The following is a 115,343-nucleotide window of genomic DNA, read 5'->3' as shown; positions in this document are numbered from 1 at the left end:
GCCTGGGTCGTCCTCTTCGTCGTCTGGTACCTGATCGGCATCCCGCTCGGACCGGGCGCGCCGGTCGACGCCTAGGGCGTGGCCGGCCGGAGCAGGGCGCCGCGGGGGGACGTGACGCCATGAGCGATGCCGCCGTCTGCCTGACCGTCCTCGCGGCCGTGATCGTGCTCTTCGTGTGGAACCGGCTGCCGGTGGAGGCCGTCGCGTTCGGCTCGGCGCTGGTGCTGTACGCCACCGGCGTGCTGGACGCCGGGGAGGTCTTCGCCGGCTTCGGCGACCCGGTGGTGACCTTCGTCGCCGCCCTGTTCGTGGTGAGCGCGGCGCTGCAGGCCACCGGGCTGACCGCCTGGGCCGGGCGGCGGCTGAGCGGGCGCGGCGGCGGGCCGGCCCGGCTGGTCGTGCTGGCCATGCTGCCCGCCGCCGGGCTGACCGCGCTGATCACCGTCACGGGGGCGGTGGCGGCGCTGCTGCCGCTGGTGGTCATGCTGGCCACCCGGGCCGGACTGCCGCCCTCCCGGCTGGTGCTGCCGCTCGTGTACGCCGGGCACGCCGGGTCGCTGCTGCTGCTGATCGGCTCCCCGATCAACGTGATCGCCTCGGAGGCGGCGGCCGAGAGCGGCGGGCATCCGTTCGGCTTCTTCGACTTCACCGTGGTGGGCCTGCCGGTGCTGGCCGGGACGGTCGGGCTGACGGTGCTGTTCGGGCACCGGCTGCTGCCGCGGCGCACCCCTGGCTGCATCCCGTCCGACCTGAGCCGGCACGCCCGGACCCTGATCGCCCACTACGGGCTGGAGCAGGGCGCGGCGAGCCTGCAGGTGCCGGCCGGCTCCGGGGCCGTCGGGCTGGCCGCCGAGGAGCTGACCGCGGGCGCGCCGGCCGGGCTGGCCGTGGTCGGCGCGCTCACCGCCGACGGGCACGATCCGCGCGGGGACGGGGCCCTGCAGGCCGGCGACATCCTGATCGTCCGCGGGGAGCGCGCCGCGACCGAGGAGTTCGCCGCCGCGTACGGGCTCGGGCACCTGCCCGCGCCGCTGCGCGAGCACCTGGCGGACGTGCTGGTCAACCGGGACAGCGGGCTGGTCGAGGTGGTGGTCAGCCCCCGCTCCACCCTGATCGGGGAGCGGGTCTTCCCCGGGATGGCCACCGCAGACGGGGACTTGGTGATCCTCGCCGTCCACCGCTCGGGGCGGGAGGCCGGCCCCGAACGGGCCGCCCTGCGGGCCGGTGACACCCTGCTGGTGCAGGGCGGCTGGCAGGCGCTGGACCGGGGGCTGGAGCCCGCCGCGGACGTCCTGGTGGTCGACTCCGCCGCCGAGGTCAAGGCGCAGCTGGCACCGCCCGGGGCGCCCGCCCGGCGGGCCCTGGCCGTGCTGGCCGGCATGGTGCTGCTGCTCGCCACCGGCGCCGTGCCCGCCGCCGTGGCGGGCCTGCTGGCGGCGCTCGCCGTGGTGCTGCTGCGGGTGCTGACGCCCGAGCAGGCCTACCAGGGGATCTCCTGGACCACCGTGGTCATCGTCGGCGGGCTGTTCCCGCTGTCGGTCGCGATCCAGCGCTCGGGCGCCGCCGACGACATCGCGCACCTGGTCGTCCGGGCGGCCGGTGGCAACGGCCACCTGCTGCTGCTCGGGGTCTTCCTGCTCACCGCCGTGCTCGGGCAGTTCGTCAGCAACATGGCCACCGCCCTGATCGTGGTGCCGATCGCGGTCTCGGCGGCGCAGGACGCCGGCGTCTCCGTCCAGCCGCTGCTGATGTGCGTGGCGGTGGCCGCGGCGGCCGCCGTCCTGACCCCGGTGGCGACGCCCGCGAACATGATGGTGATGGGCGCGGGCGGCTACCGGTTCGGGGACTACTGGCGGTACGGCCTGCCGGTGCTGGGCTGGTTCCTGGTCGTCACGCTGACGGTGGTGCCGCTGGTCTGGCGGTTCTGACGGCGCGGCGCCTCAGCGCGGACCGGGCCCGTCGCCGTACACCTCCAGCTCCTGGATCCGGGCCGGCTCCGGGTCGCCGCCGGCCGGGGCGTCGGCGGTGACGTCGACCCGCAGCCGCACGTACCGGGCCGGGCGGGGCGGGACGGTGTGCTCGGTGCGGCTGGCCCGGGAGCCGGTGGCGGCGACGGCCGGGCTCCAGTCGACGCCGTCGGTGCTGGTGTCGATCCGGAAGGCGGCGGTGTTGCGGCCGGTGCTCTCGCCGCCCAGGCCCGCGTGGGCGACCACGAAGGCGGAGACCGTGCGGACGGCGCCGAGGTCGGCCCGCAGCCACGGGTCCGGCTCCGCGGAGCACCAGCCGGCCGCGCTGCCGAGCGCGCCGTCGAAGGCGCGCTCGGCCGGTCCGCCGCCGGGGCAGGGCGCGGAGCCGGTGGCGGCGGCGCCGAGCGCGAGGTCCGGGCCGCGCTCGGGCGCGGCGGGGACGGCCGGCGCGCCGTCGGGGAAGGAGGGCGGCACGTCGTCGGCGCCGGTGCCCCAGCGCGCGCCGGGTGCGCCGCCCATGGTGTACTCCAGCGCGGCCCCGCCGGCGAGGTCCGGGTAGCGCAGGTAGCTGTGGGTGGTGGCCGCCCGGTCGACCGTCAGCCCCTGGACGTAGCGGCCGCCGCCGGTGGCGGTGATGGCGATGTCGCCGCCCGGGCGCCTGACCAGCGCCGCCGGGAAGAGCGGCCCGTGCAGGGCGAGGGTGTCGGCGCCCGGCGTGACCGGGTACATCCCGAGCGCGGCCCAGACGTACCAGGCCGAGGTGGCGCCGAGGTCGTCGTTGCCCGGCAGGCCGCCCGGGCCGGTGCCGAAGGACTCGGCCGCCACCCGGCGGACGGCGTCGGCGGCCCCGGCCGGCCGGCGGGCGAAGTTGTAGGCCCAGGGCACGCCGTGCTCCGGCTCGTTGCCGATGTAGTAGTAGGGCCGGCTCTGGCCGGCGTTCAGCTCGCCGAAGTGGTGGTCCAGCCGCTGCAGGGCGGTGTGCCGGCCGCCCATGGTCCCGATCAGGCCCGCGTAGTCGTACGGGACCGTCCAGGTGTACTGCGCCGCGTTGCCCTCGGTGAAGCCCCGGCCGCTCGCCGGGTCCAGCGGCCAGGCCCACCGGCCGGCCTGGTCCCGTGGCTGCACGTAGCCGGCGTCCTGGCCGTAGGTGTTGCGCCACCACTGGGCGCGGGTCATGTGGGCGCGGTACGCGTCCACGTCCCCCAGCGCCCGGGCGAACTGCGCCACCGCGAAGTCGGAGGCGGAGTACTCCAGCGAGTCGGACGGATCCCCGGCGAGGTAGCCGAGCCGGGTGTAGGCGGACTGCCGGCCGCGGACCGGGCGGCCCTGGCTGGTGCCCCCGGCCGAGGACCTCTCCATCAGGGCGAGCGCGGCCGTGGTGTCGAAGTCCCGTGCGCCGAAGGCGTACAGGCCCGCGATCACGATCGGGCCGGGGTCGCCGGTCATCACGAACTCCTCGTCGGTCTGCTGCGACCACTTGGGCAGCAGTCCGCCCTGCTGACCGTCCAGCACCATCGACCGGGCGATGTCGTTCGCCTCGGCCGGCGCGAGCAGGGCGACCAGCGCCGCCCAGGAGCGGTAGATGTCCCAGCCGGAGTAGTTCTGGTAGACCGGGTGGTCGGCGTGGTGCACGGCCCCGTCGAAGCCGCGGTAGTCACCACCGACGTCACTGGACACGTTCGGGCTCTGGAACACGTGGTAGAGCGCCGTGTAGAACTTCCGCAGCTCGCTCTCCCGGCCGCCGCTCACCAGCACCCGGCCGAGCACCTCGTTCCAGGCGGCGTCGGCGGCCCTGCGGACGGCGTCGAAGTCCCAGCCGGGGTTCTCCGCGTCGAGGTTGCGCCGGGCACCCTCGGCGCTGACGTAGCTGAGCCCGACCTTGAACCGGACGCTCCGCCCGCCGGTCGTGTCGAAGGTGAGGTACCCGCCGGTGCCGGTGCCCGAGGCGACGGCCGAACCGGGGGTGACGGTCGCCCCGGACCAGGTGCCGAAGCCGGTCGGCGCGCGGTCGAGGCGCAGGTCGAACCAGATCTGATAGGTCTTCGACGAGCCGCAGAAGCCGCCGGCGGTGACGCTGCCGGTCACCTCGGGTCCGTCGATCCGCAGGCTTCCGGGCCGGTCGCCGGTCGCGCTGCGGCCGGTGCCGATCAGCAGCCGGGCGGTGTCGGTGGCGGGATAGGTCAGCCGGCCCATGCCGGTGCGGGTGGTGGCGGTCAGTTCGACGTCGGTGCCGTACCGGTCGAGCCTGGTCCGGTACCGGCCGGGGGCGGCGGACTCCTCGGCCTTGGTGTGGCCGGAGGCGTACTCCGTCCAGGCGCTGCCGGGGGAGGCGGTGAGGGCACCGGTCACCGGGAGCAGCGGCAGGTCCTCGTTGTTGGGGCAGCCGGCGCCGTCGAAGTGGGTCAGGCTGAAGGACTCCACCGAGCTGTCGGACCACCGGTAGCCGGAGGGCGAGGCGGTCGGGGTGTCGGGGCTGAACTGCACCCCGCCGAAGGGGACGACCGCCCCGGGGTAGGTGCTGCCGCCGGATCCGCCGGGCACCGGGTCGGGGGCGGTGCTGTCGTCGGTGCCGACGAAGGGGTCGACGTACCGGGTGAGCGGGACGGCGGCCGCCTGTGCGGGCGTGACGGCGGCGTCGGCCGGGCCTGCGGCGGCGAGCAGTGCGGCGCCGACGGCGCAGGCGATTCGGGAGCGGAGCAGGGTGGGCCGCCCTGGGGTGATGGTCCGTCACATCGGCCGTGCTGGCGGCCTCGTGGCACGCGGCAGGTCGCGCGGGGTGCATCCGCAGACTACCGACGCGGGCGTGATCGCCCGGGGGCGCGCCCGAGGACCCGGGCCGGGTGCAGGCGGATGGCGGAACGGGCGGACGGCTCACGTGGGAGGGGACGGCCGGACGGCTCTCGCGGGCGGGGACGGCCCGACGGCTCAGGTGGGCGGGCGGCCCGCCGAGGCGGAAGGCGGGCGCCCGGACGTCGTCAGGGCGCGTCGCCGGGCCGGGGGGCGTCGCCGGGCCGGGGACCGTCCGCGCCGAACCGCTCCCAGGGCGCGTCCGGCGGCGCGGGGAGGATCTCGCCGGCCACCGCCACCCGGCGGCCGGCGGCGGCCAGCCGGGCCAGCGTGGCGGTGATCATCGCCAGCGCGACGGTGTCCAGCCGGGTGACCCGGCCGAGGTCGAGCAGCACCGGTCCGGTGGTCCCCGTCTCCAGCTCGAACAGCACCCGTTCGGCGGCGGTGAAGTCCAGCGCCCCCTGGGCCGCCACCACCGCGAAGGCGCCCCGGCGCGGGGCGGCCCCGCCCGAGGGCCCGGCGACGACGGTCGGCGCCGCCGGGGCCGGGCTCAGCATCAGGTGCAGGCCGAACCGCTCCGACAGCTCCCGCAGCGCGGCGGTGCCCCGGACGGGATTGCCGGTCCGGTCCAGCGGCGGGCTCCAGCAGGCCGCTCCGAACCGGGCCGGACTGACCGCGATCAGCCCGCCCGACACCCCGCTCTTCGCGGGCAGCCCCACCCGCAGCAGCCACTCGCCGGAGGCGTCGTACATGCCGCAGGTCGCCATCACCGAGAGGACCTGCACCGCGACCCGCTCGCCGATCACCCGCTCGCCGGTGACCGGGTTGATCCCGCCGTTGCCCAGGGTGGCCGCCATCACCGCGAGGTCTCCGGCGGTGGCCCGGACGGCGCACTGGCGGAAGTACAGGTCGGTGGCGGTGAGCGGGTCGCAGGCCAGCGAGCCGGCCCCGCGCATCAGGTAGGCGAGCGCCCGGTTGCGGTCGCCGGTCGCGGCCTCCGAGGCGTGCACGGCCGCGTCCACGTCCAGGCGCCTCCCCGCGAAGGCGCTCAGCCCGGCGAGGATCCGCTCGAACCGCTCCGCCGGGGTCGCCCCCGGCACCAGCGCGGTGGTCGCGATCGCCCCGGCGTTGATCATCGCGTTGGACGGGCGGCCGGTGCCCTCCTCCAGGCTGATCGCGTTGAAGGCCTCCCCGCTGGGCTCGGCGCCGACCCAGCGGCCGACCTCGTCCAGGCCCAGCTCCGCCAGCGCGAGGGCGTAGACGAAGGGCTTGGACACCGACTGCAGGGTGAACGGCTCCGCCGCGTCGCCGGCCTGGTAGCGGTGTCCGTCCATGCTGACCAGCGCCAGCCCGAAGCCCTCGCGCCGGGCCCGGGCCAGCTCGGGGATGTAGGCCGCCGGCTCCCCCTCGTCCAGCGCGCCGAGGCGCCGGTGGATGTCCACCAGTGCCTCGGTGACCACGTCGGGCCCGGCGGCCACCCTCAGGGGGTCACGATCGGGAAGGAACGGTCGGGCTCGACGAGCAGCCCGAACAGGGTGCCCAGGACGGCCGGGTCGCCGTCGACGGTGACGCCCTGCAGCCCCTGCCCCGCCAGGACACCGAGCAGCTGCGCCTTGGTGAGGGTCAGGGTGAGCGCGGCGGGCTCGCGCGGAGCCGGTTCGAGCGGATGGGCGAGGTGGGTCAGGGCGCCGTTGCGCAGGGTCAGCCGGAAGCGTCGGCGCTGGTCGGTGACGACCAGGTCGACCAGCAGGTGCTCGTGCCAGGCCCGCGGGCCGTCGACCCGGATCGCGATCGAGTCCAGCAGCTGTTCGACCGTCAGCGCCATCAGCATCTCGGGGTTGGCGGCGTCCAGCAGGGCGGTGCCGGGGCCCTCCCGCAGCTCCTGCGCGGCCATCAGGTAGAAGTTGCGCCAGGTGCCGTTCTCGCTGCCGTGACCGAGCCGGTCGTAGACGTGCGCGAGCCGGTCCCGGGCCCGGTCGTTGCCCGGATCGGCGAAGACCAGGTGGTTGAGCAGGGTGGCGGCGAAGCGCAGGTCGCCGGCGTCGATGTGTCCGACGGCCTTGACCAGCGCGGCGTCCGGGCCGCCGGCCAGGTCGACGTAGCGCTTGGCCAGCTCCACCGGCGGGTGCTCCCAGAGGTGGGCCGGGTTCCCGTCGAACCAGCCGAGGTAGCGCTGGTAGACGGCCTTCACGTTGTGGCTGAGCGAGCCGTAGTAGCCGCGCGCGTGCCAGGCGCCCTCCAGGGCCGGCGGCAGCTGGATCTCCTCGGCGATCTCGGGGCCGGTCAGCCCGGCGTTCAGCATCCGCAGCGTCTGGTCGTGCAGGTAGGCGTAGAGGTCGCGCTGCTCGGAGACCAGGCGGACGACGTTCTCCCGGCCCCAGGTGGGCCAGTGGTGGGAGGCGAAGGCGACGTCCGTGGAGTCGCCGAAGAAGTCGATCGCCTCGTCCAGGTAGCGCGCCCAGATCCGGGCGTCGCGCACGACCGCGCCGCGCAGCGTCAGGATGTTGTGCATGTTGTGGGTGCAGTTCTCGGCCAGGCACAGCGCGCGGCGGTCGGGGAAGAGGAAGTTCATCTCCGACGGCGCCTCGGTGCCCGGGGTGAGCTGGAAGACGATCCGCACTCCGTCCACCGTCTCCTCCTGCCCGGTGCGGGTGACGTCCACGGTCGGCGGGATCAGCGTGATGGTGCCGACCGAGGTCGTCATGCCGAGGCCCGCGCCGATCTGGCCGTCCGCGGCCTTCGGCAGCCGGTCGCCGTACATGAACATCGCCCGGCGGGTCATCGCGTTGCCGGCGTACACGTTCTCGCTGACCGCGTGTTCCAGGAAGCCCTCGGGGGCGATCACCGGGACGGGGTCGTGGCCCTGCGGCAGCACGCCCCGCGCGCCGCCGAAGTGGTCCCCGTGCGAGTGGGTGTAGATCAGGCCGGTGACCGGGCGGGGGCCGCGGTGCTCGCGGTAGAGCTCCAGCGCGGCGGCCGCGCACTCGGCGGAGATCAGCGGGTCGATGACGATGACCCCGGTGTCGCCCTCGACCAGGGTCATGTTGGAGAGGTCGAGGCCGCGCACCTGGTAGATGCCGTCGGTGACCTCGTAGAGGCCCTGCCTGGCCACCAGCTGTCCCTGCCGCCAGAGGCTGGGGTGCGCGGTGGGCGGGCAGTCGGCCTTCAGGAAGTCGTAGGCGTCGTTGTCCCAGATCACCCGGCCGTCGGCGGCCTTCACGACGGCCGGTGACAGGGCGCCGACGAACCCGCGGTCGGCGTTCTCGAAGTCGGTGGTGTCCTCGAACGGGAGGGTGCTCATGCTGCGCCTTTCGGAGCGGGCGGTGCCGGTCTCCTCCGCACGCCGGAAAAGCCCGCACCGGCGCGCGGGCCTCGAATCAGGACAAACCTATAGAAACACCCTGCAATCGGCATGTTGACGGGCGGACGGACGGGCGGCCGGCATGGGCGGGCGGACGGCATCGGCTGGCGGCCGGGCGCGAGGTCCCGGCCGCCTGACGGTCACCACCTGTCAGGCCGGGTCCTGCGGCCCCTCCCGGACCACGGCCGCGCAGCCGGCCGGAACGCTCAGCCCCTCCGCCGGGACGGGCCTGGCCGCCAGCAGCTCGTGCCCCACCGCCGGCAGCAGCACCGCCCGGTCGGTGTTGTTGATGACGAAGAGCCAGCTGCGGCCGTCCGCCGAGCGCCGCCGGACCGCCTCCACACCGGGCGGCAGGCCCGCCACCTCCGGTACCACGCCGCTCTCCTCCACGATCCGGCCGACCAGGGCCCGGTACGCCGCCTCGTCCAGCCCGGTCGAGAGATACCAGCCGGTGCCCGCCCCGAAACGGTGCCGGGTGACGGCGGGCCTGCCGGTGAGCGGGCCCGCCGCGTAGGAGGTGACGGTCTCGGCGCCCTCGGTGCGCAGGTCCTCGCTCCAGACCCGGCCGGTGGAGCCGTCGGACAGCACCAGCCCGGCGCCGGCGGCGAGCGGGCGGTGTTCCTCGCCGCGGATGCCCAGCACCTCGCGGAGCGCGCCCGGGTAACCGCCGGTGCGGACCTGGTGCCGTTCGTCGACCACGCCGCTGAAGTACTGCACCAGCAGTGTGCCGCCGCCCTCGACGTAGCGGCGGAGCGAGGCGGCGCCCGCGTCGGAGACCAGGTACAGGCTGGGGGCCAGCACCAGGCGGTAGCGGGAGAGGTCCGATTCGGGGTGGGCGAAGTCGGTGGTGATCCCCGCGTCCCACAGGGCGCGGTGGGCGCGCTTGAGGGTGCCCGGGTAGTCGAGCTCGGCGGAGGGCAGCCCCTTGGTGTCCAGGGCCCACCAGGCATCGGCGTCGTGCAGGACGGCGGCCTCGGCGGTGACGGTCGAGCCGGCCACCTCGGCCAGCGCGGCGACGGCCTCGCCGGTGGCGACGGTCTCCCGGAAGATCCGGGTGTCGGGGCCGGCGTGCGGCACCATCGCCGAGTGCCACATCTCGGCGCCGGCCCGGGACTGGCGCCACTGGAAGAACAGCGCGCCCTCCGAGCCGCGCGCGATGTGGGCCAGCGAGCTGCGCAGGATCCGGCCCGGGTCCTTGGGCAGCACCCGGTCGGGGAGGTAGAGGGTGTTGGTGCCCTGCTCGATCAGGAGCCAGGGCCTGCCACCGCCGAAGGAGCGGGCCCGGTCGGCGCCGAAGGCGGTGTCGGCGTCGCCGTCGACACCGGGGGCGTCCATGTAGTGGTCGATGCCGACCAGGTCGACCTCGCGGCCGAAGGCCCAGAGGTCGAGCGTCTGGTAGCCCGGCAGCATCAGGTTGGTGGTGATCGGGACGCCGGCGGGGGTGTGGCGGCGGATCAGGTCGCGCTGCTCGCGGTAGGCGGCCAGCGCCTCGTCGGACCAGAACCGGCGGAAGTCCAGCGTGTGGCCGGGGTTGTGGTGCCACTGGGTGGCCCGCGGCGGCGCGATCTGCTCCCAGGAGCCGTAGCGCTGGCTCCAGAACGCGGTGCCCCAGGCCTCGTTCAGGGCGTCCAGGGTGCCGTACCGGGCGCGCAGCCAGACCCGGAAGGCGGCCGCGGACTGCTCGCAGAAGCAGACCGTGGCGTACTCGTTGTGGACGTGCCACAGGGCGAGGGCCGGGTGCCGGCCGTAGCGCTCGGCGAGGGCGCCGGCGATCCGGGCCGCCGCCCGGCGGTAGGCCGGGGCGGCCAGGCAGTAGGTGTCGCGGCTGCCGTGGGTGAGCCGGGTGCCGTCGGCGGTGACCGGCATCGCCTCGGGGTGGGCGAGGGTGAACCAGGGCGGCGGCGAGGCCGTGGGGGTGGCCAGGTCGACCCGGACGCCGTTCGCGTGCAGCCGGTCCAGCTGGGCGTCCAGCCACCCGAACTCGTAGCGTCCCTCCTCGGGTTCGAGCAGCGCCCAGGAGAAGACCCCGACGGTGACGAGGTTGACCCTCGCCCGCCGCATCAGCTCGTCGTCCTCCTTCCAGGTCGCCTCGTCCCACTGCTCGGGGTTGTGATCGCCGCCGAACGCCAGCCCCGGCAGCGGGAGCCGGGCCGCCATCAGCCGCGGACCGGCAGGTCGGCGCCGTCGCGCAGGAAGAGCGGGATCCGCTCCAGCGGGGCGTCCGCCCGCACGGTGCGCCCGCCCCGGTGGCGCTCGCCCGTCCAGGCGTCGGTCCAGTCGGCGCCGGCCGGGAGGCGGACGTCGCGTTGGCGGGCGCCGGCCTCGGTGACGGGGGCGACCAGCAGGTCCGGGCCGAGCAGGAAGGCGTCGTCCGCCTGCCAGGCCGCGGGGTCGTCGGGGAACTCGACGAACAGCGGGCGCATCGGCGGCAGTCCCTCCGCGGCCGCCGTCTCCATCTGCCGCATCAGATAGGGGCGCAGGCGCTCGCGCAGCCGCAGGTGCTCGGCGAGGATGCCGTAGGCCTGCTCGCCGTACGACCAGACCTCGTTCGGCAGGCCGGTCATGGCGGGCTCCAGTTTCTGCTCGGGGCCGCGGAACCCGTGGAGGCGGAAGAGCGGGCAGAAGGTGCCGTACTGGAACCAGCGGATCAGCACCTCGCGGTAGGCCGGGTCGTCCGGGTCGCCGCCGTGGAAGCCGCCGATGTCGGTGGTCCACCAGGGGATGCCGGAGACGGCGACGTTGAGGCCGGCCTTGATCTGGGTGCGCAGGCTGGCGAAGTCGGTCCCGATGTCGCCGGACCACAGGGCGGCGCCGTAGCGCTGCGCGCCGGCCCAGGAGGAGCGGTTGAGGGTGACGATCTCGCTCTCCCCCGCGGCCGTCAGGCCCTCGTGGATCATCCGGGCGTTCTCCCGGGGGTAGAGGTTGCCGACCTCCAGGCCCGGGCCGGCGTGGTAGCGCAGGTTCGCGGGGTGGCCGGGCTTGAGTTCGGGCTCGCAGGCGTCCAGCCAGAACACCTTGATGCCCAGCTCGTGGTAGTTGCGCCGGATCCGGTCCCAGACGAAGGAGCGGGCGTCGGGGTTGGTCGCGTCGTAGAAGGCGACCTGGGCGGAGTAGGCGTCCAGGCCCTTGTCGGGCCAGTCGGCGTGGGCCACCGGGCCGTACTCGGTGTTGATCAGGAAGCCCTCGTTGAGCAGTTCGTGGTAGTTCTCGCTGAGCGGGCTGACCGAGGGCCAGACCGAGACCATCAACTTGATCCCCAGCTCTTCGAGTTCGGCGTTCATGGCGGCCGGGTCGGGCCACTCGGCCGGGTCGAACCTCCAGTCCCCCAGGTGCGTCCAGTGGAAGAAGTCGCTGACGATGACCGAGAGTGGCAGGCCCCGGCGACGGTACTCGCGGGCCACCTCGAGCAGTTCGTCCTGGGTGCGGTAGCGCAGCTTGCACTGCCAGAACCCGGTGGCCCACTCGGGCAGGACGGGCGCGTGGCCGGTGGCGTCGGCGTAGCGACGCAGGACCTCGGCGGGCCTGCCGGCGGTCACCCAGTAGTCCAACTGCCGTGCGCTGTCGGCGACCCAGCGGGTGCCGGTCTCGGCCAGCTCGACCCGGCCGATCGCCGGGTTGTTCCAGAGCAGGCCGTAGCCCCGGTCGGAGAGCAGGAAGGGGATGGTCACCTCGCCGTTGCGCTGCACCAGGTCGAGCACGGCGCCCTTCTGGTCGAGCATGCCGTGGGTGTGCTGGCCCAGCCCGTACAGCCGCTCGCCCGGGTAGGCGCGGAAGCGCTGCTCCAGGCGGTGGTGGCCGTTGCCGGTCGCGGTGTAGAGGCGCGGGCCCGGCCACCAGAAGTGGTGCGGTTCCTCGGCCAGCAGCTCGCCGCCGTCGGCGGTCCGCAGGAAGGTGATCCGCCCGGCGGCCGGGTGCAGTTGGGGGTCGGTGGCGTCCAGGGCGTTGCCGTCGATCCGGACGGTGAGCGCGCCGTTGACCAGGGTGGCGGTGGCGCCCTCGATCTTCACCACGGCCTCGGCCGGCGGCCGCTCCAGCAGGGCGCCGGGCAGGTCGTGCAGCAGCGGCCCGCCGGGGGTGGCCCGGACCCGGACGGCGTCGGGGCCCCAGGGCTCCACCCGCAGGGTCTCGCCCCGGGCCCGCCATTCGAGGGCGCCGCCGAGGTCATGGAAGTGGTTGGGCATGGCTGTTCTCCACGTCTGCGGGGGTCTGCGGGGAAGGGAGGCGCCGGGCGGGGGCCGCCGTCAGCGGGGCGGGGCCGGAGCTCTCCCGGGGGGTCAGGACGGGGGTGAGCAGGGTGACCTCGGGGGTGGCGGCGCCGCCGATCCGCTTCAGGACCAGTTCGACGGCCTGCCGGCCGAGGTCCTGGGCCGGACCGGTGACGGCGGTCAGCCGTGGCGAGCTCTGCTCGGCGAGCGGCTCGGGGCAGAGCGCCACCACCGAGGCGTCCTCGGGGACGATCCGCCCGGAGGTCCGCAGCAGGCTCAGCAGAGGGCCGAGTGCGCCTTCGTTCTGGACCACGAAGCCGGTGGTGGCCGGCCGGTCGTCCAGGATCCGGCCGAGCACGCCGGCGGTGCTCTCGAAGCTGCCCTCGCACGGCCGGTGCAGGATCCGCAGGCCGCGCTCGCGGGCCCGTTCGCGGAACCCGCTCAGGGTGCGCTCCGCGTAGCCGGCGTGCCGCTGGTAGACCTGCGGCGCGTAGCCGACGAAGGCGACGTCGCGGTGGCCGAGGTCGGCCAGGTGGTCGGCGCAGAGGGCGCCGGCGGTGGCGAAGTCGTGGTCCACGCAGGACAGTCCGGTGGTGTCGGCGGGCAGGCCGATCAGCGCGGCGTGGCTGCCGAGTTCGCGCAGGACGGGGATGCGCTCGTCGTCCAGCTCGACGTCCATCAGGATCACGCCGTCGGCGAGGCCGCTGGCGGCGACCCGGCGCACGCCGTCCGGGCCCTCGTCGTTGGTGACGAGCAGGACGTCGTAGCCGTGGCTGCGGGCCGTCATCGTCACCGAGATGGCGATCTCCATCATGATCGGGACGTAGACGTCGGTGCGCAGCGGCACGACCAGCGCGATGATGTGCGAGCGCTTGCCGGCCAGCGCCCGGGCGCCGGCGTTGGGGTGGTAGCCCAGTTCGCTGATGGCCCGCTCCACCCGGCGGCGGGTGGGCTCCGAGATGCTGCGCTTGCCACTGAGGACGTAGCTGACCGTGCTCGGGGAAACACCTGCGTGCCGGGCCACTTCGGCGAGTGTCACCATTGGATCTGGTCCCCCTGTGCTGTGTCGGACGTCTGTGCTGCGGTGCCGCCCTGTTCCGGTGCCGCGCGGTGCGGCCCAGCGTAGTGACGGCGGTCGGGTGCGGCGGCGCTCAGCCCTTGACGGCGCCGGTGAGCACGCCCTTGGTGAAGTGCTTCTGGACGAACGGGAAGGCGATCACCACCGGGACGAGGGTCAGCACCACCACGGCCATCTGCAGCGAGAGCGGCGCGGTGGCGTTGGCGGCGTTGCCGAAGCCGGAGTTGACCTGGCCGGGCATGTTCGTGCCGAGGTTGACGTACTGGTAGAGCACGTACTGCAGCGGCCACTTCTGGCTGCTGGTCGGCATGTAGAGCATCACGTTGAAGAAGGAGTTCCAGTAGCCGACGGCGTAGAACAGGGTGATCACCGCGGTGACCGCTCGGGAGGTCGGCAGGACCACCGACCACAGGATCCGCCAGTCGCCAGCCCCGTCCATCCGGGCAGCGTCGATCAGTTCGGCGGCGGTGCCGGCGTAGAAGGACCGCAGCACCAGGATGTTGAACACGCTGACGGCGCTCGGCAGGATCAGCGCCCAGTACTGGTCGAAGCCGCCGAGCCCGGTGACCACCAGGTAGGACGGGATCAGGCCGCCGCTGACGAACATGGTGACGACCAGGATCATCAGCAGGAACCGGTGGCCGAGCGAGCGCGACCGGGACAGCCCGTAGGCGCACAGCACGGAGACCAGCATCGAGAAGGCGGTGCCCACGGCGGTGACCGCCAGGCTCACCACCAGGGCGCGGGTCACCGGGCCGTCGCCGAGCATCGTCCGGTAGGCGTTCAGGGTCAGGCCGTGCGGGACGATCACCAGGCCGCCGGCCCGGTTGACCGAGCCCTGGGTGGAGAAGCTGGTGATCACCACGCACCACAGCGGGCCGAGGACCAGCAGCAGGATGCCGCCCAGCGTCACGCCCTTGACGCCCTGGCCGACGGCGGTCGGGGCCTCCTCCCAGGCGGGGCGACCGGTGCGGCGCCGGGAGCCGGTGGTGAGTTCGCTCATTTCCGGTACAACCCGTCCTCGCCGAAGAAGTGCGCCAGCTTGTTGGCCCCGTAGATCAGCAGCAGCGAGACGGCGCTCTTGAAGATGCCGGCCGCGGCGCCGTAGCCGTAGTTGTTGGTGCCGATGCCGTAGTAGTAGGAGAAGGTGTCCAGCACGTCGGCGGCGTCGTGCCCCACCGCGTAGCGCTGGATCAGCAGTTGCTCGAAGCCGACGTTCAGGATGTTGCCGAGCCGGAGCACCAGCATCAGCACGATCACCCCGCGCAGGCCCGGCAGGGTGATGTGCCACATCCGGCGCCACCGGCCGGCGCCGTCCATCGCGGCGGCCTCGTACAGGTTCTCGTCGATGGCGGCCAGGGCCGCCAGGAAGACGATGATCCCCCAGCCGGCGTCCTTCCAGATCACCTGGGAGGTCACCAGCAGCTTGAAGACCGACGGGTCCATCATGATGTTCCACGGCGTCGTCCCGTGCTGGCGCAGGAACTGGTTGAGCAGCCCCGCGCCGCCGATCATCTGCTGGAACAGGGTGATGACCAGCACCCAGGAGAAGAAGTGCGGGATCAGCGTCACCGACTGGACGAAGCCGCGGATCCGCGGGCTGAGCACCGAGTTGAGCAGCAGCGCCAGCGCGACGGGGACGGGGAAGAACAGCACCAGCTGGACGGCCGCCAGCTCCAGGGTGTTCCACACCGATCCCCAGAACAGCGGATCGCCGAACAGCTGGCGGAAGTTGTCCAGGCCGATCCACTGGCTGTTCACCACCCCGACGATGGGGTCGTAGTACTCGAAGGCGGTGACAGTGCCGAACAGCGGCAGGTAGTTGAAGACCAGCAGCAGGACGACGACCGGTACGGTCATCAGGAGCAGCGAGCGGTCCCGGCGCAGCCGGATCCGCCAGTTCAGCTCCCGCGGGCGCCGCTCGCGGGGGCCGGGCGCCCCGGGGGCCGCCGTCGTGGCGCCCGGGGCCGCCGTCTCCTCGCGGCCGGGCACGTCGGCGCTGTTCGTGGTGACTGCCGCCACGACCACCGCACCTCCTAGGTAGTTCGGACCGGGTAGTTCGGACGGGGAGCGGTGGGGCTACTGGCCCGAGCCGTGCTTGTCGTAGACCTCGGTCTGGTACCAGGCGGTGAGTTCGTCGCCGCCGCTGCGCTTCCACGAGGTCAGCGCGTTCTGGTAGTCGGCGACGGTCTTCAGTCCGTGCTGGACGTCCTTGATGGTGTCCTCCAGCGCCTGGGCCGCGTCGGCGGTGGCGAAGCGGGTCGGCACGGTGATGTTCATGTTCCAGAACACCGGCTTGTAGGCGTACTTGACGGCCTGGGCGTCCCAGGCGCAGATGTCCTTGGTGATCTGGTCGAAGCCGGGGTTGCTGCGTGCCTGCGGGCTGGAGGCGAGGAACGGGAAGGTCTGCTGCTGGACGGACTTCTGCCCCTGCGGGGTGAAGGTCGGGGTGCCGTTCACCCGGGTGTGGTCGGTGCCCTCGACGCCGTAGTTGACCAGCGTGTACTCGGCCGAACCCCAGGGCGCCGCGAGGTAGTCGGCGACCGCGAGGAGTTCCTTGATCTGCTCCGGCTTCAGCTTGGCGTTGAGGTAGCTGACCATGCTGGTGGAGGGGCCGAGGAAGATGCTCGGGGTGGACTTCCCGTCCGCCGCGAACAGCGGGAGGGCGCCGCGCCGGTACTTCGGGTCGGCGGCCTGGCCGGCCTGGGCGTCGGCCATGTTCCAGGAGCCGGTGCCGTCACCGGTGACCAGCACCTTGCCGGCGTAGAACCGGGCCTTGGCGTCGTTGTTGTTGCCGGCCAGCGCGTCCGGGTGGACGTAGCCGGACTTGGCGAGCTTCCAGGCCCAGTTGAGGGCCTCCAGGAACTCCGGCTGCTCGTACTTGCGGATCAGCTTGCCGTCCTTGGCGGTGTAGAGCTGCGCCAGGCCGAAGGGCTGGGCGAGGTACGTCCAGAGGTCGTCGAAGGCCCAGACGCCGGCGCCGGCGCTGGTCAGCTCCTTGCCGAGGTTCATCAGGTCGTCGGCGGACCTCACGCTGTCGGCGGCGATGCCCTTGGCCTCGAAGACGTCCCTGCGGTAGTAGAAGGCGCCGGCGAAGGCGGTGCCGGAGGAGAAGCAGGGGATGCCGTAGAGCTTGTCGCCCCAGACCCCGGCCTGCCACGCGCCGGTCGGGATGGCCGCCAGGTTCGGGTACTCCTTGACCTTGTCCCCGGCCAGGTAGGGCGTGAGGTCGGCCAGTTGGGTGCCGGCGAGCCCGCCGACGTTGAAGAGCTGGTTCCACCAGGTGGGGAGCTGGATCCAGTCGGGGAGCTTCTGGGCCGCGGTCAGGGTGGGGATCGCGGTGTTGTAGGTGGTGCCGTTGGCCGGCTGCATGGTGAGCTTGACGCCGAGCGCGGCGTTGACGGCCTGGTAGAAGGAGTTGTCGGCCGCCGGGATGGTCCCCCAGAGCGGCGTCACGGCGGAGTAACTCCCCCCGGAGCCGGGCGTCTTGGCGACGGTCTTGACCGGCGCGGCCGGGTAGGTCAGGAAGCCCGGGTCGCTGAATCCGCCGCCGGGGCCGGTCACCGAGGGCAGGTCCGCGGTGACCGCCGTGTTGGCGACGAAGGCGGGCAGGGCGCCGGCCAGGCCGGTCTTGCTGTTGGAGCCGCTCTTCGCGGCGCCGCCACTCCCGCAGGCGGTGAGCAGTGGCGTCATGGCCGCTGCGCCGGCCACGCCGACGGCGGTCCTGAGGAGGGTTCTACGGCTGATCTGGGAGCTCATGATCGGTGCGGCCCTTCATCGTTCAGGATCCGGTGCGTCGAATCGCTTCGATGTTGCGGCGAGACTAACGGCGGGTTTCGGGTTCGACAAGGGGATGAACAAATCATTTCCCGGCACCTGCCGCCCCCGTGACCCTTCACAACCCCCTGTACTACCGGGCCAGATGAGGCCACGTGACCACCGGACGGTTGACACGCTCCACCTGCCATGCCACTTTCGAAGCGTTTCAACATCGCGGCCCGGCGGGACGCTGTCAGGGCCAGGACCTCCCCCGCCCCGCCCCGCGGCCACTCTCCCCGCACGCCCATCCCCGAGGGGTTTCCCAGGTGACGACCACCGCTGTGCCCGACCGGCCGCCCATCGAGCAACTCGCCTTCCGCGACCCCGCACGGCCGCTGCAGACACGCGTCGGGGACCTCCTCGCCCGGCTCACCCCCGGCGAGCGGATCGCCATGCTGCACCAGTACTCCCCCGCCGTCCCCCGCCTCGGCGTCGCCGCCTTCCGCACCGGCACCGAAGCCCTGCACGGCGTCGGCTGGCTCGGCGTCGCCACCGTCTTCCCGCAGGCCGTCGGCCTCGGCGCCACCTGGGACGACGAACTGCTGCAGGAGGTCGCCACCGCGATCGGCACCGAGCTCCGGGCCTTCCACCATCACCGGGCCCCGCTCGCCGGCGAGGGCCGGATCAGCCTCCAGGCCTGGGCGCCCGTGGTGAACCTGCTGCGCGACCCGCGCTGGGGCCGCAACGAGGAGGGCTACGCCGAGGACCCGCTGCTCACCGCCCGCCTCGCCGACGTGTTCTGCCGGGGCCTGGCCGGGGACGACCCCGACCACCTGCGCACCGCGCCGATCCTCAAGCACTTCCTCGCCTACAACAACGAGGACGAACGCTGCGTGACCTCCTCCGGCCTGCGCCCGCGCGTCCTGCACGAGTACGACCTGGCCGCCTTCCGCACCGCCGTCGCGGCCGGCTCCGCGACCGGGGTGATGCCCGCCTACAACCTGGTCAACGGCCGCCCCTGCCACGTGAGTCCGCTGATCGAGGACGAACTGCGGCGCTGGGCCGCGCCGACCGGGCACGAGCTGTACGTCTGCAGCGACGCCGAGGCCCCCTCCAACCTGGTCGACCCCGAGCACTACTTCGGGGACCACGCCGAATCGCACGCCGCCGCCCTGCGGGCCGGCGTCGACAGTTTCACCGACCACGCCGACGACCCGCGCACCACCGTCGCCCGGATCACCCAGGCCCTGGCCCGCGGCCTGCTCACCGAGGCCGACGTCGACCGGGCCGTCCGCCGCCAGCTGACCGTCCGCTTCCGGCTCGGCGAGTTCGACCCCGGTCCCGGCCCGTACGGCACCACCCCCTGGTCGGTGGTCGACTCCCCCGCCCACCGCGACCTCGCGCTGCGGGCCGCCACCGAGTCCGTCGTGCTGCTCAGCAACGAACGGGCCGTGCTGCCGCTCGACCCGGCCGAGGGCCGCCGGGTCGCCGTGGTCGGACCGCTCGCCGACACCCTGTTCGAGGACTGGTACAGCGGCACCATGCCGTACCGGATCACCGTGGCGGCCGGGCTCGGCGCGGCGCTCGGCGCCCGCGGCGGCGAGGTGTCCTGCACCGAGGGCGTGGACCGGATCACCCTGCGCGCCGCCTCCACCGGCGGGCTGCTCGCCGTGCCCGCCGGCGACCCGGCCGGGCCGATGGCCGTGACGTCGGCGCATGGCGGCGGCGACGGGAAGGCCACCGACGAGGCCTCCTTCGACCTGTTCGACTGGGGCGACGGCGTGCTGACCCTGCGCAGCGCCGCCTCCGGACGCTACGTCACCCTCAAGGACGCGGGCCTCGGCCTCGCCGCCGACCAGACCCAGCCGAACGGCTGGGACGTGCACGAGACCTTCCGGCTGGAGCCCGGCCCCGACGGCACCGAGCTGCTCCGCAACGTGTACAGCGGCGGGTACGCGGCCGTCGACCCGGCCACCGGCCTGGTCACCGTCTCCGCCGGCACCCCGGCCGGGGCCGAGCGGTGGACCAGGACCGTGGTCAGGGACGGCGCGGCCGAGGCACTGGCCGCCGTCCGCGCCGCCGACACGGCCGTCGTCGTCCTCGGCAACGACCCGCACATCAACGGCCGGGAGACCCAGGACCGCACCGACCTGCACCTCCCCCCGGCCCAGGAGGCCCTGCTGCGCGCAGTCGCCGCCGCGTGCCCGGACACCGTGCTGGTGCTGATGAGCAGCTACCCGTACGCCGTCGACCGGGCCGCCGAACAGGTGCCGGCGGTGCTGTGGACCTCGCACGGCGGGCAGGAGACCGGCCGCGCGGTGGCCGCCGTCCTGCTGGGTGACAGCGACCCGGCCGGCCGGCTGCCGCAGACCTGGTACCGGGCGGACGACCCGCTGCCCGAGCGCCTGGACTACGACATCGTCAAGGCCGGCTGGACGTACCAGTACCACCGGGCCGCCCCGCTCCACCCGTTCGGGCACGGGCTGTCGTACACGTCCTTCGGGTACGCGGGGCTGACGGCGGACCTGGACGGCGAGGCGATCCACGTCTCGGTGGAGGTCCGCAACACCGGCGGGCGGCCGGGCACCGAGACCGTGCAGCTCTACACCCGCGCGCTGCGGGCCCGGTACGAGGCGCCGCTGCTGCGGCTGGCGGACTACCGCAAGCTGCGGCTGGCACCGGGCGAGGGCCGGCGGGTGGACTTCACCCTGCCGCTGTCGGCGCTCGCGCACTGGGACGTGGCCGAGGGCCGGTTCACCGTCGACCCGGGCTCCTACGAGATCCTGGTGGGCCGTTCGGCCGGGGCGGTGGAGCTGACCGCACCGCTGACCGTCGACGGGCCGGCGCCCGGCCCGCGCCAGGTGCTCGGGCGGACCGTGCGGGCCGCCGACTTCGACGACCACGCCGGGATCACCCTGGTGGACGCCCACCGCGAGCGCGGCGACGCGGTGGCCCCGGCGGTGGGGGCGCAGGCCGGGCGGCTGCTCTTCCGGGCGGTCGAACTGCCGGGCGGGCCGCTGGTCTTCGAGGCCGAGCTGGCCCGCGAGGGTGCGGGCACGGCGGTGCTGGAGCTACGGGCCGGCGACGCGGGCCGCGACCTCGACGGCGCCGCGGACGGCACCAGGCTGCTGGCGAGGCTCGCCGTACCGTCCACCGGCGGGCGCTACGCCTGGAGCACGGTCCGCGTCGACCTGCCGGAGAGCCCCCGCGGGGTGCACGACCTGCACCTGGTGCTGCGCGGGGAGCAGCGCCTGGCGTCCTTCCGGGTGGACCGCGCCTAGACCGGGCCCGGCCACTCCCGTCGCGGCCGCCGGCGGCGCCCCGGCCCGGTCACCGGCCGGGGCGCTGTCGCGCCACCCGTCCGCGGATCTGCTCCAGGTCCTCCGCCGGCAGCGCGTCCGCCACCAGCAGGCCAGGCAGCAGCTCCGGGGCGGTGGTCAGGGCGCGGAAGGACACGGCCACCGTCACCTGGTGCTCGGGCCGGTGGACGATCTCGATCCGGTCGCCGGCGCGGATCTCACCGGGCTCGATCACCCGCAGGTACGCCCCGGGCAGCGCGGCCCGGGTGAACTCCTTGATCCAGCCCGCGCGTTCCAGCCAGCCCTGGAAGGTGCCGCAGGGGATGCGCGGGCAGGAGACCTCCAGGACGACGTCCGGCCCGATCCGCCAACGCTCGCCGATCAGCGCGCCGTTGACGTCGAGACCGGCCGTGGTGAGGTTCTCCCCGAAGCACCCGTCGGCCAGCGGGCGGCCCAACCCGGGCTCCCAGCGGTCGAGATCCTCCCGGGCGTAGGCGTACACGGCCTGGTCGGCGCCGCCGTGGTGCTTCACGTCGTAGACGCGGTCCCCGGCCAGGCCGACCGCGCCGGTGCCCTTCGGCCCGGGGGCCGTCACGGCCACCGGACCGTCGACCGGGCGCTTGTCGATGCCGGTCAGTGCGATGCCCTTCCACGGGTTGGGGCGGGGCCGGCCGATGTTCAGGGAGAGCAGCTGCATGGGGCCGACGGTACGACCCGGCGCGGCCCGGGGCCACCGGATTCCGGGCCCCGGCCCGGGCCGCGCCGGCCGGGCGGACGCCGCCGGCCTGCGTGGGGCCGCGGCTACGGCGCCCGGAGGACGAACCGCACCTCCCGCTCCCCGCCCGCCGGCAGGGTGACCTGCCGGCCCTCGCCCCGGCAGTGCACGGCCAGCACCTGGTCCACGGCGGAGCGCAGCAGCGCCCGTACGGTGCCCTCCGCCAGGTCCCAGCCGAGCTCGAGCACGGTGACCCGGCCCTGGCAGGCCACCCCCCGGACGGTTCCGCGCGCGAGCTCCTCGGGCAGGGCGGGCAGCAGGTCGAGCCGGCCGGGGCGGGCGTCGACCAGGAGCTCCAGGACGAGGCCGGGCAGGGTGATCGCGGCGTCGGCGTTGTAGATCTCCAGGCCGGGGTTGTGCGAGGTCATCAGCGAGCGGAACAGCATGTCGGCGCCGAGGATCTTCAGCAGGTTGGCGCGGGCCAGGCCGGTGTCCCGCAGCCGGGCCGCGGCCAGCGCGCGGTGCAGGCTGCCGTGGGCGGAGAGGTTCTCGTCGCCGCGGCCGGCGAGGGCGCGGTGGGCGGCCTCGGCGAGCGCCGGGGTGGTGTCCCGGGTGATCCCGTGCAGCGGCCAGACCGGGTACAGGTGGCTGACGTGCCGGTGGTCGAGGTTGCCGTCCAGGCCGGGCCAGGCCCACTCGGTGAGGCTGCCGGCGGAGTTGACCAGGTACGCCGGCAGCCTGGGCAGCAGGGCCCGCCAGCGGGCCACCGCCGCCGGCTCGATGCCGAGGTGCTCGCAGACCTCCACCGCGCTCTCCAGGGCGTGCCGCCCGGCCGCGACGTCCATCACGGCGTTCACGGCGGCGGAGCCGGCCACGCCCTCGGGGGCGATCTCCGGGGAGTAGGAGGGGACGAAGACGACCTGGCCCCGGTCGTCGGTGCGGGTGAGGAAGTCCTCGAAGAACTCGGCGGCGCCGATCAGCCAGCCCACCAGCTCCGCGCGCAGGAACTCGTCGTCACCGGTGGTGCGCCAGTACTCGTGCAGCGGGTGCAGCAGCCAGTCGGCGCCGGCCAGCCAGGCCGGCCACGGCCAGTCGTCGTCGAGGTGGAACAGGTGGCCGTGTTCGCCGTCGGTGCGGCCCGGCGCGAGCAGACCCCTGATGCCGTACAGGGCGCGGGCGTTGGCCCGCCAGTCGGCGATCTGGCCGCGGACCAGCGCGGCGTGCGCGTGCACGGCCTCCGGCAGCGCCGCCAGGTTGGCGCCGGCCAGTTGGAGGTTGAGGTTGGCGTCGGTGGTGAAGTCGCCGGCCCAGGCGGCGCCCCAGCCGCCGATCCAGAGCCCGGTGAGGCGTGGCGGCAGCACGCCGCTGGCGGAGAGCAGCAGGTAGCGGCCGCTGTGGAAGAGCAGTTCGAGCAGGGCGGGGTCGAGGCGCTCCGGGTTCCTCTGCTGGCGTTCGATCAGGTCCACGCTGCCGGCGGCCGCCTCGGCACCGCCGAGGTCCAGGGTGGCGCGCCGGTAGGCGGGGGTGTGCAGGGCGGTGTGCGCGGAGAGCAGGGTGTCGTAGTCGGCGGGGAGCCGGCCGAGACGGCGGCGGATCGTCCCGGTGCTCCAACCGGGCTGTTCCTGGCGGTCGAGGGCGGTGAGCAGCAGGACGCGCCGGGCCCCGCGCAGGATCAGCACGTCCCCGTCGGTGTCGATCCGGGCGCCGGGGGCGTGCACCAGGCTGACGGCCTCGAAGCCGTACGCGCCCTGCCCCGGCGGGTAGGTGGCCCGGGCGTCCAGCAGGCCGAGGCCGGGGGCCGCCTCGGTGGCGGTGCAGCGGTGCTGGACGTCCTCGGGGCAGTCGGGCAGGTCCCCGGTGAGGCGGAGCCGCAGTTCGGCGGGCGGGCCGGTGAACTCCTGCACGACGACGGCGTCGGCCCGGGAGACGAAGGAGCGCCGCCGCCAGGGGCCGGCGTCGTCCTGCCAGCCGACGGTGATCTCGCCGGTGGCGAAGTCGGTGCTGCGCAGGTAGTCGCGGACCGGCCCGTGGGCGGGGGTGGCGATCTCCAGGGCGTGGCCGGGGTGGAAGGACTGGGTCCAGCGGAGTTCGGCGCCGCCGGCCCAGATCCGCTGGGCCTCGGGGGCGCGGCCGGCGAGGACGAGGTCGCGGATCTCCTCCAGCCGGTGGGCCGTCCCGGGTGCCCGGAGGTGGCGGGTGCCGTTGGGCAGGACGTAGCGGTGGTGGTTGAGGACGACGCGCTCGCGGTGCGGGCCGCCGTTGACCATGATCCCGTACTCGCCGTTGCCGGAGAGGTGGGCGTCCTCCCAGCGGCCGGCGGGGGCGGTGTCGTGGACGGCGTGGCTGCCGTACCCGGTGGCGGGCGGGGCGGGGGCCGGCGCGGTGGACGTGGCGCGGGTGGGCGCGGGTGCGGCGGACGGGCCTGCCGGGCCGTCGTCAACTGCGCTGTTCTCGGGGGGATTCACGGGGGGATGCTCCTTCGGCGGCTCTCGCGGCGGGGCTCGCGGCATCCTAGTTTGTTGCCCGCCCGTCCGAATAGGTGTCGAAGCGCATCGAAGCTTGCTTCCGCTCTTGACGGGCACAGACGGCAGGTCAACGATGGGAGCGCTCCCACACCGCTGGGCCCCCGCACCTCCAAGCCCTGGCACCGCTACGCCCCCACCCCGACCGGCCCCCACCCGCCGGCCAGCCCCGAGGAGTACCCGAGCCATGCTCACACCCCGTTCCAGAGCCGCTCTCACCGCCGTGGCGGTCAGTTGCGGCCTGGCGCTGACCACACTGACCGGCCTCGGCGGCACGGCCGCCGCCGCGCCCGACGCGGCCACCGCCGACTCCTACACCTGGAGCAACGCCAGGATCGACGGCGGCGGCTTCGTCCCCGGCATCGTCTTCAACCAGACCGAGAAGAACCTGGTCTACGCCCGCACCGACATCGGCGGCGCCTACCGGCAGGACCCGGCCACCAAGAAGTGGATCCCGCTGCTGGACTCGGTCGGCTGGGACGACTGGAACCTCACCGGCGTGGCCAGCCTCGCCACCGACCCGGTGCAGACCAACCGCGTCTACGTCGCCGCCGGCATGTACACCAACGGCTGGGACCCCGACGACGGCGCCATCCTGCGCTCCACCGACAAGGGCGCCACCTGGGCCCGGACGGCGTTGCCGTTCAAGATCGGCGGCAACATGCCGGGCCGGGGCATGGGCGAGCGCCTCGCGGTCGACCCGAACAACGACAAGGTGCTGTACTTCGGCGCGCCCAGCGGCAACGGCCTCTGGCGCAGCACCGACTACGGCGTCACCTGGGCGCAGGTCACCGCCTTCCCCAACGTCGGCCACTACGCGCCCGATCCGAGCGACACCAACGGCTATCTGAGCGCCGAGCAGGGCGTCCTCTGGGTGACCTTCGACAAGAGCTCGGCCGCGGCCGGCGCGACCACCCGGACCATCTACGTGGGTGTCGCCGACAAGGACAACAGCATCTACAAGTCGGCCGACGGCGGCGCGACCTGGACCCGCGTGGCCGGGCAGCCCACCGGCTTCCTGCCGCACAAGGGCGTGCTCGACCCCGTCAACGGCTACCTCTACATCGCGACCAGCGACACCGGCGGCCCGTACGACGGCGGCAAGGGCGACATCTGGCGGTACGCCACCGCGACCGGCGTCTGGACCAGGATCAGTCCGCTGCCCTCCACCGACTCCGGCGCGTACTTCGGCTACAGCGGCCTGACGATCGACCGCCAGCACCCCAACGTGCTGATGGCGACCGGCTACAGCTCCTGGTGGCCGGACACCCAGATCTACCGCAGCACCGACTTCGGGGCGACGTGGAAGCCGATCTGGGAGTACAGCTCCTACCCGACCCGGGTCGACCACTACACGATGGACGTCTCCAGCTCCCCCTGGCTGACCTGGGGCGCCAACCCGAGCCCGCCGGAGGAGACCCCGAAGCTGGGCTGGATGACCGAGTCGCTGGAGATCGACCCGTTCAACTCGGACCGGATGATGTACGGCACCGGCGCCACCCTCTACGGCACCGAGAACCTCACCGGCTGGGACGCCGGTGGCAGAATCACCATCAAGCCGGTCGTCCAGGGCCTGGAGGAGACCGCCGTCAACGACCTGATCAGCCCGCCGACCGGCGCCAACCTGCTCAGCGCTCTCGGCGACATCGGCGGGTTCCGGCACACCTCGCTCACCGCCGTACCCGCGATGATGTACACCTCGCCCAACTTCACCACCAGCACCAGCCTCGACTACGCCGAGGCCAACGGGAACATGGTGGTACGCACCGGAAACCTGGACAGCGGCAGCACCAGCAAGCGGATCGCCTTCTCCAACGACAACGGCGCCAACTGGTACCAGGCCAACAGCGAGCCGGCCGGCACCACCGGCGGCGGCACCGTGGCGCTGGCGGCCGACGGCAGCCGGGTGCTCTGGGCACCGGACGGCGGCGCGGTCTCCGGCTCCGCCTTCGGCGGCAACTCCTGGACGGCCGCCACCGGTGTGCCCGCGGGCGCCCGGGTCGCCTCCGACCGCGTCAACCCGAAGAAGTTCTACGCCTTCTCCGCCGGGAAGTTCTACACCTCCACCGACGGCGGCCTGACCTTCACCGCCAGTGCGGCCACCGGCCTGCCGGCCACCGGCAACGTCCGCTTCAAGGCGCTGACCACCACCGAGGGCGACGTCTGGTTCGCCGGCGGCACCACCGGCGCCGGCGCGGCGTACGGCCTGTGGCACTCCACGGACTCGGGGGCGACCTTCACCCGCGTCGCGGCCGCCGACCAGGCCGACAGCATCGGCTTCGGCAAGCCCGCCCCCGGCCGGACCTACCCCGCGCTCTACACCAGCGCGAAGATCGGCGGCGTCCGGGGCATCTTCCGCTCCGACGACGCCGGAGCCAGCTGGACCAGGATCAACAACGACTCCCAGCAGTGGGGTTGGACCGGCGCCACGATCACCGGTGACCCCCGGGTCTACGGCCGGGTGTACATCGGCACCAACGGGCGCGGCATCATCGTCGGCGACACCGGCAGCACCCCGCCGAGCCCGACGGCGACCGCCTCCCCCTCGGCGACGGCCACCGCGACCCCGACCACCTCCACCAGCCCGACCGCGAGCACCTCGCCGACGGCCACCAGCAGCCCGACCGCGAGCACCTCGCCCACCGCCACCAGCAGCCCGACGGCGGGCGGGAGTTGCGAGATCACCTACGCGGTCGCCAGCCAGTGGGGCGGCGGGTTCGGCGCCAACGTGACGGTGAGGAACACCGGCTCCACCGCACTCGCCGGGTGGACGGTGAAGTGGGCCTACGCCAACGGCCAGCAGGTCACCTCGCTGTGGAACGGCGCCTGGACCCAGAGCGGCGCCGACGTCTCGGTGAGCAACCTGGGTTACAACGGCTCGCTGGCGGCCGGGGGCGGCAGCACCTCCTTCGGCTTCAACGGCAGCTGGACGGGCAGCAACACCAGCCCGACCGCGGCCACTCTCAACGGGACGGCCTGCACCGTGAAGTAGCGGGCCCGGGGGCGGCGTCCGGGCCGGGAGCGAAGTGACCGCTCCCGGCCCGCATCCGCCACCGGGCAGCGCGCCCCAAGCGCTCCGTCCCGAGCAGCAACTCATGCTCGGGACGGGGGCTTTCGGACTGGTTCGCGGCCCCTTGCCTGACGGTGGCCTGTCCTAGGCTCGCCTCCATGAGCCCGAACCCGCATGTCGGCTGGCGGCAGTCCGTCATCCAGATCACCCGCGTCCACCCGCCCTGCCCCGCCCCCTACGACCAGCACACCATCCGCCACGCGCCGGCCCACGACCCGGTGCGCGCCCGCGCGGTCGTCGCCGGGCTCTCCACCGTCGCCACGGTCGCCGAAGAACTCGAACCCATGCTCCGCCGGGACTTGGGCCACCCCGGTCACATCGACGACCTCGACCAGGTCACCGTCGGATGCTGGGGCAACATCGTCCAGATCAGCGACCCGGCCTTCGGTGAGGACGGCATCCTCTCCACCAACCTCGACGACGCGTTCGAAGCCCAGGTCGAGGCGTACCCCGAGGCCCGCATCACCGCCGTCTGCGAGATGTCCTCGGCCGAGAGCTACGGCAAGTACCTCGCCCACGTCCCCGGGCAGCCCAGCCTCGCCGTCGACGGCTGGGCCGGCCAGTCCGTCACCGGTGACCCCGCGCAGCTCCTGCGAGCCGTCGGCGCCGACTCCGGCGACCCCGGGGCCGAGTGCCTCGACCCCGCCCACGACGAGCCCTACATCGGTGTCGAGTACCTCAACCTCATCACCTGCAACCTGCACTCCGTCTGGGCCAGGGAGAACCTGATGGTGTCCGTCTTCAAGGTCACCCGCACCGAGGACGTCCGGTACGAGATCGACGAGGTCTGGCTCCGGGACTGATACGGCGGCGAGCAGGCTCGTCGCATCGCCGACTGGCTCGGGGGCGGGCCTGCGGACAGGCTCGCGGATCTTGTTATCAGGCCGGGACGCGGCCAGCGCCTCGGTCAGGAGCCGGCGGGCGGTTCCAGCCGGACGCCCCGGTGCTTCAGCCCTGTTGGGCGTCGTACGCCTCACGCGCGCGGTCGACCTGCCCGATGTTCCGCTCGGCCCACCGGGTCACGGCGTTCAGGACGGGCAGCAGGCTCTGCCCCAGGGTGGTGAGTTCGTAGTCCACGCGTACCGGCACCGCCGGGGTGACCGTGCGCGCGAGGAGCCCGTCGCGTTCGAGGTGGCGCAGCGTCTGGGTGAGCATCTTCTGGCTCGCGCCGGGGATCGACCGGGCCAACTCACCGTAGCGGCGCGGGCCTTCGGTCAGCTCCTTGAGGACGAGACCCACCCACTTGTCGCCCATCCGGTCGAGCACCCGGCTGGTCGGGCAGGCGGCGGAGTCGGCCTGGTGCGCGTCCCGGGCCCCGGCGCGGGCATCGGCGGCGGTGCGGGCGGTCATGGCATCCCTTCGGGTACGCAGGCCACTTGGAAGTGCCTACTCCCCGACAACCGTAGCGCCGCCTAACGTCGTCCGGGACGAACCCGGTCCGGGTGCACCGGGCCCGGCACGACCAAGGGGAGAACACGCCATGACGACCATCGCCGTCCTCGGATCCGGCACCGGGGCCCGGACCCTCGCCGGCAGACTGCGGGACGGCGGGCACCAGGTCGTCGTGGGGTCCCGCGACCCGCGACGGGCGGCCGGGCGCTGGGCCGGCTCCGGGGTGCGCCTGACCGGCCTGGCGGAGGCGGCGGAATCCGCCGCCCTGGTGGTCAACGCCCTGCCGGGGCCGGTCTCGGTGGAGGTGCTCGGCGGGCTGGCGGCCCCGTTGGCCGGCAAGGTGCTGGTCGACGTCGCCAACGCCACCGAGTCCGACGCCGGCGGCTTCGCGTCCGGGCTCCGGTACCCGGGCGGCAGCCTCGCCGAGGAGATCCAGCGGGTGCTGCCGGACGTCCGGGTGGTCAAGACCCTCAACACCGTGCACGAGTCGGTCATGGCCGATCCCACCGGGCTGGCCACACCGCCCACCGCGTTCCTGTCCGGCGACGACGCCGAGGCGAAGAAGGCCGTCGGCGAGCTGCTCGGCGAGCTGGGCTGGCCGGCGGACTGGATCATCGACCTCGGGGGCGTGGAGAGCGCCCGGGCACCCGAGGCCTTCGTCCTGATGGTCGGCGGCCTCGTCCGTGCGCTCGGGCCCGTGCCGTTCGGCCTGTCCGTGGCCCGGTGAGACACCGACGGGCGACGGCCCGACGTGACCCGCCCCGGATCCGCCCGCCGCTCAGCGGCTTCGGCGGATCCGGGGCGGTCGACGTACGGTCAGGCCTGCCACCAGTCGTCGAGCGGCGTGACCGGGACGGCCCGCTTGTGCCGGGTGGCGAAGTAGATGGACTCCAGCTTCTGCGCCACCTCGGGGGCGACCTCGGCGCCCTCCAGGTAGTCGTCGATCTGGCTGTACTTCAGGCCGAGCGCCACCTCGTCCGGCAGCGCGGGCCGGTCGTCCTCCAGGTCGGCGGTCGGCACCTTCTCCCAGACGCTCGGCGGGGCACCGAGCTCCGCCAGCAGGGCGGCGCCCTGCCGCTTGGTGAGGCCGGTCAGCGGGGTGATGTCGACGCCGCCGTCGCCGTACTTGGTGAAGAAGCCGGTCACCGCCTCGGCCGCGTGGTCGGTGCCCACCACGAGCATCCCCAGCTGACCGGCGATCGCGTACTGGATCACCATGCGCTCGCGGGCCTTGATGTTGCCGCGCACGAAGTCCCGCAGCACGGGCTCGCCGCCCAGCAGCTCCTGAAGGCCGAGCGCGGCCTCGGCGGAGACCGCGTCCGCGCTGGGCTTGACGTTCACCGCGACCGAGCGGTCGGGCCGGATGAACTCCAGCGCGATCTGCGCGTCGTGCTCGTCGGCCTGGACCCCGTAGGGCAGCCGCACGGCGACGAAGGTGGCCTCGACCCCCTCGGCCCGCAGCTCCTCGGCGGCGAGCTGGCACAACTTGCCGGTCAGCGAGCTGTCCTGGCCCCCGCTGATCCCGAGGACGAATCCCTTGGTCGAGGTCGCCCGCAGGTACGCCTTGAGGAAGTCGACCCGTTGCCGGATCTCGACCTTGGGCACGATGGTCGGCTTCACGCCGAGCTCGGTGAGGATCTGCTCCCGTTGGATCGCCATCCGGCCACTGTACCGGCCGGAATCGGACCGGCGAAAGATCGGTCCGACGCCCCGGCCGGCCCGCCCGGCGGGACGGACGCCCAGGTCAGCCGGGCGGCACGGCCGGGCCGCCCGTCCCGCGGGGGTGTTCAGTCGAGGCAGAACTCGTTGCCCTCGACGTCCTGCATGCTGATGCACGACTCGTTGTCCTCGTCGGCGATCAGGGTCTGGACGTGCACCGCCCCGAGCGCGAGCAGCCGGGCGCATTCGGCCTGCAGCGTGGCCAGGCGCTCCTCACCCACGAGTCCGGTGCCGACCCGCACGTCCAGGTGCACCCGGTTCTTGGCGACCTTGCCCTCGGGGACGCGCTGGAAGTACAGCCGCGGGCCCTCGCCCGAGGGATCCTTGGCGACGGCCCACGCACCCCGCTGCTCGGGCGGCAGCGAGCCGTTGTACTCGTCCCAGCTCGCGAAGCCCTTCGGCGGCGGTGGTACGACGTACCCCAGCACCTCGCACCAGAAGCGGGCGACGCGCTCGGGCTCCGCGCAGTCGAAGGTGATCTGGACCTGCCTGATCGTTGACATCGGCCCACCATAGCAAAGGGCCTTTCGGTTCAATTCCCGCTGGTCGGAGGCGGCTTGACGGGGATATGGCCCAGGTGCCGGCCGGGGACGTCCCCGCCTGCACCCCGGCGGCCTTCCGCCGCCCGCAGGAAGCCTCGCCGCCGCCCGGGAGGCCCTGGGGCTGTTCCCGCCCGGCGCCGCGCAGGCCGACGCGTTCCGCCCGGGTGGCCGGGCGCCCTGCGTCCGGATCGGACCCGCCGGGGCTCCCCCGCCGCTCTCGCACCCGGCCGCGCCCGCCCCCTTGCACATGGAGATGTTCATTCGCACATTCCCGTGTTAGAAATGACGTATGACCGTAGCCAACAGGCTGGACCTGACCCTGCGCCTGGTGCAGAACTCCGAACGGGTGTCCGTCTCGGAGCTCTCGCAGCGCCTCGGGGTCTCCGAAATGACCGTCCGCCGGGACTTGGACGCGCTGGAAGGACAGGGACTGGTCCAGCGGGTGCACGGCGGCGCCGTCGCCACCCGCTCGCGGGAGGAAGGCGCCGGATTCGTCGCCCGCGAGCCGTGGCAGGCCGCGACCAAGGACCGGCTGGGGGCCGCCGTGGCCGCGATGATCGAGCCGGGCTCCCGGGTCCTGCTGGACGCGGGCAGCACGACGGTGCACGTCGCACGGCACCTCGTCGACCGGGCGCCGCTGACCGTGGCGGCGCTCAGCCTGCAAGCTGCCGTGGGCCTGGCGGACCGGCCGGGGATCGAGCTGCTGGTGGTCGGCGGCCGCTCCCGGCCCGGGGAGCGGTCCTTCGTCGGGCCGCTGGCGCTGCGCACCCTGGAGTCGCTGGCCTTCGACTGCTACGTGCTGTCCATCGGCGGCGTGCACGCCGAGTACGGGTGGTCGGAGTTCTCGCTGGACGACGCGGCGGTGAAGCAGACGGCCCTCGCCCAGGCGACCAGGACGATCGCGGTCGCGGACGCCACCAAGCTCGGGGTCCGGGCGTTCAGCCAGGTCGCCGGGCTGGACGCGGTGGACACCTTCGTCACCGACACGGCGGCCAAGGACGCCGCCACCCATCCGAACGGCCCGCAGACGCTGGCGGCGCTGCGCGAGGCCGGCGTGCACACCGTCCTGGCCTGACCTCCGGCGCGTCCGCGCCCGCCCGCCCCGCCCCGCTTCGCCCCCGAGGAGAACCTGGCATGACCACCGCACCACGCCCGCTGATGATCCTGGTCGCCGGCCCGTACCGTTCGGGCACCGGCGACGATCCCGCCAAGCTGGACGCCAACGTCCGGGCGATGAACGAGACCGCGCTCGCGCTCTTCCGGGCCGGGCACCTGCCGGTCACCGGCGAGGCCCTCGCCCTGCCCCTGCTGGAGACGGCCGGCAGCGCCGGCCCCGGCGACCCGCTGTTCGAGGAGATCTTCCATCCGGTCGCGGAGCGGCTGCTGGCCCGCTGCGACGCCGTCCTGCGGATCGGCGGCCCGTCCGAGGGCGCCGACCGGATGGTCGCGCAGGCCCGCGCGCAGGGGGCGGACGTCTACACCGCCGTCCACGAGCTCCCGGCCGCGCGATGACGGCCGGGATCGACACCCCCGACCGGCGCGGCCGCACCGGCCTGGACCGGCACGGCCGCGAGCTGACCGGCAACCCCGGCGTGCGGATCGAGCAGGTGGAGCTGCTCTCCTGCGACTGGTACGTGCTGCGGAAGACCACCTTCGCGTACCGCCACCGCGACGGCCACTGGAGCCGGGAGCAGCGCGAGACGTACGACCGGGGCGACGGCGCGACCGTGCTGCTGTACGACGCCGGGCGGCGGACCGTCCTGCTGACCCGCCAGTTCCGGCTCCCCGCCTACGTGAACGGGCACCCGGACGGGATGCTGGTGGAGACGGCCGCCGGACTGCTGGACGGCGACAGCCCCGAGGAGGCCGTCCGCCGGGAGGCCGCCGAGGAGACCGGACACACGGTGGGCACGCCGGAGCGCGTCTTCGCGGCCTGGATGAGCCCCGGCTCGGTCACCGAGCGGCTGCACTTCTTCGCCGCCCCCTACAGCCGGGCGACCGCGACCGACGAGGGCGGCGGGATCGCCGCGGAGGGCGAGGACATCACCGTGCTGGAGCTGCCCTTCGAGGAGGCCCTGGCGATGGTCCGGAGCGGTGCGGTCGCCGACGCCAAGACCATCATGCTGCTCCAGTGGGCCGCCCTGGACGGGCCGTTCCGCCGCCGCCCGGCCGAGGTCTGAGGCCTCCGCCGGGCGGTCGGGTCGCACCACGACGGCTCAGCGCGCGCCGAGCAGGTGCTCCATGGCGAGCTGGTCGAGCTGCTCGAAGGCCATCCCGCGCACGGCGGCGGCCTCCACGTCGAAGTCCTCGAAGGCGGTGCGGTCGGCCAGCAGGCCCGCCAGGCCCTCACCCTCGGCCACGGTGGGCAGCGCGAGCCCGTCCAGCCGCGAGGCCCGGAGCGCCTGCTGCACCTCGGGGTCGGCGCGGAAGGCGGCGGCGCGCTCCTTGAGCATCAGGTAGTTGGCCATGCAGCCGGCGGCCGAGGCCCAGACGCCGTCGAAGTCCTCGGTGCGCGGCGGCTTGAAGTCGAAGTGGCGGGGGCCGGTGTAGCCGGCCGATTCGAGCAGGTCGACCAGCCAGAAGGCCTGCCGCAGGTCGCCCGCGCCGAACCGGAGGTCCTGGTCGTACTTGATGCCGGACTGCCCGTTCAGGTCGATGTGGAAGAGCTTGCCGGACCACAGCGCCTGGGCGATGCCGTGGGCGAAGTTCAGCCCGGCCATCTGCTCGTGGCCGACCTCGGGGTTCACGCCGACCAGCTCCGGGTGCTCCAGTCGGTCGATGAACGCCAGGGCGTGGCCGATGGTGGGCAGCAGGATGTCGCCGCGGGGCTCGTTGGGCTTGGGCTCGATCGCGAACCGCAGGTCGTAGCCCTGCTCCAGGACGTAGTCGCCGAGCAGGTCGAAGGCCTCCTTCATCCGGTCCAGCGCCACCCGGACGTCCTTGGCCGCACCGGACTCGGAGCCCTCGCGTCCGCCCCAGGCGACGTATACCTCGGCGCCCAGCTCGGCGGCGAGGTCGATGTTGCGGATGGTCTTGCGCAGCGCGTAGCGGCGGACGTCGCGGTCGTTGGCGGTGAAGGCGCCGTCCTTGAAGACCGGGTGGGTGAACAGGTTGGTGGTGGCCATCGGGACCTTGAGGCCGGCCGTGTCCAGGGCCTGGCGGAACCGCTTGACGTGGGCCTCGCGCTCGGCGTCGGTGGAGCCGAAGGGGATCAGGTCGTCGTCGTGGAAGGTCACGCCGTAGGCGCCGAGCGCGGCCAGCCGCTCGACCGAGGTGACCGGGTCGAGGGCCGGGCGGGTGGCGTCGCCGAACGGGTCGCGGCCCTGCCAGCCGACCGTCCAGAGGCCGAAGGTGAAGCGGTCCTCGGGGGTGGGGGTGAGGGCGGCGGGGGCGGTGCGGTCGGTGCTCATCAGCGGACTCCTGGCGGCTCTGGCGGAGGGTCGCCGCGCCCGCGACGGGGCGGGTGCGGCGGTGGTGGGGGTACAGCGGTGGTGGGGGTGGTACGGGGTGGGGGTGGTGCGGGGTGTCGGCGGCGATGCGGGGGCGGGCCCGTGCGAGCTTCGGACGGACGGGCCTGTCCGACGGTAAATCGCTGCCGGGCCTATTTGCAATGGCAAAAAACAAACTAGTATGCGGAAGCGGTTCCGCGAAAGCCCGCCGCCCGACCGGATCCCGCCCGCCCGGCCCCCGCACCTCCCGGCCCCCACCCGGCACGCCCGCCGCCGTGCGCGGCCCACCACCCACCGCAACAAGCGAAGGACGCAGCAGCCATGACAGCAACCGCCCGCGTGGTGATCGGCGTGGACAGCTCGACCCAGGCCACCAAGGCCCTCGCCGTGGACGTCGAGACCGGCGCCGTCCTCGGCGAGGGCCGCGCCCCGCACACCGTCACCGGAACGGGCGGCGCCCGCGAGAGCGACCCCGAGCAGTGGTGGCAGGCCCTCCGCGCCGCCCTGGCCGGCACCGGCCACGCCGGCGCCGCGGCCGCCGTCTCGGTGGCCGGCCAGCAGCACGGCCTGGTCACCCTGGACGCGGCCGGCCGGCCCGTCCGCCCGGCGATGCTCTGGAACGACGTACGCTCCGCGCCCGAGGCCCGCGAGCTGGTGGCCCGGCTCGGCGCGACGCAATGGGCCCGCCGGACCGGCAGCGTGCCGACCGCCGCCTTCACCGTCGCCAAGTGGGCCTGGCTCACCGCCCACGAACCCGACGCGGCCCGCGCCACCGCCGCCGTCCGGCTCCCGCACGACTACCTCACCGAACGCCTCACCGGCGAGGCCGTCACCGACCGCGGCGACGCCTCGGGCACCGGCTGGTGGACCGCCGACGGCTACGACCAGGAGATCCTCGCCGCCGTCGGCCTCGACCCCGCCCTGCTGCCCGCCGTCCTGCCCCCGGGCCGGCCGGCCGGCACCGCCAGGGCCGACGGCCCGCTGGCACCCGGCACCCGGGTCGCGATCGGCACCGGCGACAACATGGCCGCCGCCCTCGGCCTCGGCCTCGGCGCCGGACCCGCCGCCGGCCGCCCGGTGCTCAGCCTCGGCACCTCCGGGACGGTCTACGCCGCCACCCGCGGCCGCCCCGCCGACCCGACCGGCACCGTGGCGGGCTTCGCGCACGCCACCGACGGCTGGCTCCCGCTCGCCTGCACCCTCAACTGCACCCAGGCGGTGGACCGGATCGCCGCCCTGCTCGGCCGCGACCGCGGCGCGGTGGAGCCCGGCGGCAGCGTCGTCGTCCTGCCCTTCCTGGACGGCGAGCGCACCCCCAACCTGCCCGAGGCCACCGGACTGCTGCACGGGCTGCGGCACGACACCACCGCCGGGCAGATCCTCCAGGCCGCCTACGACGGCGCCGCCCACAGCCTGCTCACCGCCCTGGACGACGTCCTGCGGGCCGGCGGCGGGCCCGCCGACCCGGACGCGCCGATCCTGCTGATCGGCGGCGGCGCCCAGGGCCAGGCCTGGCGCGACACCGTACGCCGGCTCACCGGACGGGCCGTCCAGGTGCCCGCCGGACGCGAACTGGTCGCCCTCGGCGCGGCCGCCCAGGCCGCCGCGCTGCTCACCGGCGAGCGCCCGGAAGAGGTGGCCCGCCGCTGGCGGACGGCCGACGGCCCGCTGTACGAGCCGGTGGAGCGGGACGAGGCCGCCGTCGCCCGGCTGGCCGACACCCTGGCCCGGGCCGAACCGCTGCTCCGGGAGAAGTGAGGGCCGGCGGGGTGCGCCCGATCAAGGCCCGCAGTCCCCGCCCTGCGGCGCCGGCGGCGGCGCGTACGGCGGCGCGGAACGGGAGAGGGCCGGGGGCGGTGGCGGCGGGCCCGGATCCGGCCCGGGCGGCGGCCCGGCGGGGCCGTCCGGTGCGACCGGCCCCGGCTGAGCAGCCGGCGGGCGACCGAAGGGGGCAGGCCCGGCGGTCGCCGGCGGCGTCCCGAGCAGCCGGGCCAGGAAGGGCTCCTGGGCCAGTACCGCACCGACCGTGATGCACCCCGTCACGGCGGCGCACAGCGCGATCAGCCAGGACAGCAGGGTGAAGACCGGTCCCAGCGCGCCGTACTCGGACAGGCTGCGGTTGAGCGCGCCGGGGATGTAGAGCCGGGCCGTGACCGACATCGCGCTCATCGCCACCCCGGTGAGCAGCGCCCCCGGGAGCAGCGGCAGCCAGCGCACCCGGCCGGTCAGCAGCAGGAACTGCGTCCACCACCAGACCAGGACGCTCGCCACCAGCGTCAGCGGGATGCCGAGGATCTGGCCCGTGCCGAAGCCCTCCCGCAGCGGCCCCTGAAGCACCAGGATCACCAGCCACGACCCGACCCAGACCAGCCAGCGCCAGGCCGCGATCCGGGCACTCGCCCTGCTCACCTGCCAGGCCCGCTCGCAGACCCGCTGCATGGCACGGCTGAACGCCGTCGCCGACAGCAGGGCCATCAGCAGGCCGATCGCGCCCACGGTCTCCCGCAGCTGGTCGTCGTTGCCCTGGTAGAGCTGGCGCAGCTGCGCCTCGGCGTTGCCGTACAGGCCGAAGGCCGAGCGCAGCGAGTTGATCACCTGGTCCTCGAAGCCCTTGGGCGCCAGCGAGGCCATCACGAAGAGCAACGGCATGGCGGTGAGGAAGCACTGCGCGGCCAGCCGGGTGGCCGCCTCCAGCACGTTCACCTCCACCAGCCGGCCGGCGACCCGGCTCAGCACCGGCAGGTGCTTCTCGAACCGGCGGGTCAGCCGCAGGGCCTTGGCCTGCAGGGCGTCCCTCATCGGGCACCTCCGGGTGACTCCGGCCCCGGCCCTTCGGGGCCCGTCCGGATGCTCGTGGCGGCCCCGGGTCGGGCGGCGGCGGCCGTGGCCCGCGTTCCTAGCCTCATGCGGTCCGCGCTCCTCGACTCGGCGGCGTGGTCGGCGGCCGGCGGGCCCCGGCTCCCGGAGAGGGCACCCGCACGGCACCGAAAGGGACATAAGGGATCATATGGGCAGTCGGCCGTCCAGCGGCCGCACGCCCGCCCGTGCCCCTGCGGTTCCGCCCCCGCCGGGCGCCGCTACCGGCCCTGGCCCGCCTCCACCAGCCGGAAGCGTTCGGCCACCACCAGGGTGTCGTCGGTCACCGTGAAGTCGGGGCCCATCTCCGCCCGCATCTCGGCGCTGTGCCAGAAGCTCTCGTGCCCGGCGCGCCACTCGGCCACCGAGCGGTGGCCCTCGCCCTCGTCCAGGGCGTGCCGCAGGTCGACGTCGGCGAGCCGGACCACCCGCACCTCGGTCAGCTCGATCGCGGCGACCCGGCGGCCCCGGGAGTCGATCACCGCCGCGCGCTCGCCCGGCTTCGGCAGCGGCTCGTTCTCCCGTTCGTACTCCAGCACCAGGCCGGAGGTGGAGGTCTTGGCGCCGGACAGGATCGCGGCGACCAGCTGGTCGCGCAGCGGACCGGGGAAGGCGAACTCCACCACGGGAAGGTCTTCGAGGCTCATGCCGGGCACGCTACCCAGCCGGCGGCGCGGCGGCCCGTGAATTTCCGGACGGCCCGGCGGCGAACACAAGGACGTCTTTAGCCGGTCCACGAACACTCCTTCCCACCAAAGGAGTTCACGAGAGAGCGGCGGGATCGGATGTCGTCAAGGGTGTGCGTCATCGGGGCCGGGGTCTGCGGGCTCGCCGCCGCGCAGGTGCTGAGCGAGCGGGGCATCCCGTTCGACGTGTACGAGAAGGGCTCCGACGTCGGGGGCCAGTGGCGGTTCCGCAACGACAGCGGGACGTCGGCCGTCTACGACTCCATCGAGCTGAACAGTTCGCGGGACATGAGCGGGTTCCCCAAGTTCCCGATGCCCAAGGACTATCCGCTCTTCCCCGGGCATCCGCAGATGCTCGACTACCTGGAGCGCTACACCGAGCACTTCGGCCTGCGCCCGCACATCCGCTTCCGGACCTCGGTGACCGCCGTCGCCAAGGACGGCGACGGCTACCTGGTCACGCTGGACGACGGGCAGACCCACCGGTACTCCCACGTCCTGGTCGCCAACGGCTTCCACTGGGACCCGAAGTGGCCCGAGCCCGCCTACCAGGGCGAGTACACCGGCAGCCAGCTGCACAGCAAGGACTACAAGAGCGCCGGGCCGCTGCGCGACCGGCGGGTGCTGGTGGTCGGCTTCGGCAACACCGCCTGCGACATCGCCACCGAACTCTCCACCGTGGCCGGCCGGGTGGTCTCCAGCGCCCGCCGCGGCTTCTGGATCACCCCCAAGTACTTCTTCGGCAGGCCGGCCGACGAGGTGAACCTGCCGTTCGCCAAGTACGTGCCGCCCGCCGTCCAGAGCCTCTCGCTCACCGCCATGCTCTGGCTGATGCAGGGCCGGATCAGCAAGTACGGGCTGGCCGCCCCGGGCCACCTCGCGCTGCGCACCCACCCCGCCACCTGCGAGGGGTACCTGCCGGCCGTCAAGGCCGGGAGGATCGGCGTGCGGCCCGGCATCGAGCGGTTCGACGGCGGCAAGCGGGTGCGGTTCACCGACGGCTCGGTCGAGGAGTTCGACGCGATCGTCTGGTGCACCGGCTTCAAGTTCAGCTTCCCCTTCCTGCCCGCCGCCCTCACCCCGGTGATGACCGGCCCGATGCGGCTCTTCCGCCGGGTCGTCATGCCCGGGCACGACGGGCTGTTCTTCCTCGGCTTCGCCAAGACGCTGAGCGCGATCACCCCGGTCGCCGAGGCCCAGGCCGAGTGGACCGCCGACCTGATCGAGGGGCGCACCCGGCTGCCCGGCCGGGAGGCGATGGAGGCCGAGATCGCGGCCGACGAGCGCAAGGTCCGGCGGCGCTACTCGGCGACCCCCCGGCTCACCGTCGAGCTGGACGTCTACCGCTACCTGCGCCAGCTGCTGCGCGACCGCACCCGCCACCTCGTCACCGGGGACGCCGCCCCCGCGCAGCGCCCGGACTCCCGCACCACCGACCGCAGGCCGGCCCCGGCCGGGTCCCGCTGAGCAGCAGAAGGAGCGAAGATGACCACCGACCCCACCTCCGCCGAGGCCCACCGCGTCTGGGAGCAGTGGATCGCGCTGTGGAACGGCGACCTCGCCCTCGGCAAGGAGCTGCTCGCCGAGCGGCTCACCGTCCACTCCCCCAAGCTGTCCGACAGCATCGACCCGAGCCTGATCGGCGACCGGGACGGCGCCCTGGCGCTGATCGGCGGCGTGCAGGGCATCGCCGACCTGACCTACACCACCGAGGTCGGACCGATCGCCCAGGGCGCGTACCTCACCGGCGGCTGGCGCTTCGCCGGCACCTACCGCGGCGGCCTGCCGGAGGCCACCGCGGCACCGGGCACCCCGGTCGCCAACCGGGGCATCGACATCCTGCGGATCGAGCAGGGCCAGGTCGTCGAGTGGTGGAGCGCCGCCGAGAACCTGCAACTGCTCTTCACCCTGGGGCTGTTGCATGCGGGCTGAGCGAGGCGGCGCCCTGGCCGCGCGGGCGGCGGGCCGGCTGCTGCGGCTGCCGCCCGTCACCGGCCACGGCGTCCGGGTGACCCGGGGCCTGCGGGTGCCGATGCGGGACGGCGTCGAGCTGCTCGCCGACCACTACGCACCGGCCGGCGGCGGCCGGCCGCCGACCCTGCTGGTCCGCAATCTCTACGGCTGGGACCTGCCGATCGGCCTGCTCTACGGGCGGCTCTACGCCGAGCGCGGCTACCAGGTGCTGGTGCAGCGCTGCCGGGGCACCTTCGGCTCGGGCGGGGTGCTCGACCCGTGGGTCCAGGAGGCCGCCGACGGCCGGGACACCGTCGAGTGGATGGGCCGGCAGGACTGGTACCCGGGCGAGTTCGCCACCATCGGGGCGAGTTACCTCGGCTACGTGCAGTGGGCGCTGCTGTCCGACCCGCCGGCCGGGATGCGCGGCGCCGTGGTCCAGATGGGGCCGCACGAGTACTCACAGGTCGCCTGGCCCGGCGGCGCGTTCGCGCTGGACACGATGGCCGGCTGGGCCTCGATGATCAGCCACCCCAAGCGCGGCCCGGTCCGGGACACCCTGACCCAGCTGCGCGAGAAGCGGAACCTGCAGCGGACCGCCTACCGGGAGCTGCCGCTCGGCGCGGCCGCCGCCCGGGCCCTCGGCCGCGAGTACCCGCACCTCGACGCCTGGCTGGCGCACGAGGGCGAGGACGACCCCTACTGGACGGCCTCCGACCACACCGCCGCGCTGGTCCGGGGCGCGGGCGTCCCGGTGCTGCTCCAGGGCAACTGGTACGACGCCTTCCTGCCGCAGACCCTGCGCCAGTACGCCCTGCTCCGGGCCGGCGGCGCCGCGCCCCGGCTGACCGTCGGGCCCTGGACGCACGCGGCGCTCGGCCGCTGGTGGCAGACCTTCATGACCGACTCGCTGGACTGGCTCGCCGAGATCTTCCCGGACGGCCCGGCCGCGCGCACCCGCCCGGACCGGCCCGGCACCCCGAAACCGGACCCGGTACGCCTCTACCTGCTCGGCGCCGAGCAGTGGCGCGGCTTCGACGCCTGGCCACCGCCGCAGGCGTCCCCGCGGACCTGGTACCTGCACCCGGGCGGCCGGCTCGACCCCGAACCGCCGCCGCCGAGCGCACCGGACCGCTATCGCTACGACCCGGCCGACCCCACCCCGGCCGTCGGAGGCGCCTGGACGGGCACCGGCGCGGGCCCGCGGGACAACCGCGCCCTGGAGGCCCGCGCGGACGTACTCACCTTCACCACGGACCCGTTGGAGGCCGACCTGGACGCCGTCGGCGAGGTCACGGCCGAGCTGCACGTGCGGTCCGGCCGCGAACACACCGACTTCTTCGCCCGGCTCTGCGACGTCCACCCGGACGGCCGCTCGGTGGACATCACCGACGGCCTGCTGCGGGTGCGCCCCGGCTCCCCCGCCGCCGGGCCCGGCGAGGAGGACGGCGAGCCGGACGGGGTGCTCACGCTGGTCCTCGACCTCGCGCCGACCGCCTGCCGGTTCCGGGCCGGGCACCGGATCCGGCTGCAGGTCTCCAGCGGCGCCCACCCCCGGTTCGCCCGGAACCCGGGCAGCGGCGAGCCGACCGCCACCGCCGTCCGGCTGCTGGCCGCCGACCAGGAGGTGCACCACTCGCCGCGGCGGCCGTCCCGGATCACGCTCGGCGTGCTGCCGGCCGGGAGCTGAGAGGGCCCGGCCGGCGCGGGACCGCGCACCGGCCGGGCCTGTATGTGGGCCGCCCTGCTCCGCACCGACGCGCCGTCGCGCCGTCGCGCGGTGCGGCCCGGCGGCGGCGGGCTCAGCCGGCGGGCTCGGCCGGGCAGGCTCGGTCGGGGGAGTCAGGCGGGGGAATCAGCCGGGGCCGGCCGCGGATGGACGATCGCCGTCAGCAGGTGGGTCCCACCCGTCAGCCACCGGCCGGTGAACTCACCGACCGGAGCCTCGACCAGGATCCGCGCCGTGAAGGTGCCGTCCGGATCGAACTCCACCCTGGCCTCCTCGAACCCCAGCGGCCGGCCGGTCAGCGGGTACCAGGTCTTGTAGACCGACTCCTTGGCCGAGAACAACAGCCGGTCCCAGGCCGTCCCCGGGAACCGGGCGGCCAGCCGCGCCAGATGCTCGCGCTCCTCGGGCAGGGTGACCGCCTCCTGCACACCGGCCGGCAGCGGCAGATGCGGCTCGGCGTCTATCCCCAGCGAGGCGACCGTCTCCGTCCTGGCCACCGCGCAGGCCCGGTAGCCGTCACAGTGGGTCATGCTGCCGACGATGCCGGACGGCCAGGCCGGGGCACCGTCCGTACCGGGCACCAGCGGCACCGGCGGGCGGCCCAGCCGGGCCAGTGCCCGGCGGGCGCACACCCGGACCGAGGTGAACTCGCGCCGGCGCTTGTCGACGGCGTGCTCGATCGCCGCCGCCTCCTCCGGGTAGAGGACGGCCACCGAGTCGCCGAACAGCTCGGCCGTCACCACCGGGCTCCCCAGCAGGTCTTCGATCATGCGGGAGCCACCGCCGGCAGGATCTCGCGCAGCAGCGGCCGCTGCGAGGGCCGGGCCCGCCACTCCCGCGGGTAGCCGAGCGAGACCTCCTCGAAGCGCACGCCGTCGTACCAGGTGGTGCGGGGGATGTGCAGGTGGCCGTAGACCATCGCGGCGACCGGGAAGCGCCGGTGCCAGTCGGCGGTGGCCTCGGTGCCGCACCACTGGGCGAACTCCGGGTAGCGCAGGATGTTCATCGGGTCCCGGACCAGCGGGTAGTGGTTGACGAGCACCAGCGGCACCTCGGGCGGGCAGTCCGCCAGCCGGTGCTCCGTCCACTCCACCCGGGCCCGGCACCAGGCCTCCCGGCTCGGGTACGGGTCCGGGTGCAGCAGGTACTCGTCGTTGCAGACGATCCCGGTGCGGTGGGCGTAGGCCAGCCCCTCCTCCTTGTTCCGGGTGCCCGGCGGACGGAAGGTGTAGTCGTAGAGCAGGAACAGCGGCGCCACCCGGACCGGCCCGCCCTGACCGGTGAACACCTCGTACGGGTCCTCCGGGGTGAGCACGCCGAGCCGGCGGCAGAGCGCCACCAGGTGCTGGTAGCGCTGCTCGCCGCGCAGCCCGACCGGATCGCTCTCGTGCGTCCAGAGCTCGTGGTTGCCCGGCACCCAGACCACCCGGGCGAAGCGGCCGGCCAGCAGGCCCAGCACCCACTCGATGTCGGCGGTCCGCTCGCCGATGTCGCCGGCCACCAGCAGCCAGTCGTCCGGGCCGGTGGGGTGGATGTCCTCGACGATCGCACGGTTCTCCTGGTACGAGACGTGCAGGTCGCTCACGGCCAGCAGGCGCCCGCCGGTCGAGGTCCGCGCCTGGAGGTCGTTGTCGTTGCCGGGCGTCGTCGTCACTGTCAGCTCCTCAGCAGGTTGCCGCCGGGGACGGCCGCGAGCAGGTCGCGGGTGTAGTCCTCGGCCGGGTTCGCGAAGACCTCGGTCACCTCGCCGGTCTCCACCACGCGGCCGCCCTTCATGACGACCACCCGGTCGCTGACATGGTGCACCACTCCGAGGTCGTGGGAGATGAACAACAGGGCCAGATTCAGGTCATGTTGCAGATCCGCCAGCAGATCCAGGATCTGCGCCTGGACGGAGACGTCGAGCGCGGAGACGGGCTCGTCGCAGACCACCACGTCCGGGTCCGGGGCGAGCGCGCGGGCGATCGCCACCCGCTGGCGCTGACCGCCGGAGAGCTCGGTGGGCCGGCGGTCCAGCAGCGCGGCCGGCAGGCCCACCCGGTCCAGCAGTTCGGTCACCCGGGCCCGGCGGGCCCGGCCGCGCGGCACCCCGGCCCGGGCGACGGCCTCGCCGACCACCCGCTGCACGTCGAACCGCGGGTCGAAGGAGCCCAACGGGTCCTGCTGGACCGCCTGGATCCGCAACCGGGCGGCCCGGCGCCGCCGTTCGGGCACGCCGCTCCACGGCTCACCCGCGAAGCGGACGGTGCCGGCGTCCGGCTCCAGCAGCCCGAGGACGATCCGGGCGGCGGTGGTCTTGCCCGAGCCGGACTCCCCCACCACACCCAGGGTCTCGCCGGCCCGCAGGGTCAACGAGACCTCCTTGACGGCGTCGTAGGAACTCCCGTCGGGGGCCCGGAACCGCTTGGAGATCCGCTCGGCCTCGATCAGCGGCGGTGCCTTCACCGCCGGCTCCCCGTCACGGCTGCGCAGCCGCACCGCGACCGCCGGCAGCGCGCCGCCCGACCCCGGGTGCCAGCAGAGCGCGCCCTGCTCGTCGGGCGCCGGCAGGGCCGCCCGGCAGCGGTCGTCGGCGGCGGCGCAGCGGGCCGCGTACCCGCAGCCCGCCGGGCCGGCGGCGGGCCGGTCGGCCGGCGGGGCCGCGAGCCGGGTGCCCTTGGCGTGGGTGGCGGGCACCGCGTCCAGCAGGGCGCGGGTGTACGGGTGGCGGGGGTCGGCCAGCACGTCCGCGGTGCGGCCGGTCTCGACGATCCGGCCGCCGTACATCACGGCGACCCGGTCGGCGAGCCTGGCCACCACCGACAGGTCGTGGCTGATCAGGAGCAGCGCGGTGCCCCGCTCCTTGAGCCCGCCGAGCAGGTCGAGCACCTGGGCCTGGACGGTGACGTCCAGGGCCGTGGTGGGCTCGTCCGCGATCAGCAGCTCGGGGCCGCCGGCGAGGGCGGAGGCGATCAGGGCGCGCTGGCGCAGGCCGCCGGAGAGCTGGTGCGGGTACTGGGCGGCGCGCCGCTCGGGCTCCGGGATCCCGACGTCCGCGAGCAGCGAGAGCACCCGCTCGCGGGTCTCGGCGCGGGGCAGCAGGCCGTGCACCCGCAGCGGTTCGGCGACCTCGGCGCCGACCGTGCGCAGCGGGTCGAGCGAGACCAGGGCGTCCTGCAGGACGAGGCCGATCCGGCGGCCGCGCACGGCCCGCCACTGCGTCTCGGTGAGCGCGGCGAGGTCCAGGCCGTCGAAGTCCAGGGTGCCGGCGGTGATGGCGGCCCGGTCGCCGGCCAGGCCGACCAGGGTGCGGGCGGTGACGCTCTTGCCGGAGCCGGACTCGCCGACGATCGCCAGGCATTCGCCGCGGTCCAGGGTGAAGGAGACGTCCCGGACGGCACGGACGTCCCCGAAGGAGACGTCCAGGCCGTCCACGCGCAGCAGACTCATCGGGGGGTCCTCCTGGTGAAGCGGGCCTGCGCCCGGCGGCCGACCGCGTTGACGACGAGGGCCGTGAGGGTGATCGCGGCGCCCGGGAAGACCCCGATCCACCAGGCCGTCGCCAGGAACCCGCGTCCCTGCGAGAGCATCGCGCCCCACTCCGGGGACGGCGGCTCGGGCCCGAGGCCGAGGAAGCTGAGGCCGGAGGCGGCGATCAGCGAGGAGCCGAAGCCGACGGTGGCGAGCACCAGCATCGGGCCGAGCGCGTTCGGCAGCACGTGCCGGACGATCAGCAGCGGGCGCGGCAGCCCGAGTCCGACCGCCGCCTCGACGTAGCCGGAGCGACGCACCACCAGCGTCTCCGCGCGCACGATCCGGGCGTAGCCCGGGACGAAGGCGATCGCGATGGCGGCCGTCACGTTGCCCGAGCCGGTGCCGAGCACGATGACCGCGAGCAGGGCGAGCAGGATCGGCGGCAGCGAGAGCAGCACGTCGGCGAGCCGCATCAGCGCCTGGTCGGCGTACTTCCCGCCGAGCGCGGCGGCGATGCCGAGCAGGGCACCGCCCGCGACCGCGAACAGGGTGGCGCCGAGGCCCAGCAGCAGCGAGGGCCGGGCGCCGTACAGCACCCGGGAGAACAGGTCGCGGCCGAGCTGGTCCGTGCCGAACCAGTGCGCGCCGCCGGGGGCGGTGAGCGCGTGCGCCGGGTCGGTCTCGATGGGCGAGGTGCTGGTGAACAGGCCCGGCGCCAGGGCGGCGAGCACGATCAGCGCGAGCACGGCGGAGGCCAGCACCAGGGTGGGGCCGCCGGCCGGGCGCGGCAGCCGGCGCCGTGGGCGGACGGCGGCCGGCTGCCGGGCGGGGCCGGACGCCGGGGCGGCGTCCAGGACCGGGGCGGTGCCGGGCCCCGGGGCGGTGCCGGGCCCCGGGGCGGTGCCGGGCCCCGGGGCGGTGTCCGGCGCCGGGGCGGTGTCGGGAGCAGTCATGTGATCAGCCGGTCCTCAGGCGCGGGTCGATGACGGTGTACAGCAGGTCCACCAGGGTCGACAGGAGCACGAAGACGAAGGCGGACAGCAGGACAACTCCGATCACCAGGGGCATGTCCTTGTTGGTGGTGCCCTGCAGGGTGAGCGCGCCGATCCCCGGGCGGGCGAAGACGGTCTCCACCAGCACCGCCCCGCCCAGCAGCGATCCGGTCAGCCAGCCGACCAGGGTGACCAGCGGGACGGCGGCGTGCCGCAGGGCGTGCTTCAGCCGGACGGCGGTGACGCTCAGCCCCCGGGAGCGGGCGGTGACCGCGAACGGCTGGCCGAGCGCGGCCTCCAGCCCCTCCCGCAGCACCTGGGCGAGCACGCCGGTGAGCGGCAGCGCCAGGGTGACGGCGGGCAGCACCAGGGCGGAGAGGTCCTGGTCGCCGGCGACCGGGAAGATCCGCAGCTGGAAGGAGAAGGCGGTGAGCAGCAGGATGCCGATCCAGTACGGGGGGCTGGAGACGGTCAGCAGTTCCAGCAGCGTGGCGACCGCCCGCAGCGCGGGCCGGCGGCCGGCCGTCGCCACCGCGGCGGTGACCGCGAGGACGACGGCCAGCGCCAGGGCGGCCAGGGCGAGTTGGACGGTGGGCCAGAGCTGGTCACCGATCAGGCCGGCCACCGGCCGCTGCAACTGGTAGGACTCGCCGAGATCGCCCTGCAGCAGGTTGCCCAGGTAGTGCAGGTACTGGAGGGCGACCGGCTGGTCCAGTCCGTAATTCTCCCTGATCTGCGCCTTGATCTCCGGGGTGGCCGCCGTGCCGGGCCCCAGCATCACCGTCACCGGGTCGCCGGGGATCAGCTGCAGAGCCGTGAAGGCGACCGTGGCGGCGCCGAGGAGTACCGCGACGGCGCCGGCCAGCCGCTTCGCGACGGCGCGGAACAAGGGTCCGGGGGTCATGTCACTTCCCGAGCCAGGTGTCGTAGAAGTTCAGCCAGGTGTTCGGGTCGGAGCGCAGCCCGTGCACGTCGGTGCCGGCGCCGGCCACCGCGGTGCGGACGTAGAGCGGCACGAACAGGGCCAGGTCGATGGCCTTCTTCTGGGTCTTGCTGTAGACGTCCTGCCGGACGGCCTTGTCCAGGGTGGCCTTGCCGGCGTCCGTCCAGGTGTCGAGGTCGGCGTCCTTGTAGAAGGTGGCGTTCTGGCCGCCCTTGCGGGGGTCGCTGGCGCTGTTGAAGTAGAGCCGCAGCACGTCCGGCTCGAACCGGGCCCAGCTGTAGTCGGCGATGCCCTCCTCGCCGGCGTAGACCTTCTTGATGTAGGTGCCGATGTCCAGCCGGGGGCGGGTGATCTCGACGCCGATCTTCTTCAGGTCGGCCTGGATCGCGGTGCCCAGGGTGTCGCGCTGGTCGCGGACGTACTCGGCGGGCATCAGCGGCCACTCGACGGTGAGCCGCTTGCCGTCCTTGGTGCGGTAGCCGTCCGCGTCACGGGTCGTCCAGCCGGCCTGGTCCAGCAGGGAGTTGGACTGCGCCTGGTCGTACGGCCAGCTCTTCTCCAGCGAGGCGTCGTAGTACGGCGTGGTCGGCGAGATCGGGCTCCAGGCGCGGTCGTACACGCCGAAGTAGACGCTCTTGATGTCCGTGTCGACGTCGATGCCGCGCTGGACGGCCTTGCGGACCAGCGGGTCGTTCAGCGGCGCCTGGGTGGTGTTCAGCACCAGGCCGTAGTTGGCGCCCGGCGTGGCCTTGGTGATCAGCTGGATCCGGGAGTCGGCCTTCAGGGTCTTGACGTCGGCCGGCGGGACGGCGTCGGCGACCTGCACCTGTCCGCTGTTCAGCGCGCCGATCCGGACCGAACTCTCGCTGAGGAAACGCACGGTGAGCTTGTCGAGGTAGGGCGCGCCCTGGTGCGCGGAGCCCTCGGGGGCCCAGTTGTAGGCCGGGTTCTTGGTGAAGACCGCGCTCTGGCCCTTGGTGTAGCCGCTGAAGACGAAGGGGCCGGTGCCGATGTCCACCGCGCCGCCGGAGCCCAGCTTGGGGCCGTTCTCCTTGATGGTGGCGGGCGAGTAGAAGCCGAGGTAGGGGGTGCTGGCCGCCTGCAGGAACGGCGCGAACGGCTCGGAGAAGTTCACCTTCACCGTGTGCGCGTCGATGACGTCCGTACCGGTGTAGGGGCCGATCAGGCTGGAGGCGTACTGCGACTTGGTGTCCTTGGCCACGATCCGGTCGAAGTTGACCTTGACCGCCTCGGCGTCGAAGACCGTGCCGTCGGTGAACTTGACGTCGTCGCGCAGGTGGAAGGTGTAGCTCTTCAGGTCGGCGGCGACCTCCCAGGTCTTCGCCAGCCAGGCGTGGAACTCGCCCTTGTCGTCCTGCCGGACGAGGGAGTCGAAGACGTTGCGCTGGATGGCGCCGGTGATGTCCTGCGAGCTGGCGTGGATGTCGAAGGAGACCGGCTCGGTGTCCACCGCGTAGGTGAGGGAGCCGCCCTCGACGGGCTTGGCCGCGTCGCCGCCGGCGGCCGCCGAGCCGCCGCCGGAGCCGCACCCGGCGAGCAGCAAGGTCCCGGCCGCGGCGGCGGCGATCAGGGCGGACGGTCTGCGGACAGATCTGGGCATGCCGGTGACTCCGATGGTTTCAGGGGTTTCCGCGTCGGGGGGATGATCAGAAACTAGCGATCCGCCGCTCGCCGTCGCACCCCTAGCGGGCCCCTACCGGACCCTTAGTCACGACCCCGGGGCCCGACCCCTCCCGGCCCGGGCCGGGCCCCGGGCGGGGCCCCGGGCCGGACCGTCAGTACAGGCCGGCGAGCGGGTAGCGCGGGACGGACCTGCGGTAGGCGATCCGCCAGCCCGCCTCGGTGTGCACCAGCACGTCGAAGTAGTCGCCGTTGTGCAGGGTGCCGTCGGGCAGGATCGCCAGGTAGCGACTGCGGCCCCGGACGGTGCCGTCCTCGTCCACCGAGAGCACGGTGTCCACGGTGTGGTGGTCCGGCGAGTGCTCGCCGAGGCTCAGGTTGAACTTCCGGATGGCGTCCAGCCCCTGGAAGACCGAGCCGGTACGGGCCAGTTCGACGACACCGTCCGCGGCGAAGACCTGGTCGAGCGCGTCGACCTCGCCGTTGTCGAAGACGTGCGAGAACAGGGCGAACAGCCGGCGGATCTCGTCGATCTGAGTGAGCGTCAGTTCAGCGGCCATGGTGACTCCTCGGCGAAGCGGGACGGGACGGGACAGGAAGGGACGGGACGGGACGGGGGTGGGGGACGGAACTGCCCGGCCGGGTGGGGCCGGCCGGGCAGTGGTGCGGGGAGCGGGCGGTACGGGTGGAGACGGCAGCTGCGGTGGGGGCGGGAGCTGCGGGCCGGGTGGGGCCGGCGCGGGCGCGGGGCGGGGTCAGTGCGCCCCGGCACCGGCCAGCTGGGTGATGATGCCCAGGCGGTCGGGCAGCACGTTGTAGCGGACCACCTTGCCGTCCTGGATGGTCAGCGTGCTGATGCTGAAGCCGCTGAACGGCTTGCCGGTGGCCGGCACCCCGAAGACCGGGCCCGCGTGGGTGCCCTCGATCCGCCAGAAGGCGATCACCCGGTCGCCCTCGGCCACCAGGTCCTCGACGGTGGCGCGGACGTCCGGCACGTTGGCCCAGAGCACCCGCAGGTGCCCGACGAAGTCCTCCCGGGTACCGGTGCCGCCCGGGCCCACCACGGTCTCGTCGGCCGCGTCCTCGGCGATCAGCTCCTCCAGCAGGTCGATCCGCTGCTCGCTGACCAGCTCGTGGTAGTAGCGGCGGACCAGGGCCTTGTTGTCCTCGATGGTGCTCATGTCTCTCCTCGTCGAAAAACGGATCGGTGGGCGGACGGAAAGGGGAATCAGGAGGTGCGGGCGGGCGGCGGCAGGATGCCGCCGTTGGCGCTCAGCCCGCCGTCGACCGGGACGGTCACGCCGGTCACGTACGAGGCGGCCGGGGAGGTCAGGAACCAGATCACCTCGGCCTGCTCGCGGGCGTCGGCCCAGCGCTGGGCCGGGATCCTGCTGGTGATCAGGCGGGAGAACTGCGGGTCGGCGACCTGGCTGCCGGTCATCGCGGTCACCGTGCCGCCGGGCGCGATGGCGTTGATCCGGATGTCCTGGGCCGCGTAGTCGATCGCGGCGGCCCGGACCAGGTTGATCACGGCCGCCTTGGTCGCGTTGTAGCCCCAGGTGCCGGGGTCGCCGCGCAGCCCGGACACCGAGGACGTCGCCACGATCGAGCCGCCGCCGGCCGCCCGCAGGGCCGGCACCGCCGCCCGGATGCCCAGTGCGACGCCGCGCACGTTCACCGCGAACAGCCGGTCGAAGCGCTCGATCGACCCGGGCGACTCCAACGGCCCCGCCCCGCCGATCCCGGCGTTGAGCACCGCCGCGTCCAGCCGCCCGAACCGCTCCAGGGCGAGCCGCACCGCCCCCGCGTTGGTCTCCTCGGTGGAGACGTCCCCGACCAGGGTCGCCACGCCGTCCAGCTTCTCCAGCTCGCCGAGACCGCGCTCGTCCACGTCGACCGCGACCACGTTGTGCCCGCGCTCCGCGTACAGCCGGACCGTCGCCTCGCCGATGCCGGACGCCGCGCCGGTGACCAGTACTACCGGGTTGACCATTCCTGTTCCCTCTTCTCGATCCACTGCCGGACGGCGTCCGCCGTCGTCGGGGTGTGCTGCTCCAGCACGGTGAAGTGGTCGCCGGGGACGTCCACCACCTCGTGCTGGACGGGCCAGTACGCGCGCCAGTCGTGCCGCCCGGTCGGGTCGATCACGGTGCCGCGCAGGGGGGTGTCCGCCCGGACGGCCAGCGTCGGGGTGGTGATCTCCTCGGGGCGCCAGTCGGCGAAGACGGTGTTGTACCCGCCCATCGAGGTGAGGCTGGCGTCGCTCCAGACCATGTCGTACTGCTCGATCCGGTCGAGCATCCCGCTGAGCATGGCGGTCAGCCACCACTCGCCCATGCCCTCCCGGACCGCGCTGTCGACGGGGTAGGCGTCGATCAGCGCCAGACCCGCCACCGACCGGCCCTCCGCCTCCAGCCGGGCCGCCACCGCGTGCGCCACGCAGCCGCCCATCGACCGGCCGACGATCACGAACGGCCGCTCTTCGCCGAGCAGTTGCCGCACCGTGTCGACCTGCATCCGCAGATAGGTGTCGAGGTTGTCCGGCAGGTGGTCGTCCGGCGCCCAGCCGGGCGAGGGCAGCACGAACACATCGCGCTCGCCCTGGAAGGTGTGGCCGAAGCGGGCGTACTCGTGCGGACCCGAGATGGCGCTCAGGGCGGGGAAGCAGACCACCGCCAACTCGCCCTCACCCGAGGCCAGCCGGATCGGCGCCAGGGTGTGCGCGGCCCGCTCCTCGGCGGGGAACCGGGCCCGCAGCGCCGAGGCGACGCCGATCAGCGCGGAGGCCTCGGCGAAGCTGCCCTGGGCGGCGAGCGCCCGGTACAGCGAGGAGAGCGGGTGCTGCGGCTCCGCCGCCGGGCCGGCCGCCACCGGCGTCGCCGGCTGCTCGGCCAGGTCGCCCAGCAACTCCCGCAGGTGGGCGGCGAGCACGGCCGGCGTCGGATGGTCGAAGGTGACCGTCGGCGGCAGCCGCAGGCCGGTCAGCGCGGTGAGGCGGTTGCGCAGTTCGACGGCCGAGAGCGAGTCCAGGCCCAGGTCGTTGAACGGGCGGGCGCCCGTCACCGCCTCGGCGTCCGCGCCCAGCACACCGGCCACCTCGGCCCGCACCAGCTCCAGCAGCACGGCCTCGCGCTCCGGCTCGCCGAGCCCGGCCAGCCTGGCCGGCAGCGCCGGACCGTCCTGGGCCGCGGCCCGGGCGGCCCGGCGGGCCGGCCGGACCAGACCGCGCAGCAGCGCCGGCACGGGCTGCCCGGAGCGCTGGACGGCCGCCAGGTCCAGCGGCGCCGGCACCAGGTAGGGGGTGTCCAGCAGGGCAGCAGCCTCCAGGAGTTCGGCGCCCTGCTGGTCGGAGATCAGCCGGACGCCGGCCCGGGCCGCGCGCCTCAGGTCGGCCTCGCCCAGGTGGGCGGTGACCCCGCTGGCGCGGGCCCACTGGCCCCAGGCCAGGGACTGCGCCGGCAGGCCCTCGGCGTGCCGGTGGGCGGCCAGCGCGTCCAGGAAGGTGTTCGCCGCCGCGTACGAGCCCTGACCGGGCCCGCCGAGGACGGCGGCGACCGAGGAGTAGAGGACGAAGGCGGCCAGGTCCGGGTTGTCGCGGGTAAGTTCGTGCAGGTGCCGGGCGCCGTCGGCCTTCGGGCCGAAGACGGTGTCCAGCCGCTCGGGGGTGAGCGCGCCGATCACACCGTCGTCCACCACGCCGGCGGTGTGCACGACCGCGGTCAGCGGATGCTCCGCCGGGATGCCGGCCAGCACCGCCGCCAGCGCCTCCCGGTCGGCGGTGTCCGCCGCCGCGAAGGTCACCGAAGCACCCAGCCCGGCCAGTTCGGCCGCACCCGGCGCATCCGCGCCGCTGCGCGAGACCAGCAGCAGATGCCGCACCCCGCGCTCCGCCACCAGATGCCGGGCCAGCACCCCGGCCAACGCGCCGGTGCCACCGGTGATCAGCACCGTCCCCTCCGGGTCCCACGCCCGCCCGGCCGACGCCGCCACCGCCACCCGGGCCAGCCGGGGGACCCACACCGTCCCGGCCCGGACGGCGAGTTGCGGCTCCTCGGCGGCCAGCGCCGAGGCCACGGCGGCGGGCAGCGCGCTCGCCGAGTCCGGGTGCCCGTCCAGGTCCAGCAGCAGGATCCGGCCCGGGTGCTCCGCCTGCGCCGAGCGCAGCAGACCCCAGACGGGCGCCAGCGCCAGGTCGGGCCGCTCCCCCTCGGCCACGGCGACCGCACCCCTGGTCACCACGACCAGCCGGGCGGACTCCCAGCGCTCCTCGGACACCCACTCCTGCACCAGGGCCAGCGCGTCGCGCAGCGCCGTCCGGGGCTCCTGGTGCCCCTCCAGGCCGACGGCCAGCCAGGCGCGGCTCTCGGCACCCGGCTCGACCGAGCCGAGATCCGGGTAGGGCCCGGCGCCGGGCACCGCGCCGGCGGGACCGGTGACCGGCGGCAGCACCGCCCAGTCCAGCTGGAACAACGCGTCCCGGTCGCCCGTCCTGGCCGGCTCCAGCTGGGCCGCCGACACCAGCCGGGCCAGCAGCCCCTCCACCGTGGCGACCGGCGCGCCGGTCTCGTCGGCGGCCTCGACCGAGATCGCCTCGGGGCCGGTGCGGCGCAGCCGCACCCGCAGGGCGGCCGCCCCGGCGGCGTGCAGGCGCACACCCGTGTAGGCGAACGGCAGCCGGCTGGAGCCCGCCGGGGTGTCCAGCAGGCCGTGGTGGGCGGTGATGTGCACGGCGGCGTCCAGCAGGGCGGGGTGCAGGCCGAAGCGGCCGGCCTCCTCGCGCGGGGCCTCCGGCAGGGCGACCTCGGCGTAGAAGGTGTCGCCGTCCCGCCAGGCCGCCCGGAGGCCCTGGAAGGCCGGGCCGTAGGCGAGTCCGGCGGCGGTGAGGTCCTGGTAGACCTGCTCGACCGGGAGTTGCTCGGCACCTGCCGGCGGCCAGGCGGTGAGGTCGAAGGCCGGCTCGCCCGAGGTGGGCAGCAGGGTGCCGGAGGCGTGCCGCTGCCAGTCTCCGTCCTCGGTGCGGGAGTGGATGGCGACCGGCCGGGCGCCGGACTCGTCCGGGGCGCCGGCGGAGACCTGGAGCTGGACGGCGGCGCGCTCGGGCAGCAACAGCGGCGCCTCCACCACCAGCTCGTCCACGGTGCTCGCGCCGACCTCGTCGCCGGCCCGGACGGCCAGCTCCAGGAGGGCGGTACCGGGGACGATCACGGTGCCCTGGACGGCGTGGTCGGCGAGCCAGGGGTGGGTGCGCAGCGAGAGACTGCCGGTGAGCAACACGCCGTCCGCGTCGGGCCGGGCGACGATCGCGCCGAGCAGCGGGTGCCCGGCGGTGCCGAGGCCGAGGCCGGCGGCGTCGGCCGACTGCGCGGAGCCGGGCTCCAGCCAGTAGCGACGGCGCTGGAAGGGGTAGGTCGGCAGGTCCACCCGCCGGGGGGCGGCGTCCGCGAACAGCCCCGTCCAGTCGACGGCCCGGCCGTGGACGTGCACCCGGCCGAGGGCGGTCAGGGCGGTCACGGTCTCGGACCTGTCCCGGCGCAGGGCGGGGACGGCGACCGGGTCGGTCAGGGTCTCCTGGACCAGCGCGGACAGCGTGCCGTCCGGCCCCAGCTCCACGAAGGTCGTCACCCCGTTCGCGTCCAACTCCCGCACCACATCCGCGAAACGCACCGCCTCACGGACATGCCGCACCCAGTACCGCGGATCGGTGATCTCCTGCACCGTGGCGACCCGCCCCGTCAGGTTCGACACCACCGGGATCCGCGGCGCCGAGAACGACAGCGAGGCCGCCACCGCACCGAACTCCTCCAACATCCCGTCCATGTGCGCCGAATGGAACGCGTGACTCACCCGCAACCGACGCGTCCTACGCCCCCGCTCCGCAAAAAGCTCCCCCAGCGCCAGCACCGGCGCCTCGTCACCCGACACCACCACCGACGAAGGACCGTTCACCGCCGCCACCGACACACCCACGGACAGCGCCGCCAACACCTCCTCCTCCGACGCCTGCACCGCCACCATCGCCCCACCCGACGGCAACGCCTGCATCAACCGCGCCCGCGCCGCCACCAGCACCGCCGCATCCGCCAACGACAACACCCCGGCCACATGCGCCGCCGACAACTCACCGATCGAATGCCCCGACACGAAATCCGGCCGCACACCCCACGACTCGAACAACCGGAACAGCGCCACCTCCACCGCGAACAAGGCCGGCTGCGTCAGACCCGTCTGCTCCAGACCACGACCCGACTCCACCACCTCCGCCAACGACACACCCAGCAACGGATCCAACTCCGCCGCCACCGCACCGAAAGCCTCCGCGAACACGGGATGGGCCTCGGCCAGCTCGCGGCCCATCCCGGCCCGCTGACTCCCCTGCCCGGTGAACAGGAACGCCAGCGAACCCGCTCCCACCGCCGAACCGGTGAGCCCGCCGCCGGCCGCCACCGCGTCCAGTCCGGCCAGGTAGCCGGCCCGGTCATCGGCGACGACCACCGTCCGCTCGTCCAGCCGGGCCCGTGCGGTGGCCAGGGTGAACCCGACGTCCGCCAGGCCCAGTTCCTCGTCGGCGCGGACCCGCTCGGCCAGCCGGGCCGCCTGCTCGCGCAGCGCCTCCGGCGTCCGGGCGGAGAGCACCCAGGGGCGCGGACGCACGGCGGCCGGAGCCGGCGCGGGCGCCTGCTCCTCCTCGGCCGCCGGGGCCTCGTCCGCCGGGGCCTGCTCGATCACCACGTGCGCGTTGGTGCCGCTGGCGCCGAAGGCGGAGACACCCACCCGGCGCGTCCCCTCCACCGGCCACGGCCGGGCCTCGGTCAGCAGCCGGACCGCGCCCGCCGACCAGTTGACGTACGGGGTGGGCTCCTCGGCGTGCAGCGTCCGCGGCAGGACACCGTTACGGATCGCCTGGACCGACTTGATCACGCCCGCCACCCCGGCGGCCGCCTGGGTGTGGCCGATGTTGGACTTCAATGAGCCCAGCCAGAGCGGCTGGTCGGCCGGGCGGTCCTGCCCGTAGGTGGCGATCAGCGCCTGCGCCTCGATCGGGTCGCCGAGCGAGGTTCCGGTGCCGTGCGCCTCCACCGCGTGGACGTCCGCCGCCGTCAGCCGGGCGTTCTCCAGGGCCTGCCGGATCACCCGCTGCTGGGCCGGCCCGCTGGGCGCCGTCAGCCCGTTGGACGCGCCGTCCTGGTTGACCGCCGAGCCGCGCAGCACCGCCAGCACCTCGTGGCCGTTGCGCCGGGCGTCCGACAGTCGCTCGACCAGCAGCAGGCCCACGCCCTCCGCCCAGCCGGTGCCGTCCGCGCCGGCGCCGAAGGCCTTGCAGCGGCCGTCCGCCGACAGTCCGCGCTGGCGGGAGAACTCCACGAACCCCTGCGGGCTGGCCATGATGCTCACGCCGCCAGCGAGGGCCAGGTCCGACTCCCCCGAGCGGAGCGACTGCGCCGCCAGGTGCAGGGCCACCAGCGAGGAGGAGCAGGCCGTGTCAACCGTCACCGCCGGGCCCTCGAACCCGAAGGAGTACGAGATCCGGCCCGAGGCCACGCTGTCCAGCCCGCCGATGCCGAGGTACCCCTCCAACTCGCCCGGGGCGTCGTGCATCCGGGGCGTGTAGTCGCCGCCGGCGATGCCCGCGAAGACGGCCGTCCGGCTGCCCTTGAGCCCGGTCGGGTCGATCCCGGCGCGCTCGAAGGCCTCCCAGGCGGTCTCCAGCAGCAGCCGGTGCTGCGGGTCGGTGGCCAGTGCCTCGCGCGGGGAGATCCCGAAGAACTCGGCGTCGAAGTCGGCGACGCTGTCGAGGAAGCCGCCGTGCCGGGTGTACGAGGTGCCGGTGTGGTCCGGGTCCGGGTCGTAGAGGCCCGCCAGGTCCCAGCCGCGGTCGTCGGGGAACTCCGAGACGGTGTCCACGCCGCCCGCGACCACCTGCCAGAGGTCCTCCGGCGAGGCGATCCCGCCCGGGAGGCGGCAGGCCATGCCGATGATGGCGATCGGCTCCCGACGGCCGGACTCGACCTCCTGGAGGCGCTTCTGGGCCTGCCGGGCGTCGGCGAGTGCCCGCTTCAGGTACTCGCGGAGCTTCTGGTCGTTGGACATTACTGCCTCTCACATCTCACGTCGGGCACAGCGCACTTCGGGTGCTTCAGATCGGTACTGCTCGGATCGGTACTGCTCAGGTCAGGTGCGGCCGCGGGCCGGGCCGGGCGCGACCCGCGTCGCGCCCGGCCCGCTCCGCGCGGGTCACAGGGACTCGGCGCCCCGGTCCATCAGCTCGAACAGCTCCTCGTCGGTCGCCGTTTCGAGGTCCAGCTCGTCCTCCACCGAGAGCAGCGCGTCGCCGGTGTCCCAGCGGTCCACCAGGGCCCGCAGGCGGGCCAGCACGGAGTCCCGGTCCTCGTCCTCGCCGGCCGGCGCGGCCAGCGCGTCCTCCAGCGCGGACAACGAGGCCAGCACCGTCAGCGGCTCCGACTCCCCTCCCGCCGCAGGCAGTTCGGCCACCACGTAGGCGGCCACCGCCGCCGGGGTCGGGTGGTCGAAGACCAGCGTGGCCGGGAGCTCCAGGCCGGTCGCGGCACCGATCCGGTTCCGCAGCTCGACGGCGGTCAGCGAGCTGAGGCCGAGATCGCGGAAGGCCTTGTCCGCCGCGACCCCCGCGGTGCCGGTGTGCCCGAGCACCAAGGCCGCCTCGGTGCGCACCAGCTCCAGCAGGACTTCCTCGCGCTCGGCGGCGGCCAGCCCGGCCAGCCGGCCCAGCCAGGCCGCCTCGGCCGGGGCGGCCTGCGCCGCGGCCAGGCCCAGCGCGCCGCCGACCGTGCTGTTGGAGACGGTCGCGTCCAGCCAGTACCGCTGCCGCTGGAAGGCGTAGGTCGGCAGCTCCACCCGGCGGGCGCCGGTCCCGGCGAAGACCGCCGGCCAGTCCACCGGCACGCCGCGCACGTACAGTTCGGCCGCCGAGGCGAGGAACCGGTCGAGTCCGCCCTGGTCGCGGCGGAGCGAGCCGACCGCCACCGTGCCGCGCGCCGCACCGGCCGACTCCAGGGTCTCCTGCAGCGGGACGGTGAGCACCGGGTGCGGGCTGACCTCGACGAAGGTGCTGTGCCCCTGCGCGGCCAGCGCCCGGGTCGCCTCCTCGAAGCGGACGGTCTCGCGCAGGTTGGTCACCCAGTACCGGGCGTCCAGCCCCGAGGTGTCGAACCAGTCGCCGGTCACCGTGGAGAGCAGCGGCACCGTACCGGTGCGCGGCCGGACCGGGGCGAGCAGGTCGAGCAGTTCCGCCCGCAGGTCGTCGACCTGGGCCGAGTGCGAGGCGTAGTCCACCTGGATCAGCCGGGCCCGGACGGCCTCGTCCTGGTACTCGGCGACCAGCTCGGCCAGCGCCTCCGGCTCCCCCGACACCACCACCGAGGACGGGCCGTTCACCACCGCGACGGACAGCCGCCCGCCCCAGCGGTCGATCCGGGCGGCCACCTCGGCGGCCGGCAGCGCCACCGAGGCCATCCCGCCACGGCCGGACAGGGCGAGGATCGCCCGGCTGCGCAGCGCCACCACCCGGGCGCCGTCCTCCAGCGTCAGGCCGCCCGCCACCACCGCGGCGGCGATCTCGCCCTGGCTGTGGCCGACCACCGCGTCCGGGCGCACCCCGTAGGCCTGCCACAGTTCGGCGAGCGAGACCATCACGGCCCAGAGCACCGGCTGCACCACGTCCACCCGGTTCAGGCCGGGGGCGCCGTCGGCGCCGCGCAGCACGTCCAGCAGCGACCAGTCGGTGTGCGGGGCGAGGGCCTCGGCGCAGGCCTCGATCCGGTCGGCGAAGACCGGCGCGGAGTCGAGCAGTCCGACCGCCATCGCGGCCCACTGCGACCCCTGGCCGGGGAAGACGAACACGGTCTTCCCGGTGAGGTCCGCGGTGCCGCGCACCAGGCCGGCGGCGGACTCGCCGCGGGCCAGGGCCGGCAGGCCGGCCGGGTCGCCGATGACGACGGCCCGCTCCTCCAGCGCGGCCCGGGTGGTCACCAGCGAGTAGGCGGTGTCCACCGCGGCGGCTCCGCCGTCCAGGTGGCCGGCGAGCCGGCCGGCCTGCTCCTGGAGCGCCTGCGGCGTACGGCCGGAGAGCACCCACGGGAGGACCGGCGGGGTGGTGGCCGGCGTCTCCTCGACGAGGGCGTCGGGGGCCTGCTCGATGATGACGTGCGCGTTGGTGCCGCTGACGCCGAAGGAGGACACCGCGGCCCGGCGAGGCGCGCCGGTCTGCGGCCAGTCCCGCGCCTCGGTCAGCAGCTCGACCTCGCCGGAGGCCCAGTCCACGTACGGGGAGGGCTCGTCCACGTGCAGCGTCTTCGGCAGCACGCCGTGGCGGATCGCCTGCACCATCTTGATCACGCCGGCCGCGCCGGCCGCGGCCTGGGTGTGGCCGATATTGGACTTCAACGAGCCCAGCCAGAGCGGCCGTTCGCCCGACCGCTGCTGCCCGTAGGTGGCCAGCAGGGCCTGTGCCTCGATCGGGTCGCCGAGGGTGGTGCCGGTGCCGTGGCCCTCCACCGCGTCCACCTGCTCCGGGCTTAGCCCGGCGTTGACCAGCGCCTGGCGGATCACCCGCTGCTGGGCCGGGCCGCTGGGCGCGGTCAGGCCGTTGGACGCGCCGTCCTGGTTGACCGCCGTCCCCCGGACCACGGCCAGCACCCGGTGCCCGAGCCGGCGGGCGTCCGAGAGCCGCTCGACCAGCAGCAGGCCGACGCCCTCCGCCCAGCCGGTGCCGTCCGCCGCCCCCGCGTACGCCTTGCAGCGCCCGTCGGTGGAGAGCGCCTTCTGCCGGCTGAACTCCACGAAGGTGGTCGGGGTGGACATCACCGCCACGCCACCGGCCAGGGCGAGGTCGCACTCGCCGCTGCGCAGCGACTGCGCGGCCAGGTGCAGCGCCACCAGCGAGGAGGAGCAGGCCGTGTCGACGGTGACCGCCGGGCCCTCGAAGCCGAAGGAGTAGGAGATCCGGCCCGAGGCGACGCTGCCGGCGGTGCCGTTGCCGAGCCAGCCCTCCAGTTCGGCCGGGATCTCCCGCACCCGCGGGGCGTAGTCGTGGTACATCACACCGGCGAACACGCCTGTCCGGCTGCCGCGCAGAGCGTTCGGGTCCAGTCCGGCGCTCTCCAGCGCCTCCCAGCCGGTCTCCAGCAGCAGCCGCTGCTGCGGGTCCGTGGCGAGCGCCTCGCGCGGCGAGATGCCGAAGAACTCGGCGTCGAAGTCGGCGGCCCGCTCCAGGAACCCGCCGTGCCGGGTGTACGAGGTGCCGGGCTTGGACGGGTCCTCCGAGTAGAGCGACTCCAGGTCCCAGCCGCGGTCGTCGGGGAACTCCGAGACGGCGTCCCGGCCTTCGGCGACCAGCTGCCACAGCTCGTCCGGCGAGGTCACCCCTCCGGGCAGCCGGCAGGCCATGCCGACGATCGCGATCAGCTCGTCCTCGGGGCGCCCGGCCGCCGGGGCGGCGGCCGCGGCGACCGGGGCCGGCGCGCTGCCGAGCAGTTCCTCGCGCAGGTGCTCGGCGAGCGCCTGCGGGGTCGGGTGGTCGAACACCAGGGTCGCGGAGAGCCGCAGCCCGGTGGCCGAGTTGAGCCGGTTGCGGAGCTCGACGGCGGTCAGCGAGTCCACGCCGAGCGCGGTGAAGGCCTTGCGGGCGCCGACCGTCCCGGCATCGGTGCCGAGCACGGTGGCCACCTCGGACCGGACCAGCTCCAGCAGGGCGGTGTCCCGCTCGGCGGCGCCCGGCAGGGCGGCCAGGCGCTGGGCCAGCGAGGACGGCGTCCCCGCGCCCACCCCGGCCCGGGCCGCGCGCCGGGCCGGCCGGACCAGGCCGCGCAGCAGCGGCGCGACCGGCTCGCCCGCGGCGGCCAGGGCCGCCAGGTCGAGCGGCGAGGGCACCAGGACGGGGGCCTGGGCCTGCTGCCCGGCCGCGTCGAACAGCGCGGCGCCCTCCGCCGAGGTCAGCGGGCGGATGCCCAGCCTGGCCAGCCGGGCCAGGTCGGTACGGCTGAGCCGGCCGGTGATCCCGCTGGCCTGCTCCCACTGGCCCCAGGCCAGGGACTGCGCCGGCAGGCCCTCGGCGTGCCGGCGGGCGGCCAGCGCGTCCAGGAAGGTGTTCGCCGCCGCGTAGGCCGCCTGGCCCGGCGAGCCGAGCACCCCGGCCACCGAGGAGTAGAGGACGAAGGCGGCCAGGTCCGGGTTGTCACGGGTGAGTTCGTGCAGGTGCCAGGCGCCGTCGGCCTTCGGGCGGAGCACGGTGTCCAGCCGCTCGAGGGTGAGCGCGCCGATCACACCGTCGTCCACCACACCCGCGGTGTGCACGACCGCGGTCAGCGGATGCTCCGCCGGGATGCCGGCCAGCACCGCCGCCAGCGCCTCCCGGTCGGCGGTGTCCGCCGCCGCGAAGGTCACCGAAGCACCCAGCCCGGCCAGTTCGGCCGCACCCGGCGCATCCGCGCCGCTGCGCGAGACCAGCAGCAGATGCCGCACCCCGCGCTCCGCCACCAGATGCCGGGCCAGCACCCCGGCCAGCACCCCGGTGCCACCGGTGATCAGCACCGTCCCCTCCGGGTCCCACGCCCGCCCGGCCGACGCCGCCACCGCCACCCGGGCCAGCCGGGGGAGGTGGGCGGTACCGGCGCGCAGCGCCAGCTGGTGCTCGCCGGCGGCCAGGGCGGCCGTCACCGCGGTGGACAACACTTCGGCGGAGTCCGGGTGTTCGTCCAGGTCGAGCAGGACGATCCGGTCCGGGTTCTCGGTCTGTGCGGAGCGCAGCAGGCCCCAGACGGAGGCCGCCACCGGGTCGGGGGTCTCGTCCGGGCCGACCGCGACGGCGCCGGTGGTCACCACGACCAGCCGGGCGGCCGGCGGGTGCTCCTCGGAGACCCACTCCTGCGCCAGGGTCAGGGTGTCGGCCAGCACCGCCCGGAGCCGGGCCGGGATGTCCGCCCCCTCGGGCGCCGGCTCTCCGGCCGCCCGGACGGCGACCCAGACGCCGGCCAGGTCGTCCGGGCCGAGGGCGGCCCGGCCCGCGTGCACGGGCTGCCGCGGCGCGACCGCCCCGGGCAGTTCCAGTGCGGACCACTCCACCGTGAACAGCGAGTCGCCGTGCGCCGGCTTGGGCGCGGTGAGCCGCTCGGCGGTCACCGCCCGGGTCACCAGCGAGCCGATCGAGACCACCGGCGAGCCGTCGGCGTCGGTGGCCAGCAGGGCGAACTCCTCGGGGCCGGTGACCGAGAGCCGCACCCGCAGTTCGGCCGCGCCGGCGGCGTGCAGCGCCACCCGGCGGTAGGCGAAGGGCAGCCGGCTCCCGCCGCCCGGGACCTCGACGAGGCCGGGCAGCTGGAGGGCGGCGTCGAGCAGGGCGGGGTGCAGGCCGAACCGGCCGGCCTCCTCCCGCAGGGCCTCCGGCAGGACGGCCTCGGCGTAGAAGGTGTCGCCGTCCCGCCAGACGGTGCGCAGCCCCTGGAAGGCCGGGCCGTACGCCAGGCCGGCTGTGGCCAGGGCCTGGTAGACCTCCTCGACGGGGAGTTCCGTGGCGCCGGCGGGCGGCCATTCGGTGAGACCGGGGGCGGCCTCGGCGGGGGTGGCGAGCAGGGTGCCGGAGGCGTGGCGCTGCCAGTCTCCGTCCCCGGTCCGGGAGTGGATGGTGACGGGCCGGGCGCCGGACTCGTCCGGGGCGCCGGCCGAGACCTGGAGCTGGACGGCGGCGCGCTCGGGCAGCACCAGCGGCGCCTCCACCACCAGCTCGTCCAGGGTGCTCGCGCCGACCTCGTCGCCGGCCCGGACGGCGAGTTCGACCAGGGCCGCGCCCGGCACGATGACCGTGCCGAGGGCGACGTGGTCGGCGAGCCAGGGGTGGGTGCGCAGCGAGAGACTGCCGGTGAGCAGCACGCCGTCCGCGTCGGGCCGGGCGACGATCGCGCCGAGCAGCGGGTGGGCGGGCGCGCCGAGGCCGAGGCCGGCGGCGTCGGCGCCGCGGGCGGTGCCGGGCTCCAGCCAGTAGCGGCGGCGCTGGAAGGGGTAGGTCGGCAGGTCCACCCGGCGGGGCGAAGCCCCGGCGAACAGCGCCGTCCAGTCGGCCTGGTGGCCGTGCGTGTGGATCTGCGCCAGCGCGCTGACCGCGCTGACCGCCTCCGGCGCGTCGCGGCGCAGGGCGGGGACGGCGACCGGGTCGGTCAGGGTCTCCTGGACCAGCGCGGACAGCGTGCCGTCCGGCCCCAGCTCCACGAAGGTCGTCACCCCGTTCGCGTCCAACTCCCGCACCACATCCGCGAAACGCACCGCCTCACGGACATGCCGCACCCAGTACCGCGGATCGGTGATCTCCTGCACCGTGGCGACCCGCCCCGTCAGGTTCGACACCACCGGGATCCGCGGCGCCGAGAACGACAGCGAGGCCGCCACCGCACCGAACTCCTCCAACATCCCGTCCATGTGCGCCGAATGGAACGCGTGACTCACCCGCAACCGACGCGTCCTACGCCCCCGCGCCGCAAAAAGCTCCCCCAACGCCAGCACCGGCGCCTCGTCACCCGACACCACCACCGACGAAGGACCGTTCACCGCCGCCACCGACACACCCACGGACAGCGCCGCCAACACCTCCTCCTCCGACGCCTGCACCGCCACCATCGCCCCACCCGACGGCAACGCCTGCATCAACCGCGCCCGCGCCGCCACCAGCACCGCCGCATCCGCCAACGACAACACCCCGGCCACATGCGCCGCCGACAACTCACCGATCGAATGCCCCGACACGAAATCCGGCCGCACACCCCACGACTCGAACAACCGGAACAGCGCCACCTCCACCGCGAACAACGCCGGCTGCGTCAGACCCGTCCCGTTCAACCCCTCCCCCGACGCGATCACCTCCGCCAACGACACACCCAGCAACGGATCCAACTCCGCCGCCACCGCACCGAAAGCCTCCGCGAACACGGGGTACGAGGACGCCAACTCCGCGCCCATCCGCACCCGCTGACTGCCCTGCCCGGTGAACAGGAACGCCAGCGAACCCGCCCCCACCGCCGAACCGGTGACGATGCCGGGGGCCGATTCGCCGAGGGCCAGGGCCCGCAGGCCGGCCGGGTCGCCGATCACGACGGCCCGCTCCTCCAGCGCGGCCCGGCCGGTGACCAGGGCGTACGCGGTGTCCACCGCCCCGGCGCCGCCGTCCAGGTGGTCGGCGAGCTGCGCGGCCTGGGCCCGCAGCGCCTCCGGGGTCCGGGCGGAGAGCACCAGCGGCAGCACCGCCGGGGCGGTGACCTCGGGCTCCTCCGTCCCCTGCTCGACCGGGAGTTCAGGCGCCTGCTCGATGATGACGTGCGCGTTGGTGCCGCTGACGCCGAAGGCGGAGACCGCGGCGCGGCGCGGGCGGCCGGTCTCCGGCCAGTCCTGCTGCTCGGTGAGCAGCCGGACGGTGCCCTCGGACCAGTCCACGTGCGGGGACGGCTCGTCCACGTGCAGCGTCCTCGGCAGCGTGCCGTGCTTGAGGGCCTGCACCATCTTGATCACGCCGGCCACGCCGGCCGCGGCCTGGGTGTGGCCGATGTTGGACTTCACCGAGCCGAGCAGCAGCGGCCGGTCGGCCGGACGGTCCTGCCCGTAGGTGGCGATCAGCGCCTGCGCCTCGATCGGGTCGCCGAGGGTGGTGCCGGTGCCGTGCGCCTCCACCGCGTCCACGTCGGCGGAGCCGAGCCCGGCCACCGCGAGCGCCTCGCGGATCACCCGCTGCTGCGAGGGGCCGCTGGGCGCGGTCAGGCCGTTGGACGCGCCGTCCTGGTTGACCGCCGAGCCGCGCAGCACCGCCAGCACCTCGTGGCCGTTGCGCCGGGCGTCCGACAGTCGCTCGACCAGCAGCAGGCCCACGCCCTCCGCCCAGCCGGTGCCGTCCGCGGCGGCCGCGAAGGCCTTGCAGCGGCCGTCGGGCGACATGGCGCGCTGGCGGGAGAACTCGATGAAGGTGGTCGGGGTGGACATCACCAGCACGCCGCCCGCCACCGCCAGGTCGCTCTCGCCGGAGCGGAGCGACTGCGCGGCCAGGTGCAGGGCCACCAGCGAGGAGGAGCAGGCCGTGTCAACCGTCACCGCCGGGCCCTCGAACCCGAAGGAGTACGAGATCCGGCCCGAGGCGACACTGCCCGCGTTGCCGATGCCGAGGTAGGCCTCCAGCTCGTCCGGGACGCGCTGGGCGGTGGTGGCGTAGTCCCGGCCGGAGATCCCGGCGAAGACGCCGGTGCGGCTGCCGCGCAGCGCCACCGGGTCGATGCCGGCGCGCTCGAAGGCCTCCCAGGTGGTCTCCAGCAGGAGGCGCTGCTGCGGGTCGATGGCCGGGGCCTCCCGCGGCGGGATGCCGAAGAAGCCGGCGTCGAAGTCGGCCATGCCGTCCAGGAAACCGCCGTGCTTGGCGTACGAGGTGCCGGGGCGGTCCGGGTCGGCGCTGTACAGCCGGTCGAGGTCCCAGCCTCGGTCGGCGGGGAACTCGGTGAGGGCGTCCACGCCGTCGCTGACCAGCCGCCAGAGGTCCTCCGGCGAGGCGACCCCGCCGGGGAAGCGGCAGGCCATGCCGACGATCGCGATCGGGTCGTCGTCGACGGCCCGGGTGGGGACGGGCAGGCTCGGCGCGGTGGACTCGGTGCCCCACAGCTCGCCGGCCAGCCAGTCGGTGAGCGCGGCGGGCGTCGGGTGGTCGAAGACCACGGTGGCGGGCAGCCGGCGGCCGGTGGCGGCGCCCAGGCGGTTGCGGAACTCGACGGCGGTCAGCGAGTCGAAGCCCTGGTTGCGGAAGGCCTTGGCCGGGTCGACGGCCTCCGCCGAGCGGTGGCCCTGGACGGCGGCGGCCTGCGCGCGGACCACGGCCAGCAGCGCGCGGCGGCGCTCCGACGCGGGCACGGCGGCCAGCCGGGCGCCCGCGTCCTCACCGCTCGGAGCGGCCGGGCTCTGCGCCAGAGCCTCCCGGACGCCGGGGAGTTCGGCGGCCAGCGGGTGGGTGCGGCCCCGGTAGAAGACCGGCCAGTCGACGTCGGCGACCACCAGGTGGGACTCGCCGTGGTCGAGGATCTGGCCGAGCACGGCGACGGCGGGCTCGGGCGGCAGCGAGACCAGCCCGTGCCGCAGCAGCTGCGCGTCGGCGCCCGCGTCGGCGATGCCGGCCCCGGCCCAGTGGCCCCAGGCCACCGAGGTGGCGGGCAGTCCTGCGGCCGTCCGCTGCGCGGCGAGCGCGTCCAGGTAGGCGTTGCCGGGCGCGTAGTTGGCCTGGCCGGGGATGCCGGACAGGCCGGCCACCGAGGAGAACAGCACGAACGCGGAGAGGTCCAGCCCGGCGGTCAGCTCGTGCAGGTGCCGGGCCGCGCCGACCTTGGCGCGCAGCGCGAGGTCGAGCTGTGCGGGGGTGAGGGTCGGGATCAGGCCGTCGTGCAGGGCGGCGGCGGTGTGCACCACGGCCTTGAGCGGGTGCTCGGCGGGTACCGCGGCCAGCACCGCGGCCAGCTCCGCGCGGTCGGCCACGTCGGCGGCCGCGAAGCTGACCCGGGTGCCCAGGGCCGCCAGCTCGGCGGCGAGTTCGGTGGCGCCGGGGGCGTCCGCGCCGCGCCGGCTGACCAGCAGCAGGTGGTCGGCGCCGCGGCCGGCCAGCCAGCGGGCGACGTGCCCGCCGAGGGCGCCGGTGCCGCCGGTGATCAGGGTGGTGCCGCGCGGGCTCCAGGGCTCGCGGGCGGCCTCGCCGCCGAGCGGGGCCGGCACCAGGCGGCGGGCGAAGGCGCCGGCGGGGCGGAGCGCCAGCTCGGCCTCGCGGTCGGGGCCGGTGGCGGCCAGCAGGCCGGTGAGGCGCTGCCAGTCCCGCTCGTCCGGGGCCGCCGGCAGGTCGACGAGTCCGCCCCACTGGGCCGGGCTCTCCACGGCGAGGATCGCGCCGAAGCCCCAGAGCAGGGCCTGCGCGGGGTCGGTCACCGCGTCCGAGGGGCCGGTGGAGACGGCTCCCCGGCTGAGGAACCAGAGCGGGACGGTGAGCCCGGCGTCGTCCAGGGCCTGGGTCAGGGTGACGTTGGCCGCGTACGAGCGGGGCACCGCCGCGAACTCCGGGTGGCTGCCGTCGGCGAGGGCCAGCAGCGAGACCACGCCGGCGAGCGGCCCGGCCGCGGCCGCGCGCAGCGCCTCCGCCGCAGCGGCCCGGTCGGTGCCGACCGTGACGGCGCCGACCTCGGCGCCGGCGGCGGTCAGCTCCCGGGTCAGCGCGCCGACCCAGGCGTGGCCGCTGTGCTCCTCGGGGACGGCCAGCAGCCAGTGGCCGGCGAGCCGGCCGGCGGCGGTGCCGGTGACGGGGCGCCAGAGCACCCGGTGCCGCCAGGCGTCGGCCGTGGAGGCCGTCCGGCGGCGTTCCCACCAGGAGGCCAGGGCGGGCAGCACCGGGCCGATCTGGGCGTCCTGGACGCCGATGGCCTCGGCGAGCCGGCCGGCGTCCTGCCCGGTGACCAGCTCCCAGAACGGGTCGTCCGCCGCGCCGCCGCCGGCCGTGGTCAGCTGCTCGGGGGACTTGGTGGCGTCCAGCCAGTAGCGCTGCCGCTGGAAGGCGTAGGTGGGCAGGTCGACGCGGCGCGGCCGGGAGCCGGCGAAGGCCGCCGACCAGTCCACCTGGACGCCGCGGACGTACAGCTCGGCGACCGAGGTCAGCCAGCGCGAGCGGCCGCCCTGGTCGCGGCGGAGTGAGCCGACCACGGCGGCGCCGCGGGCGCCGGCCGCGTCCAGGGTGTCCTCGATCGCGCCGGTCAGCACCGGGTGCGGGCTGACCTCGACGAAGACGGTGTGACCGTCGGCGGCGAGGGCCCGGGTGGCCTGCTCGAAGCGGACGGTGCGGCGGAGGTTCTCGAACCAGTAGGCGGCGTCCAGGGTGGCGGTGTCCTGCCAGTCCCCGGTGACGGTGGAGACCAGCGGGATCTCGCCGGCCCGCGGGCGGACCGGGGCCAGCAGTTCGGCGAGTTCGCCGCGCAGCGGGTCGGTCTGCGCGGAGTGCGAGGCGTAGTCGATGGCGACCGGGCGGACCCGGACCCCCTCGGCGGTGTACTGCCCGGTGAGCTCGGCCAGCGCGTCCAGGTCGCCCGAGACCACCACCGAGGACGGACCGTTCAGCACGCCGATGGAGAGCCGGCCGGCCCAGGCGGCGAGCCGGGGCTCGACCGCGGCGAGCGGGAGCGGGACGGCGACCATGCCGCCCTTGCCGGAGATGGTGGCCAGGGCCTGGGCCCGCAGGGCGACGATCCGGGCGGCGTCCTCCAGGGTCAGGGCGCCGGCCACGTAGGCGGCGGCGACCTCGCCCTGGCTGTGGCCGACCACCGCGTCGGGTCGGACCCCGTAGGACTTCCAGAGTTCGGCGAGCGAGACCATCACGGCCCACAGGGCGGGCTGCAGGACGTCCACCCGGTCCGGGTCGGGGCCGCCCTCGACGCCGTGCAGGACCTCCAGCAGCGACCAGTCGGTCCAGGGCGCCAGGGCGGTCGCGCAGGCCTCGACGTGCGCGGCGAAGACCGGTTCGGCGGCGAGCAGCCCGGCGGCCATGCCGGCCCACTGGGAGCCCTGGCCGGGGAAGACGAAGACCACCTTGCCGTCCGCGTCGGCCCGGCCGCGCACGGTGCCGGGGGCCTCCGCGCCGTCGGCGAGGGCCCGCAGGCCGACCTGGTCGCCGATCAGCACGGCCCGCTCCTCCAGCGCGGCGCGGGTGGTGGCCAGCGAGAACGCGGTGTCGAGCGCCCGGGCGTCGTCCTGCGCGGCGCCGCCCGCGGCCAGGTGACCGGCCAGCTTCGCGGCCTGGGCCCGCAGCGCCTCGGGCGTACGGGCCGAGAGCACCCAGGGCAGGACGGCGGGGAGCACCCGCTCCGCCTCCTCGGCCGGGGCCTCGGGGGCCTGCTCGATGATGACGTGGGCGTTGGTGCCGCTGACGCCGAAGGCGGAGACCGCGGCGCGGCGCGGGCGGTCCAGCTCGGGCCAGTCGCGGGCCTCGGTGAGCAGCCGGACGGTGCCCTCGGACCAGTCCACGTGCGGCGACGGCTCGTCCACGTGCAGGCTCTTCGGCAGCACGCCGTGGCGCAGCGACTGGATCACCTTGATCACGCCGGCCACCCCGGCGGCCGCCTGGGTGTGGCCGATGTTGGACTTCAACGAGCCGAGCCAGAGCGGCCGGTCGGCCGTGCGGCCCTGACCGTAGGTGGCGATCAGCGCCTGCGCCTCGATCGGGTCGCCGAGCCGGGTGCCGGTGCCGTGCGCCTCCACCGCGTCCACGTCGCCGGTGCCGAGGCCGGCCGCCGCCAGCGCCTCGCGGATCACCCGCTGCTGCGAGGGGCCGCTGGGCGCGGTGAGCTGGCTGCTGCGGCCGTCCTGGTTGACGGCGGAGCCGCGCAGCACGGCGAGCACCCGGTGGCCGAGCCGCCGGGCGTCGGAGAGCTTCTCCAGCACCAGGACGCCGGCGCCCTCGCCCCAGCCGGTGCCGTCGGCGGCGCCCGCGAAGGGCTTGCAGCGGCCGTCGGGGGCCAGGCCCCGCTGGCGGCTGAACTCGATGAACATGCCGGGCGCGGCGAGCACGGTGGCCCCGCCGGCCAGCGCCAGCGAGCACTCGCCGCCGCGCAGCGCCTGGGCGGCGAGGTGCAGGGCGACCAGGGAGGAGGAGCAGGCGGTGTCGACGGTGACGGCCGGGCCCTCCAGGCCGAGGGTGTACGCGATCCGGCCGGAGGCGACGCTGGTGGTGGTGCCGGTCAGCACGTAGCCGTCGGTCTTCTCGGCGGGCAGGTGGTGCAGGCTCGGGCCGTACTCCTGGGAGATGACGCCGGCGAACACGCCGGTGCGGCTGCCGCGCAGCTCGGTCGGGTCGATCGAGGCGTGCTCCAGCGCCTCCCAGGCGGTCTCCAGCAGCAGCCGCTGCTGCGGGTCCGCGGCGAGCGCCTCGCGCGGCGATATCCCGAAGAAGCCGGCGTCGAACTCGCCCGCGTCGTAGAGGAATCCGCCCTCGCGGGCGTAGCTGCGGCCGGGGCGGTCGGGATCCGGGTCGTACAGGTTGTCCAGGTCCCAGCCGCGGTCGGCGGGGAACGGGCCGATCGCGTCGCGCTCCTCGGTCAGCAGCTGCCAGACGTCGTCCGGGCTGCGGACCTCGCCCGGTAGCCGGCAGGCCATCCCGACGATCGCGATGGGCTCGTGACCGGGCTCCTGGGGCTGCGACTTCGCCTCGGCCTCGGCCAGCCGGCGACGGGTCTGCTGCAGCTCGGCGGCGACCCGGTTGAGGTAGTCGCGGAGCTTCTCCTCGTTGGTGGTCATGTGGTGCCGCCTCTCTCAGGAAATTCCGAGCTCGTTGTCGATGAAGTCGAAGATGTCGTCGTTGCTGACGGCGGAGATCTGCTCCGCGATGCCGTCGTCGGCGCCGGCCGGGCGGCCGCCCAGGACGGTCAGCAGCGCGGCGAGCCGGTCCACGGCCCGGGCCCGGGACTCGTCCTCGACCGGGGCCAGCGCGAACGAGGCCTCCAGTCGGTCGAGTTCGCCCAGCAGGTCGGGCGCGGCCGGGCGCTCGGGGGTGGCCGGGGCGGCGGGCTCGGGGGCGAGCCGCTCGCGCAGGTGGGCGGCCAGCGCGACCGGGGTCGGCTGGTCGAAGACGACGGTGGTGGGCAGGCGCAGCCCGGTGGCCGTGTTGATCCGGTTCCGCAGCTCGATCGCGCCCAGGGAGTCGAACTCCGAGTCCATGAAGCCGATCTGGGGCCGGATCGAGTCGGCGTCCGGGTGTCCGAGCACCGCCGCGGCGGTCGAGCGGACCAGCGCCAGCAGGATCCGCTGCTGCTCGGCGGGCGCCTTGCCGGTGAGCCGGCGGACCAGGGCCGCCGGGCCGTCCGTGCCCGGTGCGGCGGCGCGGCGCGGCCGGGCCCGGACCAGCGCCCGCAGCACCGGGGCGAGCGCCTGCGGGTCGGCGGCCGACGGGTCGAGCCTGGCTGGTGCGAGGGCCGGGTACGGTGAGTCGAGCGCCGCGTCGAACAGGGCCAGGGCCTGCTCGGTGCCCATCGGTGCCAGGCCGGTCCGGGCGAGCCGCTCGGCCTCGGCCGCGCTGAGCTTCGCCGCCATGCCGCCGGCCTCGGCCCAGTGGCCCCAGGCGAGCGAGACGGCGGGCAGGCCGCGCACCCGGCGGTGCTGGGCGAGCGCGTCCAACTCGGCGTTGGCGGCGCTGTAGTTGGCCTGTCCGGCATTGCCGAGCAGGCCGACGGCGGAGGAGAAGAGCACGAAGGCGGCCAGGTCGAGGTGCTCGGTGGCCCGGTGCAGGGCCAGGGCGCCGTCCGCCTTGGGGCGCCGGACGGCCCGCAGCCGCTCTGCGGTGAGCGAGTCGAGCAGGGTGTCGTCGAGGACGCCGGCCGCGTGCACCACGACGGTCAGCGGGTGCTCCGCCGGGAGGCCGGCGACCAGGGCGGTCACCGCCTCGGGGTCGGCGACGTCGCAGGCGGCGACGGTCACCTCGGCGCCGAGGGCGGTGAGTTCGGCCGTCAGCTCGGCGGCGCCGGCGGCGGCCGGGCCCTGCCGGCCGGTGAGCAGCAGGTGCCGCACCCCGTGCCGGGTGACCAGCCGGCGGGCGATCAGCCGGCCGAGGGTGCCGGTGCCACCGGTGACCAGGGCGGTGCCGCCGGCCGCCGGGGCGAGCGGCAGGGTGAGGGCGAGCTTGCCGGTGTGCCGGGCCTGGCTGAGGTGGCGCAGCGCCTGCGGGGCCTGCCGGACGTCCTGGGCGTGCACCGGCAGCGGCCGCAGGGCGCCGCTGTCGAACAGGGCGGCCAGCTCCGCGAGGATCTCGCCGATCCGGCCCGGGTCGACGTCGAACAGGTCGAAGGCGAGGTAGGCGGCGCCGTCGTGGTCGGCGGCGACGGTGGCCGGGTCGCGCGGGTCGGTCTTGCCCATCTCCACGAACCGGCCGCCGGGGGCCAGCAGGCGCAGCGAGGCGTCGGTGAACTCCCGTGCCAGCGAGTTCAGTACGACGTCCACGCCGCGTCCCTCGGTGGCCGCCCGGAACTCCGGCTCGAAGTCGAGGGTCCGGGTGGAGGCGATCCGGGTGTCGTCGAGGCCCTGCGAGCGCAACGTGTCCCACTTGCCGGGGCTCGCGGTGCCGAACACCGGGGAGCCTGTGTGCCGGGCGAGTTGGACGGCCGCCTGGCCGACACCGCCGGTCGCGGCGTGCACCAGCAGGCTCTCCCCCGGGCGCAGTCCGGCCAGGTCGTAGAGGCCGTGGTAGGCGGTGAGGAAGGCGACCGGCACGGTGGCGGCCTCGGCGAAGCTCCAGCCGGCCGGGATCCGGGTCAGCAGGCGGTGGTCGGTGACCGCGACCGGGCCCAGGGTGCCCTGGACCAGGCCCATCACCCGGTCGCCGGGGGCGAGCGCGGTGACGCCCGGGCCGGTCTCCAGCACGACGCCGGCGCCCTCGGCGCCGATCCGGGCGCCGCCCGGGTACATCCCGAGGGTGATCAGCACGTCCCGGAAGTTCAGCCCGGCGGCGCGCAGGGCGAGCCGGACCTGCCCGGCCGCGAGCGGGGCGGCGGCCTCGGGGGCGGGCAGCAGCCGCAGGCTGTCCAGGGCGCCCGGGGTCTCGGTGTCGAGACGCCAGGTGGCGTCGGCGGGCGGCTGCAGGGCGTCGCCGGCCCGGACCGGCACCAGCCGGGGCACGGTCGGCTCCGGCCCGCGCAGGGCGAGTTGGGTCTCGCCGGTGGCCAGGGCGACGGCCAGGGCGGCGGGCAGCGCGGCCGCCGCGGCGGGGCCGTCCAGGTCGGCCAGCGCGAAGCGGTCGGGGTGTTCGGCCTGCGCGGTGCGGACCAGGCCCCAGACCGCGGCGGCGGCCGGGTCGGGGACGTCCTCGCCGCCGTGGGTGGCGACCGCGTGGCGGGTGAGCAGGACCAGCCGGGCCCGGGCGAGCCGCTCGTCCGCCGTCCAGGCCTGGAGCAGCGCGAGCGCGGACTCCGCGTCCTGGACGGGGGCCAGCACGGTGCGGACCCCTTCGGGCAGATCCCCGGCGGTGCCGCGCGCGGGGACGTCCCCGCCGGTGGCGCCGGCGAGCGCGGCCCGCAGCGGACCGTCCTCGCCGAGCAGCGCCCAGGGGCCCAGGGCGGCCACCCGGCCGGCTTCGCCGTCGGCCGCCCCGGGGAGCGCCAGCGGCACCCAGTCGAGCCGGTGCAGCGAGTCGGACCCGGCGCCGCCGGCGGCCCGCAGGGTGAGGCCGCCGACCGCGGCGACGAACTCACCGGTGTCGTCCGCGGCCTCCAGCGCGACGGCGTCCGCACCGGCGGCGCGCAGCCGGACCCGCAGGGTCCGGGCGCCGGCCCGGTGCAGCGCCACCTCTCGCCAGGAGAAGGGCAGTTCGAGCGCCTCGGAGTCCCGCAGGACGCCGATCACGGCGTGCAGGGCGGAGTCGAGCAGCGCGGGGTGCAGCCCGTAGCCGGCGGCCTCGGCGACCGGGCCGACCTCGGCGTACACCTCCTCGCCGAGCCGCCAGGCGGCGGTCAGCCCGCGGAAGGCCGGGCCGTACGCGTAGCCCCGGTCGGCCAGTCGCTCGTACAGGTCGGCGGTGTCGACGGCGACGGCACCGGCCGGCGGCCAGGCCTGCGCCCAGGCGGGCTCCTCGGGCCGCTCGGCGGGGGCGGCGGTGGAGCCGGCGGCGTGTCTGGTCCACGGGCCGTCGCCGCCCTCGGGGCGGGAGTGCACCTGGACGGGCCGGCGGCCGGCCTCGTCGGCGGCACCGACGGACACCTGCAGCTGGACGCCCCGGGTGGTCAGCGGCAGCGGGGCCTCGACGGTGAGGTCCTCCAGCGCGGCCGGGCCGGTGCGCTCCGCCGCGTGCAGGGCGAGCTCGACGAAGGCGGTGCCGGGGAGCAGCGCGGCCGTGCCGACGGTGTGGTCGGCGAGCCAAGGGTGCGTCCGCAGGGATATCCGTCCGGTCAGCAACCAGCCTGCCTCCCCCGGGAGTTCGACGGCTGCGCCGAGCAGCGGGTGGCCGGCGGCGAGCAGACCGGCGGCGGCCGGTTGGGCGGTGGCGGGCTGGTCGAGCCAGTGCCGCAGCCGCTGGAAGGGGTAGGTCGGCAAGGCGACCCGGCGGGCGTCCTGGCCGGCGTAGGCGGCGGTCCAGTCCACGGGCGTGCCGTGGACGTGCAGCCGGGCGAGGGCCTCGGTGAAGGTGTCGGCCTCGGGGCGGTCGGCGCGCAGCGCGGCGACGGCCACGGGCGGGGCGGCGTCGGGCCGCCCGGTGCCGTCGTCCTGGCGCTCGTCCAGGCTCTCCTCGGCGAGGGCGGTGAGGGTCGCCCCCGGGCCGAGCTCCAGGTAGGCGCCGGTGCCGAGGGCTTCCAGGGTGCGGATCCCGTCGTGGAACCGGACGGCCTCGCGGATGTGGCGCACCCAGTACCCGGGGCTGCGCAGTTGCTCGGCGGTGGCGATCTCGCCGGTCAGATCGGAGACGACCGGGATCCGCGGCTCGGCGAAGGCCAGCCTCTCGGCGACCCGCCGGAAGTCCTCCAGGACGGCGTCCATGTGCGGGGAGTGGAAGGCGTGGCTGACCGGCAGCACCTTGCTGCGGCGGCCGCCCTCGCGCCAGTCGGCGGCGATCCGGCGGACTTCGGCGGCGTCGCCGGAGATCACCACCGAGGACGGGCCGTTGACGGCCGCGACCGCCACCCGGCCCTCCAGGCCGGCCAGCAGCGGCAGCACCTCGGCCTCGGGGCCCTGCAGCGCGGCCATCGCGCCGCCCTCGGGCAGTGCCTGCATCAGCCGGCCGCGGGCGGCCACCAGGGTGACGGCGTCCGGCAGGGTGAGGACCCCGGCGAGGTGGGCGGCGGTGACTTCGCCGATCGAGTGGCCGATCAGGTGGTCCGGCCGGACTCCGAAGGACTCGGCGAGCCGGAACAGCGCGACCTGGAGGGTGAACAGGGCCGGCTGGGTGTACGCGGTGCGGTCGAGCAGCGCGGCCTGCGGGGTGCCGGGCTCGGCGAACAGCACCTCGCGCAGCGGGACGTCCAGGCTGCCGTCGGCGTCGAACAGGTCGGCGGCGGCGTCCAGGGCACGGGCGAACACCGGGTAGCGGGCGTGGAGTTCCCGCCCGGCACCGGGGCGCTGGCTGCCCTGTCCGGAGAACAGCACGGCGAGGGTCCGGCCGGGGGCGGCCACCCCGGTCAGCAGGCCGGGGGCCGGCTCGCCGGCGGCGAGGGCGGCGAGCAGCCCGGCCTGCCCGGCGAGGTCCGCGCCGGTCAGGACCGCCCGGTGCTCGAAGCGGGCCCGGCCGGAGGCCAGCGACCAGCCGATGTCGGCCACCGAACCGGCGGGGGCGTCGGCCGAGGTGTCGGACGCGGCGGACGGGTCGGTAAGGCGGGCGAGCAGCTGCCCGGCGGAGTCCCGCAGGGCCTGCTCGTCGCGGGCGGACAGCACCCAGGGCTGCGGCAGGCCCGCGGCCTCGGCGGCCGGTGCGGCGGACTCGGCGGCCGGCCCGGGCCCGACGGCCGCCGCGCCTGCGGCGTCCGCCTCGGCCGGCGGGGCCTGCAGGATCAGGTGCGCGTTGGTGCCGCTGATGCCGAAGGAGGAGACGGCGGCCCGGCGCGGGCGGCCGGTCTCCGGCCAGGCGGTGGTCCCGGTGAGCAGCGAGACCGTGCCTGCCGACCAGTCGACGTGCGGCGAGGGCCGGTCCAGGTGCAGGGTGCCGGGGAGTTCGCCGTGGGCCAGCGCCTGGACCAGCTTGATCACGCCGGTGACCCCGGCGGCGGCCTGGGTGTGGCCGATGTTGGACTTCGACGAGCCCAGCCACAGGGGCTGCTCGGCCGTCCGGCCGCGGCCGTAGGTGGCGATCAGCGCCTGCGCCTCGATCGGGTCGCCCAGCGCGGTGCCGGTGCCGTGCGCCTCCACGGCGTCCACCTCGGCCGGGGTGAGCCCGGCGGCGGCCAGCGCCTCCCGGATCACCCGCTCCTGGGACGGGCCGTTGGGGGCGGTCAGCCCGTTGGACGCACCGTCCTGGTTGACGGCGGAGCCGAGCACCAGCGCGAGCACCGGGTGCCCGTGGCGCCGGGCGTCGGAGAGCCGCTCCAGCAGGACGAGGCCGGCGCCCTCGGCCCAGGCGGTGCCGTCGGCGGCGGCCGCGAAGGGCTTGCAGCGGCCGTCGGCGGCCAGGCCGCGCTGCCGGCTGAACTCGGTGAACATGCCCGGGCCGGACATCACGGTGGCGCCGCCCGCGAGCGCGAGGTCGCACTCCCCCTGGCGCAACGACTGCGCGGCCAGGTGCATCGCCACCAGCGAGGAGGAGCAGGCGGTGTCCACGGTGATCGCGGGCCCCTCCAGGCCGAGCACGTAGGCGAGCCGGCCGGAGGCCACGCTGGTGAGGCTGCCGGTGAGGGCGTGGCCCTCGTGGCCCTCCGGGGTCTCGTGCAGCCGGGGGCCGTAGTCCTGCGGCATCACGCCGACGAAGACGCCCGTCCGGCTGCCGCGCAGGTCGGCGGGGGCGATGCCGGCCCGCTCGGTGAGCTCCCAGGCGGACTCCAGCAGCAGCCGCTGCTGCGGGTCCATGGCGGCGGACTCGCGCGGGCTCAGCCCGAAGAACGCGCCGTCGAAGCGGTCGGCGTCGTACAGGAACCCGCCCTGGCGGGTGTACGAGGTGCCCGGCCGCAGGCCCTGCGGGTCGTAGAGGGCGTCGAGGTCCCAGCCGCGGTTCTCGGGGAACCCGCCGATCGCGTCCCGGCCCTCGCGCAGCAGCTCCCAGAGCGCCTCGGGGGTGTCGGCGCCGCCCGGCCAGCGGCCGCTGAGCGCGACGATCGCGATCGGGTCGTCGTCCGGGGAGCCCGGGGTGCCCGGACGGGCGGAGGTCTTCGCAGCGGCGTCCGGGCCGGCGGACAGGCTGTACAGGTGGGCACCGACCGCGCGGGGGGTGGGCCGGTCGAAGGTGAGGGTGCTGGGCAGGTCGAGGCCGGTGGCGGCGGCCAGCCGGCCCCGGAACTCGACGGCGGAGACCGAGTCGAAGCCGAGGTCCTTGAAGGTGCGGTCGGGGTCGACGGCCGCGGCGGAGGCCTGGCCGAGGACGAGCGCGGCGCTGGTGCGGACGGCCTCCAGCAGGGCGCTCTCGCTGAGGCCGGCCGGCGCGGCCGGCTGTCCGGGGCCGACGGGGTCGGTGCCGACGGCGGGCAGCTCGGCGGCGGGGGCGGCGGTCGGCGGCGTACCGCCGGGGCCGGCGGCGATCCAGAGCCGGCGGCGCTGGAAGGCGTAGGTCGGCAGCGCCACCCGCCGGGCGGCTGGGCCGTAGAAGCCCGTCCAGTCCACCGTGCCGCCCTGCGCGAACAGGTCGGCGACGGCGCGGTGGAACTGCGGCAGGCCGCCGTGGTCGCGCCGCAGGGTGCCGGTGACCGCGGCCGCGCCCTCCAGGATCTGGCCGAGGCCGACGGTCAGCACCGGGTGGGCGCTGGCCTCGACGAAGGCCAGGTGGCCGTCGGCCCGGGCGGCCCGGACCGCGCTGCTGAGTTCGACGGTCTGCCGCAGGTTGCGGTACCAGTAGTCGGCGGTGAGCTCGGTGGTGTCCAGCAGCCCGCCGGTGACGGTCGAGTAGAAGGCCGTCCGGCCGGCCCGCGGGCGGATCCCGGCGAGCAGTTCGGGCAGGGTCCGCTCCAGCGGCTCGACCTGCGGCGAGTGGGAGGCGTAGTCGACGGGGACCAGCCGGACCCGGACGCCCTGCTCGCGGTAGCCGGCCAGCAGTTCGTCGAGCGCCTCGCGCTCGCCCGAGACCACGGTGGCCGAGGGCCCGTTGACGGCCGCGATGCCGATCCGGCCCTCCCAGGCCCCCAGCGCGGCCCGGACCTCGGCCTCCGGCAGCGGCACCGAGGCCATCCCGCCCGAGCCCGGCCGGGCCAGCCCGGCGATGGCCCGGGCCCGCAGCGCGACGACCGCGGCGGCGTCCTCCAGCGAGAGCCCGCCCGCCACGTGCGCGGCGGCGATCTCGCCCTGCGAGTGGCCGATCACCGCGTCCGGACGGACCCCGGCGGACTCCCAGAGCGCGGCGAGCGAGACCATCACCGCGAACAGCGCGGGCTGCACCACGTCCACCCGCTCCAGCGAGGGCGCGCCGGGCCGGCCGAGCAGGACCTCGGTCAGCGACCAGCCGGTGTGCGGGGCCAGGGCGGCCTCGCAGGCCGTCAGTTTGTCGGCGAACGCCGGTGCGGTGGCGAACAGTTCGCGGGCCATGGCGTCCCACTGGGAGCCCTGGCCGGGGAAGACGAAGACCGTCCGGCCGGCCTGCCGCGCGACGCCCTGGACGAGGTTCAGGGCCTGCCCTCCCTCGGCCAGCGCCCGCAGTCCCTCGACCAGTTCGGCCCGGTCGGCGCCCGTGACGGCGGCCCGGTGCTCGAAGGCCGTCCGGGTGGTGGCCAGCGAGTGCCCGAGGTCGACCGCGTCCGGGCCGGGGTGCTCGGCCACCCGGTCGAGCAGCCGCCCGGCCTGCGCCCGCAGCGCCTGCGGGCTGCGGGCGGACAGCGGCCACAGCAGCGGGCCGCCCTCGGCGCCGGGCGCGGCCGGCCGGGCGGCCGGCCCTTCGGCGACCACGACATGGGCGTTGGTGCCGCCGACCCCGAAGGAGCTGACACCCGCGATCAGCGGCGCCTGCTCGTCCGGCCACGGGCCCGACTCGGTCCGCACCCGCAGGGCCAGCTCGTCGAAGGGGATCGCCGGGTTGGGCGTGGCGAAGTTGAGGCTGGCCGGCAGCCTGCGGTGACGCACGCTCAGCACCGTCTTGAGCAGGCCGACGATGCCGGACGCGCCCTCCAGGTGGCCGACGTTGGTCTTGGCCGAGCCGACCAGCAGCGGCCGGCCGGGCTCGCGGCCCGCGCCGAGGGCGGCGCCGAGCGCGGCGGCCTCGACCGGGTCGCCGACCTGGGTGCCGGTGCCGTGCAGCTCGACGTACTGGACCTGGTGGCCGGCCACCCCGGCCCGCTCGACGGCGGCCCGGACGACCGCCTCCTGGGTGGGCGCGCCGGGCACGGTCAGCCCGTCGGTGGCGCCGTCGCTGTTGACCGCGCTGCCCAGCAGCACGGCCTGGACGTCGTCGCCGTCGGCCAGGGCGCGGGCCAGCGGCTTCAGCACCAGCAGCACCCCGCCCTCACCGCGGGCGTAGCCGTTGGCACGGGCGTCGAAGGTGAAGCAGCGGTCGTCGGGCGAGAGCGCGCCGAAGCGGTCGACGGTCAGCGTGCTGTCGGGCGCCAGGTTGAGGTTCACCCCGGCGACCAGCGCCAGTTCGGACTCACCGCTGCGCAGGCTCTCCAGCGCCAGGTGCACGGCCACCAGCGAGGAGGACTGGGCCGAGTCGACGGTCAGGCTCGGCCCGCGCAGGTCCAGCGCGTAGGAGACCCGGTTGGCGATGATGCCCCGGTTCAGGCCGGTCAGGGTGTGCCGGGTGACCGCCTCGGGGGCCTGCGCCACCAGGGTGGCGTAGTCGCTCGCGATCGAGCCGACGAACACCCCGGCGGGACGGCCGGCCAGGCTGCGGGGCAGGACGCCCGCGTCCTCCAGCGCCTCCCAGGCCAGTTCGAGGACGAGCCGCTGCTGGGGGTCGGCGGCGGCGGCCTCTGCCGGCGAGATGCCGAAGAACTCGGGGTCGAAGGTGCCGACCTCGTCGAGGAAACCGCCGGCGCGGGCCGGCTCGCCCTCGGCGAAGCGACCGGGCGGGAAATCACCGACCGCGCCGGCGCCCTCCTCCAGCAGTCGCCAGAAGGCCTGGGTGTCGGGCGCTCCGGGCAGGCGGCACGCCGATCCGATGACGGCGGTCGCTGTCGCGAGCACGGTTCCCGGCAAGGACGGGTGCAACTGTTCCTGGCGCGCCATCGTGAGCTTCCACCTCTGAGAAAGGGTTCTTCCGGCGCTCCTCAGTCTGGTGATCAGTGCCCTTGCCGCTAACCCCTAGCGGGCCCCTGCGGGACCCCTAGCCATGGCTAGGGGTCCCGCAGGGGCCCGCTCCCCGCCCCGCTCCCGGGGCGTCCCGCGACCGGTCGGCTACCCGGCCAGCTCGCCGCCGAGGTAGGGAGAGTAGCGGAGATCGACGCGCCGGCGGACCCCGAGCTTGCGGTAGACCCGGGTGAGGTGCTGCTCCACCGTGCTGACGGTGATGTACAGCTTGCGGGCGATCTCGCGGTTGGTCAGGCCGTGGGCGGCCAGCCCGGCGACCCGGCGTTCGGCGTCGCTGAGCCGGTCGGCTCCCTCCTCCGGCACACCGGCGGCCCGGACGGCGCCCCGGTCGACGGCCCGCTCGGCCGGCCGGTCCGCCGGTTCGGCCGGCAGCGACCGCGGACCGCCCGGGCGGGCGCTCTGCAGCCCGCCGGGCCTGGCCCGGCGCTCCGCCGACCTGGCCAGGCCGAGCTCCCCCTGGACCCGGTGGGTGGCGCTCAGTTCGCCCAGCGCGGCGGCGAGCTGGGCGCCGTCCCCGGCGTCCTCCAGCGCGGAGACGGCCCGCTCCAGCAGGCCCGTCCGCTCGGCCGGCTCCCCGGCCGCCGCCCTGGCCCGCAGCGCCATGCCCCGGACCCTCGAATACCCGGCCGGCCCGAGCGCGGCCAGCTGCCGGTCGGCCAGCGCGAGCGCCGACCGCCGTCGCCCGAGGGCCAGTTCGGCCCGGGCGGCGCCGATCCGCCAGGGCACCAGGCCGGGCAGGTGGTCGATGTCCCAGCGGGCCATCAGCTCGCCGCAGGCCCGGAAGTCGGCCAGCGCCTCCTCGGGCCGGCCGACGGCCAGCAGGTGACCGCCGCGGGCGTAGAGGTAGTGCAGGCCGGCCGGGGTCTGGAAGGTCTCGGCCGGGACGGCGAGCGCCAGGTAGCGCGCGGCGTCCTCGTGCCGGCCGAGGGCGGTGCGCACCGAGATCATCGTGGACAGCGGGTAGCCGACCGCGACCCCCCAGCCCTCGGGGCGGATCCGGGCGAAGGCCGCCCGGGCCGCCTCCTCTGCGGTCCGCAGGTCGCCCTGGCGCAGCGCGACCTCGGCCCGCAGCGCCGAGAACAGCGCGTGCCAGGTCGAACTGCAGTTGGCGGCGGCGGTGCGGGCCGCGATCGGCTCGCACCAGCGGGCCGCACGGTCCGCCCGGTCCGCGTAGACCAGCACGGTCAGCGCGGAGGTGAGCGACTCCACCGAGCCGCCGCCGAGCCGGCCGTCCCGCAGGATCCGCTCGGCCTTGAGCACCGACTCCTCCGTCGGCAGCCCGGCCAGCAGCCCGCCCAGGACGGCCAGACCGTCCGCCGCCGCGCCGGCGGACGGCCCGGGGACCGGCTGCGGGAACAGCGACCGGAACCAGTACCCGAGCCAGGAGCGCAGCTCACGCAGGCCGGCCAGCTCGGCGCCGGCCGGCTGAGCGGCCTGGAAGCGCTCCAGGGCGGCCGTGCCCTCCGCGACCCGGCCGTGCCAGAACAGGTAGCGGACGGCCTTCAGCTCGCGCCGCGCCGCCGCCTCGGCGGACTCCGCCTCGGTGCCGGGCAGCCAGGGCACGCACTCGATCCGGACCGGCTCCTCGGCCTGCTGCCCGGGCGTCCAGGCCGGGCCGGCCGCCCACGGCAGCACCACCGGGGCCGGGGCCGGGTGCGTACCGGCCGGGCCGGGGGCCGCGCCGTCGGCGGCGGGGACGGGCACCGGACCGAAGCCGGAGGGCGACGGCGGCACCGGGTGGAGGGCCGCCGGCTGGAGGGCCGGGCCGGCGACGGCCGGCCGCGGCGGTCGCTGCGGCGGGACGGACGACATCCAGCCCTGCGTCCAACCGGCCTGCCCGCCCGGGCCGTCCACGGCGGCCGGCCCCTCCGGGCCGCCGATCGCGTCGATCCCGACCGCTCCGCCGATCGCGTCCGCGGCGCCTTGGCCGGCCGGCAGGCCGGCGCCGCCGAAGCCGCCCGGACCGCCCGGGTCGCAGTCGCTGAGCATCTCCTCCAGGGTCCCGCCGAGACCGGCGCTCCCGGTGGCCGGCGCCGCCCACGGGGCGCGGACGTGGCCCTCGGCCGAGCGCAGCTGCTCGGCGACCCGGGCCGCGGACGCGCCGGAGGCCCGCAACAGCTGGGCGGCCCGGTGGTGCAGCGCCGCCAGCTCCTCCGGCTTCATCGCGGCCAGCAGGTCGCCGCCGCCGGTCGGGTGCCGGAACCCGCCCTCGTGGAACAGCCCGGCGGAGTGCAGCAGGTAGGAGGCCCGGGACAGCGACTGCGGCGCCAGCAGCAGCAGCTCGGCCAGCAGCTCGGGCTCGCCGGGGCGGCCGAGCACGGCGACGCCACGGGCGCAGCGCAGCGCCAGCGGGTCCATCCGGTGCAGGCAGTTCATCAGGCCCCGGCGGTAGCTCTCCCCCACCACCAGTTCCTGCCGGGCCCCGCTCGGTTCCTGGTCCTCCAGCAGGGCCTGGACGAGCAGCGGGTTGCCGCCGGTCAGCGCGTGCGTCTCGGCCGTCAGCCGCAGGGCGGCGTCCGCGCCGAAGCGCTCGTGGAGCAGCTCGGAGAGCAGTCCGGCCGGGAGCAGCCCGAGCCGGACCCGCTCGTGGTGCGGCTGGCGGGCCAGTTCGACCTCGAAGAAGGGGTTCGGCGGCGTCATCGTCTCGCGGGAGCTGAGCACGGTCAGCACCCGGGCACCCCTGGTCCGCCGGACGAGGTAGAGCAGGAACTCCAGCGACTGCACGTCGGCGTCCTGGCGGTCGTCGACGGCGAGCAGCAGCGGGGCGCGTTCGGCCAGCCGCAGGACGAGCGAGCAGAGGCCGTGCAGGGCGCGCGGGGTGAGCCGGGGGCCTGCCTCGCCGGCCGGCCCCTCGACGCCCTCCTCCAGCAGGTGCGCCACCTCGGCGTCGGCGGCGGCGTCGAGGCCGGCGCTCTGGAACAGCTGGTGGACGATCCCGAACGGGAAGTCCTTCTCCAGCGGCGAGCCGGCCGCCGACAGCACCCGGACGCCGTGGTCGGCGGCGGCCTCGGAGAAGACGTGCAGCAGTTCGGTGCGGCCCGTCCCGACCGCGCCGCAGAGGGCGACGACGCCGCCCCGGCCGCGCAGGGAACGGTCCAGGGCGTGGCGCAGCAGCCGGAACTCGTCGTCACGGCCTGTGGGTTCGGATCGGTGGACAAGACGCGCGGCACGCGCGGGGGACGTGAGCATCCGCTCTCCTGGAGCAGGGCGCACGACCGGGCCGCGCAACGCTGCGCTGCCCGTCGTACGAGAGGCCGGAAACGAGGTGCGTCACCGGCCGGCCGGAGCCCGGGGCCGTGACACGCGAACCGAACCGCGACCCCCGGTGGGGGTCCGGCCGCAGGGCCTCAACGACAGAGCGAGCTGGCACTGCGGACGAGGTCGACAGCCAACCTGGCCACCAGTCTGAGCCGAACGGCACGGCTGCCGTGCACGCGCTGCATGACCGTCTCCATCCCCCTGTGTACCCGGGGTTCCTGTGCTTGCGACATGACACCCATGTCACCCGGCTTATCCCCGGCGGCACCCCGCCACAGTGGAGGGTTGCCAGTCAGCCGGCCGGGGCCCAAAGCTGACATTCTTCGCCGGTCCGAGTGTACGAATCCCGAATCGGCCCCGTCAATCGACGTTCGGTCACACCCCGTCACGCAACAGTGGTTTGACCCGGCGGAAACACCGTCGGCGCGACATCCCCGGGCGAACCGGACACCGGCCCGCCCGGGCGTACGCCGCGGGGGCGGCGTCGGGCGCCGGAAGGCCCCCGCCGGGCGGCCCGGGGCGCGGAAGTTGGACGACTGTTCACCCGGCCGCGGCCTGCCGATCCCCCGTGCGCACCGGCCCGGCGCTGAAATGATCACTGTCCGCGCACGGCGGTGGCCGAATGCCGTCCCGCTCCGCGACCGGTGGTCCAATGGTCTATACCAATTGAGGTACGGTTCCCCCAGGATGCTGTCGGACCAGCGGCTGTGGGGGCCCTATGACTGTCCATCACCTTCCTCAACCTCCCTCCGATCAGGAGCTCTACTGGTATTTCGGACCGCAGCGCCGCTGGGTGCTGATCTGCACCTCGCTGGCCTTCGTCTTCACCGCGGCGACCATGCTCACCTTCTCGCTGCGGACCCCGGCCCTCTGGGCCTTCCTCGCGGTCCTCGTGCTCAACCTCGCCGCGCTCGCCCTGTCCTCCGTCAACAGCCTGCGCCAGCGCCGGCTCACCCGGCAGTCGCACGAGGTGCTGGTGCACGCCTGGCAGCCGGCCCGGCTGCCGGACGTCGACCTCTACCTGCCGACCTGCGGCGAGCCGCTCGACGTCCTGGAGAACGCCTACCGCGCCGTCTCGGCCGTCGACTGGCCGGACGCGCTGACCGTCTGGGTGCTGGACGACGGCGACCGCCCGGAGGTGGCCGGGCTGGCCGCCCGGTACGGCTACGAGTACGTCGTGCGGCCCGACCGCGGGCACCTCAAGAAGGCCGGCAACCTCAACCACGCGCTCACCCTGAGCACCGCGGAGTTCATCGCCATCCTGGACGCCGACTTCGCGCCCCGGCCGGACTTCCTGCGGCACCTGGTGCCCTACTTCGCCGACCCCGGCACCGGCATCGTGCAGAGCCCGCAGTGCTTCGACACCGACGAGACCATGAGCTGGATCCAGCGCGCCGCCGGCGCCGCCCAGGAGTGGTTCTTCCGCTGGATCCAGCCCTCCCGCGACGCCAGCGACGCCGCCATCTGCTGCGGCAGCAACGCCGTCTACCGGCGCGCCGCGATCGACGCGGCCGGCGGCTTCGCCCGGCTCGACCACAGCGAGGACCTGTTCACCGGACTCGCCCTGTACGAGAAGGGGTTCCGCACCCTGTACGTGCCGGTGCTGGTCGCCAAGGGCACCTCGCCGGACAACCTCGCCGCCTTCGTCAACCAGCAGTACCGCTGGGCCATGGGCAACCTGCACCTGCTCGGCACCCCCGAGCTCAAGCGGATCCGGGCACCCTGGCGGATGCGGCTCTGCTTCTACGAGGGCGTGGTCGGGTACCTGACCACGGCGGTCAACATCTTCGCGGCCCCGCTGCCGCCGCTGGTGATGATGTACCGGTACCCGGACGAGATCCGGCCCTGGCACGTCCTGCCGCTGCTGGCCCCGCTCTGGCTCTGGCACGTGCTGCTGCCCCGGATCAGCCGGACCCGCTGGCGGGTCGAGGTGATCCGCTCCAACGTCCTGATGAGCGTGGCCGCCGGCGCCGCCTTCTGGCACACCCTGCGCGGCCGCAGCGCGGCCTGGGTGCCCACCGGCGCGGGCCGCGCCAGGCCCGGAGGGCTGGCCCGCCGGGTGGTCCTGGTCGCGCTCGGCTGGCTCTGCCTCTCGATCGGCGCGGCCGCCGCCGGCCTCGCGCTGGCCGTCGCCCGCAACGGCTGGGAGCCCAACTGGGGCCTCGGGCTGTACCTCGTGGTCCAGTGCCAGATCGGGGTCCCGCTGATCCGCGACCTGGTCGCCGAACTGCGCCCCGCCGCCCCGGCCCGGGCCGCCGCGCGCCAGGCCGCCCGGGCCGGGCGCCCCAGGGGCCGCGGCATGCTGCCCCGGCGCTGGCCCGAGGCCTCGGCCGCCACCGCCACCCTCGTCCTCACCGCCCTGCTCGCCTCCGGCTGGGTCAGCCCGATGCTGCCCTGGCTGGGTTGAAAGATGGTCGCACCGATGTCCTCGACCGTGGTTCCGGAGCTCGCTCCGCAGACCCTCACGATCCCCGGCCCGCCGCCCGGCGGCGCCGGCTCCCCCGGCGCCTCCCCCGGCCGCACCGGATTCCGCCCCGACATCGAGGGCCTGCGCGCGGTGGCCGTCCTCGCGGTACTGGCCTTCCACGCCTCCGTCCCCGGCCTGGCCGGCGGATTCGTCGGCGTCGACGTCTTCTTCGTCATCTCCGGCTACCTCATCACCGGTCTGCTGGTGCGCGAGGCGGTCGGCACCGGCCGGATCCGGCTCGGGGAGTTCTTCTCCCGCCGGGCCCGCCGGCTGCTGCCCTCCGCCGCCGTGGTGCTCGCCGCGGTCGCGCTGGCCGGCGCCTGGCTCACCGTCCCGCTGCGGCGCACCGACCTGGAGTACGACGTCCTCGCCGCGGCGCTGTCGGCGGCCAACTGGCGCTTCGTCGCGCAGCAGACCGACTACCTCGCGGCGGGCCGGGAGCAGAGCCCGCTGCTGCACTTCTGGTCGCTGGCGGTGGAGGAGCAGTTCTACCTGTTCTGGGCCCCGCTGCTGGCCGTGACCGTGTTCCTGGTGGCCCGGACGGTCCGGCGCGGCCGGGCGGTCCGCGCGGCGGTGGCGCTCGTGGCCGTCCTGCTCACCGTCGGCTCCTTCGCCCTCTCCCTGCACTGGACGCACGGCTCGGTCTCGCTGGCGTACCTCGGCACACCCTCCCGGGGCTGGCAGTTCGGGGTGGGCGCGCTGCTGGCGCTGCTGCCCGCGCACCGGCTGCGCGGGCCGCGCCCGCTCCGGCTGCTGTCCGGGTGGGCCGGGGCGGCGGCGATCGGATGGTGCGTCCTGGAGTACGACGCCGGCACCCCCTACCCGGGCTACGCGGCGCTGGTGCCGACCCTCGGGGCGGCCGCGGTCATCCTGGCGGGCACCCCGGACGCCGGGGGCGCCGACCCGGTGCGCGGCGGTCCCGGGGTCGGCCGGCTGCTGTCCGCCCGGGCGCCGCGCGCCGTCGGCCGGCTCTCCTACAACCTCTACCTGTGGCACTGGCCGGTCCTGGTGCTCGCCGAGGCCCGGCTCGGCGCCCTCGGATGGCCGGCGAAGGCGGGGCTGACGCTGGCGGCCGCCCTGCCGGCCGCGGCCGCGCTGCGCTGGATCGAGCAGCCGCTGCGCCGCAACCGGACGATCGCCGAACTCCCCCGCCGGGGACTGTCGCTGGGGGTCGCCGCGGTGGTCGTCCCGGTGGTGCTGGCCCTGGTCGTCGGCACCGGGACGCTCCGGCTGCTCGGCCCGGCCGCCCCGGTCGACATGCTCGGCCTGCCGCCCGGCTCGCCCGACGGCACCTCGCTGCTGGCCCGCACCGCCGCCCCGCTGAAGCCCGGGCCCGCCGTCCCTGACCCGGCCCAGGCCCGCAAGGACTTCCCGCCGGACGGCGAGTGCGAGGTGGCCCCGGCCGTGACGGCCGGCCCGGCCTGCCTGTTCGGCCCGGCCGGCGGTCCGGACCGGATCGTCCTGCTCGGCGACTCGCACGCCGGCCAGTGGTTCTCCCCGATGCTCGCCATCGCGGCCGAACGCCACTGGGGGCTGGAGGAGTTGGTCAAGCAGGGCTGCCCGCTGGCGGACATACCGGTGGTCAACCCGCAGTTGGGACGCGAGTACCGGGAGTGCGACACCTGGCGGGCGAACAGCCTGGCCAGGCTGCAGAGCGGGCCGAAGCCCCGGCTGATCGTGATCGCCTCGCTCAACCGCTACACCGACGACCGGCGACTCCTCGCCGAGGGCTGGGAGAAGACCCTGACCCCGCTGCGCGCCCTCGGGGTGCCGATCGTCTACGTGGAGGACACCCCGGTCCCCGGCGAGGACGTCCCGGCCTGCGTCTCCGGGCACACCGCCGACCCGGCCGCCTGCGAGTTCGACCGCGCCCGTGCCCACTGGCCGGACCCGCTCGCCGAGGCGATCGCCGCCGGCCGGATGCCCGGGGTGCGGTCCGTCGAGGTGAACTCGGTGCTCTGCCCCGGGTCGGGGCGCAGCTGCCCGGCGGTGCTGGAGCGGATCCTGCTCTACCGCGACGACGCGCACCTGACCAACGTCGCCGCCGTGGTCCTCACCCCGCGGCTGGAGCGGCTGCTGGTCGGGGCCGGCCTGGTGCCGGCCCGGAACGAGCCGGGCGCCGACGGCTGGACCACACTGCTGCGGGACGACTTCGACGGCCCGGCGGGCAGCCGCCCCTCGGCCGCGAACTGGCAGTACGACCTGGGCACCTGCTACCCCGGCTGCCCGGCCGCCCAGTGGGGCACCGGCGAGGTGGAGACCATGACCGACTCCACCGCCAACGTCCGGCTGGACGGCCGGGGCGCACTGGAGATCGTGCCCACCCTGGAGGGCGGCCGGTGGAGCTCGGGGCGGATCGAGTCCCGGCGCGCCGACTTCACCGCCCCGCCCGGCGGAGTGCTGCGGATCGAGGCCTCGATCGCCCTGCCCGACGTGACCGGACCGGCCGCGGCGGGTTACTGGCCGGCCTTCTGGACCCTCGGGGCCGGGCTGCGGGAGGGTTTCACCGGCTGGCCGGCGACGGGCGAGCTGGACGTGATGGAGTCGGTGAACGGCCGCGACTCGGTGTTCGGGACGATGCACTGCGGCACCCTGGACGGCGGCCCCTGCCAGGAGCCGAAGGGGCTCGGCTCGGGCGAGTCCGCCTGCCCCGACTGCCGGACGGGCTTCCACACCTACGCCGTGGAGGTGGACCGGACGGCCGGCGCCGAGCAGGTGCGCTGGTACCTGGACGGCCGGGAGTTCCACCGGGTGCGGGCCGACCGGATGGACGCCGCCACCTGGGACCGCGCGGTGAACCGGGGGCAGTTCCTGATCCTGAACGTGGCGGTCGGCGGCAACCTGCCCGCCGCGTTCGGCGGTGTGCCGGGGGCGGCCACCGAGCCGGGGCACCCGATGCGGGTGCAGTACGTCGCCGTCTCGGCGCGGGGCGGCGCCCGGTCCTGACCGCCGGCGGGTCCTGACCGGCGCGTCCCGGCCACACCGCCCGACCGGCGGCCCCGCACCCGCCCCGCCCGCTCCCCCGGACGCCTCCGCGCTCCCGGGAGGCGGGCCGGGGCGGGCGCGGCCGGCCCGGGAGCCACTCGGCCCCCGCCGGCCGTGCCGACGGGGGGAACGGGTGGGTGCGGTGCCCTCGGGACGCCGCTGCCCCGGCCGTCAGGGCTGCGGCGGCCGGTCCTCGCCGGGCATCGACTGGTTGCCGAGCTGGTCGTTGATCTTCTGCTGGGCGGTGTCGACATGGCCGCTGTACTTGCCGCCGGTCTTCTCGTCGATCATGTCGCCGCCCTTGTCCACCCCCTTCTGCACGGTGTCCTCGTGCCCCTTCATCATGTTCTTGAGCTTGTCGAGCATGGACATGGTGTGACCTCCGCATTCGGTGACCAACTACGTCCATGGTCCGCACACGACCCGGAAACGGCATCCCGGCGTCCCGGCCGGTCCCGCTCGCCGGCCCGTGCCGGTGGGCCCGACAGCCCGGCTGACCAGCGGTTTCACCGCGATCAAGGCCGCCGCGGAGTCAGGCGGACTGCCGGACCACCAGCGAGGGCTCGAAGATCACCGAGGTGGCCCCGCGCTCGGGACGCGCGATGTGGTCGAGCAGGATGCGGGTCATCTCGGCGGCCATCTCCTCCACCGGCTGGCGGACGGTGGTCAGCAGCGGCCGCCCGGCGGTGGCCGCGCTGCTGTCGTCGAAGCCGACCACCGCGACGTCCTCCGGGACCCGCCGCCCGTGGTCGCGCAGCACCGCCAGCGCGCCCTGGGCCATCAGGTCGTTGGCGGCGAAAACGCCGTCCGTGTCCGGGTGCTCGATCAGCAGCCGGGTGATCGCGCGCTCACCGCCGGCCTGGGTGAAGTCCGCCTCGGCGTGCGGCAGGTAGGGCAGGCCGTGGCGGGCCATCGCGTCGTGGAAGCCGGCCAGCCGGTCCCGGGCGGCCCGGACACCGGAGGGGCCCGCGATGGTCACCACCCGGCGGCAGCCACGGGCGTGCAGGTGGTCGGCGGCCAGCCGCCCGCCGTCGCGGTTGGCCAGGTCGACGCAGCTGATCGGCAGCGGGCGGTCGGGGCGACCGAACAGCACCGCGGGGACGCCGGCCTCCAGCAGCAGGGCGGGCATCGGGTCGTCGGCGTGGGTGGAGACCACCATCGCGCCGTCCGCGTTGCCCTGCCGCAGGTAGGCGAGGGCCTGCTCGCGCGCCTCGGGGGCGTCGGCCAGCATCAGTACGGGGTGCAGGCCCTGCGGCCGCAGGGCGGTGAAGACCCCGCTGACCACCCGGCCGAAGAAGGGGTCGGTGAAGACCTCGCCGCCGGCCGGCCCGTCCGCCTCGGCGCCCGAGCCGGAGACCACCAGCGCGAGGGACCCGGCGCGCCGGGTGACCAGGGATCGGGCGGCGCCGTTGGGGACGTAGCCGGTGCTGGCGATGGCCAGCCGGACGCTCTCCTGGATCGCGGGGTCGACGTTGCGGATGCCGTTGATGACCCGGGAGACGGTGGCCCGGGAGACGCCCGCGACCCGGGCCACGTCCTCCAGAGTCGTGGAGCGGTTGACGGCGGACCGGAGGACTTCGCTCATGGTGTCTTTATAGCATCTGGGAGAGCGCTCTATCCATCAAAGCCACAGCTCGGAGCAGCTCCCGGAACCGCCCCCGGGCCAGGCCGCAGACGCCCGGAGGCGATCCGGGCCCCGGAAGGCCCCCTCGGAGCGCCGTCGGACCCCTCCGGGAAACGTTTCCCGTCACGGCGCGTGCTCCTTCCAGCAGATCATCACCGTGGTCGCGACCGTCACCGAGACGTTCGACCGAGACCGCGGCGGCCTGCCGAAACGCTCCGGCAGCCGGTGCACGTCGACCGTCAGCACCGAGCCGTCCCGGAGGACCACCGTCGAGCCGTCCGCCCGGGTGTAGGCCGCGTCGCCGAGGCCCGTCACCGGCGTCACCGGGCCGGCGCTGCCGCGCAGGCCTTCGAAGTGCGCGGCGGCGGTGGCCCGGTCGGCCAGCTCCTTCACCGTGATCAGCAGCGTGCCCTCGGCGTACGCGTAGGTGCAGGTGTACAGGTGCTGGGCCCAGGTGCCGGCGGGCGGGGTGGCCGGATCGGTGCCGAAGGCGCCGGACAGCTGCGTCGGCACGCTGCCGGCGCAGACCATCAGGGAGGCGGGCGAGGGGCCGAGGTCCGCCGCGGCGGAGGTCCGCGCCCCCGGCGGGGCGGCGGCCGGGCCCGGCGCGGGCGGTGCGGCGCAGGCCGCGGCGGCCAGGGCCAGCAGGAGAGCGGCGACGGTCCGTGCCGGCGGGCGGCTGGGGCGGGTGGTCATGCGGTCCTCCGCGGCGGGGACGACGGGCCAGGGGTGGCGGGGCCGGTGGGGGTGGCGGGCCGGGGAAGGGCGGCCGGCCCGGGGGCGGCCGGGGGTACGGCCGTGCCCGCGACCGGCCCCGCCGGAGCGGGGACGGCCACGGGCACGGGATCAGGCGATCCGGACCGTCAGGGCAGCAGGTACTGCGCGTTGAGCACCGCGCCCTTGGCGGGCTGGTTCTCGTCGTACCCGCGCGGGTCGCACTGGAGACCACCGACGATGCAGTGGTTCACCATCGCGGCGAGCGTGGGCGCCTCCCAGGCGTTGAAGAAGTCGTAGTGGAAGGAGAATCCCCGTCCACTGGACAGGTGCAGCTGCGACATGTTCGCGGTGTTGACCGGGAAGGCCACCTTGAACTCGATCATCGGCAGCGCCACCGGGTGGGTGGCCGGGCAGACCCCGCCGACCGGGTAGGCCATGTGGCTCTTGTGGTCGGGGGTGTCCAGGTAGAGCCCGTTCCAGCAGCTGGGCGCCTGGTAGCGGACGCCGACCTGGCCGCCGCCGGGGCAGTCGACCGGCAGGTCGATGCTGTGGTAGCTGGTGCCGCACTCCCAGCCCGCGACGTAGCCGGGGTCGGTGGCGAACTGGGTGGCGGTGGCCGACGGGCTGCCGACCACGAAGCGCAGGCCCGGCGGGAACGGCCGCACGCTGGTGTAGTCGTTCACCGAGCTCTTGTAGTAGATGGTCTGCAGGCCGACCGGGTTGACCACGGTCGCCCCGTCGTACATGGAGGGCATCCAGTAGCCGGAGCGGTCTGCGGGGGCCAGGCAGCTGCTGGTGCTCGCGTTCAGCGAGGCCAGGGTCGAGGCGGCGTTGGTGTTGGTGGCCCCCATGAAGGTGTGCAGGTGGGAGGCACCGGCCTGGCCGGGGAAGACGATCGGGTCGTCCGGCAGGTTGTGGGACGCCGTGCAGTTCGCCTGGAACTCGTGGAAGTACGCGTGCGGCGGGTTGGCGGTCGACGGGGTGACCCCGGTGACCTGCGGGTTGGCCGGCACGTAGCCGTTGGTCGGGACGGTCACCTGGCCGTACACCTTGAACTCCAGCAGCGAGTACCCGTACTGGGTGCCGCGGGCGGTGGCGTAGAGCCGGATGTAGCGGCCGCTGCCGGTGACGGCGAGGTTCTGCACCCCGCCGGTGGCGTTGGCCGTGGAGTAGACCGTCGTCCAGTTGGTGGCGTCCGGGGACACCTGCAGCTGGAAGGCCTTGGCGTAGGCCGCCTCCCAGTCCAGCTCGACCTTGCTGACGGCGGCGGTGCCGCCGAGGTCGATCTGGATCCAGGACGGGTCGGTCCAGGTGCTCGCCCAGCGGGTGTTGAGGTCGTTGTCGACGACCGCCCCGGCGGGGAAGTTCAGGCTCTCGATGGACGAGGCCGTCACCGGGCGGGACGCCGAGATCAGCGGGTCGCCGGCCGCGGCGGCCTGCTGGGCCGTGCCGGAGAGGCCGGTCAGGGCCAGGACGGCGGCGAAGGCCACCGCCAGGGACGTGCGGCGCGGTCGGCCGCGGGACAGGAAGCGGGGTCGCATCGGACCTCCAGGTCGAACGGATGGGGGTGGGGCCCTCGGGGCCGGGAGGAGTGGGGTTCGTCCCGGTCCCGAGGGGGTCTGGATCAGGCGTGCGCCGGGCTGTGGGGCCTAGGCGTAGACGCCGAACTCGTAGAGCGAGTCGCCGTAGGCGGTGCCCCGCTGCGTGATGTTGATCCGGACGTACCGGCCGCTGCCGGTGACGTCGAAGTCGTCGATGCCGCCGGTCCCGGTGGTGGTGGACCAGACCGTCGTCCAGTTGGTGCCGTCGTTGGAGGTCTGGATCTGGTACGCCTTGCCGTAGGCGCCCTCCCAGCCCAGCTGGACGTGCTTGAACGAGGTGACGGCGCCGAGGTCGACCCGGACCCACTGCGGGTCGGCCCACTCGCTGGCCCAACGGGTGCCCCAGTTGCCGTCGGTGGCGTTGGAGGCGGGGTACGGCGCGCCGTTGCCGACCGCCTGGAAGCTGGAGGCGGTGGTCGGCTTGTTCAGCGCCACGTTCGTCCCGTTGACCGTCGGGGCCACCACGCGGAAGGACTTGGTCTCGATGCCCACGTTGCCGTGGCCGTCGTACGCGTAGACGTAGACCTTGTACACGCCCAGGTTCTTCGGGGCGGTCGCGGTGAACCGGCCGTCGGCGGTCTGGACGAACTTGACCTGGTCGAACCCGGTGCCGCCGCCCGCGTACTTGGCGCAGTAGAGCAGCTGGTAGCGGATCAGGTCGCCGTCGGGGTCGGTGGTGGTGGTGCTGATGGTGAACGTGCCGCCGGCCGGGACGGTCGCGGTGTTGCTCAGCGTCATGTCGGAGATCACCGGGGGCGTGTTGGTGCCCACGTTGCCGTTGTAGTCCTTGGCCACCGAGTAGAAGCTGAGGCGCTTCCAGCCGGCGGGCACGGTGTTGTACCAGACGCCGCCGAAGTCGTTCTCGGTGCCGTAGTGGAAGACCGTGGCGCCGAGCGCGACGCCCTGGTGGCCGGTGATGCAGGCCCAGTTGGACAGGTAGGCGTCACGCTTCTTGATGTCCGAGGGCTCGGTGGGCACGCCGTTGGCGTCGTTCGGGACCTCCCACTCGCCGTCCTCGCCGGACTCGGTGATGATGTACGGCTTGGTGTAGCCGCCGGCGATCCAGTCGGCCTTGACGTTGCAGACCGAACCGTAGGAGTTGACGGCCAGCAGGTCCAGGCTCGGGGTCCAGTCCTTGTAGTACTTCCACGCAGCGGTGTAGGCGTCGGTGGAGGTCACCGGGTGGTTGGTGTCGATGGCGTGGATCGCCTGGGTGACCCGCTCCACGTACTTGGCGTACGCGACCCGCTGCTGCTCGACCGTGGTGCCGTTGTAGGTGTGGTCCTGGGTGGTGAGGATGACCTCGTTGCCGACGTCCCACATCAGCACGCCGGGGTGGTTCTTGTAGGTGGTCACCCACTGCTTGATCTGGTCGAGCGTGCTGTCCATGTACGCGGTGTCGTTGACGTAGTCCGCGCCCTGGTTCAGCCAGAACCCGTTGACGACCTTGATCCCGTGCGCGGCGGCGGTGTCCAGCAGCGGCTTGCTGCCGGCGTCGGTGCCCCAGGTGCGCAGGGTGTTGACGCCCATCGCCTTGAGCTCACGCACGTGCGCGTCGATGGTGGTGTTGGCCGGGCCCCAGGTGATGCCCTTGACCTGGTACGGCGCGCCGTTCACGGTGAGCGCCCAGTTGCCCTGTCCGCCGGTCACCTTGACGGTGGACCCGCCGGCCGGGACGGCCGGGTCGGTCAGCGGCGCCGGGGCGTTGCCGGTGGTGGTGGAGACCGTCACCTTGTCGATGCTCAGCACGCCGCCGGACGTGGTGTTCGCGGTCGGCGAGGTGCAGTTGCAGTTCCCGTTCGGGAACCCGCCGCCGATGCCGAGGTTGAACACCAGGTAGAAGCCGTGGTGCACGGCCGCGTCCCAGGTGGCGACGCCGACCTGGGACTCGCTGACCTGCCAGACCTGACGGCCGTCGAGGTACCAGCGGATCTGCTCGTCCGAGGTGGTGCGGTCCAGGATCTGCGAGTACGTGTGGTAGTCGCTCTGGCAGCCGGTGCAGCTGGCCAGCCCGCTGGTCATGCCGTTGTACTCGTTGCAGTTGCCGCCGGGGGCGGTGCCGCAGTGCAGGGTGGTGGAGAGCTGGCTGCGGCCGTTGACGTTCTCCAGGATGTCCGACTCGCCGGCGCCCGGCCAGACGGTGAAGTTGCCGCGGTTGCCGGCGCCCATCGCGCGGAACGAGGGCCAGTAGCCGGTGCCGTCGGCGACGTTCGGCTGCTTGACGGTCGCGGAGATCTGGAGCTGGCCGCCGGCCGGGGCGGCGAAGTCGGAGCGCTGGCTCTCGACCCGGCCCGACGTCCACGCGTCGCCGTTCCTCAGCGCGGTGAGGTTGAGCGCGCCGTTGCCGTTGAGCGAGACGTTGGCGGGCGCGTTGGTGTTCGTCTGCACCTCGCTGGTGCCCCAGTTGGCCGGGCCGCCCGGGTAGGAGGTGCCGGTCTGGGTGATCCAGTTCGCGGCGGACGGCGCGGCGCCGGCGTTGCCCGTGAAGTCCTCGTTGAACACGGTGGTCCAGTTGCCCGGCGGCGGGGTCACCGGCGGGGTGGTGGGCGGCGTGGTCGGCGGGGTGGTCGGCGGGGTGGTGGGCGGCGGCGTGGTCGGGTCACCGCCGGTGCGGACCTGCAGCTCCCAGAGCGAGTAGCCGTAGCCGGTGGCGCGGGCGGTGCCGTTCATCCGCACGTAGCGGGCGGTGCCGGAGACGGCGAGCGTCTCGGTGCCGCCGGCGCCGGTGGTGGTGGAGTACGCGGTGCTCCAGTTCGTCCCGTCGGTGGAGAGCTGGATCTGGTACGCCTTGCCGTACGCGGACTCCCAGAACAGCCCGACCTGGCAGACCGGCTGGGCCGAGCCGAGGTCGACCTGGATCCACTGCGGGTCGGTGTTGGCGCTCGACCAGCGGGTGCCGGTGTTGCCGTCCACGGCGTTGGCGGCCGTGGTGCCGTAGTTCTCCTCGCTGGAGGCGGTGGCCGGGCGGCCCTGCGCGGCGTTGGCGGTGCCGCAGCCGGTGGCGGCGGCGGTGCCGAAGACCTGGAACTCCCAGAGCGAGTAGCCGTACCCGGTGGCGCGGGCGGTGCCGTTCATCCGCACGTAGCGGGCGGTGCCGGAGACCGCGAGGGTCTCGACTCCGCCGGCGCCGGTGGTGGTGGAGTACGCGGTGGTCCAGTTCGTGCCGTCGTTGGAGAGCTGGATCTGGTACGCCTTGCCGTACGCGGACTCCCAGTTCAGCACGACCTGGCCGATCGCGGCCGGGCTGCCGAGGTCGACCTGGATCCACTGCGGGTCGGTGTTGGCGCTCGACCACCGGGTGCCGGTGTTGCCGTCCACGGCGTTGGTGGCGGGCGTGCCGTAGTTCTCCTCCGAGGAAGCCGTCACCGGCTTGCCCTGGGACAGCAGAACGGGCGCGGCCTGGGCGCGGCTCGTGGGCACGAACAGCATCAGGGCCGCGACCAAGGCTGCCGCGACGGTCGCGGCCAGCACTCGCCACCCGGGTGACGAGCGTTCGGGGCCGGCGGCTGTCCGGACGGGTGGTGCGAGCATGAGGGACTCTCCTGACGAGACGGTGGGGGGAGGACCGGAAACACCGGCCTTCGGCCGCAGCCGGTCCGGGAGGGGTGGTCGGACGGCTGGGCCGGGTCGGGCTCCCATCGCTGGGAGAGCGCTCTCGCAGTGGTTGAGATAGTTGCGCCCACGTTTCCGCCGTGTCAAGCCCTCTGCACGCATCGCCGCCGGACCCGGCATCCCGGACAAAAGCGCAGTACCGGAACGGTGTTGAGTGCCACCTCTTGACTTTGCCTGTTCCAGGGGCCAGGCTCCAGGCCCATGGGAGAGCGCTCTCCGCTCTGCTCCACAGGTGCTCCGACCGGCACCTCTCCCGGAGCGGCGCGCTCTCCCTGCCCGCCGCTCAGCCCCTCCTGCTCACCACCCGTCAGGCCCAGCGCCGTCCTCGCAAGGAGTCACCATGCCCACCTTCCGTACCGGTCCGAGAACCCGGCTCCTCGGCGCGGCAGCCGCGCTCACCGCCCTGCTGGCCGTGACCGGCTGTTCCAGCAGCGGCGGGAGCCAGGCGCAGGACGACCCCAACGAGAAGATCACCCTGACCGTGAACCTCTTCTCCGACTTCGGGTACGCGGACCTCTACAAGCAGTACGAGCAGCAGCACCCCAACATCACCGTCAAGGAGAACCGCGCCGACATGGGCGCGCACCACCAGAACCTGCAGGCCCACCTGCTGGCCGGCTCCGGCACCGCCGACGTCGAGGCGATCGAGATCGGCCAGGTCGCCGGGTTCCAGGCGCAGGCGGCCAAGTTCGTCAACTTCCTGGAGAACGGCGTCGACGCCGCCCAGTGGGTGCCCTCCAAGACCGCGCCCGCCTCCAGCGCCGACGGCAAGGTGCTCTTCGGTCTCGGCACCGACATGGGCGGCATGGCGCTGTGCTACCGCAGCGACCTGTTCAAGGCCGCCGGCCTGCCCACCGACCGGGACCAGGTCTCCGCGCTGCTCACCGACTGGAAGGCCTACGCCGCCACCGGGAAGAAGTTCCTGGCCGACAGCCCCAACAAGGACGTCCGCTGGTTCGACAGCGGCGGCAACCTGTTCAGCGCCGTCATCGCCCAGGCCCCGACCGGCTTCTACGACGCGGCCGGCAAGCCGGTGGTGAACGAGAACCCGGCCGTGCGGCAGGCGTTCGACCTGGTGGCCGGCGCGATCAAGGACGGCGAGTCGGCCGGCATCCAGGCCTTCACCCCCGCCTGGGACACCGGGTTCCAGAAGAGCCAGTTCGCCACCGTCGCCTGCCCCGCCTGGATGAGCTACCAGTTCAAGGCCAACCCGCCCACCGACGGCGGCACCTGGGACATGGCCCGGATCCCCGGCGGCGGCGGCAACTGGGGCGGCTCGTACCTCTCCGTGCCCAGGTCCGGCAAGCACACCAAGGCCGCCACCGAGCTCGCCAAGTGGCTCACCGCACCCGAGCAGGAGGCCAAGCTCTTCACCGAGAAGGGCTACTTCCCGTCCGACCAGGCGCTCTGGAGCCAGCCCGACATCGCCGACCACACCGACCCGCTGTTCAACAACGCGCCCACCGGAAAGATCTTCTCCCAGTCCGCCAAGGACCTGAAGCCGCAGCCGCTCGGCGCGCACGGCGCCGAGATCGGCACCGCCCTCGGCAACGCCCTCACCTCGATCGAGCAGGGCAAGACCGACGCCGACGGGGCCTGGAAGAAGGCCCTCGCGGACGTCGGCAACATCGTCGGCTGACCACCCGCCGCGAACGGCGCCACCTCACACCCCGAGACCCGCGGTACCGGCGTGGATCTGACACCACGCCGGTACCGCGCCACCCTCCAAGGAGCACACCCAGATGGCTGCGTCCGTCTCCGCCGGCCGGCCCGCCCGGGCCGCGCGCGCACCCGTGGCGGCCCACCGTCGGCACCGGCTCGACCGCACCCTCTCGCCGTACCTCTACATCGCGCCGTTCTTCCTGGTGTTCGCCGGCTTCGGGCTCTTCCCGATGCTCTACACCGGGTACGTGTCGATGACCAACTGGCGGGTCGACGTCCCCGGCAGCCAGGGGCAGTGGGTCGGGCTGGAGAACTACCGCAAGCTGCTGGACGACCCGTTCTTCCTCAACGCGCTGAAGAACACCGTCGGCATCGGCGTGCTCTCCACCGTTCCGCAGCTGCTGCTCGCGCTCGTCCTGGCGCACCTGCTGAACTACCGGATGCGCGGGCGGACGCTGTTCCGGCTCGGCGTCCTGCTGCCCAACGTCACCTCGGTCGCCGCCGTCACCCTGATCTTCGTCCAGCTCTTCGGCCGTGACTACGGGTTGATCAACTGGACGCTCGGCCTGTTCGGCGTCGAGCACATCGACTGGCAGGCCGGCACGCTCTCCTCCTGGACGGCCATCTCCGCCATCGTCACCTGGCGCTGGACGGGCTACAACGCCCTGATCTTCCTGGCCGCGATGCAGGCCGTGCCGTTCGAGCTGTACGAGGCCGCCGCCATCGACGGGGCGAGCCGCTGGCGGCAGTTCCGCTCGATCACCGTCCCGATGCTCCGCCCGACGATCCTGTTCTCGGTGATCGTCTCCACCATCGGCGCCCTCCAGCTGTTCGGCGAGCCGATGCTCTTCGGCCAGCAGCAGGACCCGACCACCGGCGGCTCCCAGCACCAGTTCCAGACCCTCGCGCTGTACTCCTACAACCAGTTCTGGGGCCGCTTCAAGTACGGCTACGGCGCGGCCGTCTCGTGGGCGATGTTCCTGCTGATCGTCGTGATCGTCGCCGCCAACCTGATCGCCGCCCGCCGGATGAAGGGGCTGGACGCCTGATGAGCCGCAACCGCCAACTCTCCGCGGGCCGGGGCGTGTACGCCTTCCTCGGCGCCGCCGTGCTGCTCTCGGTGTTCCCGCTCTACTGGACGCTGGTCGCCGCCTCGCGCAACAACACCGACATCCACAGCGTGCCGCCGATCCTGCTGCCGGGCGCCAACCTGCTGCACAACATCGGCCAGGCGTTCAGCCGGACCGACATGGGGCTGGCCCTGCTGAACTCGCTGATCGTCTCCTCGCTGGTCACCGCGAGCGTGGTGCTCACCTCGACCTTCGGCGGCTTCGCCTTCGCCAAACTGCCGTTCCGCGGCAGCAGGCCGCTGCTGGCCACCGTGGTGGCGACCATGATGGTGCCGACCCAGCTGGGCATCATCCCGCTCTACATCATGATGGCCAACTGGTTCCACTGGGCGGACCACCTGCAGGCCCTGATCGTGCCGGCCGCCGCCAACGCCTTCGGCCTGTTCTTCATGCGCCAGTACCTGGTCACCTCGCTGCCGGACGAACTCCTGGACGCCGGACGGATCGACGGCTGCACCACCCGCGGCCTGGTCCGGCACATCGTGCTGCCGACCGCCCGCCCGGCGATGAGCGTGCTCGGCATGCTCACCTTCATGGCCACCTGGAACGACTTCTACTGGCCCAAGGTCGTGATGACCCAGCAGAACCCCACCATCCAGCTCACCCTCTCCGAACTGGCCAGCGGCTACATCAAGGACTACTCCCTCGTCCTCACCGGCGCCCTCGTCGCCAGCCTCCCCGTCATCGCGGTCTTCCTGCTGATGGGGCGCCAGATCATCGACGGAATCATGCAGGGAGCGACAAAGGGATGACCGACATCCGTACCTCCGCCGACACCGCCCCGGCCACCGCCGTCCCCGGCCCGGGGCCGGCCGCCCTGGAGCCGGGCCCGGGCCCGGAGCCGGGCGTGGAGCCGGGCGTGGAGCTGGACCTGGACCGCAAGGCCGCGCTGGTCTCCGGTGGCGGGGTCTTCCGCACCAGCGCCGAGCCCGCCCTGGGCCTGCGGCCGATCATCACCTCCGACGGGCCGGTCGGCGTCCGCGGCGAGCGCTGGGACGAGTCGGACACCGCGCTCGCGCTGCCCTCCGTCACCGCGATGGCCGCCGGCTGGGACGAGGACCTCGTCCGCGAACTGGGCGCCCTGCTGGCCGCCGAGGCCCGCCGCAAGGGCGTCGACATGCTGCTCGCCCCCACCCTCAACCTGCACCGCTCCCCGCTCGCCGGGCGGCACTTCGAGTGCTTCTCCGAGGACCCGCTGCTCACCGGCCGGATCGGCGCCGCCTACATCGAGGGCGTGCAGAGCGGCGGGGTGGCGGCCACCGCCAAGCACTACGTCGCCAACGACTCGGAGACCGAACGGCTCACCCTGGACGCCCGGGTGGACGAGCGGACCCTGCGAGAGGTCTACCTCGCGCCCTTCGAGGCCGCCGTCCGGGCCGGGGTGTGGGCCGTGATGTCCGCCTACAACCGGGTCAACGGCGAGGCGATGAGCGAGAGTTCACTGCTCACCGAGCCGCTGAAGGGCGAGTGGGGCTTCGACGGCCTGGTGGTCTCCGACTGGGGCGCGGTCCGCAACACCGTCCCCTCCGGCTCCGCCGCCGTCGACCTCGCCATGCCCGGCCCGAACGAGCACTGGGCGGCCGCGCTGGCCGAGGCCGTCCGGTCCGGCCTGGTCAGCGAGGCCGCCCTGGACGACAAGGTCCGCCGGCTGGTCCGGCTGGCCGGCCGGGTCGGCGCGCTCGGCCCGCCGGACACGGAACGGGCCACGGACCCGGCGTCGGCACCGGCCGCGGCCCCGACCCCGGCCGACGAGGAGACCCGCGGACTGCTCCGCCGGGCGGCGGCCGCCGCCGCGGTGCTGCTGCACAACCGCGGCGCCGTCCTGCCGCTGGACGCCAAGGCGCTGCGCCGGGTGGCCGTGATCGGCCCGAACGCCGCCACCGCCCGGGTGCAGGGCGGCGGCAGCGCCTCGGTCTTCCCCGCCTCGGTGGTCTCCCCGCTGGAGGGCATCCGGGCCGCGCTGCCGGACGCGGTCCTGGTCGAGCACGCCGCCGGGGTACGGACGGCGCTGCGGCCGACCCCGCTGGAGCGGGCCGACTGCCGGCACCCGGAGACCGCCGAACCCGGCCTGCTGGCCCGCTACCTGGACGCCGACGGCCGGGAGCTGCACCGCGAGCACCGGCCGAGCGGCCGGGTGCTGGAGCCCTCGGAGGGCGCCGGCCTCGACTCCTTCGGGGCGGTCGAGGTCAGCACGGTGTTCCGGGCGCCCGCCGCCGGCCGCTGGCGGATCGGCGTGGTCGGCCTCGGCCGGATCGTCCTGGAGGCCGACGGCGCCCTGCTGCTGGACGAGTACGTGCCGGCGGAGTCCGACGACCCGACCTACCTGCACGTGTCGCCCTCCTTCCGGCAGGTCGAACTGGAGCTGGCGGCCGGCCAGGAGGTGACCCTGCTGGCCCGGCGGACCGCCGAGCCCGAGCACGGCCGGGTGCTGGTGCTGGCCGCCGACCCGCCGGTGGCCGCCGAGGCCGCCGAGCTGGCGGCCGCGGTCGAACTCGCCCGGGGGGCCGACGCCGTGGTGGTCGTGGTGGGCACCACCGACGAGCACGAGAGCGAGGGGTTCGACCGCACCACCCTCCGGCTGCCGGGCGGCCAGGACGCCCTGGTCTCGGCGGTGGCGGCGGCCAACCCGGCCACCGTGGTGGTGGTCAACACGGGCGGCCCGGTGCTGCTGCCCTGGCGCGAGGAGGTGGCGGCGGTGCTGCTCGGCTGGTTCCCCGGCCAGGAGGGCGGCGACGGCCTGGCCGACGTGCTGTTCGGCCGGGCCGAGCCCGGCGGCCGGCTGCCCACCAGCTGGCCGGCCGAGGAGCGGGACGCCCCGGTGCTCGACACCACCCCGCAGGGCGGCGTGCTCGCCTACACGGAGGGGCTGCACATCGGCTACCGGGGCTGGCTGCGGGCGGGCGGGCGCCCGGCGTACTGGTTCGGGCACGGGCTCGGCTACGGCGCCTGGGAGTACCTGGGCCTGGCGGCGCCCGGATCGGTGGCGCAGGGGGCCGGGTTCACCGTCCGGGTCGCGCTGCGCAACGCCGGGACCCGCAGCTCGCGCGAGGTGGTGCAGGTCTACCTGGCGCGGCCCGGCAGCGGGGTGGAGCGGCCGGTGCGCTGGCTGGCCGGCTTCGCCGCGGTCCGGGCCGAGCCCGGGCAGCGGGTCGAGGTGGACGTGCCGGTGGAGGCCCGGGCCCTGCAGCACTGGTCGGTGCCGGACGGGCGCTGGCTCGGCGAGCCGGGCGGGTTCACCGTGCTGGCCGGGCCGTCCAGCGGCGAGCTGCCGTTGACGGCCGCGGTGCGGCTGACCGGGGCGGACGGCCGCCGGGCCGCGTCCAGGCCTTAGCTCCCGCCCGGCGTGGCGCCGGGCGGGCGGGCCCTGGTCCGGGTGGGCACGGGGCCGAACAAGGGCGGGCGGGACCGGGGCGGGCATGGGGGCCCGCCCCGGTCCCGCCCGCCCCTCGCCGTGCCCCGGCCGGTGGCGGTGCGGGCCCGGCGCCGTCCCGTCGTTCCCGGCCCGCCGGTCGGTCCCGGGCCTGGGCCGCCGCGCGCTCGACCAGCTCCCGGTCCGGGCGCACCCCGGTGTAGCGGACGAACTGCTCCAGCCCCTGCCGCACCAGCACCTCGTGCCCGCTGATCACCTGCCGGCCGAGCGCGCGGGCCCGCTCGACCAGCGGCGTCTCCACCGGCAGGGCGACCACGTCGAAGACGGTCGTCGCGGCCTCGACCGTGGCGGGCTCGAAGGAGAGCTCGTCCGCCTCCGGACCGCCGCGCATGCCGATCGGTGTCACGTTGACGATCAGATCGGCCCGCAGGCCGCCCACGCCGGAGCGCCAGGACCAGCCCTGCGAGTCGGCCAGCGCGCGGCCGGCCGCCTCGTTGCGGGCGACCACCGTGCCGGAGCGGTACCCGGCGTCACCGAGCGCGGCGGCCACGGCCTTGGCCATGCCGCCGCTGCCGCGGAGCGCCACGGTGGCGTCCAGGGGCACCCCGTGGAGCTCCAGCAACTGGGCGACGGCGAGGTAGTCGGTGTTGCACGCGCGCAGGACGCCGTCGTCGTTGACGATCGTGTTGACCGAGCGGACGGCCGCCGCCGACGGGTCCCGCTCGTCGACCAGCGCGATCACGTCCTCCTTGAACGGCATGGAGATCGCGCAGCCCCGGATGCCCAGCGCCCGGACCCCGCCGACGGCTGCCGGAAGGTCGGTGGTGGTGAACGCCTTGTACAGGTAGTCCAGGCCGAGTTCCTGGAAGAGGAAGTTGTGGAACCTGGTGCCGAAGTTGCCCGGCCGCGCGGCCAGCGACATGCAGAGCAGGTGTCCTTGCTGATCCGGGTGGTCATGGTCGGTCGTCCTCTTCCCGTCGTGCCGGCGTGCCGGATGCCGCCGGCCGCGCCCCCACCCTGCCCGATCGCACCGGGCGGTGCCGGCACCTCCCCCGACCCCGCGCCGGCCGCACGGGCCGGCGCGAGCCGTTCACCGCTGCCGCTGGGTCCACGGCAGGACGAACCAGAGGCCCGCGAACATCAGCACGGTCAGCGCGGTGATCACGGCGGCCGGTACCGACCCGAGCACCACGTCCGTGATCAGCAGCACGGCGCCGCTGAGCGCCAGCGCCAGGAAGAACAGGCCCGCCTCGGCCAGCCGGGAGGAGAGCGCGACGATCCGGCGCTTGGCCCCCCGGTGGAACAGCCCCCGGTGCAGCGCCACCGGCGTGGCCAGCACCGCCGAGGCCACCACGGTGAGCAGCAGGGTGGTGACGTAGACGCCGGTCTGGAAGTCGTCCAGCTGCGGGAACCGGCTGGTGAAGGCCAGACCCAGCAGGAAGGCGAAGACGATCTGCACGCCGGTCTGGACGACCCGGAGTTCCTGGAGCAGTTCGACCAGGTTGCGGTCGGCCCGCTCGTCGGGCGTCTCGTGACGCTCGACGTCCGGGCCCCGGTCCGGTTCCGGTGCCGTCGACACCTGACCGAGCCTACCGGCCGGCCGCCGCGCGGACCGGGAGCGACAGCAGGACCGGCAGCATCCGCAGCGCGTACGCGGCGTAGCCCCGGGCCGACGGGTGCACGCCGTCGGGGCCGAGCAGTTCGGCGGGCCGGGCCCGGAACCCGTCCACCGAGGAGGGCGCGATCAGCGCGCCGGCCCGCACGGCCGCCCTGGTCTGCAGCCGGGCCAGTCGGCGGGCCCGGCGGGAGGCGACGAGCCGGACCGGCGCGCGGAAGCCGGGCGCGCCGCCCGGGTCGGCGCAGGGGACGACGACCACCTCCCAGCCGGCCGTGCCCAGCCCGTCGAGCACCCGGGCGAAGCTGCGGGCCGCCCCGCCGACCGGCCCCGGCAGCATGGTGTCGTTGCTGCCGACGATGATCACCGCGACACCGGGCCGCAGGGTGCCCGCCCGCGCGACCTGCCGGTGCAGGGTGCGGGTGGTGGCGCCGGCGCGGGCGAGGACGCGCAGGTTCACCGGGCGTCCGCTGCCGTCCGCCAGCCCCTGGGCCAGCCGGGCTCCCAGGGTCTCCTCCTTGCGGCCGGCTCCGACGCTGCGGGCCAGCGAGTCGCCGAGCATCAGCAGGGTCAGCGGGGCGCCGCCGTCCGGGCCGTACCGGCCGTCGGCGACCGGCGCGGCCCAGGTCGACGGGGGGTTCGTCATCAGGACGGAGGTGTAGAGGCGGGCGCCGAGCAGGTGCAGCCGCCGGCGGCCCCGCCTCAGCGGGCCGGCGGGCCGCCGCGGTCCGCGGCCGGGTGCCGGGATACGGGGTGCGCGCCCGTCCGTCGGGGTGGTGCGGGGTACGACGGGCACCTGGCCGGCCTGCGGCCGGTCGTCGACGGGCCGGCGGGCGTCGTCGCGATCCGCGGTGATCTTCACGGGAGGTGATCGTGGCGCACGGTCCGCACACGGCGCAAACGCCGCCACCCCAATGGCCCAACCCCCGGTCCGGCCCGGGTCGGCGGGCGGGACCGGGGGTCGGGCCGGTCTGGGGGGCGGGGGTCGGACGGGGCCCGGCGCCGTCACTCGCCGGGCCGCCGGATCGGGTCAGGGTGTCAGGTCGGGTCAGGTCAGCGCGCGGTCGAGCGGCCCAGGTAGGTCAGCACACCCGGGTCGGGCACCGGCAGGACGTGGAAGCCGGTGCGGTCGTAGAAGGCCCGGGCGCCGGTGTTGGCGCTCACCATCCCGAGGTGCACCCGCTCCGCGCCGGCCCTGTGCAGGGCGTCGAGCAGGCGCTCGATCAGCAGGCGGCCGAAGCCGCGCCCCTGGAACTCCGGCAGCAGGTCGATGTGCAGGTGGGCGGGGTAGTCGGCCAGCTCGGGCAGGATCATCCGCTCGGGGGTGTGCAGCAGCAGGGCCATCAGCTCGTCGCCGTCGGCCGGCTCCCCCGCCGGCGGCGGGTACAGGTGGCCGACCCGGGGCAGCCAGCGCTCGCGGAACCCGGTGACGAAGCGGGCGGTGTCGGAGGTGCCGAGCACGTACCCGACGGCGGTGCCCCGGCCGTCGTCCAGGACGAACGCGAGGCCGGGTTCGAGTTCCAGGTACGGCCCGGCGAAGTTGTCCGGCAGCACCCGCTCGTTCCTGTACAGGCCGGTGGCGTCGCCGCCGGCCTCGGCGGTGCGGACGCAGATGTCGTACACCGCCTCGCGGTCGGCGGGGCGGTACGGGCGGACCGTCGGTCGCGGGTTCTCCATCGGATGTCCTCTCCTTCGAGGCCTGCTGCTTCGGCGGCGCCCGCCGCTCCGGCCGCCCTGCACCGGACGGGGCCGGGGCCGGGCGGACGACCGGACAGCCGGTCAGGCGGACAGGCGGACGACCGGACAGCCGGCCGGTGAGTCGAAGATCCGAACGGTCGAAGGGGGCCCGCCGTGCCCGGCGGTGAAGGGCCGGGCACGGCAGACCCTCGGCTGTCGTGCCCGGCCCCGCGGCGGGAGCGGTGTCCCCTTCGCCCCCGCCGCCTTCCCGGCGACGGCCCGTGTCAGGACGGGCTGTCCACCTGGGGGATCGAGTTGCTCCGCACGGTCCGCGCGTACCAGCGGGCGCTGGCCTTGGGGATCCGGAGCTGGGTGGCGTAGTCGACGTACACGGCGCCGAAGCGGCGGCTGTAGCCGTACGACCATTCGAAGTTGTCGAGCAGGGACCACAGGAAGTAGCCCCGGACGTCGGCGCCGTCCGCGATGGCCCGGTGCACGGCCGCCAGGTGGCGGTGGACGTAGTCGATCCGGCGCGGGTCGAGCACCTCGCCCTCGGCGTTGACGGTGTCCTCGAAGGCGGCGCCGTTCTCGGTGATCATCAGCGGCAGGCCCGGGTGGCGCCGGGAGACGTCGGTGATCAGGTCGTACAGGCCGCTCGGGTCGATCGCCCAGTTCATGGCGGTGAGTTCGCCGGGCGGCAGGTGGAAGACGACCTGCTCGGAGCCGGGCCACGGCGAGTGGTCGCTGGCGCCGTGGGCGTCGTTCTTCGCGGCCTCGCCCGGGGCCAGCTCCTCGCCCTCGGCCGGGGCCGACACCAGGGTCGGGCTGTAGTAGTTGATGCCGAGGACGTCGATCGGCGCGCCGATCACGGCCTCGTCGCCGGGCTGCACCAGGGTGTCCCAGTCGACCAGGTGGGCGGTGTCGGCCCGCAGGTCGGCCGGGTAACCGCCCTCCAGGATCGGGCCGGTGAAGACCCGGTTGCCGACCGCGTCGATCCGCCGGGCCGCGTCGAGGTCCCCCGCGGAGCCGGTCAGCGCGCGGACCTGGTGCAGGTTGAGGGTGATGGACACCTTGGCGTCGGCCGGCAGTTCGGCGCGCAGGGCGGCCACCGCGCGGCCGTGTGCCAGGTTGAGGTGGTGCGCCGCGCGCAGGGCGTCGGCCGGGTCGGTGCGGCCGGGGGCGTGCACGCCGGAGCCGTAGCCGAGGAACGCGCTGCACCACGGCTCGTTCAGCGTGGTCCAGAACTTGACCTTGTCGCCGAGCGCGCGGGCCGCGAGGGCCGCGTACTCGCCGAAGCGCTCGGCGGTCTCCCGGACCGTCCAGCCGCCGAGGTCCTCCAGGTCCTGCGGGAGGTCCCAGTGGTAGAGGGTGGCGACCGGCTCGATGCCGGCCGCGAGCAGCTCGTCCACCAGGGCACGGTAGAAGTCGAGGCCGCGCTCCACCGCCGGGCCCCGGCCGGTGGGCTGCACCCGGGGCCAGGAGATCGAGAAGCGGTAGGCCTTGAGGCCCAACTCGGCCATCAACGCGACGTCTTCGCGGAACCGGTGGTAGTGGTCGGTGGCCACGTCGCCGGTGTCGCCCTGGTACGTCTTGCCGGGGGTGTGGCTGAAGGTGTCCCAGATCGACGGGGTGCGGCCGTCCTCCGCGGCCGCGCCCTCGATCTGGTAGGCCGCGGTGGCGGAGCCCCAGAGGAAGGTGCTCGGGAAGGTCAACTGCCCTTCCTGGGCGCTTGCTTCGGCCGGACGGTGCGGGGCGGATGAGGACACGGGTGTCATCGGGGGACGCTCCAGATGTGCGAGGAAGAGAGGCAGCGGGGAGGGTGGGCGGGCGGGGCGGCGGCGGAGGAGCCGCCGGCCCCCGCCCGGCCGGGGGTGCCGGGGCTCAGCCCTTGACGGCGCCCTGGGTGATCCCGCCGACGATGTGCTTGCCGAACAGGACGAACACGAGCAGGAGGGGAAGCGTGCCGATCAGCGCGCCGGCCATGATGATCGACCAGTCGGTGGACCATCCGGTGCCGAGCCCGGCGAGGGCGACCTGCACGGTCGGGTTGGAGGAGCCGTTCATCGCGATGATCGGCCACAGGAAGTCGTTCCAGGACTGGACGAAGGTCAGCATACCGAGCACCGCCATCGCCGGGCGGGCGATCGGCACCACGACGTGCCACACCACCCGCAGCGAGTTGGCACCGTCCATCCGGGCGGCCTCCAACAGCTCCGAGGGCAGTGCCTGGACCAGGAACTGGCGCATGAAGAAGACACCGAAGGCGGTCACCAGCGAGGGCAGGATGAGCGCGCTCAGGTGGTTCCCCTGGCCGAGGTTCTTCATCAGGATGAACAGCGGCACCACGCTCAGCTGGGCCGGCACCGCGAGGGTCGCGACGACCAGGCCCATCATCGCGCCCCGGCCGGGGAACTGGAGCTTGGCGAAGGCGAATCCGGCCAGCAGGGAGAAGCTGACGGTGCCGATCGTGACGGACCCGGCGACCAGCGTGGAGTTGAGCAGGGCCACGCCCATGCCCCGCCCGCCGGCGTTGTGCCAGACGTAGGACAGGTTCTTGAACAGGTTGCCGCCCGGGATCATCGGCGGCGGGGTGGAGACCACGGCGTGGGCGTCGGTGGAGGCCGCGACCAGGGTCCAGTACAGCGGGAACAGCGAGGCGAGCGCGACCAGGACCAGGACGGCGTAGGTCAGCGGGCCGGCGTGGTGCTGGCGGCCCGCGCCCTTCCGCACGGAGCGGAGGCGACGCCGTGGCGCCTGGGCCTGGGCGTCCTGGTCCGCGGTGCGGACCGGAGCGGCCGGGTGTACGGCGGTCATGGTTCCTCCTCTCACTGCGACTTGCGCAGGCGGCGGGCGATCAGGGCGTTGACGAGGCCGATCAGCAGGAGCAGCGCGAACATCGTCCAGGCGATGGCGGAGGCGCGGCCGAGCATGCTGTTGCGGAAGCCCTGGTCGTACATGAAGACCCCGAGGGTCTCGTACTGGTGGGCGGTGCCGCCCTGGTGGCCGCTCTGGCCGCCGAACAGGAAGGGCTCGCCGAAGAGTTGGGTGGCCCCGATGGTCGAGACGACGACCGTGAACAGGATCGTCGGCCGCAGCGCGGGGACGGTCACGTGCAGGAACTGCTTCCAGCGGGAGGCGCCGTCCAGGGCCGCGGCCTCGTACAGGTCGCCCGGCACGGCCTGCATCGCGGCGAGGAAGATCAGGGCGTTGTAGCCGGTCCAGCGCCAGGTGACGATCAGCGAGATGGCCAGCTGGGAGGTCCATTCACCGGCCTCCCAGGCCACCGGGTCGACCCCGAACAGGCCCAGGAACCAGTTCGCCATCCCGCTCTCCGGGCTGAAGATCAGCGCGAACACCAGGGTGGCGGCGGCGACCGAGGTCGCGTACGGCGCGAGCAGGGCCGTCCGGAAGAAGGAGCTGGCGCGGAGCTTGTAGTTGAGCAGGTGGGCCAGGCCGATGGCGATCATCAACTGCGGCACCGTGGACAGGATGCCGAGCGTGAAGGTGTTGCCCAGGGCGTTCCAGAAGAAGTGGCTGGGCGGGCCGGTGAAGAGGTCGGTGTAGTTCTTCAGCCCGACCCACTTCGCCTGGTCGACGTTGTAGAGGCTCACCTGGTGCAGCGACAGCCAGCCGGTGTAGAGCAGGGGGAAGAGCCCGAACGCCGCGAAGACCAGGAAGAACGGCGACACGAAGGCGTAGGGCGAGCCCTTGGTGTCCCAGCGGTACAGACGGCTGCGCCAGGCCTGGCGGCGTTCGTCCTTCGGCGGTACGGGGTGGGGTCGGTCTGGCGTCGCGGAGCCTGGGTCGCTCCCGCGGGCGGTGATGGAGGTGGCCACGTGTGGCTTCCTTCCGTGGATTGCTGCCTTCGGCCCACTGGCGAGGGCCAGTGGGATGCCGCCGGGTCTTCGGGGCCTTGGACGGCGGGCCCGGGCCCGGCGGCGACGGCTGCCGGACGGGACGCCGATGGACGTCGGTGGGGCGGGCGGGGCCGCCCGGTGCGCTGACCGGGCGGCCCCTCCGGCCTGCTACTGGATGGTGCTGTCGATCTGCTTGACGGTCTCGTTCCAGGCGTCGCCGGCGCTCTTGCCGTTCTGCTCGACCAGCAGGATGCCGTTGGAGAAGGCGGTCTGCAGGTCACCGGCCTTGGGGCCGGTCTCGGCGGGCTTGATGGCCTTGGCCGCGGTGGAGAAGATCTGGCCGGTCGGCGCGTTCGGGCCGATGTAGGGGTTCTTGAAGTCGGTCACGCCGGGCAGGGCGTAGGCGTTCTGGTTGGACGGGATGTTGCCGACCTTCTGGAAGACCTTGGCCTGCTGCTCCGGGGCGCTCAGCCAGGCCACCAGGTCCTGGGCCGCGGCGACGTGCTTGCCGGAGCTCGGGACGGACAGGAAGGAGCCGCCCCAGTTGCCGGCGGCGGGCGCCTGGGCGACGTTCCACTTGCCGGCGTTGGCCGGGCCGGAGTACTTCTCGATGTTCGCCTGCTGCCAGGACGGGCAGATGGTGGTGGCGAAGGTGGACTGGGTGAACGCGGTCTGCCAGGTCGGGTCGAACTCCTTGAGGCCCTGCGAGCTGCCCGCGGCGTCGGCCTTCATGGCGAGGTCCCAGGCGGTCTTGACGCTCGCCGAGTCCTTGTAGTTGAGCTTGCCGTTCTTGTAGTACTGCTCGGTGCTGCTGGAGACCGTGGCGTTGAACAGGCCGGTGGCGGAGTCCATGAAGAAGGTACCCTTGGCGGCCTTCGCCTGGAACTGCTTGCCGACCTCGACGTACTTGGCCCAGTCGCCGGCCCACAGCGCGCTGACGGCCGCCGGGTCGGAGGGCAGGCCGGCCGCCTGGAAGAGGTCCTGGCGGTAGCAGACCGCCATCGGGCCGACGTCGGTGCCCAGACCGATGGTCTTGCCGCTCGCGGTGGTGGCCTGCTGCCACTTCCACGGCAGGTAGTCGTCCTTCTTGATCCCCGGGGCCTTGGAGAGGTCCTGGAAGGAGCCGCTCAGCGCGTCGGAGGTGGCGAGCGCGATCCGGCCGACCTCCAGGGCCTGGATGTCGTCCAGGCCGCTGCCCGCCGCGAGGTGGGTCTGGACGGCGGTCCAGTAGTCCGCCTCCTGGGTGGTGGTGTTCTCCTTGACGGTGATGTTCGGGTGCAGCGCCGTGTACGCGTCGAACAGGCCCGCCTCCTTGAAGCCGAACGTCCCGAAGTCGCCCACGGTGAGAGTGATCTTCTCGTTCGGGTCGGCGGCCTTGTCGCTGCTCGACCCGCTGCTGGAGCAACCGGTGGCCAGCAGCGCCGTGGCACTCAGCACGGTCGTGACGAGCACGACGGCGCGACGGGAACGGGTGGTGCGGGTGGCACGGGACGTGCGCATGTCCATCTCCTTGGTCCGAGACGCGGCGGTGCGGCTCGGGAATGGGGCGGAAGCGAGTCAGGGAGAGCCGGGAACCGGCCGGGGAAAAGCGACCTTGGGGTGGTGCTGACGTCCGGGATTCGCTCTTTCGATGTGGGAGCGCTCCCATGCGTCTGCCGAAAGGTTGCTTCCCGCCCGGCAGGCGTGTCAAGACATGAAGTCCAAGCCGTTACCGGAGCGTGTCCTGCCGATGTCGCGCCGACCGCCGGGGAACACCTCCCCGGCCGACCGGGCCGGCCGGCCGGAGCCCTACCGTCTCCGCAGGTCACGACGGTGGACGGCGGAGCGGTGGACCCGGCCGGGAGGCTCCGCCCGGTCGGCCGGGGGGCCGCCGCGCCCCGATCGCCGGCCGGGCGCCGGGCGGAGCGCGCACCGTCCGGCCGGCGCCCGGAGGAACGGGACGGGCCGCCGGCCGCCGCCCGTGGGAGGACCATGGAACGGACCACGCCGCCTCCGCCGGGGCACCCGGGCGGCCCCGCCCCGGCACCATCGCGCCCGATCCGGCCGCCCCGCCGGGTCGCGGCCGAGCGGCAGGTGACGCGGGCCCTCGACGCCACCCGCGGGCACCCGCCGCGGCCGGGCGGCGCCGCCCGGCCGCGGGGGCGGAACCGGCGGCCCGTCCCGCGGCCTGCCGTGCGCGACCGGCCTCCGGCGGCGAACTCCGGGGCTCAATTCGGCCATCGGCAGGCCTCGTTGCCCCGCCGGAGCGTCGAATCGTCGAACACTCCTTCAGAGATTTGAACCAGCAGCGCCTTGTCGGCCCGTCAGGCCGCCGCCGGCCCGGTCGCCGGTTCAGAACTTGAAGCCGGTGAGAACTCTTGACGCCTCCCCGGGGACTCTGACTTCATGTGTGGCGGTCCCTGCCCCCACCCGACTCATGCGGGGACCGGCCGCCCCGGTACCTGGGAGCGCTCCCAGGTACCGGGGCCGTCCAACGCACGGCGCAGCCACCGCCCGCCCGCACCTCGCACCGCCCGGACCACCCCCGGACCGGCCCCGATCCGCCCACCGGGCCCGAACGGCCGAGCCCTGCCCCGGCGGGGACGCCCGCCCGGCCACCCGCACCCGCACCGTCCCACCACCGCACCGTCCGCACCGGGGCCCGCGGGGTGCCGGGACGGCCCGCCCGCCCGCACCCACTCACAGGGAGTAACCGTCATGCGCATCGCCCGCACCACGCGAGCGGCACTGGCCGTGGCCGCGACGCTCGCCGCACTCTCCGGCCTCGGCGCCGGACCCGCGGCCGCGGCCGGACCGGCCGCTCCGGCCTCCCGCTCGCTCCCCGCCGGTACGCACTTCTTCATCGACCCGGCGAGCAAGGCCGCCCAGCAGGCCGTCACCGACCTGCGGGCCGGCGACACCGCCGGGGCCGCCGCGATGGCCAAGCTGGCCAGCTGGCCCGTCGCCCGGTGGTTCACCGGCACGGCCGACCCGGCGCAGACCACCCGCGAGATGGCCGAGCTGCAGGCGAAGGCGGCCCTGCTGCGGCAGACGCCGGTGGCGGTGGCCTACAACATCCCCGGCCGCGACTGCTCCCAGTACTCGGCCGGCGGCGCCGCCGACTCGGCCCAGTACGCGGCCTGGGTGGACGCCCTGGCCCAGGGCATCGGCCGACGGCAGACGGTGGTCGTGCTGGAGCCCGACGGCCTCGCCCTCAGCCCCGCCTTCTGCGGCGGCACCGCGCAGCAGCAGGCCGACCGGCTGGCCGAGACGAACGCCGCCGTCGACCGGCTGGAGCGGCAGAGCGGGGCACTGGTCTACCTGGACGGCGGCCACAGCTCCTGGCAGAACGTCGGGACCATGGCGGCGCTGCTCGACGCGAGCGGGGTGGCCCGGGCCCAGGGCTTCTTCCTGAACGTCTCCAACTACCAGCGGGACGCCGACCTCGTCCGGTACGGCACCCTGGTCGCCAAGTGCACCTGGTACCTGGCCAACACCCCCGGCGCCGCCGCCGACGACTGCGCCAACCAGTACTGGCCGCAGGCCGACGCGGACGCCTGGTACGCCGCCCACGTGCCGGCCGACGCCCGGCTGCCGCACTTCGTCGTCGACAGCAGCCGCAACGGCCAGGGACCGTGGACGCCCACCGCCCAGTACCCGGACCCGCAGACCTGGTGCAACCCGCCGGCCCGCGGCCTGGGCACCCGCCCGACCGCGGACACCGGGGTCCCGCTGCTCGACGCCTACCTGTGGATCAAGGTGCCCGGCGAGTCGGACGGCAGCTGCACCCGGGGGACGGCGGGCGGCACGGATCCCGAGTACGGCGGAGTCGACCCCGTGGCCGGCGCCTGGTGGCCCGAGCAGGCGCACAGCCTCGCCGCGCAGGCCTCCCCCGCGCTGCGGTTCAACACCGATCCGTTCGCCCGCAAGGGCTGACCGGGCGGGGCCGGGGGCTCCGGCCGTCCGGGGCGACGCGGCCGCCGCCCCGGACGGCGGCCGCGTCCTGCGGGCCGACCGGGCACCCGGACACCCGGGCACCCGGTCGGCCCGCCCTGGCGCCCGGCCCGCGGCACCTCGGCACCGCAGGACCGCAGGACCGCAGGACCGCAGGACCGCAGGACCGCAGGACCGCAGGACCGCACGTTCATGCCAACGACACGGTTCGGAAACACCGCCGCACCGATCTTGACGCTCCGGAGCCGGTCCCCCACCCTTCAGTGGGAGCGCTCCCATCGGCCGGAGCGGTACCCCGGCCGCGCCCCGTCGCCCGCCACCCCTCCCACCCCCGCCGTTGCCCACCGCCAGCGTCGCCCACCACAGCCGTTCCCCTCCGCCGCTGCCCGGCTCCTCCCCCCTCCGCCCGCGAGAGGCCACCGCACCATGCCGAGAACCACCCCCCGACCGTCCCGCCCCCGACCCCGAAGGGCGGCGGCGCCGCCGCACCGCGCCGGCGCCCGGCGCCTCGCGGCGGCGCTCACGGCCGGGGTGCTGCTGCTCACCGGCTGCGCCTTCGAGGGCTCCCCCACGGGCACGCCGAAAGCGGCGGGCGAGACCTCGGCCGACGCCGGCCAGGGCACGATCACCCTGACGGTCGGCGAGTTCGGCACCTTCGGCTACCACGAGGCGGGCCTGTACCGGGAGTACATGGCCGCCCACCCCGAGATCAACATCCACGCCCAGATCACCCAGGACGGCCAGGCCTACTGGGACGCCCTCACCCCCAAGCTGGCCTCCGGCAGCGGCCTCGCGGACATCCAGGCGGTCGAGGTGGGCTACATCGCCCAGGCCACCAGCACCTACGCCGACCGGTTCACCGACCTGCGCGGCACCCCCGGCGTGGACCCCGCCGCCTGGCTGCCCTGGAAGGTCCAGCAGGGCACCACCGCCGACGGCCGGATGATCGGCCTCGGCACCGACATCGGCCCGATGGCGGTCTGCTACCGCAAGGACCTCTTCAAGAAGGCCGGACTGCCCACCGACCGGGAGGCGGTCGCCGCCCTCTGGAAGGGCGACTGGAACCGCTTCGTGGACGTGGGCCGGCGCTACCAGGCCGCCGCCCCCAAGGGGACGTTCTTCACCGACTCGGTCGGCGGGCTGTTCAACGCCGTCCTGGCCGGCGAGCCGCAGCAGTACTCGGACGCCTCGGGCAAGCTGGACCACCAGTCCAGCCCCGGGGTGAAGAAGGCCTGGGACGTCGCCGTCCGGGCGGCGCAGGGCGGCATGAGCGCCGGGCTCACCCAGTTCCAGGGCGCCTGGAACACCGGGTTCTTCCTGTCCCGGTTCGCCACCGTGGTCTGCCCGTCCTGGATGACCGGCCTGATCAGCAGCCAGTCCGACGACGGCGCGGCCGGCCAGTGGGACATCGCCCAGGCGCCGGTGGCGGGCAACTGGGGCGGCGCCTTCCTGACCGTCCCGGGCGGCGGGGCGCACCCCAAGGAGGCCGCCGCGCTGGCGGCCTGGCTGACCGCGCCCGAGCAGCAGGCCAAGGTCTTCGCCAAGGTCGGCAACCTGCCCTCCACCACGGCGGCGCTGCAACTGCCCGCGGTCCAGCAGGCGAAGCTCGACTTCTTCGGCGAGACGCCGGTCGGCCGGATCTACGCCGCCGCCGCGCAGTTCGTCCGGCCCGCACCGATCGGCAAGGACGACGGCACGGCGAAGACCGTCCTCACCGAGAGCGGGCTGCGGGCGGTCGAGCAGGACGGCACCGATCCGAAGACCGCCTGGAACGACGCCCTCAAGCTGATCAAGCAGAAGACCGGCGGCTGATCCGGTGCGCCGGGCCGCCGCCGCCGGCACCGGCCGGACCGTCCAGCGGCCCCGAACGGCCCGGCGGGCGGTCAGGCCTCGCCCAGCGCCCGCCGGGCCCGGAGGAGGAAGGCGCGCTCGGCCGCGTTCCCGGTGAGGGCGGCCGCCGCCTCGTACGCGGCGGCCGCCTCTGCGGTCCGGCCCAGCCTGCGCAGCAGGTCCGCCCGGACGGCGTGGAAGAGGTGGTAGCCGGCCAGGTCCAGCCCCTCGACCATGGCCAGCGCGGCCTGCGGCCCGTCCACCTCGGCCACCGCGACCGCCCGGTGGAGGGCCGGCACCGGGCCCGGGGACAGCGTCAGCAGCTGGTCGTAGAGCCGCACGATCTGCCGCCAGTCGGTCGCGGCGGCGACGGGCGCGTCGCTGTGCACCGCGTTGATCGCCGCCTGGATCTGGTAGGGGCCCGGCCGGTCGAGCCGCAGGCAGCGCCGCACCAGCGCCTGGCCCTCGGCGATCAGGTCCTGGTCCCAGCGGGCCCGGTCCTGGTCGGCCAGCCGGACGAGGTCGCCCGACGGGGTGGTGCGGGCGGCCCGCCGCGAGTCGGTGAGCAGCATCAGCGCCAGCAGCCCGATGACCTCCGGCTCGTCCGGCATCGACGCGGCCAGCAGCCGGCCGAGCCGGACCGCCTCGGCGCAGAGGTCCGCCCGGACCAGCCGCTCGCCGGAACTCGCCGTGTAGCCCTCGTTGAACACCAGGTAGACCACCGCGAGGACGGGTGGCAGCCGTTCCGCCAGCTCGGCCCCGCCGGGGACGCGGTACGGGATCCCGGCGGCGCGGATCTTGCGTTTGGCCCGGACCAGCCGCTGCGCCATGGTCGGCTCCGGGACCAGGAAGGCGTGCGCGATCTCCGCCGTGCCGAGCCCGCCCAGCAGCCGCAGGGTCAGGGCGACCTGGGCGGCGGGCGCGAGCGCGGGGTGGCAGCAGGTGAAGATCAGGCGCAGCCGGTCGTCG

General features: G+C 74.8%; 64 protein-coding genes, 1 pseudogene and 1 riboswitch (2 of these 66 only partly in view). Of the genes and pseudogenes, 21 read left to right on the top strand and 44 right to left on the bottom strand.

Annotated features, from left to right (window positions below):
- Positions 1–75 carry the final stretch of an AbgT family transporter gene (locus tag J2S46_RS30495; RefSeq protein ID WP_191287785.1) on the top strand. The gene continues 1,572 nt to the left of window position 1, outside the view, so only the last 75 of its 1,647 coding nucleotides appear in the window; its start codon lies off the left edge, out of view; its stop codon occupies positions 73–75.
- 44 nt (positions 76–119) lie between these two features.
- A complete protein-coding gene (locus J2S46_RS30490) occupies positions 120–1,928 on the top strand; it encodes an SLC13 family permease (RefSeq protein ID WP_191287784.1) in 1,809 nt (602 codons plus the stop codon).
- A 12-nt stretch (positions 1,929–1,940) separates the two neighbouring features.
- On the opposite strand, the gene J2S46_RS30485 is transcribed toward J2S46_RS30490, so the two are convergent.
- The 9 genes from J2S46_RS30485 to J2S46_RS30445 form a co-directional block, all read right to left on the bottom strand.
- Entirely contained in the window at positions 1,941–4,628 is a 2,688-nt protein-coding gene (locus J2S46_RS30485; RefSeq protein ID WP_229912117.1) for a GH92 family glycosyl hydrolase, read from the bottom strand.
- A gap of 314 nt (positions 4,629–4,942) precedes the next feature.
- The gene (glsA, locus tag J2S46_RS30480) at positions 4,943–6,232 is read right to left on the bottom strand and encodes a glutaminase A (protein WP_191287783.1); all 1,290 of its coding nucleotides are present in this window, start codon (positions 6,230–6,232) and stop codon (positions 4,943–4,945) included.
- A gap of 2 nt (positions 6,233–6,234) precedes the next feature.
- On the bottom strand, positions 6,235–8,055 hold the full coding sequence (locus tag J2S46_RS30475; protein WP_191287782.1) for an alkyl/aryl-sulfatase: 1,821 nt from the start codon (positions 8,053–8,055) through the stop codon (positions 6,235–6,237).
- Between the two features lie 210 nt (positions 8,056–8,265).
- On the bottom strand, positions 8,266–10,272 hold the full coding sequence (locus J2S46_RS30470) for a beta-galactosidase (RefSeq protein ID WP_191287781.1): 2,007 nt from the start codon (positions 10,270–10,272) through the stop codon (positions 8,266–8,268).
- Entirely contained in the window at positions 10,272–12,296 is a 2,025-nt protein-coding gene (locus J2S46_RS30465; protein WP_191287780.1) for a glycoside hydrolase family 31 protein, read from the bottom strand. Before J2S46_RS30465 ends, J2S46_RS30470 begins: the two co-directional genes overlap by 1 nt.
- Complete coding sequence (locus J2S46_RS30460) at positions 12,277–13,362, bottom strand: LacI family DNA-binding transcriptional regulator (protein ID WP_191287779.1); 1,086 nt, start codon at positions 13,360–13,362, stop codon at positions 12,277–12,279. Before J2S46_RS30460 ends, J2S46_RS30465 begins: the two co-directional genes overlap by 20 nt.
- 109 nt (positions 13,363–13,471) lie before the next feature.
- Positions 13,472–14,401 (bottom strand): carbohydrate ABC transporter permease, encoded by a 930-nt coding sequence (locus J2S46_RS30455; RefSeq protein ID WP_191287778.1) that lies wholly within the window; start codon positions 14,399–14,401, stop codon positions 13,472–13,474.
- Entirely contained in the window at positions 14,398–15,420 is a 1,023-nt protein-coding gene (locus tag J2S46_RS30450) for an ABC transporter permease (protein WP_229911948.1), read from the bottom strand. The genes J2S46_RS30455 and J2S46_RS30450 overlap by 4 nt, the downstream gene beginning before the upstream one ends.
- Positions 15,421–15,477: 57 nt before the next feature.
- The gene (locus J2S46_RS30445) at positions 15,478–17,157 is read right to left on the bottom strand and encodes an ABC transporter substrate-binding protein (RefSeq protein ID WP_191287777.1); all 1,680 of its coding nucleotides are present in this window, start codon (positions 17,155–17,157) and stop codon (positions 15,478–15,480) included.
- Positions 17,158–17,483: 326 nt separating this feature from the next.
- Between J2S46_RS30445 and J2S46_RS30440 the strand changes: the two genes are divergently transcribed.
- On the top strand, positions 17,484–20,438 hold the full coding sequence (locus J2S46_RS30440; RefSeq protein ID WP_229911947.1) for a glycoside hydrolase family 3 C-terminal domain-containing protein: 2,955 nt from the start codon (positions 17,484–17,486) through the stop codon (positions 20,436–20,438).
- A 49-nt stretch (positions 20,439–20,487) separates the two neighbouring features.
- On the opposite strand, the gene J2S46_RS30435 is transcribed toward J2S46_RS30440, so the two are convergent.
- Both J2S46_RS30435 and J2S46_RS30430 read right to left on the bottom strand, forming a co-directional pair.
- On the bottom strand, positions 20,488–21,153 hold the full coding sequence (locus J2S46_RS30435; RefSeq protein ID WP_191287776.1) for an MOSC domain-containing protein: 666 nt from the start codon (positions 21,151–21,153) through the stop codon (positions 20,488–20,490).
- A gap of 104 nt (positions 21,154–21,257) precedes the next feature.
- Positions 21,258–23,636, bottom strand: a complete 2,379-nt coding sequence (locus J2S46_RS30430; protein WP_229911943.1) for a glycosyl hydrolase family 95 catalytic domain-containing protein — start codon at positions 23,634–23,636, stop codon at positions 21,258–21,260.
- Positions 23,637–23,880: 244 nt separating this feature from the next.
- Here J2S46_RS30430 and J2S46_RS30425 point away from each other — a divergent pair, with 244 nt between their 5' ends.
- The gene (locus J2S46_RS30425; protein WP_191287774.1) at positions 23,881–26,685 is read left to right on the top strand and encodes a cellulose binding domain-containing protein; all 2,805 of its coding nucleotides are present in this window, start codon (positions 23,881–23,883) and stop codon (positions 26,683–26,685) included.
- Positions 26,686–26,861: 176 nt separating this feature from the next.
- Positions 26,862–27,566: a DUF6333 family protein gene (locus J2S46_RS30420; protein WP_191287773.1), complete on the top strand. Its 705-nt coding sequence runs from the start codon at positions 26,862–26,864 to the stop codon at positions 27,564–27,566.
- 145 nt (positions 27,567–27,711) lie between these two features.
- Here J2S46_RS30420 and J2S46_RS30415 read toward each other — a convergent pair whose 3' ends face one another.
- Entirely contained in the window at positions 27,712–28,113 is a 402-nt protein-coding gene (locus tag J2S46_RS30415) for a winged helix-turn-helix transcriptional regulator (protein WP_191287772.1), read from the bottom strand.
- Positions 28,114–28,243: 130 nt separating this feature from the next.
- Here J2S46_RS30415 and J2S46_RS30410 point away from each other — a divergent pair, with 130 nt between their 5' ends.
- A complete protein-coding gene (locus J2S46_RS30410; RefSeq protein WP_307351787.1) occupies positions 28,244–28,882 on the top strand; it encodes an NADPH-dependent F420 reductase in 639 nt (212 codons plus the stop codon).
- 89 nt (positions 28,883–28,971) lie between these two features.
- Here the strand turns inward: J2S46_RS30410 and nadE are convergent, their stop codons facing one another.
- Both nadE and J2S46_RS30400 read right to left on the bottom strand, forming a co-directional pair.
- Positions 28,972–29,814, bottom strand: a complete 843-nt coding sequence (gene nadE / locus J2S46_RS30405; RefSeq protein ID WP_191287770.1) for an NAD(+) synthase — start codon at positions 29,812–29,814, stop codon at positions 28,972–28,974.
- A 128-nt stretch (positions 29,815–29,942) separates the two neighbouring features.
- Positions 29,943–30,377, bottom strand: a complete 435-nt coding sequence (locus tag J2S46_RS30400; RefSeq protein ID WP_191287769.1) for a VOC family protein — start codon at positions 30,375–30,377, stop codon at positions 29,943–29,945.
- 328 nt (positions 30,378–30,705) lie between these two features.
- On the opposite strand from J2S46_RS30400, the gene J2S46_RS30395 reads away from it, so the two are divergent.
- Genes J2S46_RS30395 through J2S46_RS30385 form a run of 3 tightly spaced genes read left to right on the top strand, consistent with a single transcriptional unit; the run spans position 30,706 to position 32,596 of the window.
- Positions 30,706–31,491: a DeoR/GlpR family DNA-binding transcription regulator gene (locus J2S46_RS30395; protein WP_191287768.1), complete on the top strand. Its 786-nt coding sequence runs from the start codon at positions 30,706–30,708 to the stop codon at positions 31,489–31,491.
- Between the two features lie 59 nt (positions 31,492–31,550).
- Positions 31,551–31,928, top strand: a complete 378-nt coding sequence (locus J2S46_RS30390; protein WP_073922796.1) for a DUF4406 domain-containing protein — start codon at positions 31,551–31,553, stop codon at positions 31,926–31,928.
- Positions 31,925–32,596 (top strand): NUDIX domain-containing protein, encoded by a 672-nt coding sequence (locus J2S46_RS30385; RefSeq protein WP_191287767.1) that lies wholly within the window; start codon positions 31,925–31,927, stop codon positions 32,594–32,596. The genes J2S46_RS30390 and J2S46_RS30385 overlap by 4 nt, the downstream gene beginning before the upstream one ends.
- A gap of 36 nt (positions 32,597–32,632) precedes the next feature.
- Here J2S46_RS30385 and xylA read toward each other — a convergent pair whose 3' ends face one another.
- Positions 32,633–33,826 carry a xylose isomerase gene (gene xylA, locus J2S46_RS30380; RefSeq protein ID WP_191287766.1) on the bottom strand — a complete coding sequence of 398 codons (1,194 nt, stop codon included), beginning with the start codon at positions 33,824–33,826 and terminating at the stop codon, positions 32,633–32,635.
- A 360-nt stretch (positions 33,827–34,186) separates the two neighbouring features.
- Between xylA and xylB the strand changes: the two genes are divergently transcribed.
- The gene (gene xylB / locus J2S46_RS30375; RefSeq protein ID WP_191287765.1) at positions 34,187–35,623 is read left to right on the top strand and encodes a xylulokinase; all 1,437 of its coding nucleotides are present in this window, start codon (positions 34,187–34,189) and stop codon (positions 35,621–35,623) included.
- Between the two features lie 21 nt (positions 35,624–35,644).
- Here xylB and J2S46_RS30370 read toward each other — a convergent pair whose 3' ends face one another.
- Together J2S46_RS30370 and J2S46_RS30365 are read right to left on the bottom strand one after the other, a co-directional pair.
- Positions 35,645–36,664 carry a YhjD/YihY/BrkB family envelope integrity protein gene (locus tag J2S46_RS30370; protein WP_191287764.1) on the bottom strand — a complete coding sequence of 340 codons (1,020 nt, stop codon included), beginning with the start codon at positions 36,662–36,664 and terminating at the stop codon, positions 35,645–35,647.
- 278 nt (positions 36,665–36,942) lie between these two features.
- Positions 36,943–37,368, bottom strand: a complete 426-nt coding sequence (locus J2S46_RS30365) for an ASCH domain-containing protein (protein ID WP_191287763.1) — start codon at positions 37,366–37,368, stop codon at positions 36,943–36,945.
- A 138-nt stretch (positions 37,369–37,506) separates the two neighbouring features.
- On the opposite strand from J2S46_RS30365, the gene J2S46_RS30360 reads away from it, so the two are divergent.
- The 3 genes from J2S46_RS30360 to J2S46_RS30350 are packed head-to-tail and all read left to right on the top strand — an operon-like array spanning position 37,507 to position 41,050.
- Positions 37,507–38,874, top strand: coding sequence for a flavin-containing monooxygenase (locus J2S46_RS30360; protein WP_191287762.1), 1,368 nt, complete (start codon positions 37,507–37,509; stop codon positions 38,872–38,874).
- An 18-nt stretch (positions 38,875–38,892) separates the two neighbouring features.
- A complete protein-coding gene (locus tag J2S46_RS30355) occupies positions 38,893–39,339 on the top strand; it encodes a nuclear transport factor 2 family protein (RefSeq protein WP_191287761.1) in 447 nt (148 codons plus the stop codon).
- On the top strand, positions 39,329–41,050 hold the full coding sequence (locus J2S46_RS30350; RefSeq protein ID WP_191287760.1) for a CocE/NonD family hydrolase: 1,722 nt from the start codon (positions 39,329–39,331) through the stop codon (positions 41,048–41,050). Before J2S46_RS30355 ends, J2S46_RS30350 begins: the two co-directional genes overlap by 11 nt.
- A 152-nt stretch (positions 41,051–41,202) precedes the next feature.
- Here the strand turns inward: J2S46_RS30350 and J2S46_RS30345 are convergent, their stop codons facing one another.
- The 13 genes and pseudogenes from J2S46_RS30345 to J2S46_RS30285 form a co-directional block, all read right to left on the bottom strand.
- Positions 41,203–41,859, bottom strand: a complete 657-nt coding sequence (locus tag J2S46_RS30345; protein ID WP_191287759.1) for a 4'-phosphopantetheinyl transferase family protein — start codon at positions 41,857–41,859, stop codon at positions 41,203–41,205.
- Positions 41,856–42,743, bottom strand: a complete 888-nt coding sequence (locus J2S46_RS30340) for a metallophosphoesterase family protein (protein ID WP_229911942.1) — start codon at positions 42,741–42,743, stop codon at positions 41,856–41,858. The genes J2S46_RS30345 and J2S46_RS30340 overlap by 4 nt, the downstream gene beginning before the upstream one ends.
- Before the next feature lie 2 nt (positions 42,744–42,745).
- Positions 42,746–44,518: a dipeptide ABC transporter ATP-binding protein gene (locus tag J2S46_RS30335; RefSeq protein ID WP_191287758.1), complete on the bottom strand. Its 1,773-nt coding sequence runs from the start codon at positions 44,516–44,518 to the stop codon at positions 42,746–42,748.
- Positions 44,515–45,495 (bottom strand): ABC transporter permease, encoded by a 981-nt coding sequence (locus J2S46_RS30330; RefSeq protein ID WP_229911941.1) that lies wholly within the window; start codon positions 45,493–45,495, stop codon positions 44,515–44,517. Before J2S46_RS30330 ends, J2S46_RS30335 begins: the two co-directional genes overlap by 4 nt.
- Before the next feature lie 4 nt (positions 45,496–45,499).
- Positions 45,500–46,438 (bottom strand): ABC transporter permease, encoded by a 939-nt coding sequence (locus J2S46_RS30325; RefSeq protein WP_191287757.1) that lies wholly within the window; start codon positions 46,436–46,438, stop codon positions 45,500–45,502.
- A gap of 1 nt (position 46,439) precedes the next feature.
- Positions 46,440–48,098: an ABC transporter substrate-binding protein gene (locus J2S46_RS30320; RefSeq protein ID WP_191287756.1), complete on the bottom strand. Its 1,659-nt coding sequence runs from the start codon at positions 48,096–48,098 to the stop codon at positions 46,440–46,442.
- Positions 48,099–48,273: 175 nt separating this feature from the next.
- A complete protein-coding gene (locus tag J2S46_RS30315; protein ID WP_191287755.1) occupies positions 48,274–48,678 on the bottom strand; it encodes a nuclear transport factor 2 family protein in 405 nt (134 codons plus the stop codon).
- Between the two features lie 195 nt (positions 48,679–48,873).
- Positions 48,874–49,299 carry an ester cyclase gene (locus J2S46_RS30310; protein ID WP_191287754.1) on the bottom strand — a complete coding sequence of 142 codons (426 nt, stop codon included), beginning with the start codon at positions 49,297–49,299 and terminating at the stop codon, positions 48,874–48,876.
- 47 nt (positions 49,300–49,346) lie between these two features.
- On the bottom strand, positions 49,347–50,111 hold the full coding sequence (locus J2S46_RS30305; RefSeq protein WP_191287753.1) for an SDR family NAD(P)-dependent oxidoreductase: 765 nt from the start codon (positions 50,109–50,111) through the stop codon (positions 49,347–49,349).
- Positions 50,096–56,188: pseudogene (locus tag J2S46_RS30300) on the bottom strand (type I polyketide synthase); the annotation flags it as partial. The pseudogene J2S46_RS30300 and the gene J2S46_RS30305, both read right to left, overlap by 16 nt.
- Positions 56,189–56,350: 162 nt before the next feature.
- A complete protein-coding gene (locus tag J2S46_RS30295) occupies positions 56,351–69,424 on the bottom strand; it encodes a type I polyketide synthase (protein ID WP_307351762.1) in 13,074 nt (4,357 codons plus the stop codon).
- Between the two features lie 15 nt (positions 69,425–69,439).
- Positions 69,440–78,955 carry a type I polyketide synthase gene (locus J2S46_RS30290; RefSeq protein ID WP_191291222.1) on the bottom strand — a complete coding sequence of 3,172 codons (9,516 nt, stop codon included), beginning with the start codon at positions 78,953–78,955 and terminating at the stop codon, positions 69,440–69,442.
- 168 nt (positions 78,956–79,123) lie between these two features.
- Positions 79,124–82,225 carry a helix-turn-helix transcriptional regulator gene (locus tag J2S46_RS30285; RefSeq protein WP_191291223.1) on the bottom strand — a complete coding sequence of 1,034 codons (3,102 nt, stop codon included), beginning with the start codon at positions 82,223–82,225 and terminating at the stop codon, positions 79,124–79,126.
- A 284-nt stretch (positions 82,226–82,509) separates the two neighbouring features.
- Positions 82,510–82,622: riboswitch (SAM riboswitch) on the bottom strand.
- Between the two features lie 390 nt (positions 82,623–83,012).
- Between J2S46_RS30285 and J2S46_RS30280 the strand changes: the two genes are divergently transcribed.
- Both J2S46_RS30280 and J2S46_RS30275 read left to right on the top strand, forming a co-directional pair.
- On the top strand, positions 83,013–84,701 hold the full coding sequence (locus J2S46_RS30280; protein WP_191291224.1) for a glycosyltransferase family 2 protein: 1,689 nt from the start codon (positions 83,013–83,015) through the stop codon (positions 84,699–84,701).
- A 15-nt stretch (positions 84,702–84,716) separates the two neighbouring features.
- A complete protein-coding gene (locus tag J2S46_RS30275; RefSeq protein WP_191291225.1) occupies positions 84,717–87,707 on the top strand; it encodes an acyltransferase family protein in 2,991 nt (996 codons plus the stop codon).
- A 210-nt stretch (positions 87,708–87,917) separates the two neighbouring features.
- On the opposite strand, the gene J2S46_RS30270 is transcribed toward J2S46_RS30275, so the two are convergent.
- From J2S46_RS30270 to J2S46_RS30250, 5 genes are all read right to left on the bottom strand, one after another.
- A complete protein-coding gene (locus tag J2S46_RS30270; RefSeq protein WP_073922822.1) occupies positions 87,918–88,118 on the bottom strand; it encodes an antitoxin in 201 nt (66 codons plus the stop codon).
- 160 nt (positions 88,119–88,278) lie between these two features.
- On the bottom strand, positions 88,279–89,331 hold the full coding sequence (locus tag J2S46_RS30265; protein WP_073922823.1) for a LacI family DNA-binding transcriptional regulator: 1,053 nt from the start codon (positions 89,329–89,331) through the stop codon (positions 88,279–88,281).
- A gap of 162 nt (positions 89,332–89,493) precedes the next feature.
- Positions 89,494–90,066, bottom strand: coding sequence for a hypothetical protein (locus J2S46_RS30260; RefSeq protein WP_191291226.1), 573 nt, complete (start codon positions 90,064–90,066; stop codon positions 89,494–89,496).
- 167 nt (positions 90,067–90,233) lie between these two features.
- The gene (locus tag J2S46_RS30255; RefSeq protein ID WP_191291227.1) at positions 90,234–91,628 is read right to left on the bottom strand and encodes a DUF1996 domain-containing protein; all 1,395 of its coding nucleotides are present in this window, start codon (positions 91,626–91,628) and stop codon (positions 90,234–90,236) included.
- A 108-nt stretch (positions 91,629–91,736) separates the two neighbouring features.
- Positions 91,737–95,219 (bottom strand): galactose-binding domain-containing protein, encoded by a 3,483-nt coding sequence (locus J2S46_RS30250; protein ID WP_307351751.1) that lies wholly within the window; start codon positions 95,217–95,219, stop codon positions 91,737–91,739.
- Between the two features lie 421 nt (positions 95,220–95,640).
- Between J2S46_RS30250 and J2S46_RS30245 the strand changes: the two genes are divergently transcribed.
- The 4 genes from J2S46_RS30245 to J2S46_RS30230 all read left to right on the top strand — a co-directional run bounded on the left by J2S46_RS30245 (position 95,641) and on the right by J2S46_RS30230 (position 101,423).
- The gene (locus J2S46_RS30245; RefSeq protein ID WP_191291228.1) at positions 95,641–96,939 is read left to right on the top strand and encodes an ABC transporter substrate-binding protein; all 1,299 of its coding nucleotides are present in this window, start codon (positions 95,641–95,643) and stop codon (positions 96,937–96,939) included.
- Between the two features lie 103 nt (positions 96,940–97,042).
- Positions 97,043–98,011 (top strand): carbohydrate ABC transporter permease, encoded by a 969-nt coding sequence (locus J2S46_RS30240; RefSeq protein ID WP_073922828.1) that lies wholly within the window; start codon positions 97,043–97,045, stop codon positions 98,009–98,011.
- Positions 98,011–98,844 (top strand): carbohydrate ABC transporter permease, encoded by an 834-nt coding sequence (locus J2S46_RS30235; RefSeq protein ID WP_191291229.1) that lies wholly within the window; start codon positions 98,011–98,013, stop codon positions 98,842–98,844. Before J2S46_RS30240 ends, J2S46_RS30235 begins: the two co-directional genes overlap by 1 nt.
- On the top strand, positions 98,841–101,423 hold the full coding sequence (locus J2S46_RS30230) for a glycoside hydrolase family 3 C-terminal domain-containing protein (protein ID WP_191291230.1): 2,583 nt from the start codon (positions 98,841–98,843) through the stop codon (positions 101,421–101,423). The genes J2S46_RS30235 and J2S46_RS30230 overlap by 4 nt, the downstream gene beginning before the upstream one ends.
- On the opposite strand, the gene J2S46_RS30225 is transcribed toward J2S46_RS30230, so the two are convergent.
- The 8 genes from J2S46_RS30225 to J2S46_RS30190 form a co-directional block, all read right to left on the bottom strand.
- Positions 101,326–102,384, bottom strand: a complete 1,059-nt coding sequence (locus tag J2S46_RS30225) for a shikimate 5-dehydrogenase (protein WP_307351744.1) — start codon at positions 102,382–102,384, stop codon at positions 101,326–101,328. The genes J2S46_RS30230 and J2S46_RS30225 overlap by 98 nt on opposite strands.
- A 168-nt stretch (positions 102,385–102,552) precedes the next feature.
- Positions 102,553–103,041, bottom strand: a complete 489-nt coding sequence (locus J2S46_RS30220) for a DUF6328 family protein (protein ID WP_191291232.1) — start codon at positions 103,039–103,041, stop codon at positions 102,553–102,555.
- A gap of 10 nt (positions 103,042–103,051) precedes the next feature.
- Entirely contained in the window at positions 103,052–103,939 is an 888-nt protein-coding gene (locus J2S46_RS30215; RefSeq protein ID WP_191291233.1) for an SGNH/GDSL hydrolase family protein, read from the bottom strand.
- 191 nt (positions 103,940–104,130) lie between these two features.
- On the bottom strand, positions 104,131–104,754 hold the full coding sequence (locus tag J2S46_RS30210; RefSeq protein WP_191291234.1) for a GNAT family N-acetyltransferase: 624 nt from the start codon (positions 104,752–104,754) through the stop codon (positions 104,131–104,133).
- A gap of 284 nt (positions 104,755–105,038) precedes the next feature.
- The gene (locus tag J2S46_RS30205; RefSeq protein WP_191291235.1) at positions 105,039–106,529 is read right to left on the bottom strand and encodes a GH1 family beta-glucosidase; all 1,491 of its coding nucleotides are present in this window, start codon (positions 106,527–106,529) and stop codon (positions 105,039–105,041) included.
- A gap of 106 nt (positions 106,530–106,635) precedes the next feature.
- On the bottom strand, positions 106,636–107,568 hold the full coding sequence (locus J2S46_RS30200) for a carbohydrate ABC transporter permease (protein ID WP_191291236.1): 933 nt from the start codon (positions 107,566–107,568) through the stop codon (positions 106,636–106,638).
- Positions 107,569–107,579: 11 nt separating this feature from the next.
- Positions 107,580–108,590, bottom strand: coding sequence for a carbohydrate ABC transporter permease (locus tag J2S46_RS30195; protein ID WP_191291237.1), 1,011 nt, complete (start codon positions 108,588–108,590; stop codon positions 107,580–107,582).
- Between the two features lie 189 nt (positions 108,591–108,779).
- On the bottom strand, positions 108,780–110,111 hold the full coding sequence (locus J2S46_RS30190; protein ID WP_191291238.1) for an ABC transporter substrate-binding protein: 1,332 nt from the start codon (positions 110,109–110,111) through the stop codon (positions 108,780–108,782).
- 1,197 nt (positions 110,112–111,308) lie between these two features.
- Between J2S46_RS30190 and J2S46_RS30185 the strand changes: the two genes are divergently transcribed.
- On the top strand, positions 111,309–112,526 hold the full coding sequence (locus J2S46_RS30185) for a glycoside hydrolase family 6 protein (RefSeq protein ID WP_191291239.1): 1,218 nt from the start codon (positions 111,309–111,311) through the stop codon (positions 112,524–112,526).
- A 444-nt stretch (positions 112,527–112,970) separates the two neighbouring features.
- The gene (locus tag J2S46_RS30180; protein WP_191291240.1) at positions 112,971–114,356 is read left to right on the top strand and encodes an ABC transporter substrate-binding protein; all 1,386 of its coding nucleotides are present in this window, start codon (positions 112,971–112,973) and stop codon (positions 114,354–114,356) included.
- A 71-nt stretch (positions 114,357–114,427) separates the two neighbouring features.
- On the opposite strand, the gene J2S46_RS30175 is transcribed toward J2S46_RS30180, so the two are convergent.
- Positions 114,428–115,343: the 3' portion of an RNA polymerase sigma factor gene (locus J2S46_RS30175; RefSeq protein WP_229912898.1), read on the bottom strand. The gene runs 308 nt beyond the window's last position; 916 of the gene's 1,224 nt are visible here — the last part of the coding sequence; its start codon lies off the right edge, out of view — the gene reads right to left on this strand; the stop codon is at positions 114,428–114,430.

Origin of the sequence: Kitasatospora herbaricolor (assembly GCF_030813695.1) — a bacterium.
GTDB classification, from domain to species: Bacteria; Actinomycetota; Actinomycetes; order Streptomycetales; family Streptomycetaceae; genus Kitasatospora; species Kitasatospora herbaricolor.
The sequence above is the reverse complement of the archived record's forward strand: the minus strand, read 5'-3'. Positions and strand labels throughout refer to the sequence as shown.

Bases quoted from the DNA above. Each gene is read 5' to 3' on its own strand.
- J2S46_RS30490 (WP_191287784.1), top strand. From the start codon at position 120: ATGAGCGATGCCGCCGTCTGCCTGACCGTCCTCGCGGCCGTGATCGTG.
- J2S46_RS30475 (WP_191287782.1), bottom strand. From the start codon at position 8,055: ATGAGCACCCTCCCGTTCGAGGACACCACCGACTTCGAGAACGCCGAC.
- J2S46_RS30470 (WP_191287781.1), bottom strand. From the start codon at position 10,272: ATGGCGGCCCGGCTCCCGCTGCCGGGGCTGGCGTTCGGCGGCGATCAC.
- J2S46_RS30465 (WP_191287780.1), bottom strand. From the start codon at position 12,296: ATGCCCAACCACTTCCATGACCTCGGCGGCGCCCTCGAATGGCGGGCC.
- J2S46_RS30460 (WP_191287779.1), bottom strand. From the start codon at position 13,362: ATGGTGACACTCGCCGAAGTGGCCCGGCACGCAGGTGTTTCCCCGAGC.
- J2S46_RS30455 (WP_191287778.1), bottom strand. From the start codon at position 14,401: ATGAGCGAACTCACCACCGGCTCCCGGCGCCGCACCGGTCGCCCCGCC.
- J2S46_RS30445 (WP_191287777.1), bottom strand. From the start codon at position 17,157: ATGAGCTCCCAGATCAGCCGTAGAACCCTCCTCAGGACCGCCGTCGGC.
- J2S46_RS30435 (WP_191287776.1), bottom strand. From the start codon at position 21,153: ATGCAGCTGCTCTCCCTGAACATCGGCCGGCCCCGCCCCAACCCGTGG.
- J2S46_RS30425 (WP_191287774.1), top strand. From the start codon at position 23,881: ATGCTCACACCCCGTTCCAGAGCCGCTCTCACCGCCGTGGCGGTCAGT.
- J2S46_RS30420 (WP_191287773.1), top strand. From the start codon at position 26,862: ATGAGCCCGAACCCGCATGTCGGCTGGCGGCAGTCCGTCATCCAGATC.
- J2S46_RS30415 (WP_191287772.1), bottom strand. From the start codon at position 28,113: ATGACCGCCCGCACCGCCGCCGATGCCCGCGCCGGGGCCCGGGACGCG.
- J2S46_RS30410 (WP_307351787.1), top strand. From the start codon at position 28,244: ATGACGACCATCGCCGTCCTCGGATCCGGCACCGGGGCCCGGACCCTC.
- nadE (WP_191287770.1), bottom strand. From the start codon at position 29,814: ATGGCGATCCAACGGGAGCAGATCCTCACCGAGCTCGGCGTGAAGCCG.
- J2S46_RS30400 (WP_191287769.1), bottom strand. From the start codon at position 30,377: ATGTCAACGATCAGGCAGGTCCAGATCACCTTCGACTGCGCGGAGCCC.
- J2S46_RS30395 (WP_191287768.1), top strand. From the start codon at position 30,706: ATGACCGTAGCCAACAGGCTGGACCTGACCCTGCGCCTGGTGCAGAAC.
- J2S46_RS30390 (WP_073922796.1), top strand. From the start codon at position 31,551: ATGACCACCGCACCACGCCCGCTGATGATCCTGGTCGCCGGCCCGTAC.
- J2S46_RS30385 (WP_191287767.1), top strand. From the start codon at position 31,925: ATGACGGCCGGGATCGACACCCCCGACCGGCGCGGCCGCACCGGCCTG.
- xylA (WP_191287766.1), bottom strand. From the start codon at position 33,826: ATGAGCACCGACCGCACCGCCCCCGCCGCCCTCACCCCCACCCCCGAG.
- xylB (WP_191287765.1), top strand. From the start codon at position 34,187: ATGACAGCAACCGCCCGCGTGGTGATCGGCGTGGACAGCTCGACCCAG.
- J2S46_RS30370 (WP_191287764.1), bottom strand. From the start codon at position 36,664: ATGAGGGACGCCCTGCAGGCCAAGGCCCTGCGGCTGACCCGCCGGTTC.
- J2S46_RS30365 (WP_191287763.1), bottom strand. From the start codon at position 37,368: ATGAGCCTCGAAGACCTTCCCGTGGTGGAGTTCGCCTTCCCCGGTCCG.
- J2S46_RS30360 (WP_191287762.1), top strand. From the start codon at position 37,507: ATGTCGTCAAGGGTGTGCGTCATCGGGGCCGGGGTCTGCGGGCTCGCC.
- J2S46_RS30355 (WP_191287761.1), top strand. From the start codon at position 38,893: ATGACCACCGACCCCACCTCCGCCGAGGCCCACCGCGTCTGGGAGCAG.
- J2S46_RS30350 (WP_191287760.1), top strand. From the start codon at position 39,329: ATGCGGGCTGAGCGAGGCGGCGCCCTGGCCGCGCGGGCGGCGGGCCGG.
- J2S46_RS30345 (WP_191287759.1), bottom strand. From the start codon at position 41,859: ATGATCGAAGACCTGCTGGGGAGCCCGGTGGTGACGGCCGAGCTGTTC.
- J2S46_RS30335 (WP_191287758.1), bottom strand. From the start codon at position 44,518: ATGAGTCTGCTGCGCGTGGACGGCCTGGACGTCTCCTTCGGGGACGTC.
- J2S46_RS30330 (WP_229911941.1), bottom strand. From the start codon at position 45,495: ATGACTGCTCCCGACACCGCCCCGGCGCCGGACACCGCCCCGGGGCCC.
- J2S46_RS30325 (WP_191287757.1), bottom strand. From the start codon at position 46,438: ATGACCCCCGGACCCTTGTTCCGCGCCGTCGCGAAGCGGCTGGCCGGC.
- J2S46_RS30320 (WP_191287756.1), bottom strand. From the start codon at position 48,098: ATGCCCAGATCTGTCCGCAGACCGTCCGCCCTGATCGCCGCCGCCGCG.
- J2S46_RS30315 (WP_191287755.1), bottom strand. From the start codon at position 48,678: ATGGCCGCTGAACTGACGCTCACTCAGATCGACGAGATCCGCCGGCTG.
- J2S46_RS30310 (WP_191287754.1), bottom strand. From the start codon at position 49,299: ATGAGCACCATCGAGGACAACAAGGCCCTGGTCCGCCGCTACTACCAC.
- J2S46_RS30305 (WP_191287753.1), bottom strand. From the start codon at position 50,111: ATGGTCAACCCGGTAGTACTGGTCACCGGCGCGGCGTCCGGCATCGGC.
- J2S46_RS30295 (WP_307351762.1), bottom strand. From the start codon at position 69,424: ATGACCACCAACGAGGAGAAGCTCCGCGACTACCTCAACCGGGTCGCC.
- J2S46_RS30290 (WP_191291222.1), bottom strand. From the start codon at position 78,955: ATGGCGCGCCAGGAACAGTTGCACCCGTCCTTGCCGGGAACCGTGCTC.
- J2S46_RS30285 (WP_191291223.1), bottom strand. From the start codon at position 82,225: ATGCTCACGTCCCCCGCGCGTGCCGCGCGTCTTGTCCACCGATCCGAA.
- J2S46_RS30280 (WP_191291224.1), top strand. From the start codon at position 83,013: ATGACTGTCCATCACCTTCCTCAACCTCCCTCCGATCAGGAGCTCTAC.
- J2S46_RS30275 (WP_191291225.1), top strand. From the start codon at position 84,717: ATGTCCTCGACCGTGGTTCCGGAGCTCGCTCCGCAGACCCTCACGATC.
- J2S46_RS30270 (WP_073922822.1), bottom strand. From the start codon at position 88,118: ATGTCCATGCTCGACAAGCTCAAGAACATGATGAAGGGGCACGAGGAC.
- J2S46_RS30265 (WP_073922823.1), bottom strand. From the start codon at position 89,331: ATGAGCGAAGTCCTCCGGTCCGCCGTCAACCGCTCCACGACTCTGGAG.
- J2S46_RS30260 (WP_191291226.1), bottom strand. From the start codon at position 90,066: ATGACCACCCGCCCCAGCCGCCCGCCGGCACGGACCGTCGCCGCTCTC.
- J2S46_RS30255 (WP_191291227.1), bottom strand. From the start codon at position 91,628: ATGCGACCCCGCTTCCTGTCCCGCGGCCGACCGCGCCGCACGTCCCTG.
- J2S46_RS30250 (WP_307351751.1), bottom strand. From the start codon at position 95,219: ATGCTCGCACCACCCGTCCGGACAGCCGCCGGCCCCGAACGCTCGTCA.
- J2S46_RS30245 (WP_191291228.1), top strand. From the start codon at position 95,641: ATGCCCACCTTCCGTACCGGTCCGAGAACCCGGCTCCTCGGCGCGGCA.
- J2S46_RS30240 (WP_073922828.1), top strand. From the start codon at position 97,043: ATGGCTGCGTCCGTCTCCGCCGGCCGGCCCGCCCGGGCCGCGCGCGCA.
- J2S46_RS30235 (WP_191291229.1), top strand. From the start codon at position 98,011: ATGAGCCGCAACCGCCAACTCTCCGCGGGCCGGGGCGTGTACGCCTTC.
- J2S46_RS30230 (WP_191291230.1), top strand. From the start codon at position 98,841: ATGACCGACATCCGTACCTCCGCCGACACCGCCCCGGCCACCGCCGTC.
- J2S46_RS30225 (WP_307351744.1), bottom strand. From the start codon at position 102,384: ATGTCGCTGGCCGCGCGGCCGGGCAACTTCGGCACCAGGTTCCACAAC.
- J2S46_RS30210 (WP_191291234.1), bottom strand. From the start codon at position 104,754: ATGGAGAACCCGCGACCGACGGTCCGCCCGTACCGCCCCGCCGACCGC.
- J2S46_RS30205 (WP_191291235.1), bottom strand. From the start codon at position 106,529: ATGACACCCGTGTCCTCATCCGCCCCGCACCGTCCGGCCGAAGCAAGC.
- J2S46_RS30200 (WP_191291236.1), bottom strand. From the start codon at position 107,568: ATGACCGCCGTACACCCGGCCGCTCCGGTCCGCACCGCGGACCAGGAC.
- J2S46_RS30190 (WP_191291238.1), bottom strand. From the start codon at position 110,111: ATGCGCACGTCCCGTGCCACCCGCACCACCCGTTCCCGTCGCGCCGTC.
- J2S46_RS30185 (WP_191291239.1), top strand. From the start codon at position 111,309: ATGCGCATCGCCCGCACCACGCGAGCGGCACTGGCCGTGGCCGCGACG.
- J2S46_RS30180 (WP_191291240.1), top strand. From the start codon at position 112,971: ATGCCGAGAACCACCCCCCGACCGTCCCGCCCCCGACCCCGAAGGGCG.